The organism is Salinimicrobium profundisediminis (assembly GCF_026241755.1).
Classification (GTDB): domain Bacteria; phylum Bacteroidota; class Bacteroidia; order Flavobacteriales; family Flavobacteriaceae; genus Salinimicrobium; species Salinimicrobium profundisediminis.
Window position 1 is genome coordinate 1 of record NZ_JAPJDA010000001.1, and the last position, 115,343, is coordinate 115,343.

General features: G+C 41.1%; 95 protein-coding genes, 2 pseudogenes and 1 riboswitch (1 of these 98 running past the window's edge). Of the genes and pseudogenes, 51 read left to right on the plus strand and 46 right to left on the minus strand.

Features of this window, described 5'->3' with window-relative positions:
- Positions 1-771 (plus strand): PorP/SprF family type IX secretion system membrane protein (locus OQ279_RS00005; RefSeq protein WP_266067698.1); only part of this gene is annotated, 771 nt, incomplete at its 5' end.
- Between the two features lie 471 nt (positions 772-1,242).
- Here OQ279_RS00005 and OQ279_RS00010 read toward each other — a convergent pair.
- The 5 genes from OQ279_RS00010 to OQ279_RS00030 all read right to left on the minus strand — a co-directional run bounded on the left by OQ279_RS00010 (position 1,243) and on the right by OQ279_RS00030 (position 6,935).
- Positions 1,243-2,676, minus strand: coding sequence for an amidohydrolase family protein (locus OQ279_RS00010; protein ID WP_266067699.1), 1,434 nt, complete (start codon positions 2,674-2,676; stop codon positions 1,243-1,245).
- 103 nt (positions 2,677-2,779) lie between these two features.
- Positions 2,780-3,664, minus strand: a complete 885-nt coding sequence (locus OQ279_RS00015) for an NAD(P)-dependent alcohol dehydrogenase (protein ID WP_266067700.1) — start codon at positions 3,662-3,664, stop codon at positions 2,780-2,782.
- Between the two features lie 172 nt (positions 3,665-3,836).
- Positions 3,837-4,862 carry a serine hydrolase domain-containing protein gene (locus OQ279_RS00020; RefSeq protein WP_266067701.1) on the minus strand — a complete coding sequence of 342 codons (1,026 nt, stop codon included), beginning with the start codon at positions 4,860-4,862 and terminating at the stop codon, positions 3,837-3,839.
- A gap of 350 nt (positions 4,863-5,212) precedes the next feature.
- Entirely contained in the window at positions 5,213-6,340 is a 1,128-nt protein-coding gene (locus tag OQ279_RS00025; protein ID WP_266067702.1) for an acyltransferase family protein, read from the minus strand.
- A gap of 22 nt (positions 6,341-6,362) precedes the next feature.
- A complete protein-coding gene (locus OQ279_RS00030) occupies positions 6,363-6,935 on the minus strand; it encodes an ankyrin repeat domain-containing protein (protein ID WP_266067703.1) in 573 nt (190 codons plus the stop codon).
- Positions 6,936-7,174: 239 nt separating this feature from the next.
- Here OQ279_RS00030 and OQ279_RS00035 point away from each other — a divergent pair, with 239 nt between their 5' ends.
- From OQ279_RS00035 to OQ279_RS00055, 5 genes are all read left to right on the plus strand, one after another.
- The gene (locus tag OQ279_RS00035) at positions 7,175-9,265 is read left to right on the plus strand and encodes a helix-turn-helix domain-containing protein (protein ID WP_266067704.1); all 2,091 of its coding nucleotides are present in this window, start codon (positions 7,175-7,177) and stop codon (positions 9,263-9,265) included.
- Between the two features lie 461 nt (positions 9,266-9,726).
- Positions 9,727-10,095 (plus strand): hypothetical protein, encoded by a 369-nt coding sequence (locus tag OQ279_RS00040; protein WP_266067705.1) that lies wholly within the window; start codon positions 9,727-9,729, stop codon positions 10,093-10,095.
- Between the two features lie 101 nt (positions 10,096-10,196).
- Positions 10,197-10,700 carry a hypothetical protein gene (locus tag OQ279_RS00045; protein WP_266067706.1) on the plus strand — a complete coding sequence of 168 codons (504 nt, stop codon included), beginning with the start codon at positions 10,197-10,199 and terminating at the stop codon, positions 10,698-10,700.
- 82 nt (positions 10,701-10,782) lie between these two features.
- A complete protein-coding gene (locus tag OQ279_RS00050; RefSeq protein ID WP_266067707.1) occupies positions 10,783-11,739 on the plus strand; it encodes a calcium/sodium antiporter in 957 nt (318 codons plus the stop codon).
- Between the two features lie 30 nt (positions 11,740-11,769).
- Entirely contained in the window at positions 11,770-13,071 is a 1,302-nt protein-coding gene (locus OQ279_RS00055; protein ID WP_266067708.1) for a dicarboxylate/amino acid:cation symporter, read from the plus strand.
- Between the two features lie 16 nt (positions 13,072-13,087).
- Here OQ279_RS00055 and OQ279_RS00060 read toward each other — a convergent pair whose 3' ends face one another.
- Positions 13,088-14,149, minus strand: coding sequence for an AI-2E family transporter (locus OQ279_RS00060; RefSeq protein WP_266067709.1), 1,062 nt, complete (start codon positions 14,147-14,149; stop codon positions 13,088-13,090).
- 375 nt (positions 14,150-14,524) lie between these two features.
- On the opposite strand from OQ279_RS00060, the gene OQ279_RS00065 reads away from it, so the two are divergent.
- The 4 genes from OQ279_RS00065 to hemG all read left to right on the plus strand — a co-directional run bounded on the left by OQ279_RS00065 (position 14,525) and on the right by hemG (position 17,210).
- Positions 14,525-14,821, plus strand: coding sequence for a hypothetical protein (locus tag OQ279_RS00065; protein ID WP_266067710.1), 297 nt, complete (start codon positions 14,525-14,527; stop codon positions 14,819-14,821).
- Positions 14,822-14,904: 83 nt separating this feature from the next.
- Positions 14,905-15,303, plus strand: a complete 399-nt coding sequence (locus OQ279_RS00070; RefSeq protein WP_266067711.1) for a hypothetical protein — start codon at positions 14,905-14,907, stop codon at positions 15,301-15,303.
- A gap of 160 nt (positions 15,304-15,463) precedes the next feature.
- A complete protein-coding gene (locus tag OQ279_RS00075; RefSeq protein WP_266067712.1) occupies positions 15,464-16,399 on the plus strand; it encodes an aldo/keto reductase in 936 nt (311 codons plus the stop codon).
- Between the two features lie 244 nt (positions 16,400-16,643).
- Positions 16,644-17,210: a menaquinone-dependent protoporphyrinogen IX dehydrogenase gene (gene hemG / locus OQ279_RS00080; RefSeq protein WP_266067916.1), complete on the plus strand. Its 567-nt coding sequence runs from the start codon at positions 16,644-16,646 to the stop codon at positions 17,208-17,210.
- Positions 17,211-17,313: 103 nt separating this feature from the next.
- On the opposite strand, the gene hisS is transcribed toward hemG, so the two are convergent.
- Positions 17,314-18,687 (minus strand): histidine--tRNA ligase, encoded by a 1,374-nt coding sequence (hisS, locus tag OQ279_RS00085; protein ID WP_266067713.1) that lies wholly within the window; start codon positions 18,685-18,687, stop codon positions 17,314-17,316.
- Between the two features lie 124 nt (positions 18,688-18,811).
- On the opposite strand from hisS, the gene OQ279_RS00090 reads away from it, so the two are divergent.
- Positions 18,812-20,050 (plus strand): ABC transporter permease, encoded by a 1,239-nt coding sequence (locus OQ279_RS00090; RefSeq protein ID WP_266067714.1) that lies wholly within the window; start codon positions 18,812-18,814, stop codon positions 20,048-20,050.
- A gap of 63 nt (positions 20,051-20,113) precedes the next feature.
- On the opposite strand, the gene OQ279_RS00095 is transcribed toward OQ279_RS00090, so the two are convergent.
- From OQ279_RS00095 to rpsF, 4 genes are all read right to left on the minus strand, one after another.
- A complete protein-coding gene (locus OQ279_RS00095) occupies positions 20,114-20,590 on the minus strand; it encodes a DUF6495 family protein (protein WP_266067715.1) in 477 nt (158 codons plus the stop codon).
- A gap of 126 nt (positions 20,591-20,716) precedes the next feature.
- Complete coding sequence (rplI, locus tag OQ279_RS00100; protein ID WP_266067716.1) at positions 20,717-21,172, minus strand: 50S ribosomal protein L9; 456 nt, start codon at positions 21,170-21,172, stop codon at positions 20,717-20,719.
- 12 nt (positions 21,173-21,184) lie between these two features.
- Entirely contained in the window at positions 21,185-21,481 is a 297-nt protein-coding gene (rpsR, locus tag OQ279_RS00105; protein ID WP_037324607.1) for a 30S ribosomal protein S18, read from the minus strand.
- Between the two features lie 3 nt (positions 21,482-21,484).
- The gene (gene rpsF, locus OQ279_RS00110; RefSeq protein ID WP_029036470.1) at positions 21,485-21,823 is read right to left on the minus strand and encodes a 30S ribosomal protein S6; all 339 of its coding nucleotides are present in this window, start codon (positions 21,821-21,823) and stop codon (positions 21,485-21,487) included.
- Between the two features lie 180 nt (positions 21,824-22,003).
- Here rpsF and OQ279_RS00115 point away from each other — a divergent pair, with 180 nt between their 5' ends.
- The gene (locus OQ279_RS00115; RefSeq protein WP_266067717.1) at positions 22,004-22,714 is read left to right on the plus strand and encodes a LytR/AlgR family response regulator transcription factor; all 711 of its coding nucleotides are present in this window, start codon (positions 22,004-22,006) and stop codon (positions 22,712-22,714) included.
- On the opposite strand, the gene priA is transcribed toward OQ279_RS00115, so the two are convergent.
- The 4 genes from priA to nadC form a co-directional block, all read right to left on the minus strand.
- Positions 22,708-25,170 (minus strand): replication restart helicase PriA, encoded by a 2,463-nt coding sequence (gene priA / locus OQ279_RS00120; RefSeq protein WP_266067718.1) that lies wholly within the window; start codon positions 25,168-25,170, stop codon positions 22,708-22,710. The genes OQ279_RS00115 and priA overlap by 7 nt on opposite strands.
- 100 nt (positions 25,171-25,270) lie before the next feature.
- Positions 25,271-25,834, minus strand: a complete 564-nt coding sequence (locus OQ279_RS00125) for a chalcone isomerase family protein (RefSeq protein ID WP_266067719.1) — start codon at positions 25,832-25,834, stop codon at positions 25,271-25,273.
- A 20-nt stretch (positions 25,835-25,854) separates the two neighbouring features.
- A complete protein-coding gene (locus tag OQ279_RS00130; protein ID WP_266067720.1) occupies positions 25,855-26,781 on the minus strand; it encodes a YihY/virulence factor BrkB family protein in 927 nt (308 codons plus the stop codon).
- A 3-nt stretch (positions 26,782-26,784) separates the two neighbouring features.
- Positions 26,785-27,642, minus strand: coding sequence for a carboxylating nicotinate-nucleotide diphosphorylase (nadC, locus tag OQ279_RS00135; RefSeq protein WP_266067721.1), 858 nt, complete (start codon positions 27,640-27,642; stop codon positions 26,785-26,787).
- Between the two features lie 50 nt (positions 27,643-27,692).
- Here nadC and rlmH point away from each other — a divergent pair, with 50 nt between their 5' ends.
- Genes rlmH through OQ279_RS00155 form a run of 4 tightly spaced genes read left to right on the plus strand, consistent with a single transcriptional unit; the run spans position 27,693 to position 31,465 of the window.
- Entirely contained in the window at positions 27,693-28,166 is a 474-nt protein-coding gene (gene rlmH, locus OQ279_RS00140) for a 23S rRNA (pseudouridine(1915)-N(3))-methyltransferase RlmH (RefSeq protein WP_266067722.1), read from the plus strand.
- A 6-nt stretch (positions 28,167-28,172) separates the two neighbouring features.
- On the plus strand, positions 28,173-28,754 hold the full coding sequence (locus OQ279_RS00145; protein WP_266067723.1) for a non-canonical purine NTP diphosphatase: 582 nt from the start codon (positions 28,173-28,175) through the stop codon (positions 28,752-28,754).
- Between the two features lie 56 nt (positions 28,755-28,810).
- Entirely contained in the window at positions 28,811-30,649 is a 1,839-nt protein-coding gene (locus tag OQ279_RS00150) for a DEAD/DEAH box helicase (RefSeq protein ID WP_266067725.1), read from the plus strand.
- A 60-nt stretch (positions 30,650-30,709) separates the two neighbouring features.
- Positions 30,710-31,465: a carboxypeptidase-like regulatory domain-containing protein gene (locus OQ279_RS00155; RefSeq protein WP_266067726.1), complete on the plus strand. Its 756-nt coding sequence runs from the start codon at positions 30,710-30,712 to the stop codon at positions 31,463-31,465.
- A gap of 109 nt (positions 31,466-31,574) precedes the next feature.
- On the opposite strand, the gene OQ279_RS00160 is transcribed toward OQ279_RS00155, so the two are convergent.
- Together OQ279_RS00160 and OQ279_RS00165 are read right to left on the minus strand one after the other, a co-directional pair.
- Positions 31,575-32,111, minus strand: coding sequence for an SRPBCC family protein (locus OQ279_RS00160; RefSeq protein WP_266067727.1), 537 nt, complete (start codon positions 32,109-32,111; stop codon positions 31,575-31,577).
- Between the two features lie 35 nt (positions 32,112-32,146).
- A complete protein-coding gene (locus OQ279_RS00165; protein ID WP_266067728.1) occupies positions 32,147-32,803 on the minus strand; it encodes a TrmH family RNA methyltransferase in 657 nt (218 codons plus the stop codon).
- 119 nt (positions 32,804-32,922) lie between these two features.
- Here OQ279_RS00165 and OQ279_RS00170 point away from each other — a divergent pair, with 119 nt between their 5' ends.
- Both OQ279_RS00170 and purB read left to right on the plus strand, forming a co-directional pair.
- A complete protein-coding gene (locus OQ279_RS00170) occupies positions 32,923-33,609 on the plus strand; it encodes an SIR2 family NAD-dependent protein deacylase (RefSeq protein ID WP_266067729.1) in 687 nt (228 codons plus the stop codon).
- Between the two features lie 74 nt (positions 33,610-33,683).
- Positions 33,684-35,021, plus strand: coding sequence for an adenylosuccinate lyase (gene purB / locus OQ279_RS00175; protein ID WP_266067730.1), 1,338 nt, complete (start codon positions 33,684-33,686; stop codon positions 35,019-35,021).
- Positions 35,022-35,197: 176 nt separating this feature from the next.
- Here purB and OQ279_RS00180 read toward each other — a convergent pair whose 3' ends face one another.
- The 4 genes from OQ279_RS00180 to OQ279_RS00195 are packed head-to-tail and all read right to left on the minus strand — an operon-like array spanning position 35,198 to position 37,222.
- Positions 35,198-35,731, minus strand: coding sequence for a GFO_1091 family lipoprotein (locus OQ279_RS00180; RefSeq protein WP_266067731.1), 534 nt, complete (start codon positions 35,729-35,731; stop codon positions 35,198-35,200).
- Position 35,732: 1 nt separating this feature from the next.
- On the minus strand, positions 35,733-36,257 hold the full coding sequence (locus OQ279_RS00185; protein ID WP_266067732.1) for a GFO_1090 family protein: 525 nt from the start codon (positions 36,255-36,257) through the stop codon (positions 35,733-35,735).
- 16 nt (positions 36,258-36,273) lie between these two features.
- The gene (locus OQ279_RS00190; protein WP_266067733.1) at positions 36,274-36,726 is read right to left on the minus strand and encodes a PG0215 family putative anti-sigma factor; all 453 of its coding nucleotides are present in this window, start codon (positions 36,724-36,726) and stop codon (positions 36,274-36,276) included.
- Positions 36,707-37,222 carry a GFO_1088 family ECF-type sigma factor gene (locus OQ279_RS00195; protein WP_266067734.1) on the minus strand — a complete coding sequence of 172 codons (516 nt, stop codon included), beginning with the start codon at positions 37,220-37,222 and terminating at the stop codon, positions 36,707-36,709. Before OQ279_RS00195 ends, OQ279_RS00190 begins: the two co-directional genes overlap by 20 nt.
- Positions 37,223-37,342: 120 nt before the next feature.
- Between OQ279_RS00195 and OQ279_RS00200 the strand changes: the two genes are divergently transcribed.
- Entirely contained in the window at positions 37,343-38,803 is a 1,461-nt protein-coding gene (locus OQ279_RS00200) for a GFO_1087 family putative carboxy terminal peptidase (protein WP_266067735.1), read from the plus strand.
- Between the two features lie 72 nt (positions 38,804-38,875).
- Positions 38,876-40,330 carry a GFO_1087 family putative carboxy terminal peptidase gene (locus OQ279_RS00205; RefSeq protein WP_266067736.1) on the plus strand — a complete coding sequence of 485 codons (1,455 nt, stop codon included), beginning with the start codon at positions 38,876-38,878 and terminating at the stop codon, positions 40,328-40,330.
- Between the two features lie 78 nt (positions 40,331-40,408).
- Here the strand turns inward: OQ279_RS00205 and OQ279_RS00210 are convergent, their stop codons facing one another.
- Together OQ279_RS00210 and OQ279_RS00215 are read right to left on the minus strand one after the other, a co-directional pair.
- On the minus strand, positions 40,409-41,458 hold the full coding sequence (locus tag OQ279_RS00210; protein WP_266067737.1) for a DUF5074 domain-containing protein: 1,050 nt from the start codon (positions 41,456-41,458) through the stop codon (positions 40,409-40,411).
- 3 nt (positions 41,459-41,461) lie between these two features.
- On the minus strand, positions 41,462-43,300 hold the full coding sequence (locus OQ279_RS00215; RefSeq protein WP_266067738.1) for a TonB-dependent receptor plug domain-containing protein: 1,839 nt from the start codon (positions 43,298-43,300) through the stop codon (positions 41,462-41,464).
- 31 nt (positions 43,301-43,331) lie between these two features.
- A riboswitch (cobalamin riboswitch) is annotated at positions 43,332-43,658 on the minus strand.
- Between the two features lie 58 nt (positions 43,659-43,716).
- Here OQ279_RS00215 and OQ279_RS00220 point away from each other — a divergent pair.
- From OQ279_RS00220 to tnpA, 7 genes are all read left to right on the plus strand, one after another.
- Positions 43,717-44,862, plus strand: a complete 1,146-nt coding sequence (locus OQ279_RS00220) for an ABC transporter substrate-binding protein (protein ID WP_266067739.1) — start codon at positions 43,717-43,719, stop codon at positions 44,860-44,862.
- Positions 44,863-45,894 (plus strand): iron chelate uptake ABC transporter family permease subunit, encoded by a 1,032-nt coding sequence (locus tag OQ279_RS00225; RefSeq protein ID WP_266067740.1) that lies wholly within the window; start codon positions 44,863-44,865, stop codon positions 45,892-45,894. It abuts the gene before it with no gap.
- The gene (locus OQ279_RS00230; RefSeq protein ID WP_274704416.1) at positions 45,858-46,700 is read left to right on the plus strand and encodes an ABC transporter ATP-binding protein; all 843 of its coding nucleotides are present in this window, start codon (positions 45,858-45,860) and stop codon (positions 46,698-46,700) included. Before OQ279_RS00225 ends, OQ279_RS00230 begins: the two co-directional genes overlap by 37 nt.
- Positions 46,701-46,730: 30 nt before the next feature.
- Complete coding sequence (locus OQ279_RS00235) at positions 46,731-48,131, plus strand: DNA recombination protein RmuC (protein ID WP_266067741.1); 1,401 nt, start codon at positions 46,731-46,733, stop codon at positions 48,129-48,131.
- A gap of 67 nt (positions 48,132-48,198) precedes the next feature.
- A complete protein-coding gene (locus OQ279_RS00240) occupies positions 48,199-48,744 on the plus strand; it encodes an acyl-CoA thioesterase (protein ID WP_266067742.1) in 546 nt (181 codons plus the stop codon).
- A complete protein-coding gene (locus OQ279_RS00245; protein WP_266067743.1) occupies positions 48,744-49,712 on the plus strand; it encodes a bile acid:sodium symporter family protein in 969 nt (322 codons plus the stop codon). The genes OQ279_RS00240 and OQ279_RS00245 overlap by 1 nt, the downstream gene beginning before the upstream one ends.
- Positions 49,713-49,856: 144 nt before the next feature.
- A complete protein-coding gene (gene tnpA, locus OQ279_RS00250; protein ID WP_266067744.1) occupies positions 49,857-50,291 on the plus strand; it encodes an IS200/IS605 family transposase in 435 nt (144 codons plus the stop codon).
- 129 nt (positions 50,292-50,420) lie between these two features.
- Here the strand turns inward: tnpA and OQ279_RS00255 are convergent, their stop codons facing one another.
- The 3 genes from OQ279_RS00255 to rpmH all read right to left on the minus strand — a co-directional run bounded on the left by OQ279_RS00255 (position 50,421) and on the right by rpmH (position 54,005).
- Complete coding sequence (locus OQ279_RS00255; RefSeq protein WP_266067745.1) at positions 50,421-50,813, minus strand: DUF423 domain-containing protein; 393 nt, start codon at positions 50,811-50,813, stop codon at positions 50,421-50,423.
- Between the two features lie 78 nt (positions 50,814-50,891).
- On the minus strand, positions 50,892-53,744 hold the full coding sequence (gene carB, locus OQ279_RS00260) for a carbamoyl-phosphate synthase large subunit (protein WP_266067746.1): 2,853 nt from the start codon (positions 53,742-53,744) through the stop codon (positions 50,892-50,894).
- 102 nt (positions 53,745-53,846) lie between these two features.
- Complete coding sequence (gene rpmH, locus OQ279_RS00265) at positions 53,847-54,005, minus strand: 50S ribosomal protein L34 (RefSeq protein ID WP_083961569.1); 159 nt, start codon at positions 54,003-54,005, stop codon at positions 53,847-53,849.
- Between the two features lie 165 nt (positions 54,006-54,170).
- Here rpmH and OQ279_RS00270 point away from each other — a divergent pair, with 165 nt between their 5' ends.
- Both OQ279_RS00270 and OQ279_RS00275 read left to right on the plus strand, forming a co-directional pair.
- Positions 54,171-54,686, plus strand: coding sequence for a DUF2892 domain-containing protein (locus tag OQ279_RS00270; RefSeq protein ID WP_266067747.1), 516 nt, complete (start codon positions 54,171-54,173; stop codon positions 54,684-54,686).
- A gap of 147 nt (positions 54,687-54,833) precedes the next feature.
- On the plus strand, positions 54,834-55,535 hold the full coding sequence (locus OQ279_RS00275) for a TlpA family protein disulfide reductase (protein ID WP_266067748.1): 702 nt from the start codon (positions 54,834-54,836) through the stop codon (positions 55,533-55,535).
- Between the two features lie 70 nt (positions 55,536-55,605).
- Here the strand turns inward: OQ279_RS00275 and OQ279_RS00280 are convergent, their stop codons facing one another.
- Positions 55,606-56,532, minus strand: coding sequence for a lytic transglycosylase domain-containing protein (locus tag OQ279_RS00280; RefSeq protein ID WP_266067749.1), 927 nt, complete (start codon positions 56,530-56,532; stop codon positions 55,606-55,608).
- A 1-nt stretch (position 56,533) separates the two neighbouring features.
- Entirely contained in the window at positions 56,534-57,238 is a 705-nt protein-coding gene (locus OQ279_RS00285) for an alpha/beta hydrolase family protein (RefSeq protein ID WP_266067750.1), read from the minus strand.
- Between the two features lie 194 nt (positions 57,239-57,432).
- Here OQ279_RS00285 and OQ279_RS00290 point away from each other — a divergent pair, with 194 nt between their 5' ends.
- Complete coding sequence (locus OQ279_RS00290) at positions 57,433-57,732, plus strand: N-acetyltransferase (protein WP_266067751.1); 300 nt, start codon at positions 57,433-57,435, stop codon at positions 57,730-57,732.
- On the opposite strand, the gene mtaB is transcribed toward OQ279_RS00290, so the two are convergent.
- The 3 genes from mtaB to OQ279_RS00305 all read right to left on the minus strand — a co-directional run bounded on the left by mtaB (position 57,729) and on the right by OQ279_RS00305 (position 60,799).
- Complete coding sequence (mtaB, locus tag OQ279_RS00295; RefSeq protein ID WP_266067752.1) at positions 57,729-59,063, minus strand: tRNA (N(6)-L-threonylcarbamoyladenosine(37)-C(2))-methylthiotransferase MtaB; 1,335 nt, start codon at positions 59,061-59,063, stop codon at positions 57,729-57,731. The two genes, OQ279_RS00290 and mtaB, sit on opposite strands and share 4 nt — an antisense overlap.
- Positions 59,064-59,257: 194 nt before the next feature.
- A complete protein-coding gene (locus tag OQ279_RS00300) occupies positions 59,258-60,430 on the minus strand; it encodes a GlmU family protein (protein WP_266067753.1) in 1,173 nt (390 codons plus the stop codon).
- A gap of 117 nt (positions 60,431-60,547) precedes the next feature.
- Positions 60,548-60,799: a type B 50S ribosomal protein L31 gene (locus tag OQ279_RS00305; RefSeq protein ID WP_265162857.1), complete on the minus strand. Its 252-nt coding sequence runs from the start codon at positions 60,797-60,799 to the stop codon at positions 60,548-60,550.
- 172 nt (positions 60,800-60,971) lie between these two features.
- On the opposite strand from OQ279_RS00305, the gene OQ279_RS00310 reads away from it, so the two are divergent.
- From OQ279_RS00310 to OQ279_RS00340, 7 genes are all read left to right on the plus strand, one after another.
- On the plus strand, positions 60,972-61,502 hold the full coding sequence (locus tag OQ279_RS00310) for a DUF4199 domain-containing protein (protein WP_266067754.1): 531 nt from the start codon (positions 60,972-60,974) through the stop codon (positions 61,500-61,502).
- 10 nt (positions 61,503-61,512) lie between these two features.
- Positions 61,513-62,472, plus strand: coding sequence for a glycosyltransferase family 2 protein (locus OQ279_RS00315; protein ID WP_266067755.1), 960 nt, complete (start codon positions 61,513-61,515; stop codon positions 62,470-62,472).
- A gap of 52 nt (positions 62,473-62,524) precedes the next feature.
- Positions 62,525-64,255, plus strand: a complete 1,731-nt coding sequence (locus OQ279_RS00320; RefSeq protein WP_266067756.1) for a phospho-sugar mutase — start codon at positions 62,525-62,527, stop codon at positions 64,253-64,255.
- A gap of 10 nt (positions 64,256-64,265) precedes the next feature.
- Positions 64,266-66,089 (plus strand): ABC transporter ATP-binding protein, encoded by a 1,824-nt coding sequence (locus OQ279_RS00325; protein ID WP_266067757.1) that lies wholly within the window; start codon positions 64,266-64,268, stop codon positions 66,087-66,089.
- Positions 66,090-66,440: 351 nt separating this feature from the next.
- The gene (locus OQ279_RS00330; protein ID WP_266067758.1) at positions 66,441-66,986 is read left to right on the plus strand and encodes an RNA polymerase sigma factor; all 546 of its coding nucleotides are present in this window, start codon (positions 66,441-66,443) and stop codon (positions 66,984-66,986) included.
- 32 nt (positions 66,987-67,018) lie between these two features.
- Positions 67,019-67,525: a hypothetical protein gene (locus OQ279_RS00335; protein WP_266067759.1), complete on the plus strand. Its 507-nt coding sequence runs from the start codon at positions 67,019-67,021 to the stop codon at positions 67,523-67,525.
- A 1-nt stretch (position 67,526) separates the two neighbouring features.
- Complete coding sequence (locus OQ279_RS00340) at positions 67,527-67,964, plus strand: hypothetical protein (RefSeq protein WP_266067760.1); 438 nt, start codon at positions 67,527-67,529, stop codon at positions 67,962-67,964.
- Between the two features lie 58 nt (positions 67,965-68,022).
- On the opposite strand, the gene OQ279_RS00345 is transcribed toward OQ279_RS00340, so the two are convergent.
- Complete coding sequence (locus tag OQ279_RS00345; protein ID WP_266067761.1) at positions 68,023-69,087, minus strand: WD40/YVTN/BNR-like repeat-containing protein; 1,065 nt, start codon at positions 69,085-69,087, stop codon at positions 68,023-68,025.
- A gap of 74 nt (positions 69,088-69,161) precedes the next feature.
- On the opposite strand from OQ279_RS00345, the gene OQ279_RS00350 reads away from it, so the two are divergent.
- From OQ279_RS00350 to purL, 4 genes and pseudogenes are all read left to right on the plus strand, one after another.
- The gene (locus OQ279_RS00350; protein WP_266067762.1) at positions 69,162-70,379 is read left to right on the plus strand and encodes an RsmB/NOP family class I SAM-dependent RNA methyltransferase; all 1,218 of its coding nucleotides are present in this window, start codon (positions 69,162-69,164) and stop codon (positions 70,377-70,379) included.
- Positions 70,380-70,560: 181 nt separating this feature from the next.
- A pseudogene (locus OQ279_RS00355) lies at positions 70,561-71,331 on the plus strand (endonuclease I family protein); the annotation flags it as partial.
- A 69-nt stretch (positions 71,332-71,400) separates the two neighbouring features.
- Positions 71,401-72,405 (plus strand): annotated as a pseudogene (locus OQ279_RS00360) (fibronectin type III domain-containing protein); the annotation flags it as partial.
- 130 nt (positions 72,406-72,535) lie between these two features.
- Positions 72,536-76,210: a phosphoribosylformylglycinamidine synthase gene (purL, locus tag OQ279_RS00365; RefSeq protein ID WP_266067763.1), complete on the plus strand. Its 3,675-nt coding sequence runs from the start codon at positions 72,536-72,538 to the stop codon at positions 76,208-76,210.
- Positions 76,211-76,290: 80 nt separating this feature from the next.
- Here purL and OQ279_RS00370 read toward each other — a convergent pair whose 3' ends face one another.
- The gene (locus tag OQ279_RS00370) at positions 76,291-76,860 is read right to left on the minus strand and encodes a DUF4136 domain-containing protein (protein ID WP_266067764.1); all 570 of its coding nucleotides are present in this window, start codon (positions 76,858-76,860) and stop codon (positions 76,291-76,293) included.
- A 204-nt stretch (positions 76,861-77,064) separates the two neighbouring features.
- Here OQ279_RS00370 and OQ279_RS00375 point away from each other — a divergent pair, with 204 nt between their 5' ends.
- From OQ279_RS00375 to OQ279_RS00400, 6 genes are all read left to right on the plus strand, one after another.
- Positions 77,065-78,243 (plus strand): class-III pyridoxal-phosphate-dependent aminotransferase, encoded by a 1,179-nt coding sequence (locus OQ279_RS00375; protein WP_266067765.1) that lies wholly within the window; start codon positions 77,065-77,067, stop codon positions 78,241-78,243.
- Between the two features lie 78 nt (positions 78,244-78,321).
- Entirely contained in the window at positions 78,322-80,097 is a 1,776-nt protein-coding gene (locus OQ279_RS00380) for an AMP-dependent synthetase/ligase (RefSeq protein WP_266067766.1), read from the plus strand.
- Between the two features lie 145 nt (positions 80,098-80,242).
- Positions 80,243-81,337, plus strand: a complete 1,095-nt coding sequence (locus OQ279_RS00385; protein WP_266067767.1) for an SGNH/GDSL hydrolase family protein — start codon at positions 80,243-80,245, stop codon at positions 81,335-81,337.
- On the plus strand, positions 81,330-82,328 hold the full coding sequence (mgrA, locus tag OQ279_RS00390) for an L-glyceraldehyde 3-phosphate reductase (protein WP_266067768.1): 999 nt from the start codon (positions 81,330-81,332) through the stop codon (positions 82,326-82,328). Before OQ279_RS00385 ends, mgrA begins: the two co-directional genes overlap by 8 nt.
- Position 82,329: 1 nt before the next feature.
- Positions 82,330-83,709: a sialate O-acetylesterase gene (locus OQ279_RS00395; protein ID WP_266067769.1), complete on the plus strand. Its 1,380-nt coding sequence runs from the start codon at positions 82,330-82,332 to the stop codon at positions 83,707-83,709.
- 59 nt (positions 83,710-83,768) lie between these two features.
- Entirely contained in the window at positions 83,769-84,659 is an 891-nt protein-coding gene (locus OQ279_RS00400) for an SMP-30/gluconolactonase/LRE family protein (protein WP_266067770.1), read from the plus strand.
- A 73-nt stretch (positions 84,660-84,732) separates the two neighbouring features.
- Here OQ279_RS00400 and OQ279_RS00405 read toward each other — a convergent pair whose 3' ends face one another.
- From OQ279_RS00405 to OQ279_RS00425, 5 genes are all read right to left on the minus strand, one after another.
- Positions 84,733-85,704 (minus strand): type I phosphomannose isomerase catalytic subunit, encoded by a 972-nt coding sequence (locus OQ279_RS00405; RefSeq protein WP_266067771.1) that lies wholly within the window; start codon positions 85,702-85,704, stop codon positions 84,733-84,735.
- 53 nt (positions 85,705-85,757) lie between these two features.
- On the minus strand, positions 85,758-87,923 hold the full coding sequence (locus OQ279_RS00410) for a thioredoxin domain-containing protein (protein ID WP_266067772.1): 2,166 nt from the start codon (positions 87,921-87,923) through the stop codon (positions 85,758-85,760).
- 124 nt (positions 87,924-88,047) lie between these two features.
- Positions 88,048-89,514, minus strand: coding sequence for a RagB/SusD family nutrient uptake outer membrane protein (locus OQ279_RS00415; RefSeq protein ID WP_266067773.1), 1,467 nt, complete (start codon positions 89,512-89,514; stop codon positions 88,048-88,050).
- Between the two features lie 11 nt (positions 89,515-89,525).
- A complete protein-coding gene (locus OQ279_RS00420) occupies positions 89,526-92,558 on the minus strand; it encodes a SusC/RagA family TonB-linked outer membrane protein (protein ID WP_266067774.1) in 3,033 nt (1,010 codons plus the stop codon).
- Between the two features lie 154 nt (positions 92,559-92,712).
- Positions 92,713-96,024: a CRTAC1 family protein gene (locus OQ279_RS00425; RefSeq protein WP_266067775.1), complete on the minus strand. Its 3,312-nt coding sequence runs from the start codon at positions 96,022-96,024 to the stop codon at positions 92,713-92,715.
- A 411-nt stretch (positions 96,025-96,435) separates the two neighbouring features.
- On the opposite strand from OQ279_RS00425, the gene OQ279_RS00430 reads away from it, so the two are divergent.
- A complete protein-coding gene (locus OQ279_RS00430; RefSeq protein WP_266067776.1) occupies positions 96,436-98,568 on the plus strand; it encodes a CRTAC1 family protein in 2,133 nt (710 codons plus the stop codon).
- 126 nt (positions 98,569-98,694) lie between these two features.
- Here OQ279_RS00430 and bglX read toward each other — a convergent pair whose 3' ends face one another.
- From bglX to OQ279_RS00470, 8 genes are read right to left on the minus strand one after another with little or no spacing between them, the layout of a single operon-like run.
- Positions 98,695-101,007 carry a beta-glucosidase BglX gene (bglX, locus tag OQ279_RS00435; protein ID WP_370866480.1) on the minus strand — a complete coding sequence of 771 codons (2,313 nt, stop codon included), beginning with the start codon at positions 101,005-101,007 and terminating at the stop codon, positions 98,695-98,697.
- Between the two features lies 1 nt (position 101,008).
- The gene (locus tag OQ279_RS00440) at positions 101,009-102,415 is read right to left on the minus strand and encodes a glycoside hydrolase family 140 protein (protein WP_266067777.1); all 1,407 of its coding nucleotides are present in this window, start codon (positions 102,413-102,415) and stop codon (positions 101,009-101,011) included.
- Between the two features lie 21 nt (positions 102,416-102,436).
- The gene (locus OQ279_RS00445) at positions 102,437-103,750 is read right to left on the minus strand and encodes a glycoside hydrolase 5 family protein (protein ID WP_266067778.1); all 1,314 of its coding nucleotides are present in this window, start codon (positions 103,748-103,750) and stop codon (positions 102,437-102,439) included.
- A 17-nt stretch (positions 103,751-103,767) separates the two neighbouring features.
- The gene (locus OQ279_RS00450; RefSeq protein WP_266067779.1) at positions 103,768-105,012 is read right to left on the minus strand and encodes a glycoside hydrolase family 26 protein; all 1,245 of its coding nucleotides are present in this window, start codon (positions 105,010-105,012) and stop codon (positions 103,768-103,770) included.
- A 3-nt stretch (positions 105,013-105,015) separates the two neighbouring features.
- Positions 105,016-106,206, minus strand: coding sequence for an AGE family epimerase/isomerase (locus OQ279_RS00455; protein ID WP_266067780.1), 1,191 nt, complete (start codon positions 106,204-106,206; stop codon positions 105,016-105,018).
- The gene (locus OQ279_RS00460; protein ID WP_266067781.1) at positions 106,206-107,396 is read right to left on the minus strand and encodes a glycoside hydrolase family 130 protein; all 1,191 of its coding nucleotides are present in this window, start codon (positions 107,394-107,396) and stop codon (positions 106,206-106,208) included. The genes OQ279_RS00455 and OQ279_RS00460 overlap by 1 nt, the downstream gene beginning before the upstream one ends.
- Positions 107,397-107,407: 11 nt before the next feature.
- Positions 107,408-109,243, minus strand: coding sequence for a sodium:solute symporter family protein (locus tag OQ279_RS00465; protein ID WP_266067782.1), 1,836 nt, complete (start codon positions 109,241-109,243; stop codon positions 107,408-107,410).
- 15 nt (positions 109,244-109,258) lie between these two features.
- Positions 109,259-110,407: a glycoside hydrolase family 26 protein gene (locus OQ279_RS00470; RefSeq protein WP_266067783.1), complete on the minus strand. Its 1,149-nt coding sequence runs from the start codon at positions 110,405-110,407 to the stop codon at positions 109,259-109,261.
- Positions 110,408-110,595: 188 nt separating this feature from the next.
- Here OQ279_RS00470 and OQ279_RS00475 point away from each other — a divergent pair, with 188 nt between their 5' ends.
- From OQ279_RS00475 to OQ279_RS00485, 3 genes are all read left to right on the plus strand, one after another.
- Positions 110,596-111,468 carry an AraC family transcriptional regulator gene (locus OQ279_RS00475; RefSeq protein WP_266067784.1) on the plus strand — a complete coding sequence of 291 codons (873 nt, stop codon included), beginning with the start codon at positions 110,596-110,598 and terminating at the stop codon, positions 111,466-111,468.
- 17 nt (positions 111,469-111,485) lie between these two features.
- Entirely contained in the window at positions 111,486-112,481 is a 996-nt protein-coding gene (locus tag OQ279_RS00480; protein WP_266067785.1) for a glycoside hydrolase family 5 protein, read from the plus strand.
- A gap of 288 nt (positions 112,482-112,769) precedes the next feature.
- Positions 112,770-115,343 carry the 5' portion of a SusC/RagA family TonB-linked outer membrane protein gene (locus OQ279_RS00485; protein ID WP_266067786.1) on the plus strand. 546 nt of this gene lie beyond the right edge of the window, so only the first 2,574 of its 3,120 coding nucleotides appear in the window; it begins with the start codon at positions 112,770-112,772; its stop codon lies beyond the right edge, outside the window.

Below are 115,343 nucleotides of genomic sequence, written 5' to 3' on the forward strand. Positions count from 1 at the left end.
TACGCCGGGGCCGATGGGCATACCACTTTTGCAGGTATTTTCAGGAGTCAGTGGAGTGGTGTGAAAAATGCCCCCGAAGCCCAGGCTTTTTCCTTTGGCACCTATGCCGGGAAAAATGTGGGAGTGGGACTTTCGGTAGAAAATGACCGCACTTTTGTGGAGCAGCAAACCTTTGTGACTGCCGATTTTTCCTATAGGCTTCCCATGAACGAGCAACTTGACCTTTTTCTTGGGTTAAAAGCGGGTGGAAATTTTTACAATGTAAATACCTCCGAGCTTGAGACCTGGAATTACGACCTGGATCCGTCGCTGGTGGGCCTTAGCCGGTTCAACCCTAACGTGGGGGTGGGTGCTTATTTAAAGCATGAGAAATACTATATTTCTCTATCGGCCCCAAAGATCCTCGAGACCAAGCGGGCACGAGAAGAGGAAGGCATAGTAACTACGGCGGCAGACAGGGTGCACATGTATTTAAGTGGAGGATATGACTTCAGGCTGAACAGCACGTTGGAATTAAAACCTTCTGTCATGCTGCGATATGTGCATGGCGCCCCGGTTTCGGTAGATTTTACAGCCCTTATGAATATTCATAACAACTTTGAGATTGGAGCAGCTTACAGGACCGATGAGGCCATTAGCGGCCTTGCTTTGATCAAGGTGATCGACTGGTTTGATTTTGGTTACGCCTATGAATCTTCCCTGCGTTCGGAATTACAAAATGCAAGCAACGGCACCCATGAGCTGTTTGTGAGGTTTACACTGAAGGATTAGTAGATAGTTTCTGATCTTGATTAAGCTTCAGGATTTATTTCAGAAATAATAAATAAGAATCTGCTGTGGTAGAAATACCCGGCAGATTTTTGTTCTTTAAGGCTGAAGCAAAAAACTTCCAGATCACTCAGCACTATGCAAAAATTTTAGATAGAAAAATCAGTGATGATATTGCTCTATGAGAAAGGTTAAATTCCTCTTTGGACGCGTTAAGTTTGAAATAGGGATTTCACTAATATTAAGCATCGAAAAAAAGTTTAGCTAAGACAATACATTTTCCCTAAATGAAAATAACGTAAAAAACAGATGCTAATTTTCAGATATAAGAATTAATATTTTAGGAAGTTCTTCATCTGTATTTTAATTGTGAGAGTCAAATCCACTAAAATTTTAAGATAATAAACAACCAAAAAAATTAATTATCATCCATTACCAGCGCCATTCAAATTTTATGACGGCAGTAAACAACAGCTAATATTTTTTTAATAGGAATTCAGCATAGCGTAAGCCTGAAACAATCTTATTATTACGGTTTTTCGCTTTGTCTTCAAAATTATCCAGTGTTCTTTTCTCAATTTTTCTTCCTTTGATAAAAAGCATGCGTATATTTTGCAATGAATTAAGGTTAACAAAGGGATTATCATCTAACAGGATTAGATTAGCTTCTTTTCCTATTTCTATACTCCCTGTATTTTTCAAGAATGCATGTGTTTTAGAAGGATTTACTGTAGCAGTCCTTAAAACATCATAATTGCTTAGGCCAGCCAATTTGTACAATTCCAATTCTTGATGAATAGAAAAACCAGGTAAGGTAATTCCAATACCTGCATCTGTTCCGCAGACAATGGTCACCCCTACTTCAGCTAACTTCCTAATTGCCAAAAGATGGAAATTATGCTGAGCTTCAATTGCTTCAGATATTCCTGGATTCTTGAGTTTTTCAGCACTCCACCTGTCATATTGGGCTTTACTATCTACCATTCTTATCAAAGGATTCATATAATCCAGTTCATTACTGGACATAATATCCTTTTCCCCGAGCAAATGATAAATATTACGATATACAGCCAATGTAGGACATAATGCTGAATTTGAATTTGAGGCGTACAAATTTACTACCTCTTGAAGTTTCACGGTATCTAATTTATATTTTAAGGGTTGTTGCACAATATCTTCAGCATGTTCAATGGTCTTAACAGGGTTTGTAAAATGGGATGCATAAGGTAATTTTTCGCTGGGATGAGCCACTATATCGATGTTTTGTCTCCTGCTCTCGTCAATAATTGCATCAAATATTTCTGGTGTTAGTCCATTGTATATTTTAATAAAATCATATCCTTTAGCTTTACAAGCAACTACCATTTCCCGACCTTCTTCCGGAGTAAAAATTTGGAGGTTGTCATCGCCTACATATTCAGGGCCTGTCAATTTGGGGCCAGAAGTGTAGAAATTTGGAGCAAGAATTTTATTTTCTAAAATGTCCTTTTTCAATCGAAGGTGCATGGGCTGCCCCCAGAGATTTCGGACAGTTGTAACGCCTTTTGAAAGATAAAGTCCCAGCTCATATCTGTCCCACACATGCACATGCATGTCGGTTAGCCCGGGCATTAGAAATTTATCCTTTCCGTCAATATAGTCAAGGCTGGGATCTTTTAAATTCACCCCGATTTTTGCAATCTTCCCGTCGATTATTTTTACGTCCTTATTAGTTAGTATAGTATCGGCCGTCATAGGAATAACGTTAACATTTTTAATGAGGTAACTATTAAATTCAGTACCTGGATTATTGTTAATTTTCAGGTATGAAATATTCCTGTTATCTATTATAATGGCCGATAAAAGGATAACAACACAAAGGGCAATAATCGTGAGAAGCGAAACCAAAGTTTTTTTAAAGAATTTCATTCTTAAATAATTACGTCAGAAAATACTTTATTACAATTTAAGCCATAATAAATTTGGCTGTAGATCTATGGGTTATTTTACGATATTTTTCACTCTAATTTTATTAGGTGTTTGAAATAACAACATTGCCTGTTTTATGCCCTTTTTCAATAAAGCGATGGGCTTCTGATAATTCTTCTAAAGGAAACTGTTTGTCAATTATTGTTTGAAGTTTTCCAGCATTGTAAACTTTTAGAATTTCACTTAATAAATCCCGAAGTTTATCATTGCTTTTGGTTCCTGTTGCCTGAAAGATAGCCTTCTTAGAAGATAAAGTTGTCCTCATCATGTTGAGTAAAAGAAATATTCTCAACACCGGCGAGATGTAAACTCCTTTTTCAGAAAGGATCTTTCTGCACTTTCTAAAAGAAGACTTCCCTACTGTATCAAATATTATATCATATGTTTTATTACTGTTAGTGAAATCTTCATGGTTGTAATCGATCAGTTTTTCTGCTCCTAGAGACTTGACCAAAGTGAAATTTTTAGCACTGCAAACGGCTGTAACATGACAATTTTTCTGGTATGCAAATTGAACTGCTGAAGTGCCGAGTGCTCCTGAAGCTCCGTTTATTAAAACTTTTTGGCCAGGTTTCAGCTTTGCAAGCTCTACTAGGAAATTAAAGGAGGTTAAATGACCGTCACAAAAACACGCTGCTTCAGTAAAATCTAATGAAACAGGCATTTTTAATATCACAGCATTTTCAGAAATTGTAAGATATTCTGCATTAGCCCCAAACCCCAAAGTAGTTTCCCCAAACACGCGGTCTCCCTGACAAAACTTTGTTACTTTTAAACCGACCTGCTCCACTGTTCCACTAAAGCCTGTACCAGGAATGGAGTTTTTTGGCTTTCTTAATCCCAAAAACAACCTGGCGAAACTGGGTTTCCCCTGGCGCATCAAAGTGTCAGCAGTTGTAGCTGATGAATTTATAATTTTAATCAGCACTTCATCCTTTTTAGGCTTCGGGGTTTTGACTTCCTGAAATTGAAAGACATCGGGGGAGCCATATCCTGTTGCTACTATTGCTTTCATTTTTTTATCACTCATGAGTTGCTGTTTAAGATCAAAGAAAACAAAGGATCAAGAATTCAAAATTGATTCTCTTTATTGGGTTGTTTTATTTTGGATGTTTTACCTTCTTTCTTAGAATTTTTACAATTCGGCTATAAAAAATCTCTGATAAATTCCAGTTATATCCGTCAAAATTGGTGGTATTCGTAAATTGAATAACAACTGTGTCTATGTCTTTATGATATTTAGCAATTGTTTGATATCCAGGGATAAGGCCTGTATGTTCATATTCATAGATTGAAGAATAAATTTCCTGCTCTCTTTTATTCTTAAATACAGAGCTATCATTTAAAGCTCTAATAAACTTTCCCAAATCCTCTGCTGTAGCAAGCATTGCATCATTATTGTCTGCTTTTAAATCATATTCGTAGCCCACATAGTACCCACTCATGACATCATCCAAATTTACATCTTCGATAGATCCATAAGTATTTTTGAGGTCAAGAGGATCTAAAATCACCTCGTGGATATACTGAAACTGGTTCTCACCTGTTACTTTTTCTATAAGTTTACTCAGGAGTAAATAATTTGTATTACTGTATTTATAATTTTTCCCCGGCTCAAAGTCTGCGGGTTGATCAAGAACTAAAGCCAACTGTTCATTTTCACTTTTTTTTGGATGAACCCAGTAATTCTTGGTGTCGGTATAATTGGGAATACCACTTCGATGCTGCACCATCATTCGCACGGTAATTTTATCGGCATTCTCTACCCTTCCCACAAGTTCAGGAAAATAATCAGCAAGAGTATTGTCCAAAGCCAGACTTCCATTGTTAGCTAATTTTGCAATAGCCACAGCAGTATATAATTTACTTACACTGGCAATTTTGAACAGTGACTGAGGATCGGCAGGAATTTTGTTTTCCCTGTTTTTGTAGCCTGCAGCATAATAGGCAGGTTTTTCTCCATTTTGATCTACATAGACGATCATGCCGTCAAACCCGTATCCAATTGCATCATCAACCTGTTCCTGAACTGTATCGGGCAATGGCATAATCCAAGCCTTAATTACTATCCATGGGACAAAGTATAATGAGGAGATACTTGCAATAATTAATAATATTCTAAACATGTTTTTTAATTTTTGTGATTTCATAATATCCTGTTTAACGGTAAATCATTTTTTTTTGATTGATTAGAAACAGGGTTTCCGCACACTGAATCTTCAATGATTTTTTGTTTCTCAATGCTTAATTCTTCTTTCTATTAACAGCCTATAAATTTAAGTAATATGGTCGCCGTAACTATCATTCCTACTCCCAATCCAATTAGTGTCCCAGACCAGGTTTTTTTTCAAATAATTTCCCAAGACCAAGCAACGTAGAGCCGGTCGTAACAATGAGCAGCATTACATAAAATATGACATTATAACCCCATTTTTTTGTTATTTCACTTTGTTGATATTCCATTACTTAGTCTTCTTTATGAGTTCCTTACCGGGATTTCTAAAATTTCTTTCTTTTTAATTTTTTTATCAATTCCTAAATTCCTGCCCGCTTTAGATTTCCATTTAAGTCCAAAAAACGGACTAAGAAAATAAATCCTTCTAATCCCAAATTCGTAAATAACAAAGCAGCCTATTCCTGTAAATGCGACTATGGTGACAAATTTCAGGAAGACCGGGATATCAAACGGCAGGATGATCATTGAAGCCGCATACAACACGAACATGTGAATGATATAAACGGGATAAGCTGCCCGGCTAAGGTATGTTAATGTGTGACCGGGCTTGTTGAGATATTTAAATCCAAGCCCAAAAATGGCAAAGATCCAGCAATTAGATTCCAGGGTCAATAAATAGGCTGGGGGCACTAAATTGAATAGAGTAAAACGGCCTAAGCAAAGAGTGAGGGCAAGACCCAGATATAGCCATTTCCACTTAAGCACGGTTTGCCAGAAGGTTTCTCCAATGAATACGAAAAAGAAACCAAAAAAGAAGGCAATCATTCCAAGAAAGAAGCCGTGCCAGGTCTCCGCGTACATTTCAAATACCTGTGGCTTTACTAAAAGAACTTCCAGCGCAAAAAATATGGTTACGGAAAGTGGCCCTGCCGGATACCTCATCCAGGAAGAAATTTTTCTTACAAACCTGCTGTCCCTTATTTTCTTCAGATAAAAAAACAACGGAAAAAAAATGAGTATATAAACGAAAATATTGGCAAGAAACCATAAATGACCCTGATGGGCATAGTATCCCAGAGGAAGATGATAGTACTTCTGAAAAATGAGAAAATGCAATGGAACAATAGCAATAACTCCAAAAATATAGGGTAAAAGAATTCGTTTACTCCGCTCCAGTAAAAGTTCTTTCCAGTTGCGTTTCTGCACTGCAAAATACACTCCCATACCAGAAACATAAAACAATAACGGAATACGCCATATGTTAAGCATACTCATGGGCTTCCATAAGCTTTCCATCAATTCATCACTTCTTATAAAACCAATGAACATTGCCCAGGGCTGAAAAACAATCGCAATATGATAGATTAAAAGCAGTCCTATCGCAATCACCCGCAACCAGTCTATATCGTACCTTCTTTGTGTTTTCATTTTTCTTTAGATTAAAGCGTAATTACTGTAACATCATGGCAATAACAGGGCGATTTTTTTGAATTTGTTCCATGTTCAATTGCAGGCCTAAAGGGGCCATCTGTTGTTGTATCATTTCATAAACAGGTTCAATTTCTGAAAATGGTCCCGACACGGTTTCTCTGGGAGTGGCTCCAAAATTATTCAGCAACGTCTTATCTGCGTGGGCATCTATTAACAGTTGTACAATTTCCACACGGCCAAAGAAGGCAGCGGTGTGCAGGGGAGTAGAACCGTCGTTGTTCTTTAATGAAAGATCGGCACCAGCATCGATAAGCTCCCTGGCAATTCTGGTTTTCCCAAATGCCGCCGCAGTGTTTAATGGAGTGGAACCGCTAAACTTATCTTTTGTATTGATATCGGTTCCACTTTCAATATGTTGCCTAACCACTTCAATGCTATTAGACATAACTGCGGCATGAATATCCATTTGCGGTTTCTCAACTACAAATTGTTGAGTATCCTTCTTCTTGTTTTGGCTACAGGCAGGGAATAGAACCATTATCATTACCAGACTCAATAAACTTCTTACCACATTTACTTTAATTGCTTTCATAATTTAAAATTTTAGATTTTGATTATTAAATTTTGTTTGGCACAAAGATGCTTACATACCTCTTGGAAGATATACCAGTGATGAGGCTAAATGCATAAAGTTTTAAAAGAGAGATATAAATTATGAGGCAGAAGTATAAATTATGAGGCAATTCGGGTTTAAGGTGTACCCTTGTGAAGAAATAAAGCGAAAAGAAGGTTAGATATTTTTTCATTAATTTAACCCTGTTATTTAATGCAATGTCAGCTAATAAAACAGACAGAGTAGATTTTCTTGACAAGGCAACCGAAATAATCGTAAAGAATGTTTCTAACGAGCGTTTTGGAGTCTCTGAACTGGCGGAAGAATTACATATAAGCCGCTCTAATTTGCTAAGAAAAATAAAGTCGGCTACAAATTTATCTGCAAGTCAGTTCATTCGTAAGGTACGGCTAGAAATGGCTATGGATATGCTGAAGGACACCTCCCTGACGGTTTCGGAGATTTCGTATAAAGTTGGTTTTGGCAGTTCCTCATATTTTATCAAGTGTTTTAGGGAACAATATGGCTATCCACCCGGAGAAGCAGGAAAACAAGAAGCGGGAACACCGAAACCCGAAGAACAAGTGGAGGAAGCTTTCGAAACTTCAGCCAGAAAGTCCCGGTTATTTTCCAACCCCATTCTGATACTTGCAATTTCAGCTTTAGTTGTTGCAGCTATTTCCTTCCTGATTTTTTATGACCGGCCCCTGGAGCAAGAGCTGAACTTGCAGCCAGAAAAATCTATTGCAGTTTTGCCATTCAAGAATGAGAGCAGTGATTCTTCAAACCTGTACTTTGTTAACGGGCTGATGGAATCTACATTGAACAATCTGCAAAAGATCAAAAACCTGCGGGTACTTAGTAGATCTTCTGTTGAAAAATACAGGAACAGTGTCAAGACAATTCCCGAAATAGCCCAGGAACTTAATGTGAGCTATCTGGTTGAAGGAAGCGGGCAAAAAGTTGGCGATCAGGTTTTACTAAATATTCAGCTCATTGATGCTTCCGGGGACAAACATCTTTGGGCAGAGCAATATAACCGTGAAGTTGTAGATATATTTGCCATTCAAAACGAAGTAGCGACCAAAATTGCCAAATCTGTTAAAGCAATTGTTACCCCGGCCGAACTCAGGCAGATCCAAAAGCAGCCTACAGAAAACATGCTGGCATATGATTATTACCTTCAGGGGCTGGATCCTTTTTTATCCAGGACGAGGGAAGGTCTTGAAGAAGCAATTGATCTTTTTAAAAAGGCTATAGATGAAGATCAGGAGTTTGCCCTTGCTTATGCTAATGTTGCAATATCTTACTACCTGCTCGAAATGTTTCAAACCGAGAAACAGTATACCGAAGAAATCAATAGTTACTCCGACAAAGCTTTGCTGTATGATTCTAAATCGGCTGAGAGTCTAACGGCAAAAGCCTTTTATTACATTCAAACCGGGGAATATACCCTAGCACTTCCATATCTTGAAAAAGCATTGGAGTATAACCCAAATTCCTCCCTTGCCATCCAGATGCTTGCTGACTTCTATTTTCGGTTAACTCCAAATACTGAGAAATACCTGCAATATGCCTTAAGGGGCACTCAGATAGACGCGATGGGTAATGATTCCGTCACTAAAAGCTATGCGTATGTGCAGCTTAGTAATGCTCTTGTTTCAAGCGGATTCATAGATGAAGCCTTAAAATATACAAATATGTCCCTTGATTACAACCCAACAAATTATTATGCACCTCACTTAAAGGCATTTATACTTTTTGCTAAAGACGGAAATGTGAACCGCACTCAAAAACTCTTGAACAGGGAATGGAAAAAAGATACCACCCGTCTGGATATTTTACAGGATCTAGCCAAAATGTTTTATTTGAAAGAAGATTATGATAGTGCTTATTATTATTTTCAAAAATTTGTTGAGGGTAGAGAAAAGAGAGGACTGGATATTTATAAGCAGGAAGATGCTAAAATCGCAATGGTATATGAGAAGGTGGGGCAAAAAGAAGAAGCAAAAAAATATTTTAAATCCTTTTCAGAATATTGTGAAAAGGATCAGTCGGTTTACAGAAATGCAAATCTTGCTGTGAAATTTGCTTATGAAGGGAAAAAGGAAGAGGCAATAGAGCAGCTTAAAATATTTTCGGGTACTGACAATTATCCCTATTGGTTTCTCATGATCGAACAGGATCCCTTATTTAAGAACTTAAAAAATAATCCGGAGTTTAAAATAACCGTGGCAAAGATCAAAAGGAGGTTTTGGAGGGAACATGAAAGAATGAGTTTAGCTCTTGAAAGTGGGGGGTTATTATAATTCCCAGTATAGAAAATATAATGAAATTCATCCTGAAATCTCTACAGCAGTGAACGGAGTAAATTTATTCTATTATAACTCAAGGGTATGACCATCTGGAGCCGTCAAAAATTTACTACACAGAAAAAGCCGGAAATGATCCGGCTTTTTTAATATTCGGTTCTTATAAGAGTCCTTCATCAGCAAATGAAAAGTACTTGCCTTCCGGAGTAATAATCAAGTGGCCAGGAGCTTTATATCGAGGTCACTAAATAAAATCCCAATAAGCTCATTATAAAGCTGTTGTGGTTTTTTGTTTTCACACTATCTCCAGATCTACAATTACAATCCGGAATAACTTATATTCTTCTTTCCTTCTGAACAGGTCATTTCACCCTCTCTTTACAGAAATATGAAATCCTCTTCATCTGTCGTTATATTTTATTTATCTGATGTTTTTTTAACAGAACTAAATAGTACATTTGATCGTGAAAATGATCAAAACCCTGTTTATCGTCAACCATAGGATTTTCCTGCTCCTGCTGCTTTTAAGTAGTAGTAACAGCCTTTTTTCTGCCAATTGGGAAGATCTTATTCCGGAGGAAAAAAACATTCCGCAGGAAGTTTTAGAAGACTCTTTTGAAGAACAGGTAGACGATCTTTTTGAGTCAATCCTGCCAAACCATAAGAACCCGGTTTTTGTAATTGTAGGGTTTGGAGTTGCTGAAGATTTTGATGCCCGCATTCACAATCACACTGTAACCTCCCTAAGTTATATTAAACGCTCCCGCTATATTTTTCCGGGACTGGGTCTCAAAAAGGTCATTTTTCCTTTCCATGTTTTTCTTTAAAATTTAAGCTTCAGTTTTACGGAAGGAAACCTTCCACCTTTACAGTGTTACCAACCGGCAGACACTCTAAATCAATACCTGAATTTTAAAAAATAAAGAAAATGAAACTAGATATCATCATTGTAGATCTTGCCCTTGTGGCAGCAATTTTTGTCCCTTACCTCCTATTTATATTGATTGGAAGAAAGGAAGTAAAAAAACTAAAGGATAAATTTTCCGAAGAGGCGAAAAGACATCAGTTAAGCTTCGACGAAAAAACTCTATGGAATAACAACATCATGGGGCTGGATAGAAAAAGTGCTAAAATCCTGTTCGTTCAAAAAAGGAAATCAGGAATATTGGCAGAAATTATAAATCTCAGGGAAGTCACAAAATCTGAAGTTCTTAAACATGTGCAGACCGTAAAAGTCGACCAACGGACAGAAGATATCCTACAAAAGCTTGAACTGAGATTACAATTTCATAATGGCTGTGAACAGATTTTAGGCCTCTACGACTGTGAAGAAAGTTACGCGCAGGACTATGAACTAAAAAATGCGGAGAAATGGAATGCAATCATTAATTCGATCGTCGTCTTTCGTCCAACAATTAATTCTGCTGCATAACGCATTCAGGAGAAGAGAACTTTTGAGAAGGTTCTCTTCTCTTTTTGCTAACTTTTAGGAGCTAACTTAATTTTAAATATTAATGATACTACAGTTTTTATTATTGATTGCCGGACTTCTGTTACTGATCAAAGGCGCCGACTGGCTTGTGGAAAACTCTTCTGCCTTTGCCCGCAAAAAAAATGTTTCTGATCTTGCCGTAGGCCTCACCATTGTTGCTTTTGGCACCTCGGCACCCGAACTTGTGGTGAACGTGGTTGCAGCGTATCAGGGTCATGATGATATTGTGTTTGGCAATGTGATAGGAAGCAACAACTTCAACCTCTTTTTTATACTTGGGGTAGCAGGACTCATTTCCCCATTGCTGGTACAACAGACCACAGTTTGGAAAGAGATCCCAATTTCGCTTTTGGCTGCAGTCGTCCTTTATTTCCTGGTCAATAACTTCTTTTTGGATACTGAAGGAATTTTAGGAAGAGGCGATGCTTTTATCCTCATCCTGTTCTTTCTGGCCTTCCTTTACTATGTATATACCCAGTTAAAGGATGTACCTTCAACTTCACCTGCAGCGGTAAAAGAGATCTCCAATACCAGGATCTTTGGTTTTATTGCTCTTGGACTTGCGGGGCTTATTATTGGAGGAAGACTTGTAGTAGAAAATGCCATGGATATCGCCTCAAGCCTGGGAGTGAGTGAAAAGATAATCGGGATCACCATAGTTGCTGCCGGAACTTCTTTACCCGAACTCGCCACTTCAGTAATTGCAGCCTTTAAAAAGAATAATGATATAGCTGTAGGGAACATCGTGGGTTCAAACATCTTTAATATTTTCTTCATTTTAGGCTTAAGTGCCCTGGTTAAACCTATTGGGTACGATATAGTTTTCAACACAGATCTTTACCTGCTGTTTGGCGGTACTATTCTGCTGTTCCTGTTCATGTTCCTGGGCGGTAAAAGAAAACTCGAAAGATGGGAAGCCGGGGTTTTGCTGCTGTTGTACCTCGCCTACACTACTTACCTGGTACTTAACGAGCTGTAGATCTTTAGCACTAAAAATTAATTATTGAATATGAAGAAAAAGAAAATGCCAATGCACTGGAAGATCCTTATTGGGATGAGCCTGGGCGTTATTGCCGGCCTGGTTTTATCACAGTTCAACTGGGGGCCTTCTTTTGTGCGGGATTGGATAAAACCTTTTGGAAACATCTTCATTAACGCACTTAAACTTATTGCCGTACCGCTTATCCTCGCCTCTTTGATCAAGGGAGTATCTGATCTTAAAGATCTCACTAACCTCTCAAAAATGGGCTTTCGCACGGTCTTTACTTTTATTCTAACCACTGTCACCGCAGTAAGTATTGGCCTGTTACTGGTCAATCTTATCAAACCTGGGGCTTCAATTTCTTCGGAAACAAGAACAGATCTTTTGTCCAGCTATGAAACTGAAGCCACCTCAAACATTAATAAGGCTTTTGCACAGCAGGAAACAGGGCCTTTGCAGGGATTGGTAGATATAGTTCCTGAAAATTTTATGGCTGCCGCCGCCGATAACCGAAACATGCTGCAGGTGATCTTTTTTGCACTTTTTATTGGTGTTGGCCTTATCCTTATTCCCACAGAAGCGGCAAAACCTGTCAAGGATTTTTTCGATGGATTTAATGAGGTCATTTTAAAGATGATCGATATTATCATGCTCGCGGCACCATACGGAGTATTTGCACTGCTGGCAGCATTGATTATAGATTCTCCCAGTACCGACCTTTTTGCCGCACTGGGAATGTACGCTCTAACGGTAGTTTTGGGCCTCATACTTATGGTGGGCGTGTATGGACTCATAGTCTACCTGTTTACCAAAAGATCTCCTTTAGCTTTTTACAGGGGAATTGCCCCTGCTCAGCTTCTGGCATTTTCTACCAGTTCAAGCGCAGCCACACTTCCGGTTACTATGGAAAGGGTGATAGATTATCTGGGAGTGCCAAAGGAAGTAGCAAGTTTTGTGCTTCCTGTAGGCGCCACAATAAATATGGATGGTACCAGCCTTTACCAGGCGGTGGCGGCAGTTTTTATCGCCCAGGCCTTTGGTCTTGACCTTTCCCTGGCTACACAGCTGGGAATAATTGCAACTGCCACCCTCGCCTCCATAGGATCGGCTGCTGTTCCGGGTGCCGGAATGGTGATGTTGGTGATAGTACTCGCACAGGCGGGAATCCCCGAAGCCGGACTTGCCCTCATCTTTGGAGTAGACCGCCCACTCGATATGTGCAGAACAGTGGTGAACGTTTCGGGAGATGCGGCTGTTTCCTGTGTCGTCGCACAATCTATTACTAAACCCGTTGAGTCTATCAAAGTTGTACCAAAATTTAACCCTTAGATTATTTGCCGGGGATTCAGTCTTGCTGCTGCTTACTGAACAAAAAGCCCAGGGGTTTTAAGATGCCTACATGATTAAAAATGACTGTGACCATAGCCATTACGGGAATAGCCAGCACCATTCCTACCAGGCCCCAGATTGCTCCTCCAAGAATAACAAACACAATAACAAAGAATGGGTGCAGCCCAACTTTATCCCCAACCACATAAGGCTGGAGCACGTAACTTTCCAGGAATTGAGAAACCGTAAAGGTAACCACGATTCCCCAGAGTACGTCAATATTTCCCGAAGTAAGATATCCAAAAACCATAGCCATGGCAAAACCTATTATATTGCCAACCCACGGAATGAGAGTGAGCACTGAAGCAATAACACCTACCAGCAGGTAGTTATGCACACCCGACAATCCGAGGCCCACAGAGTACAACACCGCCAGGATAGCCATCAATATCAACCTGCCTATAAGGTAATCCTGGACCCTTCTTGCAGAAGACTCCAATATCTTTCTGGCCTTTATTCTCTTTTGCCCTTCAAAGTATAAAAGTATAAACTCAATAAAATGCCTCCGGTAATAAAGAAGAAAGAACATATAAATAAAGGTAATGAGGTAAGTTCCCATAAAGTTGAGGGAAGACCTTAAAAAAGACAGCGCTTTAGCCGCTTCTACCATCTGGTCTTCAAAAAATGGTAAAGAGCCGGCTGAATAATAATCCTGAAGAGAAGTCTTATTAAGGGGAGTATGCTCAAACAGGAAGCTCTTAAAACTTTCAATCTCGGGCGCCATTGCCTGCTTTATTACGGGCCACTCATTAAAAAAACCCTGTACCTGCATAGAACAGAGAACTAAAAAACCCAGCGAAAAAATGAAGATAAGCAGGGTACCAAGCATAGAAGAAACTCCTCTATGGTGAATTATTTGTTCCAATTTCCGGGTGGCAGGAAGTACCACTAATGCCAGCACCAAAGCAAGAATAAGAGGAGCCAGAAAACCCTTCGCAGCTGCCAGTCCCAAAAAAAAGAAGTAGAGCCCTAACACGAGCATAAATACTTTCATCCCAATCCTAAACCCTCTACTCATAAAATCTAATTTTTAGTCTGCTCCTTTTCGTTTTTCTTGAAAATCTATCCCTCTTTTAGCATCCGCTCCCAACCGTACTATAATTTAAAAAACTGTTACTAGTGAAGCTAAGCTAGAAAAGGATTTGCGTTATAATCATGATTTTACATTTTATTAACTACTTAAATATCATTTAATTAAAGAACAAATCATCGCCCCCGCCTCTGCCTGTTAATTGAATATTATTTTCCCCTAATTCTTTCTTAAACTTCTTGCAATCGGCCATTGTAGCGGGTAAATTTAAACGGAAATGAATTTTTAACCCCCAGGAATTTTATTCAGAAACACCTTTTTTGAATGGTAAAACAGGGAATGACCGAATGAGAATTGAACACAATGGAAGTAAAGATTAAAGAGCTTGAACAAGTAAGAACTGAGGTTGAGAAGCTTCAGGCCGGTGATGAGAACTTCACCAATAAACTCATGCAGCTTCTCGACAAAACCACCAGCCAATTAAGTGAAGTTGATGACCAGCAGGAGATCAACTGGACAGCTAAAAGTTTCGATATTCTTATGGACATCAGGAACCAGAAAGTTCAGGAAAATGAGACCGATCAAAAAGATCTTGCCCTTACTTATTTAAAAGAAGCCCTTGATTCGGTGATCATTCGGGAGAAAAACTACCTGAAATAGCCCAGCTTAAAAGTTCCTTGAAAAATGCTGCAAAATGTCATTTTGAAGAAGTATTTCAGTAAAAAAATAAAATCATACAGATCATGAAACATATAAAAATCCTCCGGCTGGTATTAAGCCTCAGCTTTATTGTAATCTTCAGTAGTTTAGCTACTGCACAGGACCTTACTCAGAATTCAAATAACCCGCAATTGGAAATGGCGGCAAAGGAGAGAGTGCAAAAATGGGAAAGAGAACTCTCTTTAAGGGCTAAGCAGGCTTTACTCATGGAAAAGAAATTTGTGGAATTCGATATTAAACGCAAAAAACTGTGGAAGGACAATATTTCAGAAGAAGAAAGGCTTGACCGACTTAAAAACCTGAAGATACTGGAGACCCGGGAAGTAAGGGATATACTTACAAAACCACAATTTGATCGCTATTTACTCGTCCTTGAAGAAGAGGCCGAAAGCACCGCTCCACCCCAAGACGACGGAAAATAATTTCTGAAGTTTACTTCGGAAAAAATCAGTTTTCAGTAATAAGACGGAGGAAAACAACAGCAGACGGAGTCTCAAAAATGCCATTTTTGAGCCCTTTTTCTTTCAGTAATAAATTTTCCTCTCACAACTTTCATCCTTAATTTTGAAGAAAACCCAGCTCATGCAGAAAAAGAAACTCGGAAACACCAATTTAGAAATTTCACCCATAGTCTTTGGCGGAAACGTCTTTGGCTGGACGCTTGATGAAAAAGAATCCTTCAAAATTCTTGACCAGCTCTTTGAAAAAGGCTTCACTACTATAGACACTGCCGACTCTTATTCTCACTGGGCACCCGGAAATAAGGGCGGTGAAAGCGAAACCATAATTGGCAACTGGCTTAAAGAAAGAGGTAACCGGGAAGACCTTATTATTGCAAGTAAGGTAGGCTCAAATCCCGGGAAAGAAGGAAGAGACGTTTCCAGAGATTACATTATCAAAGCAGCCGAAGATTCTCTACAACGCCTGCAAACAGACCATATTGATCTCTACTTCACACATTGGGACAATGAAAATACACCCGTAGAAGAAACGCTTCGGGCTTACGAACAGCTTATTGAACAGGGCAAAGTGAGACATATAGGTGCTTCAAACCTCTCTCCTCAAAGGATCTCAACTTCCTTAGAAAAAGCCGGGGACAGCGGACTTCCAAAATATGAAGTCCTGCAGCCCGAATACAGCCTTGTTGAAAAAGCCAAATTTGAAGAAGAATACAAGCCCATTGCAGAAAAGAATGAGCTGGGCGTAATCACTTATTTTTCGCTCGCCAGCGGCTTCCTCACTGGGAAATACCGTAAAAAAGAGGATCTGCAGGGTGCACGCGAAGAAATGGTGAAAAAATACTTCAATGAAGAAGGCCTTGGCAAACTAAAGGTTCTTGACGAAATTTCTAACAACCACGGAGTTTCTAATGCAGCGGTGGCCCTTCGATGGCTAATGCAACGCCCGGCAGTAACCGCACCCATTGCAAGTGCCACCCGGGAAAGTCACTTAAAGGCTTTTGAGGAAGCAGTAAACCTGCAGCTTTCAGCAGAAGAAATGGAAAAACTGAGTAAGTAACTTTCAAATTTTCCTACATATCATCAGGTTCAAAGATTTCTGAAGCCGGCATCTTACATGATGCTGAATGGGAGCAATTCTTAGAGAAAATCTTTTTCTTCTTCCGAAGAAAAAGATTTTATAATCCAGGTTTTCTTAAACAAGATTTACTGCGGGATTTCGTACCTTTAAAAGAAGAATTTGACAGCCGAATCAAATTCTTTTATTAAAGTTTTTCGGGAGAAAAATTTATCTCTTGAACATTATGAAACCCATTGCTTTACTTTACTCGACAGTAGATGGACAGACCAAAAAGATCTGTCATTTCCTGGCGGAATATCTACAACAAAAAGATCACCCCATCTACCTTTGTCCTCTCGACTCGTTTGAAGAAGAACTTTCTAATTTTAAGTCCGTCGTTATTGGAGCCAGCATCAGGTATGGAAAACACAGGCCTGAAGTAGGAAAATTTATTTCAGAAAACCAGCAAGACCTGGAAAAGCTGAATACTGCTTTTTTTTCGGTTAACCTCGTGGCCCGCAAGGAAGAAAAAAACACGCCCGAAACCAATCCATACTTTATCAAATTCCGGGAGGAAGTTCCCTGGAAACCTGATCTTGCCGCAGTATTCGCCGGAAGTCTTGATTACAAAAAATACAGTTTTTTTGACAGGATAATGATCAAAGCCATCATGAAATTCACCGGCGGCCCCACCAAAACACCAAAACCTATAGAATATACCAACTGGAAAAGGGTTCAGGAATTTGCAGAACAGCTTAGCGCCCTACAACAGAAAAACCAGGTGCATTCCACGGAAGAAGTCGAAGGTTAAAGCAAAATACCTTTCAAAAAGGGTATTCAAAAATGTCATTTTTGACACCCTATAAATTCAGAATTACACTTTAAGATGGAAAAAGTCAGTCGATATTTTTTGTCTAACTCCCGATTTTCTCTTTTAGCTCCTGCAGGTTCACGGTAGATTGTTCACCGCTCTTCATGTCTTTAAGGGTAAACTGCCCATCTTCAATTTCTTTGGTTCCCGCCAGCACTACAAAAGGAATTTCCCGTTTGTTGGCATGATTCATCTGCTTCTTCATCTTGGCTTCTTCAGGATAGAGTTCGGCTGCAATTCCGGCAGCGCGCAATGCTTTTATGGCCTTAAGACAATACAGGCTCTCTTTATTTCCGAAGTTAATGAACAGTACCCTCACATTTCCGGCAACGGTTTCAGGAAATAGATCGAGTTCTTCGAGCACAAGGTAAATACGGTCAAGCCCAAAAGAAATTCCAACACCACTCACCCCGCTCATTCCGAAGATCCCTGTGAGGTCATCGTACCTTCCACCTCCGCCAATGCTACCCATGGCAACACCTTTTGGCGCTGAGACTTCAAAAATGGCACCTGTATAGTAATTTAAGCCGCGGGCAAGGGTAACGTCAAGATCGAGATTTGCCTCATAAAGCCCAAGTTCGGCAAGGGCATTATTGATGAATTCGAGTTCTTCAATTCCTTTTTTGCCAATTTCAGAAGTTGCTAAAATGTCTTTTAGCACCTCAATTTTTTCTGAAAAACTTCCGTGTAAATCGAAAACCCTCTGGATCTTTTCAATTGCTTCCGAAGAAATTCCTTTCTCCTGCATTTCCTTCTTTACACCATCTTCCCCTATTTTGTCAAGCTTATCTAGAGCAACCGTGAAATCTATAAGTTTATCAGATTCGCCAATGACTTCAGCAAAGCCTGAAAGCACCTTGCGGTTGTTCATTTTTATGGTCACTCCTTTTAAGCCCAAAGAAGAAAAAACGGCATCATACAGCTGCACAAATTCTACTTCCTGCCACAGGCTGTCACTGCCCACCACATCGGCATCACACTGAAAGAACTCTCTAAAACGCCCTTTTTGAGGCCTGTCTGCCCGCCACACCGGCTGAATCTGGTAACGCTTAAAAGGAAATTCGAGCTCATTTCTATGCTGCACCACATAACGGGCGAAAGGTACAGTAAGGTCGTATCGCAGGGCTTTTTCGCTTATAGAAGAGGTGATCTTAAGGCTGTCTTTTTGGTCAAAAGCCTCCTGATTTGCTTTTTTAAGGAAATCTCCTGAATTAAGGATCTTAAAAATAAGCCTGTCGCCTTCATCGCCATATTTCCCCATCAAGGTCTCACTGTTTTCAAAGCTGGGGGTTTCTATAGGCTGAAATCCGAATTTCTCGAACTGCTCCCGAATTGTTTGCATTATAAAATTTCTTTTCGCTACTTCGGAAGGAGAAAAGTCACGGGTTCCTTTGGGTATAGAAGGTTTTTGGGCCATTTTTGATCTTGTTCTTTAAGGCACAAATATCTGAAAAATAAAAAGAATCCCGAAGAAGGATTTGCTCTGTGTTTTGTAACAACAGCCAACGAAATGCGTCTAACTCCTAAACTGAAACTTCTGTATGTTTCCACTTTTTAAAGAAAACTTTCGAATTGCCTTCTTTTCCATTAAAAGTCAGGTATTAAGAACTGTGCTCACCGTGATGATCATAGCTATTGGGATCACTGCACTTGTAGGCATTTTAAGTGCGGTTTCGGCACTTGAGAACACCATAACCAGCGATTTTGCTTCTATGGGGACCAATACTTTCAACCTGCAACGTTACGATTCCCAAATACGGGTGAATGGCGGAGAAAGAGAGAAGATAAACCCGATTATAAGTTATCGGGAAGTGAAGGAATTCAGGGACAATTACGAATTCCCACAAACGCAGGTGTCTATTTCATTTACCGGAACCTCGCGGGCAGAGCTTAGGCATGAAAGTGAAAAGACTGATCCGGAAGCCAGTGTTTTGGGGGTAAATGAGAATTATGTCTCTAATTCGGGGCTTAGCGTAGAAGAGGGGCGGGATTTCAGCATTTTTGACATTGAGAACAATAACAATGTAGCTATTATTGGCGCCGACGTTAAAAACGGAATCCTTGAAGGCATGAATCCGCTGGATAAAATCATATCCATCCGCGGGGTGAAATTCAGAGTGATTGGGGTGCTGGAGTCAAAAGGATCTACCTTTGGAAACAACCAGGATCTTAGGGTACTTATTCCGCTGCAGGTAGCCAGGTCTATGTTTACAAACTCTAATATTAACTACAATGTGAGTGTGCGTGTGGAAGACCAGGAGATGCTCGAAGGCGCCCAGGACGAAGCAATTATTACCTTTAGAAATGTTCGCGGACTCAACCCTGTAGAAGAAAATAATTTTGGTATTGCCAAAAGTGACGATCTGCTTAACCGCATTTTTTCAATCACCCAATACCTAAATATTGCTGCGTGGGTAATCTCTATCATTACTATTTTTGGATCTTCTATTGCCCTTATGAACATCATGCTCGTTTCGGTAAGTGAGCGAACCCGGGAAATTGGGGTGCGAAAAGCTTTGGGAGCCAAGAAGAATACCATTGCTTTTCAATTCTTCATGGAAACCCTTATCATTGGGCAAATGGGGGGAATTATTGGTATTATCCTCGGGATTTTAATTGGCCTGGCAGTATCTACTTCGGTTGGCTTTGATTTCACAACGCCGTGGATGGCTATTATTTGGGCTACCGCAATCACTATTATCGTTGCTGTTTTAGCCGGTAGTTACCCTGCAGCCAAAGCAGCCAAACAAGATCCTATAGAATCGCTTAGGTATGAATAAATTAAGTTTTTGAGTTATGAGTTGTGAATTATGATAAACTGCGAACTCCGAACTCTTTAACTCTTAACTAAGGTTCAGGTGTTTTTCAAAGAAGTTGTACAGGTCTCCTTTTGTGATCACTGCTCCCTGCTGAATAAGCGTAAAAATATCCCTGTTGCGGTCGTCACTGATATTCTTTGAGGAAGTATATAGGGAAACACGATCATCCATCAGGTTTTGCTGCAACCACGCATATCCATGTCTTGTAGTAACATCAACTGCTTCGTTCTTTACCTCTATGGCAATAAGGTTTATGGTGAGTTCGGTAACCTTGAACAAGTAGATCTGGTTAGGCGAGAAATGCTCCAGGTATTCAGCTTTATTGAGTACTCCTTCCCACACCAGGTCACTAAACATATCCAGCTCCTGCTCTGCCACTTCAGGTTTATTGGTTTTTATCTCCGTCCACTCCTCTCCTGTTATGGACTGGCTGGCCAAAAAGTTGATAAATTCCTGCTGCAACTCTTCAAATTGCTCTTTTGTTAATCGGGCGTACTTCATTCTGAGGGTTTAATGTGTAAGGTTTAATTTTCTAAGATCTTTTTATTAACTCTGAAATTTTAACCATTAACCAAATAAAAAGCCCACTTCGTTAGAAGCAGGCTTTATATAATATTTGTTCAGCAATTAAGCTTGTGCTTCAGCTACAACTTCAAAGCTGTAGTTAGTAACTACTTCACGGTGAAAACGCAAAGTCGCTTCGTACTGACCTAATCTTTTGATGTTACCACCTGCAATAGAGATGTATTTCTTGTCGATATCAACACCTTCTTTTGAAAGCGCTGCAGCAAGATCGGCATCGGTTACAGATCCATAGATCTTATCACCTGCACCAGCTTTTGCTGTTAAAGTGATCTCTATGCCCTGTAGCTTAGCAGCCTGAGCTTTAGCCTCGTCAATTTGTTTTTTCTCTTTGTATGAACGCTGCTTCAAAGTCTCTTCAAGGACTTTTCTTGCAGAAGGGGTTGCCAATACAGCAGCACCCTGAGGGATCAAAAAGTTTCTGCCGTAGCCCGGTTTTACCGATACAACATCATCTTTAAATCCTAATTTCTCTACGTCTTTCTTTAATATCAATTCCATAATAGCCCCTTTTTATTTTAGTAAATCGCCAACATAAGGCATTAATGCTAAATGACGCGCACGCTTAACGGCTACAGCCACTTTTCTTTGATACTTCAAAGAGGTTCCGGTTAAACGACGTGGCAACAATTTACCCTGCTCGTTTACAAAACTCATTAAGAAATCTGGATCTTTGTAATCAATATACTTAATCCCAGATCTTTTAAAACGACAGTATTTTTTTGTCTTGCTGGTCTCGATATTAAGAGGAGTAAGATATCTTATCTCTCCGTCTTTCTTTCCTTTAGCTTGTTGTTCAATTGATGACATACCTTACGCTTTTTCTTTGTTTCTGTTTCTTCTCTTTTCAGCCCAGGCTACAGCGTGCTTGTCTAACTTTACAGTTAGGTAACGCATCATACGCTCATCTCTGCGAAATTCAACCTCTAGAGGGTTAATAGCTTCACCAGGAGCGGTGAATTCGAAAAGGTGGTAAAATCCACTTTTCTTGTGCTGAATAGGATAAGCTAGTTTTTTTAGCCCCCAATTCTCTTTTGATATCATCTCGGCACCGTTAGAAACAAGAAAATCTTCGTATTTCTTAACTGTTTCCTTTATCTGGTCATCAGATAAAACGGGATTCAAGATGAAAACAGTTTCATAATGATTCATAAAAATTTACTTTAAATTTAATTGGCTGCAAAAGTAACACTAATCTTTAATATAACAAAAAAGAAACTGCTGGGGTAAACTGCTTTTTTAATCGATGAAATGAGCTTTTTCTTTTTTTTATAATATTTTTTATTTATTATTGCTAATACTAACCTAATAATAAGTGTTAACCAAAACTAAGTGGAAGAAGTTATACTCAAATGTGCGGTCGTTGATGATTCCAGCTTGCAAAGACTATCTATTGTAAAGCTAATTAAAGATCATCCCAATCTCAAGCTTGTGGCCGAATATAACAATGCCATTGAAACTAAGAACGGCCTCCTGGATACCGAAGTTGACCTTATATTTCTTGATATAGAAATGCCCATTCTTTCAGGATTTGACCTGTTGGATGACCTTCCTAATAAACCACAGATTATTTTTGTTACCGGAAAAACAAAATACGCATTTAAAGCTTTTGATTATGATGCAGTAGATTACCTGCATAAACCCATCTCTAAAGACCGTTTCCTGAATGCTGCCTCAAAAGCAATAAATCTTTACAGGCTTAAACATGATGGCACCCCGCCAGAAGATGAAAACTACATCTTTGTAAAAAGCAATTTAAAGAACCGAAAAGTTTTTCTCAATAAGCTGAAATATATAGAAGCACTTGGCGATTATGTGAAATTTGTAACTGAAAAAGATAATTTCGTGGTACTTGCCACTATGAAGTCTTTTGAGAACCAGTTACCCTCAAATAAATTCCTGAGAATTCACAAATCCTACATTGTAAATCTCGACAAAATTGAGCGTTACAACAGCAGGAATATTGAGATTGACAAACAACAGATCCCGCTTAGCAGGCATAAAAAATCAAACCTTATTGAAGCCTTAGCCGCAAATCAATAAGGATCTACATTAATTACTGTTTTCACACCCCTGTAAGCCCCTATAGCTTTAAAGCTCTGCAAGATCCTGCCAATTAATTTCTTTGTCTTTGATAAAGACTGTCCCTGCGGAATTTTCACAAGAATATTTTTATAGTACTCGTTCCTTATTCTCGCTACCGGCGGAAACTCCGGTCCTAAAACATGCTCCCTAAAGGTATTTTTCAAGGAAAGTGCAAGCCAGTCTGCCCCCTCGTTTACTCTAGAATAATCCCTGCCTTTAAGCGAAATCTTAATAAGCCTGTAAAATGGCGGGTATTTATAATTGCGCCGCTCTTCTAGCTGCTCTTTGTACATTTCGTGGTAACTATTGGTAGAGACCTGCTGAACGATTTGATGATGAGGATTAAATGTCTGGATAAGAACCAGACCTCGCTTTTGGGTTCTTCCTGCCCTGCCTGCCACCTGCAGCATTAACTGGAAACTGCGCTCATGAGCCCTGAAATCGGGGAAGTTTAGGAGCGTATCGGCATTCATGATGCCCACCAGCCTCACATTTCTAAAATCGAGCCCTTTGGTCACCATTTGTGTCCCCACCAGGATGTCGATCTTTTCTTCTTCAAAAGCCGAAATTATTTTCTCATACCCCTGCTTTCCACGGGTGGTATCAAGATCCATCCTACCTATTTTATGATCGGGAAAAAGTGCCTTCAGCTCAGTTTCCACCTGCTCTGTCCCCAGGCCTTTGGTAGAAAGTTCAGGGCTGTCACAGGCCATACATTTTTGCTGCATAGCCATGTGGTAACCGCAATAATGGCAACGCAACTGGTTGCTATGACTGTGATAGGTCAAACTCACATCACAATTAGGACATTGCGGCGAATGGCCACAGGTGTTACATTCTAAAATTGGACTAAATCCACGTCGGTTCTGAAAAAGAATTACCTGCTCCTTATTCTTCAGGGTTTCTTTGATCTCCTCCAGCAGCCTGTCCGAAAAATGACCTGTCATGCGTTTTTTACGGTGCTTCTCCTTAATATCCACGATCTCTATTTCGGGCAGCAGTACATCACCATAACGACGCGCCAGGTTCACCAGTCCGTATTTAGAGTGATCGGCGTTGTAGTAAGATTCCAGCGAAGGCGTGGCCGATCCCAGCAGCACTTTCGCATCCTGCAGTTTTCCCAGTACCACAGCGGTGTCCCGGGCATGATATCGTGGCGCAGGGTCATATTGTTTGAAAGTAGATTCATGCTCCTCATCTACGATAACCAAACCTAAATCGTGAAACGGAAGAAAGATACTTGAGCGCACCCCAATCACTATACGTGCTGTTTCTTTGTTTTGCAGCACACTTTGGTACACCTCTACCCTCTCATTGACCGAATACCTGCTATGAAAAATAAGCACCTGCTCACCAAAATAATTCTGAAGCCTGGCAATAAGTTGAGCAGTAAGAGCTATTTCAGGCAGCAAATACAGTACCTGCTTTCCCTGAGAAATGGCTTTCTCAATAAGCTTTACATAAATTTCGGTTTTGCCGGAGGAAGTGATTCCGTGGAGCAAACATACATCCTGCGATTCAAAAGAAGATTCGATCTCCTGTAAAGCCTTTTCCTGATATTCATTAAGCTGCAGGTTTTTTCCGTGGTTTTCGAGATCAAAGCTGAAGCGGGAAATTCCTATTTTCAGCTCTTCTAAAACGCCTTTATCTATAAGCGATTTTATTACTGAAGCTGAAGCACCGCTTTTCTTAGCCAGTTCAGAAACTTTTACTGAAGATTTCCCCTTGGCCGATTTTGCTGAGATCCCAAAAAGGGTAAAAATCACCTCCCTTTGTTTTGGAGCCCTGTTTAGCTCATCGAGCAGTTCGTGCATGGATGCATCCTCTAGATACCGGTCATGAAGTTTTACGAAGCGCTCAACTTTAGGCTTGTACTGCTCATATATTTCCTGGTTCACTACCGCCAGCTTTTTCTCCACCAAAGAATTAATTATAGGGAGCACGGTCTTTCTATCGAGCAGCTGGATAATTTCGTTGATCTTTAAAGATGATTTGGTTTGCAGGGCTTCCACCAGCAAAAATTCGTCATCACTCAGCGCGTCGTCATCAATTTCGACATCCTTTGCAAGCTGCACTATAGTTTCACTTTCCAAAAGAAAGGGACCGGGCAAAGCCGCCCGAAGCACCTCCCCTTCTGAACACATATAATAAGACGCCACCCAGCTCCACATTTTCAACTGGCTCGCTGTTACCAAAGGGGTTTTGTCGAGAATTTGCTCTATAGGTTTGGCCTCGTAGACTTCAGGAGGTCTTTGATGTACTTCAGAAACAATTCCCGTATAAATTTTTGATTTTCCGAAGGGAACGGCCACGCGCATCCCCGGCTTTAGAAATTGCGCCTCGTCTTTGCTAACGCTGTAAGTAAAATGCTTCTCCAGCGGAAGGGGTAAAATAACATTGATGAAAAAAGGCATTTTTAAGGCTTGTGTTTTAAGCAAAAATAAGAGGAATTAACTGCAAAAATAAACCATCCTGAAAAGAATGGTTTATTAGGTATTTTTTAATCAGAAAAAATTATTCTGCGGCAAGAAGATCATCTTTAAGTCCGTCATCGGCTGGCCTGTTAGATAACCAGATGCCAAAAAGGGCTTTTTTAAACTCTTTTCCTGTAACTACACCGCGCTCTTTACCGTTCTTGTAGGCTACCATTCCTTTCCCTGGAAGGTAAACCAGGTCAAAAATGTCATTTTTCTGAATGTCTTCCTTGAAGAAGCCAAGCAGTTTGTCAATTTCACTTTTAATAGGGGCAGTATTGCCGCCGGTAGAATTCTCAAAACCTTCGGTCACTGCATCTACCATTTTATCACTGGTAATCAATTTGGAGACGATGTGAAGCCTTATAGCCATAGGCTTATCGGCATTTAATATTTCCTGGGCATTGTTGTTCTTTTTGTCGAGATAAAGTGCGGCAGCATAGAGGTCTATCCAAAGTTTCTCCCTCACACCGGCCCCGTTAAGGTAGAGTGTGTGGTCCTGGAAATTTTGAGTGGCGGGAAGCACTACTCCTCCAACCTTTTTTTGAGCCACCGCTGTAGAGGATACCACTACAGCTACTAATAATAAAAGCAGTTTTTTCATAGATTCTTGTTTGTTAAAGATTACTTTTTGTTCCTTTTCAGCTTCATCAAAGAAGCATTGAGTTCAAAACCCAGCAACAATATATTAGAATTTATCCATATATAGAACATTAAGATCAATAATGCTCCAATAGAGCCGTATAATTCGTTATAAGCTGAAAAATTTTCAATATACAACCCAAATAGATAGGTATTCAGTAAAATAAAGATCGTACAAAAGAAAGCTCCTATCGAAAAGAAACGGCTTAGCCTACTTTCTTTGGTTCCAAAATAATAAAGTATGGCTATGGCCAGATATATCATTGTCGTGAAGATCACATACCTCCCCAAATTCGCCCAAATCACTGCATCGTTTACTACCTGCAGCACTTTAAGATCTTCGGTTAGGTAGGTAAGATAAACCCACACTACTACAGTAATAAGCAATAATAACGCCAGAATTAAAGAAACCCCCACTGCAATAAAGTACTGTCTTATTATAGAACGGTTCTTTTTGGTGTGGTAAGAGAATTCAAAACCGGTAAATACTGCGTTGACGCCATTTGCCATTAGAAAAATGGACAACAAAAAAACTATGGAAAGTAACCCTCCTCTTTTCCTGGCCGCGATATCGTAAAAAATATCATTAAAAAATTCACTGGTTTCGGGCGGAAGCAGGGAATCTACAAACGCCAGGAACTCGAGTTGAAAGTCGTCAATAAAATCTATGAAAGGAATCAGGTTTAGAATAAAGAGCAGGAACGGGAAAAGTGCCATAAAGAAGCTGAAAGAAATAGCACTCGCCCGCGCCGAAAAAGTTCCCTTTACAATACCTGCATAAAAAATAATGTAGAGATCGTAAAGAGACAGGCCTTCAAGCCCGGGCAGGACTATCTTTTTCGCATGGCTCGTCCACCAATAGGTAAAGCCTTCCTTTTTTTTAGCACTTGTTTTCTCGCCCTTACTCATTTACTACACAGCTTTTAAGCTGAGATCGAGGTTATAGACAGAATGCGTCAGGGCCCCGCTCGAAATAAAATCAACACCGCAATCGGCATATTTCCTGGCGGTTTCAAGGGTGATGCCGCCGCTAGATTCGGTTTCACAACGTCCTGCAATTAAGGCAACAGCCTCCCGGGTTTCGTTGTAATTAAAGTTGTCAAGTAAAATTCTATCCACTCCCCCTGCTTTAAGGATCTGCTTTATCTCCTGGATATCCCTGGCCTCCACAATAATCTTCAAATTCAGGTTATTGCTGGCAAGGTAGTCCTGAGTCTTTAGCACCGCAGTTTCTATACCTCCCGCAAAATCTATGTGATTATCTTTTAACATGATCATATCGTAAAGCGCAAAACGGTGATTTTCTCCCCCGCCAATCTTTACGGCCCATTTCTCAAGGGCTCTTATCCCGGGCGTGGTTTTTCTCGTGTCGAGTATTTTGGTATGAGTACCTACAAGTTTATCGGCAAAAGTGCGGGTTTTAGTCGCTATGGCACTCATGCGCTGCATGGCGTTGAGCACAAGCCGCTCGGCCTTGAGAATAGACTGCGAAGCCCCATCAATGTAAAAAACAACATCCCCGGGCTTGATACGGCTGCCATCCTGCATCAATACCTCCATTTTTATTTGAGGGTCTACCTTCTCAAAAACGCGGCGGGCAAAATCAACTCCCGCAAGGATCCCACTGTCCTTAACAAGTAATTTCGCTCTTCCACGGGCATCTGCCGGGATACAGGCCAGGGAACTGTGATCGCCATCTCCTATATCTTCCCTTAAAGCATTTTCAATAATTAATTCAATTTCCTTTTCAAATTGTTCTTTTGAAATCATTGGAGTACCTATTTTTGCTAAAGTTACAAAGTAAACACTTAAATTTTACCATGACTATAAAATTGCTGACAATAGGAAAAACCGATGATAAGGCTTTGCAAAACCTCATTGATACCTATGTCAACAGGCTGGGGTTTTACAACAAGTTTGAATTTGAGATCATCCCCGATCTCAAGAAGACCAAAAACCTTTCTGTAGACCAGCAAAAAACTGCGGAAGGTAGATTGATCCTCGAGAAAGTGACTACTTCAGATGTTGTGGTATTGCTTGATGAAAACGGAAAACAGTTCTCTTCGGAAGCTTTTTCAGAATATATTCAGAAGCGTTTAAACAGCGGCATGAAGCAACTCATTTTTGTTATTGGCGGCCCTTATGGTTTTTCCGAAGAAGTCTATTCGCGCGCCGACGGAAAGATCTCCCTCTCAAAAATGACATTTTCACACCAGATGGTAAGGTTGTTCTTTGTAGAGCAGCTATACCGTGCTTTTACCATTCTTAAAAACGAACCCTATCACCATAAATAACAGCTTATGAAACTGGTTTTTGCCACTCAGAATAAAAACAAAGTAAAAGAAATACAGGCCCTGATGCCAAAAGGAATTGAGCTGCTTTCGCTCGAAGAGATTGGCTGCAGCGAAGATATTCCTGAAACTTCTCCTACTATTGAAGGCAACGCCATTCAAAAAGCCGATTATGTAAAGGAAAAATACGGCTATGACTGCTTTGCCGATGACACGGGGCTTGAAGTTGCAGCTTTGAACGGCGCGCCGGGGGTTTATTCGGCCAGGTATGCAGGTGAAGAAAAAAGCAGCGATGCAAATATTGAGAAACTACTGAAAGAACTTCAGAACAAAGAAGATCGCAGTGCCCGCTTCAAAACTGTCATTGCACTTCATTTTGAGGGGCAGCTTCACACCTTCACCGGAATTTGTTCCGGAAATGTCATTTTTGAAAGGAAAGGTTCACAGGGTTTTGGCTATGATCCTGTCTTTCAACCCGAAGGAAAAGAGGTGACATTCGCTGAAATGGAGCTTTCAGAAAAATCTAAAATTAGCCACCGTGCACGCGCAACCCAACAACTCATTGACTTTCTTGCCTCCACGAAGCTGTAAATATAAATGTAATAAGCTGCTAACTAATCCTTACCTTTGCAGCTTATTAGATATGTATGAATAATTTTGAATTAATAGGATTGAATGATGCCCTGTTACAGGCAATTAAAGACATGGGTTTTGAAAACCCGAGCGAAGTACAGGAAAAAGCGATCCCAATTTTATTGCAGGAAGACACAGATATGGTGGCTCTTGCACAAACCGGAACCGGAAAAACAGCAGCATTTGGTTTTCCGCTTATCCAAAAGATCAATGTAGACAGTAGAAAGACACAGGGCCTTATTCTTTCTCCAACCCGAGAGTTGTGTTTACAAATTACCAACGAATTAAAGAATTACTCCAAATATTTTAAGGGCCTAAATACCGTAGCTATATACGGGGGCGCCAGCATTACAGATCAGGCTGCGCAAATCAAGAAAGGTGCACAAATCATTGTTGCCACTCCCGGCCGTATGCAGGATATGGTGAACAGAAGGCTGGTAGACATTTCGAACATCCAGTATTGTATCCTTGATGAAGCCGATGAGATGCTTAACATGGGATTCTATGAAGATATCACTGAGATCCTTTCGCACACACCTTCAGAAAAAAGCACCTGGTTATTTTCGGCTACCATGCCTAAAGAGGTTGCTACCATTGCAAAGAAGTTTATGCGCACTCCGGTAGAGATCACTGTAGGAACCAAGAATATGGGGACTTCAAATGTCTCTCATGAATATTATATTGTTAATGCCCGTGACCGTTATGCAGCTCTAAAGAGACTTGCAGACGCTAATCCTGATATTTTTTCGGTAATTTTTTGCCGTACCAAGCGCGATACCCAAAAGGTTGCCGAGCAGTTAATTGAAGATGGCTACAACGCTGCAGCCCTTCACGGCGATCTTAGCCAGAATCAACGTGACCTGGTGATGAAAAGCTTTAGGGCGAGACAAATCCAGATGCTGGTAGCTACAGATGTTGCTGCCCGCGGAATTGACGTTGATGATATTACGCACGTGATCAACTATCAACTTCCCGATGAGATTGAAACTTACACCCACAGAAGTGGGCGTACCGGTAGAGCCGGAAAAAGCGGGGTTTCTATGGTTATTGTTTCCAAAAGCGAAGTTCGTAAGATCAAAGGCATAGAACGCATTATTGGGCAGTCGTTTGAGAGAAAAGAAATCCCCGACGGAAGGGAGATTTGTGAAGTACAGCTCTTTCACCTTGCCAATGAGATTAGCAAGACCGAGATCAACCACGAGATTGATAAGTACCTGCCAAGCATAGCCGAACTTTTTGAAGGCCTTACCAAGGAGGAATTACTGAAAAAATTCTTTTCGGTTGAATTCACCCGATTCTTCAACTACTATAACAATGCGCAGGATCTAAATGCAAAAGGTTCTACTGAAGTTTATGAAGATGAAGGCGACAGCACAAGATTCTTTATCAACGTAGGTGCCAAAGACGATTTTGACTGGATGAGCCTGAAAGATTTCTTAAAGGCTACTCTTGATCTTGGAAGAGACGATGTAAACCGGGTGGAAGTAAAAGACAGCTTTTCATTCTTTAATGTAGACAGTTCTAAAGCCGAAGAGGTGCTTCGCATCTTCCAGGACTTTAAGCACCAGGGGCGTCACATCAATGTAGAGATCACTAAAAAAAGTGCCGGAAAAGAACGCAGCGGTGGCGGCGGTCGTAAAGGCGGTGGTTATAAAGGAAGAGACAAAGGAGAACGCAGCTTTGACAAACCTTCAAGAGGAGGCGACAAAGGTCGAAGACGCTCATCTGACGCTCCTTCCGGAGGAAAAAGAAGATCATCTGATGCAGGATCTGGCGGACGCAAGGGAAAGAAAAGCGGTAGCCGCAGCAGCAGCATTGAAAGTTCAATAAAAAGGAGAAGATCAAAAAAGTAATCTCGAAATAGCTTTTTTGGTACAGTTTTTTCAAAGTACCAAAAAAGCTTAATCCATAGCATGAAAAAGTTTTTAGCCCCTCTCTTCCTGCTTTTCAGTTTCGTGGCCTTAGGCCAGGAAACTACTGTGGTCTCAGGTAAAGTTCTTAATGCAGCCAACGACGTTCCTATTGAGAATGCACATATTGTAAACCTCAACCAGGTAATTGGCGCCGTCTCTGCTGAAGATGGACATTTTAAAATCCAGGCCGAAGTAAATGACACCCTGTATTTCTCTTACCTCGGATTTAAATCGATACGGGTAAGGGTTACCAATGACTGGCTTAAGTACGGGGAGGTAAAGGTAAAAATGACCGAACTGGGGATCGCTTTAGAAGAAGTGGTTGTAAACCCAATACAGTTAACAGGTTACCTGGAGATTGACGCTAAAAACATTCCAATCTATGAAAATTACCGCTACAGCATCTCTGGGTTAAACCAGGGATATGAAGGAGGAGAATACAGCCCTAATGCCATTTCAAGAGCTTTGGGTGCCATCTTTAATCCAGCCGATGCGCTGTACAACATCTTTGGACGCCAGCCCAAACAAATGAAAAAGCTACGCGAAATGAAGCAGGATGATAAGATCCGGAATCTTTTGCAAAGCAAGTTTGACAGGCAAACCCTTATGGCCGTTCTGGGAATAAACCGAATGGACATAGATGAAGTTCTGCGTCGCTGCAACTACTCTACCGACTTTATAAATAACGCAAACGACTTGCAGATACTGGATGCGATGAGCGGCTGTTACGAAGAATACAAGGTTTTGAACCGATAGTAAATTCAAAAAGAGGTTCCAAAAATGACATTTTTGGGACTTCTTTTTTTATACTTGATTTGTAACATGCAGGAAGAAACTTTAAAACACCTCCTGTAAACCTTCAGTTTTAATTTAATTTGTTCCTTTCCAGGTGAGTCTTCAGGTTATACAAACCTGCTTCAAAATGCTTCCCTAAAGCACGTTCCATTCCGTAGAAAAGCATAATCACAGAAGCGGGAAATTTATGAACTCCTTTTACTCCCCACACCATTTTAGTGCGGTTAGAATCCATTTCTTTAACGGCTACATAAAGAAGGGATAAAGATTTATAGGGTTTAATGAACAGCAGTTGGGTCTCCAGGACCTTTCCTTCCTTTATCTTCACGATCTTTTGTATGCCTTCAATGTTATTGCGCCCTTTCCAGTAAGAAGTTGCTCCCACTTTACCATCTTCCCCTTTAAATTTAATTACCACTTTTGGATCATCAAGATACCAGGGAATCCACAGCGGTTGTTTTTTTAACTGGCGTACAAATGCATACACTTCAGCTTTAGGGCGATTGATCACCACCGTGCGGCTTACGTTGTATTCTTTCTTTGCCCACGCATGTAAAAATGCCACAAAGGTGATAATGCCAATGATGACATAAAAGAAAAGAGTCATATTCTTTAACTATAGGGACCTAAAAGTAAATAAATTTATTGTGTTGCCTTGAAGCGTGAAAGAATTTCGGCATAATTTTTCAAATTCTTCCTTGCCCAATCAATCTGTTTTATCACCTGCTCCTCCTGTGTAAGTTGCCAGTTGATATCGCTATTCCTTAATCTGGAACTTAAACTTTGTAAAATGATGGCTGCGGAAACCGAAATATTCAGGCTCTCGGTAAAGCCAACCATAGGGATTTGTAAAAATTCATCGGCTTCTTCCAGAACTTCCTGCGAAAGGCCTTTAGTTTCGGTACCAAAGAAAAGTGCAGCGGGCTGTGAAATGTCAAAATCCTGAAGTAGTGTGCCTTCATGAGGAGATGTGGCAATGATCCTGTAACCGTTTTTCCGCAGGGTTTTAACGCAGCTTTGAGTAGAGGTATAACGATTAATATCCACCCACTTTTGTGCCCCCATAGCAATTTCACGATCAATTTTTTTAACGTTCACCTCCTCTACCACATGTACATTTTGCACCCCAAAAACGTCGCAGCTGCGTATCACCGCACTCGTGTTGTGAAGTTGGTAAACATCCTGGGTAGCCACAGTAAAATGATTGGTGCGCTTTGCAATAACCTTCTTAAAAAGCTCTTTTCTCCTTGTAGTAAGAAAAGACTCCAGATATGACAGCAGTTTAAGATGCTCTTCCATGCCGGCGAAAGTAGCAAATACTTCGCGATTTTACCCTTTTTGAGAGGTAAGGAAATAGACTTTTACGTTATGATTTCTCAATAAAACTGCTTACATTTTAGAAATCAAATCTTTCAGAAATGAAAAAAATCGTAGTGCTTACAGGTGCCGGGATAAGTGCAGAAAGCGGAATCAACACATTTAGAGATGCAGACGGGCTGTGGGAAGGCCATGATGTAATGGAAGTTGCCTCTCCCATGGGCTGGGAACGCAACCAGGAGCTTGTGCTCGATTTTTATAATAAACGCAGGCGGCAACTACAAACGGTAGATCCTAATCCTGCTCACAAAGCGCTTAAAGAACTCGAAAAGAATTACGAGGTGCATATTATCACCCAGAATGTAGACGACCTGCATGAGCGGGCGGGCAGCAAAAATGTGATCCACCTTCACGGAGAGCTAAAAAAGGTACGCAGCACTTTTGATGAAGACCTGGTGCTGGATTGGGAGGGGGATTTGGTGGCTGGAGATTTTTGTGAACATCAACGCCAGCTGCGGCCACACGTTGTTTGGTTTGGTGAAGCTGTACCCATGATGGAACCGGCTATACAAATCACTATGGAAGCTGATATTCTTCTTATTATTGGCACCTCCATGCAGGTGTACCCTGCTGCCGGACTTTTACATTACGCTCCCGAAGGAATTCCGGTGTATTTTATAGATCCCAAACCCGCTGTAAAAGAAACCAGGCACCTGAAGATCTTTTCAGAAAAAGCCTCGACAGGAGTTCCAAAACTGGTGAAAGAACTGTTGCAGGATTCGGAGTGAACTTAAAGAATAAATACTTTTTACGGTTGCACCTTAAAATGTATCTTTAGCCTTTAAATTTTTAACCAACACTCATGACTTCTCTTCAGGCAATATCTCCTATAGATGGCAGATATTCTTCCAAAACTCAGCAACTTGCAAACTATTTTAGCGAACAGGCACTGATCAAATACCGGGTACGGGTAGAAATCGAATATTTTATTGCCCTAGCCGAACACGGGCTACCACAATTACAGGGAGTTGATCAATCAGTTTTTCTGGCGTTGCGTAAAATTTATTCTGAATTTTCTACTGAAGATGCCCTGGAAATAAAAAAGATAGAGAACACGACCAATCACGATGTTAAGGCAGTAGAATATTTTATTAAAAATAAATTCGATAGCCTGGACCTTTCGGCTTATAAGGAATTTATCCACTTTGGCTTAACTTCCCAGGACATTAACAATACGGCCGTGCCTCTTAGCATTAAAGAAGCACTCGAGAAAGTTTACAATCCGGCGCTTACGGGGCTTGTCGAAAAACTGGAACAACTGGCTACCGACTGGAAGGAAGTGCCCATGCTGGCGAGAACCCATGGCCAACCGGCCTCTCCCACCCGCCTTGGCAAAGAAATAAAGGTCTTTGTAGTGAGGCTCAAAGAACAGATCAGGTTTTTGCAGGATATTCCCAATGCAGCAAAATTTGGAGGAGCTACCGGCAACTTCAATGCCCATAAAGTGGCTTTTCCACATATCAACTGGAAAAACTTCGGAAAAGATTTTGTTGAAGGCTCCCTTGGCCTGTACTATTCTTTTCCCACTACCCAAATTGAGCATTACGACCATATGGCCTCTCTTTTTGATGCCTTGAAGCGCATCAATACCATAATTCTCGATTTAGACAAAGACGTTTGGTCTTACGTTTCGATGGATTATTTTAAACAGAAGATAAAAGAAGGAGAAGTAGGTTCTTCGGCAATGCCGCATAAAGTAAATCCTATTGATTTTGAAAACAGTGAAGGAAATTTAGGTATCGCAAATGCCCTTTTTGAGCACCTATCGGCTAAATTGCCTGTGAGCCGTTTACAGCGCGATCTTACCGACAGTACTGTGCTGCGCAATATAGGAGTGCCATTTGGCCATACCTTGATTGGTTTCGCCTCTACCCTAAAAGGACTGAATAAACTGCTGCTGAATGAGGCTAAGCTAGATGAGGATCTTGAAAAGAACTGGGCTGTGGTTGCCGAAGCCATCCAGACGATCTTGAGAAGGGAAGGTTATCCCAATCCTTACGAAGCGTTGAAAGGACTTACCAGAACCAATGAAAAGATCGATAAAGACAGTATTTCAGCATTTATTGGGCAACTGGATGTCTCTGAAGAAATTAAACAGGAGCTGCGACAAATTAGTCCGCAGAACTACACGGGAATTTAGTAGTCGGTAGTCGGTAGTCGATAGTCGGTAGTCGGTAGTCGGTAGTCGGTAGTCGGTAGTCGGTAGTCGGTAGTCGGTAAAAACTGAAAAATTCTACTGAAACTAAAATACACTTTAAAAAAAGAGGTCTCAAAAATGACATTTTTGAGACCTCTTTCCCTTTGCAGGATAAGTTTTTAATCGAGGAAGCCTTCTAATTTTGGTAATCCGGCAACATTGAGTTCTCCTTTTTCGAAAGACTTCAGGAGACGTATAAGGGCTTCAGGATTCATGTCATTTCCGGTAAGGCGTGCTATTCCGAAGCCTTTTTCATCATCGCTTCCAAATACAATCAGTTCGTCAATGGCATCTTCTTCGCCCAGGTAGTAAAGTTCAGCTTTTCGTGTGCCCCCGCCGTACCGCATAAGCTGCTGGTATTTATCAGCCTTCAGAATAGACGTTAATCGCTCTTTTTCTGCTTCATATTCTCCCTTGTTCTCTCCTTTTAATGGAAACCCAAGAATGTTCACTTTCTTAATAGTTTCCATAGTAGCCTTTTGTTCGGCGGTAAGGGCAGAATTATCACCTGTTAGTAAACTTACAGGAATGTCGAATGCCAGGTACTGGTTATCATTTTGATGCTCTACATAAAACTCCTGAAGACTGGTTTCATTGTTACAGGAAACAAACCCAAGGCATAGTAGTACCAGTATAAAAACTGAATTTTTCATCTTATTTTGTTTCTACTTTTTCGAGTTCTTCTCCTCCCGGAATCTTGAAGTCGTTGGCAAGTTTTGACACCTGCGCAAGGTTGATTTCTCCGGTAATGTTAAGGATTACCGACATGGGTTTATTCTTGTCTTCACCTTCCATGAACATAAACAACTGGCTCACGTAATCGTCATTTTTGCCGGGTTTGTAATAAAAACGCACTGTTTTGCCGTCTTCGGAAACTCTCATAAGCTCCTCCATACTGCCTTTTTTGATGTATGATGCCACATCAAGAGCCATTTGCTGCCGAATGTTCTCTTTGGTTGTTGAAAGCACTTTCATCTCCTTAAGGTTCTCAATAAGATCAATGTAAGCCTGGGTTTCAGGATCATCGGCATTAAGGTCAATTTTAGTGAGTAACTTGAACATTTTACTTGTTACCACTACCGCGTCTACTTCTTTCATGCCCTCATATTTATCAAAGGTTTGAGCTCCCGAAAGAAAGGGTAATATAAGTGCCAGTAAGGCTAAGCTGAACTTTTTCATGATTTTGATTTTTGGGTTATTTTACAATTTTATCTTTAGTATTATTAAATTCTTCTATGTAGCTAAGATCTTCGGTGCCGGCGTTCATATACAGGGACATCATCTCAAGGGCTTCCCTGGTTTTTTGCATAGCCAGTTCGGGATCTTCGTAAGTACCAAACTCGCTCACCTGGTTTTCCTGCTGTATTACAACTCCCAGGAAGATCACAATAGAAGCGGCGATTGCTACCCACGAATACACTTTTTTCCTGCCCGGCTCCAGCTTGTTTTTATGAGGTGTGTAAGCAACTTCCCTGTCAAGCTTTTCGGTCTTTGCCTGGTCAAAGTAACAGAACATGGGAATGTACTGTTGCAGGTGTGGCGCGACCTCTCCCGAACTAAAGTAGTTCTTTAGGCGGGCTTCTTCTTCTCCCGTGGTTTCGGCTTCGAAGTAGCGATCTAGCAGTTTCTCAATTATTTGCGATTCCATAGCGGTGTCTTTTAATCATTTCTTCTTTTATTTTTTTTCGGGCCCTGCTTAAAGCTACCCGTATAGCTGTCTGGTTCATTTGGGTCATTTTAGCTATCTCTTCATATTCATACTGCTCCACCTCCCTTAACTGGATGAGGATCTTTTGCTGTTCAGGTAGCTCGGCAATGATCTTCTCCACCCAGTTCAGGTCATCCTGTATCTCTACTTTGTGCTGCAGTGAAGTTTCACCACACTCGTAATTGCTGTGAACAATGCGCAGGTTATTGTTCTGTTTCAGCTTAAGTTGATCGAGACAATGGTTCCGGGTAACGGTCATGGCAAAGGCCTCTACATTGTTATAAGAACTCAATTTCTCTTTACGGCTCCAAAGCTTCAACATCACTTCCTGTGTCGCATCTTCTGCAGCCTCTTTTGAAACAAGTAGCCTTAAGGCAAGCCTGTACATCTTGTCCTGCACCGGTTTCATGAGACTTATAAAAGTATGCTGTTTCATTTTTGGTTTGGTTGGCAGGGCTTTTTTAGGGCCCTTTCCTTTACGACGACGTTGAAGGTACTTTGTTACCAATAAATATTAAAAAGTATATTTATTCGTATTACATTTAAAGTGATAAATATGGATAAAACTATGAAATCTACCCCGAAATTACTCCTCTCTTTTTTCATGTTGCTGTTTATCTATGGTTGCCATGACGACCGTGATGACGTACTTGTAGCTTCGGGCGAGCTGGAAATTAAAAATTTTATTTGGCGGGCTATGAACGATATGTATCTCTACAAGGCCGATGTTCCCAATCTTGCCGATGATCGTTTTGCCAACCAGGAAGAACTCAACGAATTCCTTAGAAGTTATTCATCTCCCGAAGAACTTTTTTATGAAGGCCTGGTAGCCGATTTTGATGATTTCAGTTTTTTGGTGCAGGATTACAGGGCTTTGGAAAAGTTGCTTGACGGCATCAATACTTCAAACGGAATGCAGTATGGCGTGGTGGCCTATCCTCCAGGCTCCCAAAACGTAGTGGGTTATGTGCGGTATGTTTTGCCCAATACTTCAGCTGAAGAGCAGGGAGTAAAGAGAGGAGATTTGTTCAACAGCATAGATGGCGTAGAACTCAACCGGGAAAATTATTCAAGACTGCTGCAACAGCAAAGTTACACTATAGGTATGGCAGAGTTCACTGAAGGTGAGATCATCGCTACAGGAGAGACCATAAACCTGCAAAAAGAAGAGTATACCACCAATCCTGTTTATATCGCCACAACCTTTGAAACAACAAATGCTACGGTAGGCTATCTCATGTACAACGGATTTACAGGCACTTTTGATGATGTTTTAAACAATACTTTTGCATACTTCAAAGCCGAAGGAGTTCAGGAATTGATTGTAGACCTGCGATATAATGGCGGGGGTTCGGTTGAGACTGCCAGCGATTTGGCCAGTATGATCACGGGACAGTTCACCGGGGAGATCTTCAGCAAAGAACAGTGGAATGAAGAATACCAGAACCTATTAGAATCTACCGCCCCCGAAAGTCTGGTCAATCTTTTTGACGACAAAATAAGAACAGGAGCAGCCATAAACAGCCTCGGACTGGGAAAGGTATATTTCATTACTACTTTACGGACTGCCTCGGCCAGCGAGCTGGTAATCAACGGACTTAAGCCCTACATCGATGTGATTCAGGTAGGGGAAAACACTACCGGAAAATTTCAGGCTTCCACTACGCTATACGATTCGCCAAACTTCCGTAGAAACGGAGCAAATACTGGGCATTCTTACGCGGTACAGCCCCTTATTTATAAGAGCCTGAACGTCAATAATGTCACCGATTATTCCGAAGGGCTTTCTCCCGATGTAGAAATAAAAGAAGATTTTACAGATCTCGGAGTATTGGGAGATCCTAACGAGCCCTTACTGGCGGCGGTGTTAAGCCTCATAGAAGGACGCACTTCCGAAATGAGTGTCAAAAATGGCATTTTTGAGGTGTTAGGAGAAAGCAGTAATTACGACCTACTTCACCAAATGATGTATACCGAAGATCCTGATTTGCCAGGCACCTCGAAAGTGGAATTTTAACATATATTTTGCATTTTTCTTTGGTACTAATCGCGATTATCTTAGTTTTAGCCACCACTAAATGTATTTTACATGAAGAGATTATTTATGCCGCTATTCCTGCTGGGAATATTTTTCACCTCCTGCTCCAAAGATGACGATGTACAGGAAAAGGAACCCGAAATAACTCCCGATGCACGGGATTACACTGTTGACCTATTCATACATCGCGCAATGGCCGATTGGTACCTTTATGAAGCCGAAGTGCCCGAATTACAGGAAGGTTATTTCAAAAACCTTCAGGAGAAAAAAGACTTTTTTGCAGATTTTGACGAACCTGAAGAAACCTATGAAAATTTAAAAGCCTCACATGACAGGTTCAGTTTTATGTGGGATGATTATACCGAGCTGGAAAAATTGCTTTACAGCGGGATAGAAAAAACTACAGGGATGGTTTTTGCCTACGGAACTATTGGAGGTGGAAGCGATGCTTTTATAATTACAAGATATGTAGTGCCCGGTTCTCCTGCAGACCAGGCAGGGATCAAACGCGGGGATATTTTTCTTGAAGTTAACGGACAGCAACTGACTGTTGGTAATTTAGGCCAGCTTTTGTCTCAGGACAGCTTTAGCGTTTCTTATGCCGAAATTAATAACAATACGATTGGTTTAAGCGGAAAAACAGCACAGCTTACAAGTGTAGAACTGGCTGAAAATCCGGTGCACGTAGCCAAGGTTATAAAACATAACGACCTAAATGTTGGGTACCTTATGTACAACGGATTTACTTCAGATTTTGATCCGAAACTCAACGAGGCTTTTGGTTTCTTTAAAGCTGAAGGCGTTGATGAACTTGTAATTGACCTTAGGTACAACGGAGGAGGATCGGTTGAAACGGCCTCCGACCTTTCATCAATGATCACCGGTGGATTTAAAGGCGAGTTACTTGCCGAATTGATTATGAATGAGAAATGGAAAGCGATCTATGAAGCAGAAGCTCCCGAATATGTTAAATTCAGGTTCAATGACAAGATACATACCGAGGAAGACATTAACAGCCTGAACCTGGCGAGGGTTTATATAATTGCCACCCGTGGCTCTGCTTCTGCCAGTGAACTTTTGATCAATGGATTGGATCCTTACATCGAGGTGGTTCATATTGGAGATAATACTGCAGGAAAATACCAGAGTTCAAGAACCCTGTACGACTCAAGTCATATCATGTTCGCCAAAGAGAACGTTAACCCTTCACATAAATATGCCATCCAACCGCTCATTTCAAAAGTTGCAAACTCAGTAGGAAAAAGCGATTACGACAACGGTTTAACTCCCGACATCAAAGCATCAGAAGGCCTTAATTATCTTCCCCTTGGAGACCCAGAGGAACCCTTATTAAAGGTTGCTTTAAATGCCATTTCAGGAGAGACTGGCGGAGAGGCGGCAACTGCTGCACAAAAAAGAATGCTCAATGACAGGTTTAAGATTGAAGGAGAGAGCGATATGTTTCAGCCTACCTACCAAAGAATGTACACCAATGAGTTGCCTTAAAAACGCAACTAGATCTATATACATACCATAAAAAAATCCCGCAAAAGCGGGATTTTTTTATTTAAAACATATTCTGTTTTAGTCATTGAAATAAAATCCGTTAGGCCCCACTCCAACATTAATTTTCTTTACAAACTCACCGGCAGTGGTATACACCTCAATAAACCCGTTTGAAGCAAAATCACCTGCATCACCAATGTAAATCCTGCCGTCTTCTACTTCAAAACCATACATTTTTCCCCATTGAGACTCACTGGTGTACTCAATAATAGGAGCAGAAGGACTGGTTGTAGCCCCAACTTCCATAGCATAAACTGCGTTGTCTAAAGTAAAATAAACTGTACCGTCTTCAACCTCTAAATTAGACGCTCCCTGTAGATCATCAGTTAAAACAACTTCCGATACTTTTTGCCCTGTTGTAAGATCAATAGTTTCAATGCTTCCTGTGCCCAGCACGTAGAGATAATCATTCTCGATCTCCATATCTGTAAGTCCGTCATTTACCTGGATGGTCTTTACTACGTCTTTGGTAGCTGAATTTATTACAGTTATAGTATTACCCACCCCATAAGAAGAATTCTGAACATAAACGAAATCATCTTCAGCTATAATTTTTGAAGCAGGACCGTCAATTTCTATGGTACCGGTAACCTCTAAAGTTTTAAGGTCTACCAATGCAATATAATCATCATTAGGTGTATCTATTACTTCAGCCAAATTTGTTACGTAAGCTGTTTCACCAACTACTGCTGCATAATAAGGAACTTTAAGACCACTGTCTACCTTTCCAACAACTTCAAAGGTGTTACGGTCTACCGCGGTGATAAGATTTGAACCATTAGAAATTATGTAAGCATTGTCTTCGTGGAAAAACATTGATTGTAGAAACATTCCCAGGTCGTCATTATTGTTTGCCTGGTAAATTTCGTTCTCTACAGTTTCCATATCATCACTAATATATGTTACTGTACCCGCAGCCTGTGCGCCTTCATTAAGCACAAAAAGACCTTCGGAATAAACTCCGACTTCTGGTTCGGGTTGTGGATCTACATTGTCATCATCGCTGCTACACGAGTTGAAAAATAATCCTCCAAGGAGTCCAAATAAAAATAGTTTGCTAAGCTTCATAAATTAAAAATTAAGATTTAAATAAATATTGAAATTGACGCCAGGCATCCAGCGGTCTTCTACGTTTTGATAAGCCTCATCAAAAATATTTCTCACCCGAGCTCCCAACCTGTAGGACTTTTCCTGGCCAAAAGCATAAGAAGTAGAAATATTTGAAATTGTGTAGGCGTCAAGATTGTAATTTGGATCATTGTCCGATCGTGTAAATACCTCTCCATTAAAGAGCAACTGGTAATCAAAATTCCACCTGCCATAAGCATAGCCGGCGCTGCCCGTTACTTTGTGATAAGGGACATAGATCAATTGCTTGCTGGTCTTTTGATTTTCAGATACCGTGTAAGAGTATATTCCTTTAAGCCTTAAAAATCCGTTACCAATATGCTTCTCCCAACCTAAAAGACCTTCCAATCCGTAAGAGCGTACTTCATCTTCGTTCTGCGGCCGCCAAATTCCGCCACTTGCCGGGAGCCACCTTATCATATCTTTTATATCTATATAGTAAGCAGTAAGATCCAGATCAAAATTTTGCCATCTAAAACTGTTACCTATTTCTCCCTGGAGCGAAGTTTCTGGTTTTAAATCGGGATTTCCCCCGGGATTCCAGTAAAGGTCGTTGTAAGTAGGGATCTTAAAATTTTTGGAGGCATTCAGCTTCAGTGCGTAGAAGGATGAAAACTCGTATTTTGCTCCTGCGGAAAAGAGCACGGGGCTCTCATAATTATTTGTCAGTTCCTTCCGAAGCCCTGCCTCATACGAGAATCTTTGAGTTGCGTGATGCTTCAGAAGTAATGCTGCGGAAAAAATATTCCTGCTGTTGTCATCAATTCCGGAGCCCTCGCCACTGGTGTGGGTATTTGAAAGCACCGAAGCTAACTTAACATCTTTAAAACCAGTGTATTCAAGGTCATTGCGGGCTATAAAAGTCTCTGCCTGCCCAAACGAATACTTGTCGGAAGACAGATTCTCATAATACCTGAAGCTTTCATCTAAAAATGCCAGTTTGGTAGTAGATTTAAAATGCGAGATCCCTGTCTCCCACTCCAGTAAATTCCTGCTGTTAATGTCCCTGTATTTTGTTGGAGTTTCTGAAGGTCTTATGAGTGAAAAGTGCCTGCCTGCATGAGAAAAACTACTAAAAGCCCGTAAATAATTTTTAGGAGCGATCTTATATGCCAGCCCCACATCAAGCGTATTATTGAAAAATTGCCCATTCAGGTTTTCACCATTGTCGGGATATTCATAATCATTGTCTGAACTGTTTCTTGCTCCCGCTATAGATAAACTCCACAGCTCGCCCGAAGCTTCCGTTTTATATCTCGCATCTACAGTGTTATAGCTGCCATACTGAAGAAAAAGTTCATTTTTAAAGCCCTGGTTAAAGTGAAGCCGATTATTGAGGTGAACAGTACCGCCAATGGCGCCCGTACCATAAACCACACTTCCGCCACCGCCGCGTACAGTAATCTCGTCTATGCCTACTGTACTAATTATATTGAAGTTGACCTGCCCGTTAAATTGAGAATTAATATTGATCCCGTTCCACAAAACTGCGGTTTGCGACGCTGTGGTGCCGCGGAAAGAAGGCGAAGAAACCATCCCCAGTCCATTCTCCTTAAAATAAATGGGAGAGTTGAACTCCAAGACCTCTCCTAGCGCAGAACGGCTGAGTTTACTAACAGAATCATCAATTTTGATAAGGGTTTGGCCGGTTGAAAACTCTCGAAGTTTAACATCGCTTACAAATACCTCTTCGAGATAATTGATAGAGTCCAGTTGGGCAAAAGAGGCTGTCCAATTTAGCAGGGCCAGGAATAGAAGGTAGAAAGTGCTTTTTTTCATCATCCGCAGGCTTTTTTCCCGAAAGCCAAAGGTTTTTAATTAATGAAAAATGGCAGGTCTCCTGGCTCGCGTCCTTTTTGTTAACCTTCCCATCCTAAAATCAGGACAGTGGTATGAAGTGTACAAAAGGCATTCCGACGCATCGGAACTAAGCTTACAGTTGCGGGAACAGCTCAGGCTTGTTTGAAGTTAGAGTTTAGAAGTTAGAAATACGAAGTAATTCTTGCTTCAACTCTCTTCGGAAGTTAGTGTCAAATTTCGTACTTCGTACTTCTAACTTCCCCTGATTCCCTTTTAATCGATGTCTTTACTTTCTGAATTTTTTTCAGAAAACAATCGAACCAAAATTCAAAGCGAAAGTAAACATTTTAGGGCTTTTTACTTCAAAAATTTTAAATAATCTTACTTTTGAAGTGCCAATGAAAAATACCCTCTACACATACAGCCTGTTACTTCTTATCATCTGCTTTGGATGTAAATCTGACAAAAAGGAAAAAGCCCCGCTCTTATCAAAGCAGGGAAAAGAAGTCGAAATACAATATGCCTCGGGTCTCAAAATCACCGATTTTGGAGATCATAAGATCATTACTGTAGAAAACCCGTGGCCCAATGCCGACAGGACCTATAGATACCTGCTGGCAGAAGAAGGAGCGACCGTACCACAGGATGTAGAATTTGATCAACGGATTCAAATTCCGGTAAAAAACATAGTGGTTACTTCCACAACCCATATTCCGGCGCTTGAGGTACTAAATTCCGAAGAACTGCTCGTGGGCTTTCCCGGTCTGGATTATATTTCTTCTGAAAAAACCCGCAAGCGCATTGATGCTGGCAAAATCAAGGAAATAGGTAAGAACGAAGCCCTTAATACCGAAAGCCTGCTTAACCTCCAGCCCGATGTAGTCATTGGTTTTTCGGTAGATGGCAGCAACAAGAGCCTTGACCTGCTCCAAAAAACCGGAATCCCGGTGGTGTTCAACGCCGACTGGACAGAGCATACCCCTTTAGGAAAAGCCGAATGGATCAAGTTCTTTGGCGCCTTTCTGGGAAAAATGAATGAAGCAAATGCCTTTTTTGAAGAGGTAGAAGAAGAGTATCTCAGCGCCAAAGAACTGGCCAAAAAGGCCAAAAACAAACCCGATGTGGTTGCCGGTGCCATGTACCAGGACCAGTGGTACCTGCCCGCGGGTAACTCCTGGCAGGCAATTTTTATAGAAGATGCCCATGCCAATTACCTTTTTAAAGAGACAGAAGGCACAGGCAGCCTTTCCCTTTCTTTTGAAAATGTACTAACACAGGCCGCACATGCCGATTTTTGGATGGGGCCCGGCCAGTTCACAGCTTATACCCAAATGCTACAGGCGTCTCCCCACTATGCAAGGTTTGAAGCTTTTGAGAACAGGAATATCTATACTTTTGCCAGTGAAAAAGGGAGTACCGGCGGGGTGATTTTCTATGAACTCGCTCCTTTGCGGCCCGATTTGGTTTTGAAAGACATGATCTCTGTTTTTCACCCCCAGCTGCTCCCCAACTATACCTCCACTTTTTATAAACCCCTGGAATAGTTGCAAAATACACGTGCCTATACTATCGTTTTATTTCTCTTGTTGGGAGCAACAGTAGCGGCATGGCTTTTAAATATTAGCCTTGGATCGGTAAATATTCCTTTTGAAGAAGTGCTGGCAGTACTTTTTTCTTCGGAAGCAGACAGTACCAACTGGCATTACATTATCATGGAATACCGCCTGCCAAAAGCTTTTACCTCCATTTTAGTAGGTTCAGGCCTTGCGGTGAGCGGGATGCTGATGCAAACGCTTTTCAGGAACCCTTTAGCCGGGCCGTATGTGCTGGGATTGAGCAGCGGCGCCAGCCTGGGCGTAGCTCTTGTACTCATGGGCGCTACTATCTTTGGAGGTGTGGCAGGAGGCATTGTTTTCTCCCAATGGGGCGTGGTAATTGCGTCCAGCCTGGGGAGTTTACTCGTGCTTATGGCGGTAATGCTGGCATCGGTCAAGCTAAAAGATACCATGGCCATTCTCATTATTGGGCTCATGTTTGCGAGCCTAACCTCGGCGGTGGTAAGCGTACTGGCATATTTTAGTCCGGCAGCACAGCTGCAGCAGTATGTTTTTTGGTCCTACGGAAGTGTGGGTGATCTCAGTTGGAACGAACTGGGTATTCTTAGCCTTTTCTGGTTATTTGGGGTGATGATTGCCCTCTTCAGCATAAAAAATCTCAACTCCCTGCTTTTAGGAGAGCAATACGCCCGAAGTCTGGGAATGAACATTGGCCGAAACCGTACCGTGCTCATTATTTCCACCAGTATTCTGGCAGGTAGCATCACAGCCTTTGCCGGGCCGGTAGCCTTTGTGGGCATGGCAGTTCCCCACCTTATTAGACAGGTAATACCGGTGAACGATCACCGTATTTTATTGCCGGCAGTGATCTTTGGCGGTGCCATTCTCATGTTGCTTTGCGACACCGTGGCGCAAATGCCCGGCAGCGACTATACTTTACCCATAAATGCAGTAACTTCACTGGTAGGTGCCCCCGTGGTGATTTGGCTCCTGGTAAGAAAAAGAAAATTCCTCTTCTAAAGATTCGGAACATAGAAGCAGAAAAGAAACATATCATCCTTAAAACTGAAAACCTTAGCATAGGTTACAGGAAGAAACAACTGGAAAAAGTAGTTGCTTCAGGAATTAATATTGAAGTTACCGAAGGTGAACTGGTGGCTGTGATAGGTATAAATGGCGTAGGGAAATCGACATTTTTGAGAACCGTAAGCGGTATTCAGCCAGAGCTCTCAGGACACATCGAGATCAACGGAGTGAACAGGAAGAATATTTCTTCGGAAAGACTGGCAACCATGATTAGCCTGGTGCTCACCGAGCAGCCCCTGTCAAAAAACCTTGGCGTAGCCGAACTGGTGGCGCTTGGAAGACAACCTTACACCAACTGGATAGGAAGACTTAGCCCGGGCGACCTAAAAATAGTAAAAAACGCACTGGCCCTGGTTAAGATTGAAGAAATACAGGAAAAGAAATGTCATGAGCTAAGTGACGGACAGTTACAAAAAGTGCTTATTTCTCGTGCCCTTGCACAGAATACGCCGCTGATGATCCTCGATGAGCCCACTTCCCATCTCGACATGTACCACAAGGCACAGGTACTCAAACTCCTGAAAGACCTAAGCCTGCGCACAAGAAAAGCGGTGATCTTTGCAACTCATGAGATTAACCTAGCGCTGCAATTGTGCGATAAGATCATTTTGATGAAGCCCAATGAGGTGGTACAGGGGAAGCCACAACAGCTTATCCAAAAAGGGCATTTTGAGAGCATCTTTCCATCAGACCTCATTGTTTTTGATACCGCTACCGAATCTTTCAGAATAAAAACCTGAAAATAGTATCTTTGAGCAAACCTGCAGCTCATGACAGATCCTATTATACTGGCAACCTCTCTTATTATCCTTATTTTTGGAGGGCTTTTGGGTTATTTGCTGGCCAATTTTAAGGGCAAAAGTGTTCAAAATGTGCTTAAAGAGCGAAATGAACAACTTAATAACCAGTATCAGGAGTATAAGGTTCAAAGTCAGGAGCAGCTACTTCAGCTCAAGGAGCAGGCGCGGGAGGAAAAAGAAGGCGTCAACAATCAATTAATTGAAGCCTGCCGGGAACGTGAAGAAATAAGGGGCAAAAAAGACATTTTAAGCACCCAATTGACCGAAAGAACTTCAGAATTAAAAAACCTTCAGGAAAAACTGGAAGAGCAAAAAGGGGAACTGGAAAAACTTCAGGAAAAATTCAGCAAAGAATTTGAGAACCTTGCTAACAAGATCCTCGAACAAAAATCGGAGAAATTCACCAGCATCAACAAAGAAAACATCAACCAGATCCTCTCCCCGCTTCAGGAAAAGATCAAACTTTTTGAGGAAAAGGTGGAGAAAAATTCTAATGATTTTATTGAGCGGCACGCACAGCTGGGCAAGCAGCTTGAATACCTGCACGAGCAGAATGTGAAGATCAGCGAAGAAGCCAATAACCTTACCAGGGCACTAAAAGGCGAAAATAAGACCCAGGGCAACTGGGGCGAATTGATTTTGGAGCGCGTACTTGAGAAGTCGGGGCTGGTAAGGGACCGGGAATATTTTCTGCAGAAATCCCACGAGACCGAAGAAGGCAAAAAACTACTGCCAGATGTGGTTCTACATTTACCCGGAGACAAGCGCATGGTCATTGACTCAAAAGTTTCGCTTGTAGCTTATGAAAAATACGTAAACGAAGAAGACCAGGAAAAAAGGGCGCGTCATCTCAAAGACCACTTGCGATCTCTTAACAGCCATATTCAGGATCTTAGCTCGAAAAAATACGAGGATCTCTACAAAATGGAATCGCCAGATTTTGTGCTGATGTTCATCCCTGTAGAACCTGCCCTGTACCTGGCACAAAACCTTGACAGTTCTTTCTTTTACACGGCTTTTCAAAAGAATATTTTACTGGTAAGCCCCACCACCCTGCTTTCTGTACTGCGAACTATCGACACCTTGTGGAGCAACGAAAAACAACAGCAAAATGCCCTTGAAATCGCCAATCATGCAGCATCTTTGTACCACAAATTCAAGTTGCTGTTAGACGAACTGGAAACTGTGGGGAAAAGGCTTAAATCTACCAACACGGCCTATGACGATGCCATGAAAAAACTTACAGGCCAGCAAAACCTCATTAAAGACATAGATCAACTGGAAACCCTGGGGATTTCCCCCAAACAAAAATTGTCTCAAAAATGGCTTTCCCGGGCAAACGGGGAAGAAAATCAGAACCAGTTGAACTAAAATTATGAAAATTTCTCCGGGTCTTTTCCAGGAGATTTTATAAACCTACTTTACCAAAACTTTTAGAATGACCAAAGATTTTAAAACTGTTGCCGAATCTCAAGTAACCATTTCAGAACTTATGTTGCCCTCACATTCCAATTTCAACGGAAAAATACATGGAGGTTACGTATTGTCCCTGCTCGATCAAATTGCTTTTGCCTGTGCTTCGAAACATTCGGGGGCCTATTGCGTTACAGCCAGCGTAGACACCGTAGATTTTCTTAAACCTATAGAAATCGGGGAACTGGTAACCATGAAAGCTTCGGTTAATTTTGTGGGCAGCAGCTCCATGCAGATCGGGATTCGGGTGGAAGCCGAAAATATCCAGACAGGTGCAGTAAAACATTGTAATTCCTCGTATTTTACCATGGTTGCAAAAGATGAGAAAGGACAATCGGTCAAAGTACCGGGACTCGTTTTAAAATCCAGGGATGACATCAGAAGGTTTGCGAAAAGTATTAAGCGGTACGACAATAAGAGGGTGCGCCTCAAAGAATTTACCGAAACTGATTTTGTTTCTGAAGAGCATCTTCACATCGTGGAAACCTATAACGTGAAAATTGAGGCGTAGTGAAGTTTAACGGATTCATTGCGGCGCTGCTTTTTGCTATCCTCATTTCCTGGTTCTTCCCGCAAGGCCCCGAAGTGCTGCCCCTCAAGCTCATTACTGATGTGGGAATAGGATTCATTTTCTTTTTCTACGGATTAAAATTGTCTCCTGCCGAGTTTAAAGCCGGGCTGTACAATTACAAGGTCCACATTTTGGTGCAGCTTACCACATTTGTGTTTTTTCCGTTACTCGCACTTGCGTTTGCGCCATTTTTTGAAGGCGGTACGGGTTCATCGCTTTGGCTTGCGCTGTTCTTTCTGGGAGCGCTGCCCTCTACGGTAAGTTCTTCAATTGTCATGGTTTCTCTGGCCCGCGGGAACATTCCCACAGCAATCTTTAACGCCAGCCTTTCGGGACTTCTGGGAATCATTGCCACTCCGCTCTGGCTCAGCTTTTTTATGGCTTCATCTTCTCAATTTGAATTTGCGACAGTAGTACAGAAACTGGTACTCCAGATTATTTTGCCGTTGATAATTGGTCTATTCCTTCAAAAGTTTTTGGGGGATCTCGCCCGGAAAAATTCTAAAAAGATCGCCCTTTTTGACAAGTCGATCATCGTTCTTATTGTGTACTCGAGTTTTAGTACAGCATTTTCTTCAGAATTATTCAGCAGTGTAGGCCTTTATGATCTTCTTAAGCTGTTGGCAATGGTGAGCGTATTATTTTTCGCAGTTTATTTTGGACTGGGAGCAATTTCCCGCTGGTTGAATTTTTCTACGGAAGACGAGATTACCGCGAAATTTTGTGGTACTAAAAAATCTTTAGTACACGGCTCGGTAATGGTTAAGGTGATCTTCGGAAGCTCTGCCTCAAACGCTTTGTACCTACTGCCCATCATGCTTTACCACATCCTACAGCTATTGGTAATTGCCGTTTTTGCTGAAGGGTATCGCAAGCGACAAGAGAGAGAAGATCTACCGGTTAGCTAGAATAAGAAGGGTTTGGTATGAAGATCTAAATGGCTAAAGCCATTATTTTTCACTAATTTCCCTATAGCCACGGGTTTAAACCCGTGGCTATAATAGCACATAAAAATAAAAACCGTTTTAATGGTTTAATTTTCATTCTTTTAAATGGGGCATTCATATAATAAAATATGGGTTCATGCCATTTGGTCAACCAAAGATCGGCGTCCTTTAATTGAGCTTTCAGTTGAGGATAAAATTCATCAGCACATCAATCAGCAATTGCGTGAAGCAGGTTGCCCAGTAAGAATTATAAACGGCATGCCAGATCACATTCATTGCCTGTTTTTACTCAATCCACAGAGATCAATTTCAGAAGTGATCAAGCAAATCAAAGGAAGTAGTTCTCATTATGTTAATCAGACAAATCTAATATCTCAAAAATTTGCATGGCAAACGGGATATGCTGCTTATTCTGTTTCCGAATCTGTTTTAGAAAAGACATTTTCCTATATCCAAAACCAAAAATCACACCATCAGAAAAAGTCATTTCAACAGGAATATGAGGATTTTCTGAAACTTTACGGATTGAACAATTCATAATCTCTCCAGTTGACACCAGTTTATAATGGCTTTAGCCATTATACTCTCCCGGAGATCCAATATAGCCACGGGTTTAAACCCGTGGCTATAGAACCAATTGTTCATCAAACCGTTTTAACGGTTTATGGATTAAAACGAGTCCACAACACCCGCAACATTAATAGTAAACAGGATCCATCCCATTACAAGCAGCAGTCCGCCTAACGGAGTAACAGGTCCCAAAAATGCTATTTTTCGCCCCTTTGCCGAAGACAACACTAGCCCGTAGATACTGAAGGAAAATAATATGATACCTACAACAAGAAACCAGCCCATGAGGTTTTGAGATAATCCTTGAAAGGGAAAGATCACTCCAACAAGGATGAGCAGCAAAGCGTGGTACATCTGATATTTGACGCCGGTCTCAAAACTTTTGAGTTGGTCGTTATCAAGGTAGTTCTTTAGACCGTGAGCTCCAAAAGCCCCAAAGATCACTGCCAGCGTACCAAAAACTCCACCGCATATTAAAATAAATTCTTTCATAAACTCACATTTTTGAAACCTCTGTAAATAAGAATGCCATCTTAAAAAGATGGCATTCAAAAATAGCATTTTTGAGACTTATTTTGTCAAATACATTTTTCTTCTGGAGTACAATTCATAGAAAGTATCGTCTCGCAGGCTGTCTATAAAGAGGATGCTTTCGCCGGTACTCTTCATCTCTGGCCCCAATTGTTTATTAACGTGAGGGAACTTATTGAAAGAGAATACAGGTTGTTTAATAGCGTATCCTTCCAGTTTTGGTTCAAATTTAAAGTCGGTCACCTTATTTTCTCCCAGCATCACTTTGGTAGCGTAGTTTACATAAGGCTGCCCGTAAGCTTTAGCTATAAAAGGCACGGTACGGGAGGCTCTTGGGTTTGCTTCTATGATGTAAACTTTGTCATCTTTAATCGCAAACTGAATGTTGATAAGACCCACAGTATTTAAAGCCAGCGCAATTTTTTTGGTGTGGTCTTTTATTTGCTGAAGCACAAGATCTCCCAGGTTGAAAGGAGGAAGCAGGGCATTTGAATCTCCCGAGTGGATTCCGCAGGGTTCAATATGTTCCATGATCCCGATGATCTGGACAGTTTCGCCATCACAAATCGCATCGGCTTCAGCCTCAATGGCCCCGTCTAGATAATGATCGAGAAGCAGCTTGTTATTTGGGATCTTTCTTAGCAGGTCTACTACTGTGGCCTCAAGTTCTTTTTTATTGATCACGATCTTCATTCCCTGACCTCCAAGTACGTACGAAGGCCGAACAAGAATTGGAAAATCGAGTTCATCGGCAAGGGCCAGCGCTTCTTCAGCAGTTTCGGCTACCCCAAATTCAGGATAAGGAATATCATTTTCCTGAAGTAGTTTAGAAAAAGATCCTCTGTCTTCAGCTAAATCAAGAGACTGGAAGCTGGTACCAATTATTTTGATTCCGTAGCGATCCAGTTTTTCAGCAAGTTTTAGAGCTGTTTGGCCTCCCAGCTGTACAATGACACCTTCGGGCTTTTCATGCTGGATGATGTCGTAGATATGTTCCCAGAAAACAGGTTCAAAATAAAGTTTATCGGCCACATCAAAGTCGGTCGAAACGGTTTCAGGGTTACAGTTGATCATGATGGTTTCATAGCCGCATTCTTTTGCTGCAAGCACCCCGTGTACACAACAATAATCGAATTCTATTCCCTGCCCAATCCTGTTTGGACCTGATCCCAGTACTACAATTTTCTTTTTATCTGATACCTTACTGTCGTTCTCTACATATTTCAGGCCTTCTTTAGTCTCGATTTCGGCTTCAAAAGTGGAGTAATAATAAGGAGTTTCCGCTTTAAATTCGGCTGCACAGGTATCAACGAGTTTATAAACCCGGTTAATGCCCATTTCCTCCCTTTTATTGTAAACCTCGCTTTCGAGACAGTCTACCATATAAGCGATCTGCCTGTCGGCAAAACCTTTTTGTTTTGCTTCGAGAAGAAGGTCTTTAGGAAGAGAATCTATAGTGTATTTTGAAATTTCAACTTCAAGGGTGTACAGCTCCTCATATTGCTTAAGGAACCACATATCAATTTTTGTGATCTCGTGAATCCTGGTTAGCGGGATGCCAAGTTGTATAGCATCATAGATCACAAAAACACGATCCCAACTGGCAAACTTCAGTTTCTCAAGAATAACATCGTAGTTGGAGTAACCTTTACCATCGGCACCCAATCCATTCCTTTTAATTTCGAGGGACTGAGTGGCCTTATGAAGTGCTTCCTGGAAAGATCTTCCTATTCCCATCACTTCCCCAACAGATTTCATTTGGAGACCAAGGGTGCGGTCACTACCTTCAAATTTATCAAAGTTCCAACGCGGAATTTTTACGATCACATAATCTAGCGTTGGCTCAAAAAGTGCCGAAGTTGATTTTGTAATTTGATTCTGAAGTTCATCAAGCGTATAACCTATTGCAAGTTTAGCTGCAATCTTGGCGATTGGATATCCTGTAGCTTTTGAAGCAAGAGCCGAAGACCTTGAAGTTCTAGGGTTGATCTCAATGGCCATGATCTCTTCCTTTTCGTCGGGGCTTACTGCAAACTGCACGTTACAACCTCCGGCGAAATCTCCAATATTCCGCATCATTTTGATGGCCAGGTCTCTCATTCTTTGAAAGCAGGAATCACTAAGGGTCATAGCCGGGGCAACCGTAATAGAGTCTCCCGTATGGATTCCCATAGGATCCATGTTCTCAATAGAACAAATAATCACCACGTTGTCGTTCTTATCACGCAACAGTTCCAGCTCGTATTCCTTCCAGCCTAAAAGGGCTTTATCAATAAGCACTTCATGAATAGGAGAAGCTTCGAGACCTGCTGTTAACAGTTCATCAAAATCTTCTTCTTTATGCACAAAAGAGGCACCGCTACCACCAAGGGTAAACGAAGCGCGTATAACCAGTGGAAAACCAAATTCCTGCGCCACTTCCTTTCCTTTTAAGAAAGAAGTTACGGTTTGTGCAGGAGCCACACCTACGCCCAGGCGCACCATTAATTGCTTGAATTTTTCCCTGTCTTCAGTAATATTGATTGCATCAATATCTACACCTATTAACTTTACATTGAAATCGTTCCAGATTCCTTTTTCTTCGGCCTCTATACATAAATTCAATGCTGTTTGCCCTCCCATAGTAGGCAGCACTGCATCAATATCGGGATGATCTTTAAGGATATCAATGATAGATTTTGTGGTAAGAGGTTTTAGATAAACATGATCTGCCATTGAAGGATCTGTCATGATGGTGGCAGGGTTGGAATTGATAAGGACTGTTTTAATCCCTTCTTCCCGTAATGATTTGAGTGCCTGTGCGCCGGCATAATCAAATTCACAGGCCTGGCCAATTACAATAGGTCCAGAACCTATAATTAGTATTTTCTTGAGGTTTTCGTTCTTTGGCATAAGAAAGTCTTTGTATGGAGTTTGTAAAAATAGGAACCTACAGGGTATAAAAAAAGGCGTTACTTAAAAAGTAACACCTTTATTATTTTGAGGAATTATCATCTAGTGTTTATGCCTTTGCTCAGAGGAAACAGATAATTTCTTTCTACCTTTTGCTCTTCTACGAGCAAGCACCTTTCTTCCGTTAACACTTGCCATACGCTCTCTGAAACCGTGCTTATTTTTTCTTTTCCTCTTAGATGGTTGAAACGTTCTTTTCATGATAATTATCTTTAATCTTCTTTGAAATCGCTTTGTAAAATAGCTTTAAGACCTCCTCTTAAAACTGCGGGCAAATATACAAAGAGTTTTTACTTAGGCAAACCCTAAATTAAAATAATTACCAATTGTTTTTCTTACCTTTGCAGTTTTCAAAATTTACTGCAAATGTTCAATAAAATCTATAAACTAATTCTTACAGCCATTCTTGTTATTGTCGCAATCTGGCAATTTTTTGAAGGCAATATAGGGAATGGACTTTTCCTTTTACTTCTGGCAGGTATCTTTGTTTTTCTTTACTACAAAAATGAAATGATACTTATGGCCTTTTTGAGGCTTCGGAAGCAGGACTTTGCAGGAGCTAAAAAATGGCTGGATAAAATTAAAGATCCCGAGAAAGCCCTCACCACAAAACAACAGGGATATTACTGGTACCTACACGGTTTAATGGTTTCGCAGACCAATATTACCCAGGCCGAAAAATTCTTTAAACGCGCCATAAAACTGGGCCTCTCCATGAAGCAGGACCTGGCCATGGCAAAGCTGAACCTTGCAGGTATTGCTATGACCAAGAGAAGAAAAAGAGAGGCGCAAATGTTACTCCAGGAAGCCAAAAAACTGGACAAACACAACATGCTTGACGAGCAAATCAAGATGATGAAGCAGCAGATGAAAAAGATCTAAAACTGCCTTTTTTGGCACCTCGTTTTAGAGATGTTTTCCCTTTTCTTTACTTGCTGTATTTCAACTATTTTACCCGCAGTTAAACGAGTTTATTTGAGCCGGGACGCTACATTCTGTAACTTAGTGCAGAATTTGGATTTCCGGCACATGCAGCGAGCTTTACTACTTCTTTTTACTTTATCTTTTTTCTTCCTGTCACATGCACAGGAGGACAAGATAAGTTTTTCTGAAGCTCTTGCCATCCACCTTCCCAAGTACAACAAACACGCCGATAAAGCTTACCGCGATAAAAATATAGCACGTGCAGACGAGCTGTTCGATTCTCTTGTAAATTACGGACTTAAAGGAGCGGTGCTCGATAATTTTAAAGTAACAAACCTTAAAAAGAAGAAGGTTTATCTCAACGAGTTTATAAAACCCGTCTATCTTACCACCTATGCCTCCTGGATCATTCCCACTGAAGGAGAAGTGCCGGCACTGAATAAATTAGCTGAAAAATACGGAGAGCAGGTTGATTTTGTTATCCTGTTCTGGGATAACTATGAGACCACTAAGAAACTGGCAAAAAAATACCACAGCAACATCCGCATACTTTATGTGGATGAACTACAAAACAATAGCCCTTACGTGGTGAAAATGATGAAGCATTCGCTGGGCCTTCCAACTTCCTTCCTACTCAACAACAACAAAAAAATCCTGGATATTAGAAGGAAACCTTCACATCCATATGGAATAGAATTCGAAAAATCTTTCGCCCTCAATTATGATTCGTTGTCGAGCGCTATTTCCCTTTTGTTAGTAAATAACAGCAGCCGCTATCTTACTGCGGAAAAGAACGTTTCCCCTTAGTAAAAACAGCCTAAATGAATTGTTTTTTTGAATTTGCCTTAGTCCAGACAATTCCAACTTCATACCGACTTTAAGGAGCGGGCGAATAATAACCTTCTTCCGGAAGTTCAATAAGATATTCTTTACGGGACCTGTTATTGAGGTGCGCCTCCCTTAACCACGGATTGTGAATTTTGAGGATCTTATAATTGATTCCAAAATTTTGAGCAAAGCGGGCAAAATCGCTCACTGCCGTATCTACTTTTACCTTATAAGAAGGTATATGCGGGTAAAGATCTTTTTGCCTGAAGTTGAAACCATACTGCGCCGGATTTTCCATAATCTCTTTTAATGCCAGGATCCTGAAAATATATCTCCCGGTCTCCTCCCCAAGCAGCAGGTCGTAGTAATTCTGCACATCCTGCCGTTCCCTTTGCCGGTCTACACCATAATTTCCTGCATTATAGGCAGCCGCCGCAAGCGTCCAGTTTCCAAATCGCTCTTTGGACTTTTTAAAGTATTCGGCAGCAACATGGGTAGATTTCTCAATATTGTAACGCTCATCAACATTGTCATTGATCTCAAGGCCATACTCTTTCCCTGTGCTTTCCATGATTTGCCAAAAACCCCTTGCTCCTGCCGGAGAAACTGCATTGGTAAGGCTGCTCTCAATCACGGCTAAATACTTAAAATCGTCCGGCACCCCGTGTTCAGCAAGAATTGGCTCTATTACGGGAAAATATTTATTTGCCCTCTTAAGCAACAAAAGCGTGTTAGATTGCCAGTAGGTATTTACTAACAGCTCCCGGTCCATCCTTTCATGAACATCGGGAATTTCAACAGGCACCTCTTCTCCTGCAAACTCGAGGTCCTCGGGCATGGGCAAAGCATATACATTGTAGCCGTTTGCAATCTTCTTCTCCTGGTTTTCATCACTGGGTGCCTCCTGGACAGCATTGATACCCAAACCACAAACCACCAGCAAGCTTCCTCCTATTAATATGTTCTTCAGTTTCATCTCAAGTAAGTATTTCTTTTTCTTTATTTTTTTCCAGTTTCCCTGTATCGATGATTTCTTCAAGATGATCATTGAACCACCTGAACCTGTTAATAATCATCACATGCGTTCCTCCCTGCACGGTTATACAACCCTGTATGTACCTGTACGGAAAGATCTCATCTTTATCTCCATGTATATGGACAACATTGGGATAAGGCTCTTCCCTCTCCCAGCACACCATTTGCTTTATCGCCCAATCCAGATATCGCGTATCGGTAACAGAAAGGTATTTTTTGTAAAGCTTTGCTCTTTTTTTGGTAAAATCTCCTACCGCAATTTTTTCCAGGGCATCTACGTAACGCACAAGGGAAGTGGGCAAAATTCTAAAAGCCCCGGTACATCGTGCAAACCTCATTCGCCTGGGCAGCTCCTTTTGGCTTTTTACGCTCGAGATGATAATCACCCTTCGCACCTCTATGAGCTGTGCCATTTCCTGAACAATAATCCCGCCAAAAGACACTCCTATCAGCACCGGGTTTTCGTGTTTCACTTTCTTGCACAGGCGCTTGCTGTATTCCCTTAAACTTTCTTTTGGCTTTGGGAGCACCCAGTCAAGCCAGTGAATCTCAAACCTGTCTTCAGGCAAGGCGATCATTTCAAAAATAGTAGGGTTGGCTGCCAGGCCGGGCATACAATAAACGTGAATAAGTGAGTCTTTCACCATACTTTAGCAGGTTCTAGAGCCGTAATGTGCTCAAAAATCGTTAACTTTACGTTCAAATTTAAGGGAAATTACGCGCTTCAGATCAACATTTAATTATAAAATTTCCCTCAAAGGCTTCGGCCCTCTCAGCCAGTATAAGCTCTATAACTTTTAAAAGTGGCTGATATTTTGATACTCTAACTAAAAACATACATATGGACCCTCAGCTATCTGTTAATGACAATGAATTTCTTCGTCAATTTGAACTTCAGGTCGAAGGAGATTTAGCCAAAATTGAATATGCGAACCAGGATCGCAAGATTTTTTTGACCAAACTCGAAATGAGCGAAGAGCTCAAAGAAAAAGGATATTTAGAACCTTTTATAGAAAAAGTTCTTGACCTCATAAAGGAACGGGAAATAAGGGTAATGCCCACCAGCCCCACTATTGCTCGATTTATGCGTAAAAACCGCCGAAAGTACAAAGGTATGCTGCCCGTGGGCATTAATATTTAAACTACTGCCTTTTCTTCGACATAAGAGAAACGAACAATTCCATCTTCTCCTATTTCCTGCAGCTCTACCTGGTGAAGCGTATTTACCAGTGCAGGATCCCAGGGAGTTTTTACCTTTACATAATTCTCGGTAAAGCCATGGATATACCCCTCTTTATTCTCTCCCTCAAAAAGTACGGTTTTTGTCTTGCCTAATTGGGTCTCATAAAAGGCGCGCCTTTTTTTAGCAGAAAGTCCGCGCAACATTTTACTCCTCTTTTTGCGCACCTTTAAAGGCACCACTGCATCCATTTCGGCCGCCGGAGTATTTTCTCTTTCTGAATAAGTAAACACGTGGAGATAAGAAATATCCAGCTCATTCAGGAAATTATAGGTGTCAATAAAATATTCATCGGTTTCTCCGGGAAATCCAACGATCACATCAACCCCAATACAGGCATCGGGCATTACTTCTTTGATCTTTGTTACCCGGTCTACATAAAGCTCTTTCATGTACCTGCGGCGCATTGCCTTAAGCACTTCATTGCTCCCGCTTTGAAGCGGAATATGAAAATGAGGCACAAATGCTTTGCTCTGCGCAACAAAATCTATAGTTTCGTTCTTCAGTAGATTGGGTTCTATTGAAGAAATTCTAAGTCTTTCTATTCCTTCTACAGTATCCAGACCTTTTACCAGATCAAGAAAAGTATGTTCATGTTTCTTGTTCCCGAATTCCCCTTTTCCGTAGTCTCCAATGTTAACGCCGGTGAGTACAATCTCTTTAATACCTTTCTCACTTATCTTCTTTGCATTTTCCAGCACGTTCTCTAAAGAGTCACTTCGGGAAATACCCCGTGCCAGTGGAATTGTACAGTAAGTACATTTGTAATCGCAGCCATCCTGCACCTTCAAAAATGCCCTTGTGCGATCTCCAAAAGAATAAGAACCCACATAGAAATCTGCTTCCTCTATTTCACAGGAATGCACCTCTCCCATGTCATTTTTGGTAAGGTCATTAAGGTAATTGGTAATCTTGAATTTTTCGGTAGCACCCAGAACCATGTCTACTCCATCTACAGCCGCAAGTTCTTCGGGCTTTAACTGGGCATAACACCCCACAGCAATCACAAAAGCGTTTTCATTCGCTTTTTGCGCCTGCTTCACAATGGTTTTGAATCTTTTATCGGCATTATCGGTTACCGAACAGGTATTAATCACATATATATCGGCCGCTTCACTAAAATCTACCCGTGCAAAACCTTCATCTTTAAAAGATCGGGCAATGGTAGAGGTTTCAGAAAAATTCAGCTTGCAACCCAGGGTGTAAAAAGCAACTTTTTTGGGATCTTCCATTTCTTCTCATTCATCATTCCGAAGTACAACCTTCAGAATTTCAGTTAAATATAAAAGCCTCTAAAAATGACATTTTAGAGGCTGCAAAGATACCAACTTTAATTCAATGAACAATTCCCTGAATCAATGATCAATTAACAGGAATATACAATTACAAGTACTGATTATGAACACTAAATACTGATCATTAAAAATTAATCCCGCCTGTATTGTTTCGTGTCTTCAAAGACCTGTTCTAAAATAGCCTTATCCTCTTCTGAGAATTCCACCTCTTTTCTTTCCATTACTTTTTCGGCTACTTCAAAGGCTTTTGAGGTTTGGTAAGTAGTTGTGCCCCCGCTTCCACCCCAACTAAAGCTGGGTACAAAATTCCGCGAAAAACCGGCACCAAAGATATTGGCACTTACACCCACCACGGTGCCTGTGTTGAACATGGTATTGATACTGCACTTACTGTGATCTCCCATCATGAGTCCGCAAAACTGAAGTCCTGTATGCGCAAATCTACCGGTGGCATAATCCCACAGGCGCACTTCAGCATAATTGTTCTTTAGGTTAGAAGTATTGGTGTCGGCCCCAAGGTTGCACCACTCCCCCAGCACCGAATTGCCCAGGTAGCCGTCGTGCCCTTTATTTGAGTATCCAAAAATGACAGAATTATTCACTTCTCCCCCAACTTTAGAATGTGGCCCCACTGTAGTTGACCCGTAGATCTTTGCACCCATCTTCAGCACAGCATGATCTCCTAACGCAAATGGCCCCCGCACAATACTGCCTTCCATAATCTGGGCATCAGCTCCAATATAGATAGGACCTTCAGAAGCATTTAAAATAGCACATTCTACCTTTGCCCCCTCCTCTAAAAAGACATTTTCGGGCGCTATTACCTGGTTTGTAGAAGATAACTTCTGACTGCTACGATCCTGTACCAGCAGTTCAAAATCGGCAGTAATAGCTTCCCCGTTCAGTCTAAAGATGTCCCATGTATGCTCCACAACCACCGGCTTTCCTTCAAGCTCAATATGTTTGCAGTCGTTAAAATCTACTTCCTGTTCTTCGTAGGCATGAAATGCCACAATATCTTCTTCGTGAAAAATCCCTTCGCCGGGTTGCAGGTTCTTTAACTGCTCCACAAGCTCGGGTGTGGGTATAAAGGAAGCGTTTATCATAACGTTCTCTTCCATCTCTACCATTGGCCACTTTTCTGAAAGATAATCTTCGGTAATTGTAGAAGTAGTGGTATTTAAATATCTCTCCCATTTTTCCCGAATGGTCAAGATGCCCACTCTTATTTCGGCTACGGGGCGGGTAAAAGTAAATGGCAGCAAATGGGAACGGGCAGAACCGTCAAAGAGAATATAGTTCATTTGTTTTCTTTTTGAGCCAAAAGTACAGTTTTTTAAAAAAACACATGAAATTTTAAAAAAGTATAACAAAAAAAAGCCTCCCTGTAAGGAGGCTTGTAAATTATAATGACGCTAAAATTATTTTTTGAATTTCGCGTATTTGTTCTTGAACTTGTCAATACGACCGGCAGTATCCAACAATTTGGCTTTCCCGGTGTAGAAAGGGTGAGAAGTTCTGGAGATCTCCAACTTCACCAAAGGATAATTCTCACCATCAACTTCAATAGTTTCTTTTGTGTTCGCGGTAGATTTGGTGATAAAAACCTCGTCATTTGACATGTCTTTAAAAGCTACCAATCTATAATTTTCCGGATGGATTCCCTGCTTCATCTCTTTATTCTTTAAAATCTTGTAATTTTTTCGAGCTGCAAATTTAAATAATTTTTCTAAATCAACAAGTATTTCTTCTCTAATTTTCAGCCTTAAAGAAAACCAAGTGCACGAGTGTAACGTTTTGTTATCTTTGCTTACTAACCGTAATTAACCAACAAATCTAACAATAATGGAAACACAACAAGCAAAAGCGGGTAAATTTGTTCTTAATTACGGTCTTCTTCTAGGGATTGCCCTGGTAGTTGTAGGCGTTATTATGTACGTCACCAACAACCACCTCGCTCCCCACTGGTCTTTCACCGTTATTACCCTGGCACTTCTTATAGCATTTATGGTGTATGGAATTAAAGCATTTAAAACTGAAAATGGCGGCTTCCTTAGCCTGGGTGAAGCTATTAAAGTTGCAGTAGGTATAGGACTTATTGCCGCTATTATTGGCGGTATTTGGTCTATTGTTCTTTCTACAGTAATTGAGCCCGACTACATGTCACAGATGATGGAAATGCAAAGAGAGCAAATTGTAGAACAATATCCTGGCATGAGCGAAGCTCAAGTTGATAATGCCTTAGAAATGGGTGCTGCTTTTCAATCTCCATGGATTATCTTTGCCAGCGGCCTTGTACTGTATATGCTGGGAGGATTAATTATAGGGTTGATCGCCGGTCTCATCATGAAGGAGAACAGGCCTTACGAAATATAAACACAGCTTAATGCAATTATCTATTGTCATCCCTCTTCTTAACGAAGAAGAATCTTTAAATGAATTATATAATTGGATCGCATCGGTGATGCGGTCCAATTCTTTTTCTTACGAGATCATCTTTATCGATGACGGTAGTACAGATAATTCCTGGAAAGTCATTAGAAAAATTGCTGCGGAAGATGCAGGAGTTAAAGGAATAAGGTTTAATCGCAACTACGGAAAGTCTCAGGCGCTCCATGTGGGATTTGAAAGAGCCGAAGGAGATGTGGTGATCACCATGGATGCCGACTTGCAGGACAATCCTGAAGAAATCCCTGAATTATATCATCTTATCACCAAAGAGAATTTTGATCTTATCTCGGGCTGGAAAAAGAAGCGTTACGATGCCGTGCTTACTAAAAACCTCCCGTCAAAATTGTTCAATGCAGCAGCCAGAAAAACCTCTGGCCTTAAGCTGCACGATTTTAACTGCGGACTAAAAGCTTACCGCAAACCTGTAGTAAAGAATATTGATGTGTATGGCGAGATGCACCGTTACATTCCGGTACTGGCTAAGAACGCCGGCTACTCGCGTATAGACGAAAAAGTAGTACAGCACCAGGCAAGGAAATACGGAAAAACAAAATTTGGAGCCGAGCGTTTTATTAACGGCTTTCTTGATCTCATCACCATTTGGTTCCTGTCAAGTTTTGCCCGCAGGCCCATGCACCTTTTTGGCGCCCTGGGCGTGCTCATGTTTTTCTTCGGCTTCCTTTCTGCTGTGGTAATTGGCGCCTCCAAATTATACAAGCTTTACCAGGGCTTACCCAGTATCCTGGTGACCGATAATCCGTGGTTTTATATCTCCCTTACCACCATGATCCTGGGTACATTGCTCTTCATTGCAGGCTTTTTGGGCGAATTGATCTTAAGAAGCAGTAGAGATAAAGAACGCTACCGCATTAGCGAAACTACAGGAGAGATTTAACGGGCTTTACCACATAAATCCTTATTTTTGTTACTGAAAAAAAACTTTTAGCATGAGCTATTACGATATAAAAACACGAGCAGAATCATGGTTAAATCCTGAATTTGATAACGAAACCCAACTTCGAATTAAAGAACTCCTTGAAAAAGATCCCGATGAACTAAAGGAAAGCTTTTATAAAGACCTTGAGTTTGGAACAGGAGGAATGCGTGGTATTATGGGTGTTGGCACCAACAGGATCAATAAATACACCCTCGGTAAAAACACCCAGGGACTTTCAAATTACCTTAAAGCACAATTTCCCGAAGAAGATATTAAAGTGGTAATTGCATACGATTGCCGCCAAAACAGTAGGGAACTTGCACAGGTGGTAGCCAATGTCTTTTCGGCAAACGGAATTAAGGTTTTTCTTTTTTCTGAATTACGCCCTACGCCCGAACTTTCTTTTTCTGTAAAATATCTCGATTGCCACTGCGGAATTGTTCTTACCGCATCACACAATCCGCCCGAATATAACGGATATAAAGTTTACTGGCAGGACGGCGGCCAACTGGTGCCACCACAAGACAAAGAGATCGTGGAAGAGATTGCCAGCCTCCAGTATTCCGAAATAAAATTTGAAGCCAATAAAGATCTTATTGAACTTATAGATACCAAAATTGACAAGGCTTTTGTGGAAGCATCTGTCAAAAATGGCAGTTTTGACACCTCACAGGAAGCCAAGGACAATCTCAACATCGTCTTTACTTCTCTTCACGGTACCGCCATAAAGCTCAATCCAAAAGTTTTGGAAGCTGCAGGTTACAAAAATGTTCACATTGTGCAGGAACAGGCCGAGCCAGACGGGACTTTCCCCACTGTTGCATCTCCAAACCCCGAAGAACCTGCAGCCCTAAAAATGGCTTTAGAAAAAGCTAAAGAAATTAATGCCGATATTGTTATAGGTACCGATCCCGATGGCGATCGCCTTGGAGTTGCCGTAAGAAACCTTGATGGTGAAATGGAACTCTTAAACGGAAACCAGACCATGCTGGTCATGACCTGGTTCCTGCTTGAGCAATGGAAGAAGCAGGACAAAATTAAAGGCCGTGAATTTGTAGGTTCAACTATTGTGTCTACGCCTATGATGAGAGTGGTTACCGAAAGTTATGGCGTGCAGTACAAAGAAGGGCTTACCGGCTTTAAATGGATTGCAAAAATGATCAAAGACAACCCCGGTCTCAACTATATAGGAGGCGGCGAAGAGAGCTTTGGGTTTATGGTGGGAGATTTTGTACGCGACAAAGATGCCGCTACCTCTACCCTTCTGGCTTGTGAAATAGCAGCTCAAATGAAAGCTGAGGGAATTTCGTTCTACGAAAAACTACTCGAACTTTACACAGAGTTTGGTTTTTATAAAGAAGAATTGATCTCCCTTGTCAAAAAAGGTATAGACGGCGCCGAGCAAATCAAGAACATGATGGTGAGCCTGCGCGACAATCCGCTGTCTGAGATCAATGGCGAGAAAGTTGTGTTGGTTGAAGATTATGAGAGCTCAAAAGCTTTTCATTATGACCTTACAGACACCAGGATGGAGACGCTTGATGTTCCGAAGTCTAACGTGTTGATATATTACACTGAAAACGGAACTAAAGTAGCTGCCCGTCCTAGTGGAACCGAGCCTAAAATCAAGTTTTATATAAGCGTGAATGCTCAGTTGGATAGTGTAAGCGATTATGAAAAAGTTAAACAAAACCTTTCAGAAAAAATTGCTGCTGTAAAATCAGATTTAAAACTGGCTTAAGCCACCCTACATGAATTACTTTAAGAGAATTATGAGGTTCGCGATCCCCTATAAGAGGTTCGCGATCCTCAACATTATTTGCAACATTTTCTATGCGCTCTTTAGCACCATGTCTTTCCTGGCACTCATTCCTGTTATCCAGATCCTGTTTGACAAGACTAAAAGAGTGGCAGTAGAACCGCGCTGGGCCGGGTTGGGAAGTATAAAAGATTATGTGGTTGATTTATTCAACTATGAAGTAACCCGTCGCGTTAATGAAGATGAAGTCACTGCCCTATTATTTGTCTGCGGAATTGTTGTAATCCTTTTCTTCTTAAAGAACCTTTTTGGATACCTGGCTGCATTCTTCATCACTTTTCTTCGGAATGGGGTGCTGCGCGATGTAAGAAACGCTATTTATGATAAGATCCTGGTGCTACCGGTTTCCTATTTTTCTGAAAAACGAAAAGGTGACACCATTTCCCGAATTACTGCCGATGTGAATGAGGTGCAAACCTCCTTTCTATCAATCTTAGAACTGGTTGTTCGTGAACCCCTCACAATTATCTTTACCATCACGGCCATGCTTATCATGAGCCCTACCCTCACGGTTTTTGTGTTTGTTTTTCTACCTATATCGGGATTTGTAATTTCTGCAATTGGTAAAAAACTTAAAAGCAAATCCAACCAGGCACAAGAGGAGAATGGCTATTTTCTTTCTCTGGTAGAAGAAACCCTGTCCAGCCTCAAAATTGTAAAAGGTTTTAATGCTGAAGAAAAATTCAGGTATAAATTTCACGATTCCACCAACAGGCTTAAAAGGATACTTGACAGCTTGCTAAACCGCCAAAACCTCGCCTCTCCTACCAGTGAGTTCCTGGGGATCTTTGTAATTGTTATCATACTCTGGTTTGGTGGAAATATGGTACTGGTTGAGGGCACCCTTGATGGCGCCACCTTTATAGCCTTTATGGGGCTGGCCTACAACATTCTTACCCCGGCAAAACAAATTAGCAAGGCGAGTTACAGCGTGAAAAAGGGAGACGCCGCGGCGGAAAGGATATTTCAGGTTTTGGATACTGAAACAAATATCAAAGATGCCAAAAATGCCATCGAAAAAAGCCATTTTGAAGAGGTAATAGAGATTGATAATGTTTCCTTTAGGTATGAAGAAGAAAATGTACTGAAAAATTTCAGCATTTCTGTGCCTAAGGGATCTACTGTTGCTCTGGTAGGACAATCGGGAAGCGGAAAGTCTACCATTGCCAACCTGGTCACCCGCTTTTATGACGTAAACGAAGGATCTATCAAGATCGACGGGATTGATATTCGGGAAATGACAAAAAAATCCCTGCGGAATTTAATGGGACTGGTTACTCAGGATTCTATCCTCTTTAATGATACCATTCGTAATAACGTGGGGCTTGGAAAAGACAATGCGACCGATGAAGAGATCATTGATGCCTTAAAGATTGCCAACGCATGGGAATTTGTCAAAGACCTGCCCCAGGCCCTTCAAACCAATATTGGGGACAGCGGTAATAAATTGAGCGGTGGTCAAAAACAACGGCTTTCTATTGCACGTGCAGTATTGAAAAATCCGCCAATCATGATCCTGGACGAAGCCACCTCGGCCCTTGATACCGAAAGCGAAAGACTGGTTCAAAAAGCCCTTGAAAACATGATGAAGAACAGGACTTCTATTGTTATTGCCCACAGGCTTTCAACCATCCAAAATGCCGATCACATTGTGGTGATGCAAAAAGGCCAGATTGTGGAGCAGGGAAAACATGAAGAACTGTTGACCAAAAAAGCTGTTTATCACAAACTGGTAGAGATGCAGTCATTCGAGTAAAAGCTTTTAAGAATATTAAAAAAGGGTTCCAAAAATGGCATTTTTGGAACCCTTTTTTATTTGTAGGATACATTTTAAAACAAAAAAAATGGATGAGTAGGTCATCCATTTTTTAAAATCTCCGCACCACTTGGGGGAATTGTGGTATAACGGTTCTTAAATCGGGGGCAAAAAAGATCACTTTTTCACGATGTGAAGATACTACAAAAAATGATATAAAAAAATATTTTGTGTATTTTATCCTATATTTTGTGTATTTCATCGATATTTCTGTCTTTCCTTATAACTTCAGCCTTTTGTGGTAATTAAGGATTTCCTGCTATCTTTACCGGCTTAAAATTGTGGTGCCTTTTGAGTTCTTCCGAAGAAAAATTAGTTTCCCAACTTCAGGATCCAGAGTCCAGAAATGCGGCGTTTCGGGAGTTACTGCAACTCTACCAGGAACGCCTGTACTGGCAGTGCCGCAATATTGTGAAGAATCACGAAGATGCCGATGATGTTTTGCAAAACACCTTTATAAAGATCTTCAGGAACATTGATAAATTTAAAGGAGACAGCCAGTTATTCTCCTGGATGTACCGCATTGCCACTAATGAGTCCATTACCTTTTTAAACAACAGGGCCAAAAAGCAACAAATAAGTTCTGAAGATCTTCAGCAAAAAATCATTGACAATCTTGAAAACGACGTCTTCTTTGAAGGCGATGAAATTCAGTTAAAGTTACAAAAAGCCATTGCCACCCTTCCGGAGAAACAACAACAGGTTTTTAACATGAAGTACTTCCAGGAATTGAAGTATAAAGAAATTTCTGATATCTTAGGTACTTCCGAAGGTGCTTTAAAGGCTTCATATCACCATGCCACCAAAAAAATTGAAGAATTTTTAAAACAGGGTTAAACCTTTGGGAGAATTTTCAGTCAAATAATTAAATGAAAAAGAACGGGTTACCATATCACAATACATCAGGATTCAAAGTTCCGGAAGGTTATTTCCAGGACTTCGAAGCCCGTATGATGTCTCGCGTGACCGAAGATGAAAAGAGCTTTGGCGACAATCCTTTCAAGGTGCCCAACGATTATTTTGAACATCTTGGCGACAGGGTATTTGAAAAGATTGAAACTCCAAAAGAAGGAAAGGTCATTCCTCTTTTCAACAGGAAGATTTGGTCTTATGTTGCCAGTGTTGCAGCAGTGGTGGCCATTCTTTTTAGCACCGTGATCTTTAACGATAACAGTGAAGTAGGTTTTGAAGACCTCAACATTACTGCCGTTGAAAATTATCTTTTAGAATCGATTGATACAGATAACCCAAACGAGACCGATTTTGCACCTTATGAAATAACTGCTTCGGCAAACCCCAATATTGATAAAGAAGCCCTGTATGAATACCTAAATGAGAATATTGAAGAACCGGCGCTTCTACTTAATGAAAACTAGCATGAAAAATATTTTGTTTATGATCCTCTTCCTTACTGCCGGCTTTTATGCCAAAGCACAGGATAAGGATGGGCACCGCGAGAAGATAAAAGCGCTCAAAACAGCCTATATTACTGAAGGGCTTAATTTAACGGCTCAGGAAGCCCAAAAATTTTGGCCTCTTTACAACGAATATGTTGATAAACGCAGGGACCTGTACCGCCAGGAGAGAGCCGAAGTTGAAAACATTGAGTGCATTACCGAAGACAGGGCAAATGCCAAACTCGACGAGTACGTGTCTCTTGAACGTGAAGATTACCTGTTAAAAAAGAAATATTACAACGATCTCAAACAGATCTTTAGCGCCCGCAGAATTATGCAGCTAAAGAAGGTTGAAGATGAATTTAATCACAAGATGATGCTGGAGTATCGCCAGCGGAAGGATTCAAATAATAAATAGTTTTTTGGTTGGTTAGTTGGAATGATCCGGTTGCCGAAAGGCGCCGGATCATTTGGTTTTACCTGAATTTTAATTTTGCCAGCCTGTTCTTTCCTGCCGCGTAAGCCACGCTGTCATTTAGAAATCTGATAGTGTAAAAACCTTCGGGTGAAAGTTCTTTCCAGCTCTGGCCGGCATCTTTGGAATACGAGATACCTGTAAATCCTACAACCACCATTTCCTTGCCATCACCACCGGGAACGTAACGCACACTACTCTTGTAACCGGGATCCTGGCCATCGGCAATGAGGTTCCAGGTCTTTCCGCCATCTGTAGTCAGGGCCTTATTGGCAGTATTTTCTTCGGGAGCCGTGTAATCTCCTCCAATGATCACGCCTTGTTGTTCATCATAAAAATCCATAGCGTAGCCGCCCTGGGTGCTTTTTCCCTGCACCAGTGGCGTATCGAAGACTTCCCAGGTTTTTCCTTTATTGGGTGTGAAGTAAACTCTTGATCTGGCTCCTCCCGAAAGTATCCAGGCCTTCTCCCCTTCTACCGCAATGTTTGCATTGCTCGCTGCAAAGGCCGCTTCACCTTCGGCTGCTTCAGGGAGTTGATCGCAGGGAAGTTTATTCCAGCTCTTCCCGCCATCGCGGGTAATTATAACTGAAAGACAATCCTCCACCGGATCTCCCATCGCTATACCTTCTTTATCGTTCCAAAAGGTCATGGCATCATAAAAGACTTTTCCACCTTCTTCCTTATACACCAGTTCCATTTGTCCGCTGTCGCCAGTTTTGTACAAAAGCGCCGGATTTGCAACGCTTAGCATAAAAAAATCTTCGGAAGTCCCTGCCACAGCCCTAAATTCGGGAGCAATGGAATCATACTGTTGTCGGCTTACCCGCACCTCATCTTTAGCCGAATTGTAAATACCATAAGCCCCGTTTGATCCCGCAAAGGCCAAATCTTGTCCCATGACCTCAATAGCCCTGATGCTGATGGAATCCTCAAGCAGCAAGTCAATCTCAACTTCAGTAAAAGCTTGCCGCTCTCTGGTCACAACTTCCTGCTGTTGTTCATTTTTAGGATCTGATTTACAACCGATTATTAATATAAATAGAAGAAAAACTATACGCTTCATAACCTGAATTTGAAGGTAAAGATAGATTTTTCCGAAGTTTAAAAAGCTTACCTTTGCGCCTTTAAATAAAATTTATGCGCTTATACAGAAATTTGGTCTTTGCTACCGTTGATGCTCTTGGTGAAATATTTAATGAAGGAGCTTATGCCGATAAGGTGATCGAAAAAACACTAAAACGCGATAAACGTTGGGGTGCCCGGGACCGAAGCTTTATTGCTGAAACTACATACGACATTGTTCGCTGGAAGAGACTTTACTCAGAAATTGCTGAAGTTAAAGCTCCATATTCCAGGGAAAATCTTTTCAGGTTATTCGCTGTTTGGGCCACCTTGAGAGGTATTGAAATTCCGACTGACTGGAAGCAGATAGAACCTGTTCCTACCCGCCGTATCAAAGGGAAATTCGACGAATTAAGTAAGATCAGGAAATACAGGGAATCTGTGCCCGACTGGCTGGATGAAATGGGCGTGCAAGAGCTGGGAGAAGAAACCTGGGAAAAGGAAATCCATGCCTTGAATGAGCAGGCTCCCGTGATTCTTAGAGTTAACACGTTAAAGACCACAAAAGAAAAACTGCAACAGGAGCTTCAAAAAGAGGAAATTGAAACCGAATTTTTAGAAGGCTATCCCGATGCCCTGCAACTCAAAGAAAGAAAGAACGTGTTTAGGACAGAAGCCTTCAAAAATGGCTTTTTTGAGGTCCAGGATGCTTCTTCCCAACTGGTTGCCCGTTTTCTTGGTGTAGAACCGGGAATGCGTGTGGTTGATACCTGTGCCGGTGCCGGCGGAAAGTCTTTGCACCTCGCAGCCTTGATGGAAAATAAAGGCCAGTTGATCGCTACAGATATTTACGCCAACAAACTGAAGGAACTAAAGCGCCGTGCCCGCCGGGCAGGAGCTCACAACATTGAGCCGCGGGTGATCGACTCTTCAAAAGTGGTGAAAAAGCTCTACGGAAGTGCAGATCGTGTTCTTATAGACGCACCTTGTAGCGGCCTGGGCGTTTTAAGCCGAAATCCTGATGCAAAATGGAAGCTGCAACCGGAATTCATTGAGACCATCAAACAAACCCAGGAAGAAATCCTGAAGCAGTATTCAAAAATGGTAAAAGGCGGCGGTAAAATGGTATACGCCACCTGTTCTGTTTTACCTTCAGAAAATGAAGCGCAGGTAAAGAAATTTTTAGCTTCCGAAGAAGGAAAGGATTTCAGTCTTGCCAAAGATCAGAAGATCTTATCGAGCGAAACCGGATTTGACGGCTTCTACATGGCACTTCTGGAAAAGAAAAAATAATTCAGACCCCATTAATATTCCTATTATCCTGCATTTTATTAAACGAAATGCAGGATTTTTTATTTAAACTGTTTCCAAAATGCCGAAAAGTTGGGGAATTTTACCATTACTTAATATAATGAACGGGAAATAAACTTTAATTTTGCGACAATCGAAAACCAATAACATTTAAAAAACTAAGATGAAAAAATCATTTTATTTACCTTTTTTAAGCATTCTTTTTCTGATTGGCTGTAGTTCTGATGATGATGTGAACTCTCCTGTAGATCCAGATCCAGATCCAATAGAAGAAACTCCTTACTACGAAGTTCCTGATGCTCTTGCAGATTACTATGAAGCAATAGACTTTTCAGAAGAAAACGAGGAGCTTTATGATGATCTTGCGGCCCTTACCATTGCCAAACACAGCAACATGCTCGATTATACCGACAGGCATGATTACCTGTATAAGGCAGATGAAGACCCAGCCAAGCCAGACAATGTTGTTCTTATTTATACCGGTGAAAGCAGGTATTGGGAAGAATATCTATCTGGAGGAAATAATTATGAGCCGCAAACTTTTAACACTGAGCACGTATATCCACAATCTTTAGTAGATAATACAGCAAAAGGAGACCTACACCACCTTCGTGCAGCAGATGTGCAGGTAAACCAAACAAGAGGAAATTACCCTTTTACAGATGGGGAAGGATCTTATAAGTTGGTAGACGGGAATAAATTCTTTCCTGGTGATGAATGGCGAGGTGATGTTGCCCGAATGATCATGTACATGAACCTGCGTTACGATGAGCCTTTTAACGAAATAGGTGGCCTGGAGCTTTTCCTTGAATGGAATGCCGAAGATCCTGTTTCTGCCTTAGAACTTCAACGTAATGAGGTTATTTATGATGCACAGGGCAATAGGAACCCGTTTATTGATAACCCGCATCTTGCAACAAGATTATGGGGAGGTGACGAAGCTCAAAACCGCTGGAACGGAGAACCTGTAGAGGAAGACAATGAAGCTCCTTCTGCCCCGCAGGCATTGACTGTTTCAGAAATTGGTTATGAAACCCTTGATCTAAGCTGGGAAGCAGCTACAGATAATATTGGTGTGGTTAAATATAATATTATGTTGGATGGAGAAAGCGTAACCAGTACGTCTTCGACTTCTATTACACTTGCAGATCTAACTCCCGGAACTATTTACTCCATCACTGTTGCCGCAGTAGATACCGCCGGAAATGTTTCCGAAGAAAGTGACGCAGTAGAAGCTACGACCAATGAAGATACAGAAGCACCTACCACTCCTGCCAATCTTGCTGTTGGTACTGTAACATCTAATAGTGTAAGCCTTAGCTGGGACGCTTCAACAGACAATGTGGAAGTAAAGGAGTACGATCTTTTTCTAGATGGAGAATATAATGCCACTACCACAAACACCGAATTTACTATTGCAGGATTAGAGGCTGAAACTCAATATTCTTTCACAGTACTTGCAAGAGATATCTACGACAATGAATCTGCACAAAGCGCAGCCGTAGAAGCTACGACTACAGAAGAAACCGGAAATGGAGGTGGAACTTCTGCCGAACTTTTCTTTTCTGAATATGTTGAAGGAGGCGGAGTTAATAAAGCTGTAGAAATTGCCAATATCACAGGCGAAGAGGTTGACCTTTCTGCATATTCAATTCAGAAGCAGGTGAACGGAAATGGAGAATGGAGCGATGCATACGCTCTTGAAGGAACTTTAGCCAGCGGAGATGTATTTGTGATTAGCAATGGTGGTGCAGATATCCAGGCAATCATTGATGCCTCTGATGTTTCGTTAAACGGAGCGCCAGTGGATTTTAACGGAGATGATCCCGTTGGGTTATTTAAAGATGGCGTTCTTATAGATATGATTGGTGTTGACGGGGACGTTGATTTTGGAAAAGATGTTACCCTAAGAAGAAAATCGACCGTGACCGCACCAAACACAACCTACACAGAAGATGAGTGGGAAGTTCTTGCCAAAGATACTGTTGACGGATTAGGAACTTACTAGGTTTAAATTTAAACCAGTTGGAAAAGCCACGAATTCAAAATTGAATTCGTGGCTTTTCATTTTCCACACAATCGATATCTTCTAAAAAAATGTAAATTTGCTTCCTAACAAACAACACAAAACCCACAGAATGATCTTATTCTTCGGAAATCGTCCAAACAAGGTCTATGCGGTTGAAACGCATAAGGCACTTTCGGCCGAACACATCGCTAAGTTAGACTGGCTTTTTGGAAACGCACAATATTTAGAAAAATCTGCCCTGGCAGATTTTTTTGTTGGCCCCCGTGCCGCCATGATCACCCCCTGGAGCACCAATGCGGTAGAGATCACGCAAAACATGGGCATTGAAGGCATTCGCAGGATTGAAGAATTCTACAAAGTTGACGAGCATTATCACGATTTTGACCCCATGCTTTCTCAAAAGTACCAGGGGCTTGATCAGGATATATTTACCATCAACATAGAACCTGAGCCTGTAAAGGAAGTAGATAACATTTCTGCCTACAACCAAAAAGAAGGTTTGGCACTCAATGATGAAGAGGTAGAATACCTGGATAAACTTTCAGAAAGGATCGGGAGAAAACTTACCGATTCTGAAGTCTTCGGATTTTCACAGGTAAACTCCGAACACTGTCGTCACAAGATCTTCAACGGAGTTTTTGAGATAGACGGTAAAGAAAAACCTGTTTCGCTCTTTAAGCTCATCAGGAAAACTTCCGAAGAAAACCCGAACGATATAGTTTCGGCTTATAAAGATAACGTGGCTTTTGTAAAAGGGCCAAGAGTGGAGCAGTTCGCCCCACAGTCGGCAGACAAACCCGACTTTTACAGGAAAAAAGATTTTGATTCGGTAATTTCCTTAAAAGCCGAAACTCACAATTTCCCAACCACGGTTGAACCTTTTAACGGGGCTGCAACCGGTAGCGGCGGGGAGATTCGCGACAGGCTGGCCGGCGGAAAAGGTTCTCTTCCGCTCGCAGGAACTGCCGTTTATATGACCTCTTACTCAAGGCTGGAAGAAAACCGGCCCTGGGAAGACGCTTTCCCGGCAAGGCCATGGCTTTATCAAACGCCAATGGACATCCTGATCAAAGCTTCTAACGGGGCTTCAGATTTCGGAAATAAATTCGGGCAGCCTCTAATTGCAGGTTCGGTGTTCACTTTTGAGCATTCAGAAGATAGAAGGGCACTGGGTTATGACAAAGTAATTATGATGGCCGGCGGAATTGGCTACGGCAAAGCAGAACAGGCAATTAAAGGAGCACCAAAAGAAGGCGATCAAATCGTGGTTCTTGGAGGCGAGAATTACCGCATTGGTATGGGTGGTGCCGCAGTATCTTCGGCAGATACCGGGGAATTCAGCAGTGGTATTGAGCTTAATGCCATCCAGCGTTCCAATCCCGAAATGCAAAAACGTGCTGCAAACACTATTCGTGCGATGGTGGAAGCAGATGAGAACCCAATTGTTTCCATTCACGACCATGGGGCCGGCGGGCACCTCAACTGCCTTAGTGAACTTGTGGAAGACACTGGTGGAAAAATCGATCTTGATAAACTTCCGGTGGGAGATCCTACCCTTTCAGCAAAAGAGATCATTGGCAATGAATCTCAGGAGCGAATGGGATTAATTATTTCAGATAAAGACCTGCAGCACATGCAGAAGATCGCCGAAAGAGAACGAACGCCACTTTACGCCGTGGGTCATGTAACCAATGACAGACAATTCACTTTTGAGAGCAAGACAAAGGGCGACAAGCCGATGGATCTTGCCCTTGCAGATATGTTTGGCAGTTCTCCAAAAATGGTGATGAAAGATAAAACCATTGAAAGAAAATATGCCGAAGTTGAATACAACCCGCAAAACTTCCAGAAATATCTGGAGCAGGTGCTGCAGCTTGAGGCTGTTGGTTCAAAAGACTGGCTTACCAACAAGGTAGACCGTTGCGTAACCGGAAGGGTTGCAAAACAACAAACTGCGGGTCCCTTACAGTTACCACTTAACAACTGCGGGGTGATGGCACTTGATTATAAAGGTAAGGAAGGCGTGGCAACTTCAATTGGCCACTCCCCTGTTTCGGCGTTGATCGATCCTGTTGCCGGGTCGCGCAACTCTATTGCCGAAGCGCTTACCAATATTGTATGGGCACCTCTTGAAAAAGGCTTAAAATCGGTCTCTTTGTCGGCTAACTGGATGTGGCCGTGTAACAACGAAGGGGAAGATGCAAGGCTTTATGAAGCGGTGCAGGGAGTATCAGATTTTGCGATTTCCCTCGGAATAAATGTTCCTACCGGAAAGGATTCCCTATCTATGAAACAGCGTTATGAAGACGGAAACGTTCTGGCGCCGGGTACGGTGATCATTTCGGCTGCGGGGCATTGCGATGAGATCACAAAAGTAGTGGAGCCTGTGTTGCAAAAAGACGGCGGAGCTATTTACTACATCAATTTTTCACAGGATGAATTTAAATTGGGAGGTTCTTCTTTTGGCCAGATCCTGAATAAAGTTGGGGCCGAGGCACCTACGATTAAAGACGATAAACATTTTGCTGCCGCATTTAATGCTGTGCAGGAGTTGATAAGGAAAGATTTGATTCTGGCGGGTCACGATGTGGCTTCGGGCGGATTGATCACCACCCTTCTCGAAATGTGCTTTGCAGATGTTGATCTTGCAGCAGAATTTAACCTCACTAAACTTGGGGAAAAAGACAGCGTAAAAATGCTATTTTCGGAGAACTCGGGAATTGTGTTTCAGGCAAAAGATGCTTCCGTAGAAGCCATTTTAAAGGAAAAAGGGGTAGCATTCTTTAAGATTGGAAAAGCTACTGAAGGTAAGACCCTAAAGATCAAAAACGGAGATCAAAACCTGAAGTTTGATGTTCCGAAGCTACGCGATACCTGGAGCCGCACTTCGTTCCTGCTAGATGAGAGGCAAAGCGGAATAGACAACGCTACCGAACGTTACAAGAATTACGCAAAACAGCCGCTGCACTTCAAATTCCCGGAAGGTTTTAGTGGAAAATTACCTCTCGACTCCGCTCGAGGTGACAACCAACGAATTAAAGCAGCGATCATTAGAGAGAAAGGCTCAAATTCTGAAAGGGAAATGGCCTATGCCATGGATCTTGCCGGCTTTGATGTGAAGGATGTTCACATGACCGACCTGATCTCAGGTCGCGAAACCCTGGAGGATATACAATTTATTGCTGCAGTAGGCGGATTCTCAAATTCAGATGTTTTGGGAAGTGCCAAAGGCTGGGCCGGCGCTTTTTTATACAATGAAAAAGCAAAAGCAGCTTTAGATAATTTCTTTGCAAGAGAAAACACGCTTTCCCTGGGCGTTTGTAACGGTTGCCAGCTGTTCATGGAACTTGGTTTGTTACATCCAGACCACAAGGAGAAACCAAAAATGCTGCACAACGAATCTCATAAATTCGAATGTAACTTCACCTCTATGGAAATTGCTGAAAATGATTCGGTGATGATGCACTCTTTATCGGGTAGCAGACTCGGAATATGGGCGGCCCATGGAGAAGGAAAATTCAGTTTCCCGTATGAAGTGGAAAGGTATAAGATCATTGGAAAGTACGGCTATGAAACTTATCCGTCTAACCCTAATGGTTCCCACTACAACACCGCGATGATTGTGAGTGACAATGGTCGTCATTTAGCCATGATGCCGCACCTTGAACGCTCTACCTTCCCATGGAACTGGGCACATTACCCAAAAGACAGGCAGGATGAAGTAAGTCCCTGGATAGAAGCTTTTGTCAATGCCAGGAAATGGCTTGAAAAGCAGGAGAATTAAATGAAAAAGGTCCGGAGTTTCTTCCGGACCTTTTCTTTTTTATCTTTGATTACAAATCTTAGTTGTTGATTGGATACTCTTCAAAAATGGCATTTACGAGATCCCTTATTCCCTGAATATTGCTTTGGCTGCTCAGGCTCTCTGATGCCACACCTTTCCAGACTGTATTTTTTTGTTTCGCGGTCTACAAGGTTAATAACCACGGTACCTTCTTCATAGGCATACGTATCGGTATCGTAGCCAACAATATTATTGTATCCGGCATATCCACCGTAGTAATAGTTATTGTAAAGCGGGTTTATTGTTCTCACGCCGGTGGTGTAAGGGTAAGTGGCATAAACAGCGTCTGTGGTGGTTTCTATTTCAGTATCTGTTTCGGTACTTATAAGAACAAGTAAATCGGGATCCTGGCGATCAAGGTTGTATCCTGCTTCCCTCATGTTCATATTTACCGCTTCAATTACAGCCCTGCTCACATCTTCAGAATCCATTGGAAGGTTTTGGGCACTAACGTTAGAATTGGGTAAATAGGCAAAAGAGTCATAATTACCGAGATCTTTTGAGGTGGTTTTTTGCGTTGCCACTCTTGGGCCACACCCCAGAATAAATGCTCCTATAAATAAGAAAACAATAAGATTGAGTTTTTTCATAGCTGTTGATTTTTGTTTTTTACTTCTTTCTTTTAAATTTAAACATTTAATATCCTGTATATTAATCATTTAACTGAATTAATACATTTTTAACCCGCTTGTAGGATTTTTTCTTCGGAAAATCACAAATCAGGCGCAGGCATTTCACCTTTCTATAACAGAATTTCGGCTGATGATTCTTAACTTAAGAGGAAAAACCTAAGGATGAATAATACAGATAAAGACGAGCCGTATTTTGGGCGCGGGAATCCTGCCATGCAACTGGAAGTTGTAAAAGCAATGGGCAGCTACGTCTATGATGCAAACGGAAAGAAATATGTGGATTTTCTGGGAGGCGCCGGAGTCGGAAATCTTGGCTGGGGCATTGAAGAAATAGAGGAAGCCATTCGGAAGAAAGACCGGCCGGCTTATGTTTATCCTAATTTTCACTACAAGCCATGGAATGAACTGGCCGAACTCCTGGCTGAACTGGCACCCGGAAAACTTCAGAAAGCCTACAGGATGACAGGAGGATCGGAAGCTGTAGACGCTGCTCTGGAAATGGCCACCATGTACACCGGCAGAAAAAAGATCCTCTCCGTTGAAGGCAGCTACCACGGGAATACGATGGGCGCTTTAAGCATAGGCGCTACAAAAAAGCGAAAATCTTTTCCGAATCTTTTAGAAGGATGTGAAAAACTGGAACTGCCGCTAAACAGGGAAAAACTGGACCGGGTGAAAAAACTGCTTTCAACAAAAGATTTTTCGGCAGTCATTATGGAACCCGTCATCATCAACCTCGGCGTAGTAATTCCCGAAGCTGAATTCATGAAAGGCCTTGATAAAATTTGTAAAGAAACAAGCACTTTACTGATCATGGATGAAGCCATTACAGGTTTTGGAAGAACCGGAAAAATGTTTGCTTCTGAACACTTCGATATTGAACCCGACATCTTGTGCATGGCTAAAGCCATTACTGCCGGACATGCCGGAATGGGCGCAGTAATGACCACCCTGGCAATTGATGAAAAAATCGGTGGAGAAATCGGGTTATATTCTTCTTATGAGTGGCATCCAATTTCGGTAGATGCGTCCCTGGCTGCGCTACACTACCTTCAGAAGGACCAAAAAAGACTTTTCCAGAATATAGAACAGCTCGCAGAAACCTTCAAAAAGGGCATTCCCGAAGTAAATTTCAGAAAAAAACCGGAAGTGCGAATTAAAGGCGCTGCTATTGGTGTAGAGGTTCACGAGGAAGATTATGCTTTAAATATCAAACAAAAAGCCCTGGAGAAAGGCCTCTTAATGAACACTGAGGGATCTTCCCTCCTGTTTCTGCCAAATTTTCAAATGACGCAGAAAACCGCCCTTGAAGGTCTCGATTTATTAAAATCATGCGCCTAAATAAGAGATTTTGTAAATTTTATTTGAAATAGATGCTTCTTTTGCTATTTTGCACAGACTATTGTAACAAATCAATAAATGATTGAAATAAAAAGACTTTTTGATTTTCCTTATTTCCAATTAGAAAACGCACCACGGGAGAAATCCCTGGTCACCAAGTATAATGGGAAATGGGAAGCCCTTTCTTCTCAGGAATATGTAGACCAGGCCAACGCCATAAGCCGCGGATTGCTACGACTGGGTATTCAGCCCAATGACAAGATCGCAGTGATCTCGACCAGTAACCGGACTGAATGGAACATCATGGACATTGGGATCTTACAACTGGGTGCCCAAAATGTACCTATCTATCCTACTATTTCTGAAGAAGATTATGAATATGTGCTCAATCACAGTGAGTCTATTTATTGTTTTGTATCAGATAAAGAGATACTTGACAAGCTCAACACCATTCGCAGTAACACCCAATTAAAGGGTGTTTACACTTTTGATGAAATTCCCGGAGCCGATAACTGGAAGGAAATCCTGAAAATGGGGGAAGACCAGTCTAATCAGGATGAAGTTGAGGCGCGAAAAAAGGCAGTAAAGGAAGATGACCTTGCTACACTAATTTATACTTCGGGAACTACCGGAAGACCAAAAGGGGTAATGTTAAGCCATAAAAACATTGTTAGCGATGTACTGCTGAGTTCAGACCGTGTACCATTCGAGTTTGGGACCTACACTTCTCTCAGTTTCCTTCCCGTATGTCACATTTTTGAGAGGATGATCCTCTATCTCTACCAGTACTACAGCGTTTCTATACATTTTGCTGAATCTATAGACAAGATAAGCGACAACCTGAAGGAGGTGAAGCCACATGTGATTTCGGCTGTACCAAGGCTGCTGGAAAAAGTGTATGACAAGATCATCGCTAAAGGATCTACCGTGGGCGGTGTTAAGCAAAAGCTTTTCTTCTGGTCAGTTGAACTTGGACTGGAATACGAGCCTTACGGAGCTAATGGCTGGTGGTATGAAACTCAGCTTAAAATTGCCAGGAAACTGGTGTTCTCTAAATGGAAAGAAGGCCTGGGTGGTAGAATTGAACTTATTGTATCGGGAAGTGCTGCACTGCAGCCAAGACTTGCCCGTGTATTTGCAGCTGCAGGAATCCCGGTGATGGAAGGCTACGGTTTAACCGAAACTTCTCCTGTAATTGCTGTTAATGACCAGAGAAACCACGGTTTTAAGATTGGAACGGTGGGGAAAGTACTTAAAGATGTAGAGGTAAAGATCGCTGAAGACGGCGAGATACTTTGTAAAGGCCCCAATGTAATGATGGGTTACTACAAAGAACCTGAGAAAACAAAACAAGCCATTAACGGAGACGGATATTTTCACACCGGAGATATTGGAGAGCTTGACAGCGAAGGCTTCCTGAAGATCACCGATCGCAAGAAGGAGATGTTCAAAACATCTGGCGGAAAGTATGTGGCACCCCAGGTGATAGAGAACCAAATGAAGCAGTCGCGTTTTATTGCTGAATTAATGGTGATTGGTGAGGGTGAAAAAATGCCGGCTGCACTCATACAACCCGATTTTGAATTTGTTCGGGAATGGGCAAAAAGAAAACACATAGAAGTAGGCCCGAGTAACGCCGACCTTATTCATAACGCGGAGGTTAAAAAACGTATCCAGGAGGAAGTAGACTTTTACAATCAAAAGTTCGGAAGCTGGGAAAAGATCAAGAAATTTGAACTTACGCCCGATGTATGGAGTATTGAGAGCGAACACCTCACTCCTACCATGAAGCTAAAACGCCGAAATATCATAAAGTTATATCAGGATCTATATGACGGCATCTACGAGAAGTAGTAGCATCTTGAGATAGAAAATTAAAAATGTCCGGTGGAAAAATTTCCACCGGACATTTTTTTTAAAATAATATCAGCATTTGAAAGAATTGGTAAATAAGGATCTGTAGGAAAACCGTAAATTAGGGTCTCCAAAATAGCAAAAAATGCGCCTCCTTATTTTATTTATTTCAGCGCTACTTCTAAGCAGCTGCAAATTGGAACAGGAAGTTCCAAAAGACAAATTCTTTGAACCTCAAAATGAAAATTTCACCTACTCCGGACGAATTCAGCCGTCAAGCGAGGGAACAAAACTTATTGCTTCGGCATCTTCGGTAAAAGCAGATGTTTTTGGCGATACGGTCACCGTTTTTCTCAAAAGTGACGGTGCAGAGCACCATTATGTGGCGGTTGAGTTGAATGACGAGTACAAAGGCCGCTTCAGGATTACCAAAGACAGCCTTAAGTTTGCACTTCCAAAGAAGGATTCAGCCAACACCCTGGCGATCTACAAAGAAACCGAAGCCTCTAACGGCCTTTTAATCTTTAATGGCATAAGAGCAGAAAAGATTGAAAAAACTTCCGAAGAAAAACGTGCGAAGATCGAGTTTATAGGCGATTCCATCACCTGTGGGATGGGTGCCGATACCAGTGAAATTGATTGTGAAGAAGGAGAATGGTATGATCAACACAGTGCCTACATGGCTTATGGGCCACGTGTAGCACGAATGCTAGATGTAGATTTTGAAGTAAACTGCGTCTCGGGCATGGGCATGTACCGAAACTGGAATGACGAAGACCAGCCTGTAATGCCGCAGGTTTATCCTTACCTGCATCTTAATGGGGAAAAGGGTAAACGGGCAGAAATAAAAAAAGAAGATGTGCCAGACATTGTAAGCATAGCACTTGGCACTAACGATTTTTCTCGTGGAGATGGAAAAAAAGAACGTCTTCCCTTTAAGGAAGAAAGCTTTAAAGAGAACTACACAGGTTTTATTAAAGCTTTGTATGAGGTCTATCCCGATACTCAAATTGCGCTTATCTCCAGCCCAATGACCGGGGAAAAAGAAGGACAGGAGCTAATAAGGATTCTGAATGACATCAAAAATGAATTTCCTGACAGATCTATTGCTGTCTTTGAGTTTGAAAAAATGAATGCTTCAGGTTGCACCGGACATCCTGCCCTGGAAGACCATGAACTTATGGCTGAAAAACTTCTGCCTTTTTACCAAAACCTTCTTAATAAAAACACACATGAATAATTATACTGCTGCCGAAGACCGATATGAAAAAATGACCTATCGCCGCTGTGGCAAAAGTGGCTTAAAACTGCCGCTGCTTTCCCTTGGCCTGTGGCACAACTTTGGCAACACCACCAGCTTTGAAAATTCGAGACAGCTGCTGCGAACAGCATTTGACAACGGAATAACGCACTTTGACCTGGCCAATAATTACGGACCTCCATACGGTTCGGCAGAAACTAATTTTGGGAAGATCTTTAAAGAAGATTTTCAGGCGTACCGTGATGAGCTGCTTATTTCAACCAAGGCCGGTTGGGATATGTGGCCGGGGCCGTACGGGAACTTCGGGTCGCGCAAATACCTCATTGCCAGCCTCGATCAATCTCTTAAGAGAATGGGACTGGATTATATGGATATTTTCTATCACCACCGCCCCGATCCTGCCACCCCGCTGGAAGAAACCATGGGCGCCCTCGATCAAATCGTGAGGCAGGGAAAAGCCCTGTATGTGGGCGTTTCACAATACTCGGCAGGACAAACGGCAAAAGCAGCAGAAATTCTCCGGAACCTGGGCACACCATTTATTATACATCAGCCCCGCTACAACATGTTTGACCGGTGGGTTGAAGATGGGCTTTTAGACACCCTCGAAAAAGAAGGCCTGGGCAGCATCGTCTTTTCTCCCCTGGAGCAGGGCATTCTCACCTCCAAATACCTGGATGGTATCCCTGCCGATTCCCGGGCAGCAATTGAAGGCGGTTATCTCGACAAAAACAAGATCACTCCCAGACTTTTAGAACAGGTGAAGCAGCTCAATGAAATTGCTCAAAACCGCGACCAGTCCCTTGCACAAATGGCTATAGCCTGGCTGCTAAAAGATGATAGAGTCACTTCAGTTTTAGTGGGTGTGAGTCGCGTTTCACAACTTCAGGATAATATCGACGGATTAAAAAATCTCGATTTTACTAAAGAAGAACTCGAAAAGATTGAAACAATCTTAAAAAAAGAATAACATGCGAATCTTAATTTTACTCATAGCTATCTTCTTTATGGCCCCTGTTGACGCTTTCTCGAACATCTCGCTTCCTTCAGTATTTTCAGACAATATGGTGCTACAGCGCAATTCGGATGTAAAAATCTGGGGTTGGGCTAAACCGGGCGAAGTGGTGAAAATTTCGACTACCTGGGGCAATGATACGTTCCAAACCAGAGTAGGAAAGAATGGAAAGTGGGAGATCATGCTTCCCACTCCCAATATTAGAGGTCCGCAGCAAGTGAGCATTATAGGTTATAACACTGTAGTGCTCAAAAATGTGCTTTTAGGAGAGGTTTGGCTGGTGAGCGGCCAGTCGAATATGGAATGGACTGCAGCTGCCGGAATAGACAATGCCGAAGCTGCTATTGCAGATGCAGAGAATGACCAGATTCGTTTCTTCACGGTATTGAATAGAACTGCCTCCTGCCCTCAACAGGATCTCGACGGAAGCTGGGTAGCCAGTAAGCCCGAAACCATGAAACACTTTAGTGCTGTGGCCTATTTCTTCGGAAAGAAGATCAATAAAGAACTTGGTGTACCGGTGGGGCTTATCAACTCCAGCTGGGGCGGTACTCCGGCTGAAGTATGGATGCCTTCTGAAGTAATAGAAAATAGTAAGGAATTGACTGAAGCAGCCAAAATGCTCCCCAAGACAGAATGGGGACCACGGGATCCAGGCCTGCTCTACAATGCAATGATTGCCCCATTGGTGCCGTTTGAACTTGCCGGTGTGCTGTGGTACCAGGGAGAATCAAATACAGATAACGCCAATCATTACGAGCAAATATTTTCGGCGCTTATCAATTCCTGGCGTCAAAAATGGCATAAAGAACTTCCGTTTTTCTATGCCCAAATTGCGCCTTACGAATATGGTGACAATTTCTCGGGAGTGAAAGTGAGAGATGCCCAACGCAGGGTGCTTAAAATGCCAAAAACCGGAATGGTTATGACCAGTGACATTGGAGACATTAAAGACATTCACCCACGCAACAAGGAAGATGTGGGGCTGCGCTTTGCCGCACTCGCACTAAATGATGTCTACGGAAGAGAAACCGCTGCACATGCCCCGCTTGTTTCAGAAATTAAAAAGAATAAAAATAAGCTTCAGATAACTTTCAGTAATGCCGAAAAATTAAGCCTGGATAAAGAAAATCCTGCCACTCAGTTTGAAGTAGCAGGAAAAGACGGAAACTTTAAACCGGTAAAATTCAGCATTAAAAACAATACCATTGAACTGAATGTGAGAGAAATAAAAGATCCGGTTGAAATACGCTATTCATGGCGCAACACCGGCACTTCAAATATTTTTAATGAAGCAGGCTTACCAGCCTCCAGTTTTGCTGAAGAAATTGAGTAGGATTACAGCAGAATCTTGAAAAACATTTACCTTCACAGCGTTCAAATTAAATATAGTTAATGAAGATTCTCTACACTTTTTGTGCTGTAATTATCATGTTCAGCATTTCGGGAAAAGCCCAGGAAAACAATTTGATTGCCGAAGGCGCCGAACTAAAACTGGTGGCCGATGGTTATGAGTTTACTGAAGGGCCTGCTGCCGATGCCCAGGGCAATGTTTATTTCACCGATCAACCTAACAACAAAATTTACAAATGGTCTGCAAATGACGGCCAGGTCTCGGTTTTCATGGAAGAATCGGGTAGAGCCAATGGTCTCTACTTTGATGCTGAAGGCTATCTTTATGCTGCAGCCGATAAATATTCGGAACTATGGCAAATAAGCCCCAACAAAGAAATAAAAGTGCTGCGGGATAATTTTAGAGGCCAAAGGTTAAACGGCCCCAACGACCTTTGGGTGGCGCCGGATGGAGGAATATTTTTAACCGATCCTTTTTACCAGCGGTCTTACTGGAGTAACAGCAAACAACCTATAAAAGAGCAACGGGTCTATTACATGACTCCCGATAAAAAGGGCTTTTTTATGGCTGCAGACAGTCTTGTAAAACCTAACGGAGTTATTGGAACGCCCGATGGTCAATCTCTTTACGTGGCCGATATTGAAGACAACAAGACCTGGAAATACAATATAGGAAAAGACGGAAAATTAGAAAACAAGACGCTCTTCACCGAAATGGGATCTGACGGTATGACCATAGACGAGCAGGGTAATATCTACCTCACTGGAGACGGCGTTACGATTTTTAACAGTGCCGGAGAAAAAATACTTCACATTCCCGTAAATAAAGAATGGACAGCCAATGTCACTTTTGGCGGAAAAGACAAAAGGACCCTGTTTATTACAGCAATGGATTCTCTTTTTAGCCTGGAGATGAACGTAACCGGGCAATAGAATCATTAGGTAACTAATAAAAAAAACTCTTCAAAAATGACATTTTTGAAGAGTTTTTTTACTGTAATTCAATTTATTGAACAAAAACCTCGAGCAGCTCTACGCCTTCGGAAGTAATTTGCACCTCCTTAACTTCTGCCGGAACAAGTAAGGTTTGTCCCTGAACTATTTTTTCAGAATTTCCACTGACACTAATTTCAGCATCACCACTAACACACATGTAGATGACGAATGAATCCAGTTGCGCATAATCTTTTACAATCTCCCCTTTAACCGGAAGAAAATTGGTAGTAAAGTATTCACAGCTGGCTATATTGGTAGAATGATTTTCTTCTCTTTTATAAGTCCTTTTAAAATCATCTTTCTTCTCAAAGTCTATCGCATCAAGAGCAAGATCGGTGTGCAGTTCGCGAGAATTTCCTTCAGCATCTACCCTGTCCCAGTCATAGATCCTATAAGTAATATCTGATGTCTGCTGAATCTCTGCCAAAAGGACTCCGGCGCCTATGGCATGAACCTTCCCGGTATTGATAAAAAATGAATCGCCTTTTTGCACTTTTTCAAAGTTCAGCAATTCGGTGATCTTCCCGGTTTCGAGATGTTCCAGATATTCTTCTTTGGAAATGCTCTTTTTGAAGCCCACGTTGATCTCTGCGCCTTCATCGGCCTGCATGATGTACCACATTTCGGTTTTTCCGAAGGAATTGTGGCGCTTTTTAGCGATATTGTCATGCGGATGCAGTTGCACTGAAAGTTCGGTTTTAGCATCAATGAACTTGATTAAAAGCGGAAATTCTGCTCCAAACTTTTTAAAGTTCTTCAGGCCTAAAAGCCCTTCCTTATACTCCTCTAAAAGGGCATTTAGCGTTTGCCCTTTTAAAGCACCGTTTTGCACTACAGAAATATCACCTTTCACTCCCGAAATTTCCCAGCTCTCACCAAGATCTTCGCGATTGGAATCTTTGTTTAATATGTTAATTAACTTATTACCACCCCAGATCTTTTCTTTAAGGATGGGTTCGAATTTTATAGGGTAATTCAGCATTTATAGTTGGTTAGAAGTTGTAAAGATAAGAACGGAATAATTAAAGGTGAAATTTAATTCCAGATACTAATCTTTTCTTCCCTACCGGTACGATAACTCTCTATGATATTAATAGCTTCTTTTGCCAGTGAAACCGGATATTTACAGGTTTTATTCTGGCATACGTAGATCAAGGTCTCCCCTTCTACAAGCTTTTTTTCCAGGAGAGGTAAGTTTTCATTCTGGCCTCCCATAAATATAGAGGTTGGCAAATACTCCCTTTGCATACTAATATTTTTTTGCATGGCGTCATTACCTAGAATTGCAACTTCATAAGCACCAAAGGCCCGGGTGCCTACTAGTTTTGTCCAGTTAGCATAAAATGACGGATCTTCTACAACGAGATTGTACATTTGACCCAACATCTCCTCACTCATGGTTAAGTATTCCTGATTTTCCAGAAGCGTTCCTAAAGCAAATAGGTTATGAGCCATAACGGAATTTGATGAAGGCATCACGTTATCATCAAGTTCAAGTTTTCTCGCCACCAGATTCTTATCATCATCTGAGGTATAATAGAACATACTGCTTTCTTCATCTTTAAAATGCCTGATTGTATAAAGCATTAGTTTTTCTGCCTTTTTAAGCCACTTAATATCAAAAGTCACCTGGTAAAGGTTAATGTAAGCCCTGCTTAATAAAGCGTAATCATCAAGAAAAGCGTTTATCCCGCTTTCACCATCTATGTAGCTCCTGTGTAATCCTGAATCTGGTCTAAGCATTTTGTCATCTATGAATTCGGCACACTTAATGGCATTTTTGAGATATTTAGGTGTTCCAATGGCCAGATAAGCATCGAGATAAGCATCTACCATAAGGGCATTCCAGGAGGTGAGGGATTTATCGTCAACAGTAGGTTTATTTCTGCCTTGCCTCGATTTGAAAAGCTTTTTTTTCGCAGTAGCCAGTGTAGAGGTAAATTCATTATTTGATATTCCTTCTTCCCGGATGAATTCTTCAGGAGAAAACTGTCGAAAAAGAATATTATTCCCCTTTTCCCAATTTCCGTAAGGTTCAATATTATAGAATTTGGTTACCAGTTCAAGTTCAGAAGTATTTAAGACGTTTCTCAGTTCGTCAATGGTCCAGATGTAATACTTTCCTTCTTCCCCATCTGTATCTGCATTTAAAGAGGAGTAAAAGCCTCCCTGGCCATTTGACAACTCTCTTTCTACAAAGTCTATACTCTCCTCTATAATTGCTCTATATTCATTTGAAGGAATTACTTTATAAGCTTTGGAATAAAGACTAATCAATTGTGCGTTATCATACAGCATTTTTTCAAAGTGCGGGATCAACCATGTCGGATCTGTAGTGTATCGTGAAAATCCGCCCCCAAGTTGGTCATAAATTCCTCCCCTGGCCATATTATCAAGAGTGGTCTTCACCATTTGCAATACTTCTTCATCTTGAGTAAGATAATAATGCTGCAAAAGAGCATCCCAGTTTACAGGCAATGGAAATTTCTGTTCTCCCTGATAGCCGCCATCTTCTGTATCAAATCTTGGCTTCCAGCTTTTCAATAAAGTGAGATAATCGGCTTCAGAAATTTCATTTTTTTGAGTTCCTAGATCGGTTAAGCTGTTGGTGTTTTTAATCCCTTCAGTTAAGGCATTAGCAGTTTCTACTAATGATTGTTTATCTTCCTTGTAAACTTTCGTGATTTGAGTTAGTACATTTTTCCATTCTTCAGGCGGGAAGTATGTTCCCGCAAAAAAAGGTTTTCCATTAGGAAGTGCCACTGCGTTTAAAGGCCATCCACCACTACCATTTAAAAGTTGGGCAGCATTCATGTAGATCTTATCAATATCTGGCCGTTCCTCTCTGTCAATCTTAATAGAAATAAAATCCCGATTCATAATCGCAGCGACGCTAGTATCCATAAAGCTTTCTTTCTCCATTACATGACACCAGTGACAGCTGGCATACCCCACACTTATAATAATAGGTTTATCTTCGGCTTTGGCTTTTTCAATAGCTTCGCTTCCCCATTCGTACCAGTCAACAGGATTATCTGCATGCCCTCGTAAATAAGGGCTACTTGCACCTGCCAGGCGGCTCTCTTTACTGCCTTCTTCTTTTGAATCTTTCTTACAACCTACCAATAAGCATGAAAGAATTAAAAGCAGGCTGATAAGAAGCGGAAGTCTAATTTTAATTTTACCGGATATTATTTCCATGAGAAAGCAAATTCGTGAGGGTAAATATATTAGATATAAGATTTAAATAAAGATTTTAATGCAATACAAATAAAAAACCCTTTCAATTGAATTGAAAGGGTTTTTAGTAATTCAAACACATTAATTAAAATCCCGGATTTTGATCTGCCTGAGTTATGTTCTCATTAGACGAAATTTCATCATTCGGAATAGGCCAAAGCTCATTTTTACCAGCCTGAAAACCATATGGTCCAAGATAATCGGCAGCAAGGCCCCATCTTACCAGGTCTGGAAAACGCACCTGTTCCCCGGCTAATTCTACCATTCTTTCCTGAACAATAGCATCAAAAACCTCTTCTTTGGAAAGACCATCTGGTAATGGATCCAGTTCTGCTCTTTCTCTAACCTCATTAATATAATCAATTGCCTGGGACTGATCTCCTAATTCATTTTCGGCTTCTGCCATCATTAATAGTACATCGGCGTATCGTATAACTTTGAAGTTTATTCCAGAAGCCATGTCTTCATTTACGTCTTTGTAGTAATTCTGGTATTTTCTCCAGGCTGCCGTACGTTCAAGTGGAAGTTCTTCTATAACCCCTCCTGCAAACGTATCTCCCACAGTATAGAATGTTTCTTCAAACCTAATATCCCCATCTTCATATGCATCAAGAAGAGCTGGTGAAGGATAGGCGTTGAACCAGTCATTAAAACCATACTCCTGGCCACGGAAGGTTACCTCATTTGCATCTTCCCCAGAGGAGTTAGAATTCCAAACTGCAGAATTACCAAGATCATCGTCAAATTGTACTTCAAAAATAGACTCAGGTCCAAACTCATCCTCTTCCCTGAAGTTAGCGAAATAATCATCTTCGAGAGAATACTCCCCGTAAATATTGTCGAAAGCAGCCAAAGCTTTCTCATACTCCTCCTGATACAGATGCGCTTTTCCAAGAAGAGCAAAGGCTGCACCCTGGGTAGCTCTACCATTCTCTGTCGCCTCTTTATCAAGCAAAAATTGAGATGCATCGGTCAAATCCGATTCAATTAGATCGTAAACCTGTTCCTTTGGAGAGCGGGGAAATCCTTCGCCACTCTCAGGAACTGTAGTAATAAGTGGGATATCCCCAAAACGGGTCACCAACATAAAATAGTACAGGGCTCTTAAGTATTTAGCCTCCCCAATAAATTTATCCTTCTTCTCATCACTCAAAAGAGTAGATGGTATCTCTCTAATCTTCTCTTCATTACTAATTACAAAATTGGCTTTGTTTATCCCTCTGTAACATGAATCCCAGTACCAGGCAATTGGAGGATGACTTGCGTCAAAAGACCATTCAAGATAAACCCTTTTATCTGCTTCCAGCTGAGGGTTCCCTAAAGCTTCGCGAGACATAAGATCCATGGCGAAGAAATAAGTCCGGGTATATAAACCAATAGTCTGTAAATTCGCATACACAGCATTTACAGCCGACTGCACCTGAGCTTCTGTCCTGAAATATGTTTCAGGGGAAAGTCCACTCGGATTGGATAGTTCAAGATCTCCTTCATCACACCCATTTATAGCAAATACTGTGATAAAGACTGTTAAAAATATTTTTATTTTTTTCATAATTCCTCTTTTTAAAATCCTAATTGAACACCAAAAGTTATTGAAGTTGGCTGGGGATATAATCCTCTGTCAATACCAATAGCCCCGGTTCCCTGGAATAACACATTATCAACACCTATTTCGGGATCTAGTCCGGAATAGTCGGTTAAGGTAATTAGGTTCTGTCCACTCACATAAATTCTAAGGTTGGCCACCGAATCTCCAAACACATCTTCGTCAAAAGTATATCCTATGTTCAGATTTTTTAATCTGGTATAAGATCCATCCTCTATGAAACGATCTGAGGCATAAAGGTTTTGAGGAGCACCCAAAGCACGGGGAATGGTGTTTGAAGTACCTTCACCAGTCCATCTATCCAGGACAGCTACGCCACTGTTGAAAAGTCTTGGCATACCTTCAAGGTCATATAAATTTGTATTATAAATATCCTGACCATAGGCTCCCTGAATAAATATGGAAGCATCAAAATTCTTATACTGGGCGCTTATATTAAGCCCCATAGTTAGTGTTGGGTAAGGATTACCTATTACCGTTTTATCTGCAGCAGTTATATTCCCATCTCCGTTAATATCCACAAAGCGAATATCACCCGGTTGTATAGCGGTTTGATCTGGATTCGCTGTAAATACTGCATCAACTTCGGCCTGGGTCTGATAGATACCATCGGTTTTTAAACCATAGAAATGGAATAAAGCCTCTCCCGGTGCAATCCTGGTGAGATATTCGTTTTCAAAAAATCCTCCTGGAACTTCAGGTAGGTTTCCTATTGAAAGCACCTCATTTTTGCTGGTTCCCAGATTTAAATTAGCAGACCACGTAAATTCACCTTCATAATCATTATAGCCAAGATCGGCCTCAAAACCCTTGGTTTCCACAGAACCCACATTGGATGCTATAGTAGAAATATTATACCCTAGACTAAGCGGCAATGGTAAATCATAAAGAAGATCATCACTACGGTTACTATAATACTCAAAGGAAGCTGTAAATGTATTATTAAAGATACCAATGTCTACCCCAATATTCTTCATTGTAACCTCTTCCCATTTCAGGTTTGGATTACCAAGACCTTCAGCGGTAGTACCCTCAGCGGCTGAACCTGCAATTGGGTAAAGGAAACTTGTAACCAGGGATGTAGAATAACGGTAGTTATTAATTAGGTCGTTACCCGTTGTACCCCAACTTCCCCGAATTTTCAGGTTATTAATGTTTGAACCTTCCATGAAACTCTCTTTGGCTACATTCCATCCTGCGGCAACAGACCAGAAATCACCCCAACGATAATTGGCACCAAAGCGTGACGAAGCATCTCTACGGAAAGATCCTGCAAGAATATATCTTTGGTCATAATTGTAGTTCACACGACCTAAATATCCAATTCTCCTATATTCAAAAGAAGCTGAAGACAATCCCGCCTGGTTCAATGACAACTCCTCTACCTCATCGGTAATATTATTCTGGCTGCTTGCATCCAGGCTTTCACCATCGATTCTTTGATCTTCTGCCAAAACCAGGATTTCAAAGTTATGCAAATCGGCAACATCGAACTTGTATGTTAAACTATTGGTAAGCGTAAGAGATTGGTTTGTACCACTATTCTTAGTGATTTGTGCATAATTTATTGCTCCGGTAGATCCTGCACTGTCATCGTTAAAAGAAGGAATGAATATGTTGTTATTATACTTGTAATAATCTAAACCTGCCTGGCTTTTAAAAACCAGCCCGTCAATAATTTCATATTCAGCAAACAAACTTCCCAAAAGAGTAATCCCTTTATTTTCTGCACTTCCCAATGTCTGAACCCGAACAGGGTTTGCAGCATCCTGACCATCTATGACAGTGTTTGGTCCCTGAAAGCCACCCCTGTTGTCGGGATTATAAACAGGTAAATAAGGAGCTGATTTTATAGCGTGTTCCAAAACTGATCTACCGCCATCTGATCTTTCAGGATTTTGAACAGTAATTGCAGTATTTAATGTTTGTCCCAAACGCAGTTTCCCAAAAGTAAAATTACTATTAGATCTAAAATTAAACCGCTCGTACTCAGTTTCAATAAGAGCTCCTTCCTGATTTAGGTAGCCACCCGAAAACCTGTAATTACTGTTTTCATTACCTCCGGAAAGACCGAGGGTAACACTTTTCAAAACTCCGGTTCTAAAAATTTCATCCTGCCAGTCCGTTTCATTATCTAAAAAATCGGAGTATTGAGGATCTGTAATACGCGGCGGAACAGTTTCTGATATTTCTCGGGCGTATTGTATGTATTGATCTGTATTTAGCAGATCGTACCTATTTGAAAGAAACTGCACTCCAGAATAAACATCAAGACTTAGCTGTGCTTTTTCAGAAGCTCTTCCCGATTTGGTCGTTACCAAAACCACACCATTTGCACCTCTGGAACCATAAACAGCAGTAGTTGAGGCATCTTTTAGAACCTGTATGTTTTGAATGTCATTGGGGTTAAGACTACCCAATCCACCTGCTATAACACCATCTATTACATATAGCGGATCATTATTGTTAGGGGTAGCAAGCCCCCTAATCCTTACTGCAGGAGAATTCCCGGGAGCACCAGAGTTTATAACGGTTACACCTGAAGCCCTACCCTGCAAGGCCTGCTCAGCAGTAGCCACCGGCAGACTATTTATCTCTTCTGTATCTATACTGGAAATAGCTCCAGTGACCTCAGCTCTTGACTGTGTACCGTAACCAACTATGATTACATCATCCAATGCCTGTGCATCAGAAACCATGTTAACATTGATTACAGACCTGTCGTTTATGGCTATTCGTTGTGTTTCAAAACCAACATAACTGAAAATTAGCCTCGCATCTGGACCCGGATCCTCATCTAATTCAAGTGTGTAATTTCCGTCAAAATCTGTAACTGTTCCCGTGGTCGTTCCCTCAAGAACCACATTTACCCCGGGAAGAGGGCCGGTTGCATCAGTAACTGTTCCCGAAATGGTCTCCTGGGCAGACATGAATCCAAAGCAGAGAAAGCATATCAAAAACAGACTACTTCTTAAGCGATTTCCTATCATTTTAATTGGTTATAAGTTAGTTATGGATAAATGTATTAAAAACATTTCCAATTCGCAATCGATTTCGAGTAAACTTTAACAAAAAAATAAGTTTTTTTTTGTTAACTCTCTCTTAAAACCTGGGTGAAACAACTAAAGGCTTCCAAAAGGAATATTAATTATTTACTGATATGAATTGTAAAACATCATCATTTTTAACAGCAATAACCATATCTCTGTTACCAACTTTCATCTTCAATATATCTTTCACATCACCTGGAATAAACAACCCGCTTTCTGAAGCAGTAGCTTCTTTAAAACCACCTTTTCCATCTCCTTTTAAAAACAATCCATAGCCAGCGTCATTCCTTGTGGTTTCAACTTCAGACCAAAATAGGTTCCCCGCCACTAAGGCATCCAGGTTTCCATCATTATTGTAGTCTTCGATAAGAATTTGGTTTATTGAAGAAATTTGAGCTCCGGAAGGTAGTTTATGGATCATAAATTTCCCATCTCTGTTCTCAAGATAGACACTTGCAAAAGATTTCACCTGGTAATGAAGGGAGTTATCCAATTCCTCTTTAGTGTAGACGTCCTCCAGGGTTGCAGTTGAAAAAGATTGATAATCGGGGAACTTACTTTTAATTCCGGGAATTTGCTGAGAAGAACATTCCCGGCCTCTCAACGGGAACTTCTTACCATCATTATAATAACTAAGAACAATATCCTGCCTGTTGTTGGCATCAAAATCTTTGAAGTATATATCAAAAGTTTCCTCTTCATTAGCTTTGTATTTATAGTTCTTGCCAAGATTACCCACCACAAAATCAAGGTCTCCGTCATTATCAAAGTCTCCAGATTTGATACTCCACCACCAGCCGGCAGTATCTGCTAAGCCCAAATCTTCAGTAACCTCTGTAAAGCCTTTTTCTGAATTTTTAAAAACCCGAATGGGCATCCATTCTCCCACTATAACTATATCCTGCCATCCATCCTTATCAATATCCACTACTTCTGCACTCGTTGCCATTCCTAAAGATTGAAATTCAGGAGCAATATTCTTTGTGATGTCCCGAAATTTCGCTTCTCCATTTTCACCTATATTTTTCAGGATGTAAGATTTTGCAGGCAAAGGATAATTCCCCGGAACCAGGCGACCCAGCACCAGCAAGTCCTGTTTTCCATCCTTATCAAAATCGGCTTGATATACTCTGGAGCCGCTGGTCAGCATTTCAGGTAATGCCGCTTCATCTCTTTGAAAGTTACCTTTACCGTCATTTATATACAGCCTGTCCTGCAGAAATTCTGAATCGGGTTTAAACTCATTTCCACCACTTACCACATAGATATCGTTGTGTCCATCTTCATTAGCATCAAAAATCAATGCCCCCAGGTCTTCATATTTTTTATCCTTTTTAAAGGCAGCGCTTTCCTGCTTTATAAATCCGGTGGCAGTCTGGAAGTACAATCCTGCTTCATAAGTGGAAGCAGCTCCAACAAACAAATCCTCCAATCCATCTCCATTTAGATCCCCGACCGCTGCACCCGGTCCAAAAGTAGAGGTACGGTGAGGCAGAAGGACCTCCTTTGTGAAGTCGTTATACTCATTCTCAATATGTTTGTGGTTTGGAAAAGATAGAGTATCTCTTACGGTAGTAAAAAGGAACTCTTTGTCTGGAAAGTCTTCTTCTAATAATTCTGTAGCATTGTTATAACTTATCTTAAGTCGCTGATTGGCCTTGACATCATTCAAAATTTCAGCCTTTCCGTCTGGCCATACGACCTTAATTTGATCTACAACATCGGCTTTTGCCAATCCGAAGTGTAATTGAGGCGCAACAGAGGACTGAAAGCCTCTTGTTAAAGTAAGCTCCTGCATTTGCTCCATCCCATTTGCAGTTACATAAGCACGGGTCCCTAAACCAAAAGCGTTCCCCCTATCACCTTCAAATTCTATTTGTACATAATTATTGTGTTTTGAACTGCTGTTCTCAAAAAGAGAAGCTTTATCATCAATATTATTAGTGACAATTTCCAGATCCCCATCATTGTCCAGATCTGCATACACTACTCCATTAGACCATCCTTCATATTCAATTCCCCATTTTTTGTTGGCTATTTCAAATGACAGATCTCCATGATTCTGGAACATGAAATTATCAATTTTTTCAGAAGGGATATTCAGGCTCTTTTCCAGTTGATCTTCTACTACCCTGGTATCGGCAAGATTGTTAAAATAGTCGTTGTTATTGATCTCTCTTCTTGTGCCATTACTTACAAAAAGATCTTTGTGACCATCATTATTAAAATCTGCAAAGAGAGGCCCCCAACTCCAATCTGTAGAAGAAGATCCTGTGATTCGGGATAGATCGGCAAAAAATGGATTATCGTCTTCAAATACTCCGGTATTGGTTTGCAAAACATTTTGCATGTATTGATAATGAAAACCGGCATCAACTGTGCTCCAGAACAAATCTGGGTTCATACTTGCCATATTGGCCTTCTTTCGCCGGTTGTCTTTTGCCGACATATCTACCTGATAGATATCCAGGTTCCCATCATTATTATAATCGGCAATGTCCACTCCCATTCCAAAAAAAGAAGTGTGAGAAGTGGCCTTTTTGACAACCTCCCTAAAGGTGCCGTCACCGTTGTTCATGTACAGGAAATCGGGAGAACTAAAATCGTTGGAGACATAAATATCTGGCCAGCTGTCATTATTAAGATCGGCCACAGTAGCCGATAATGTAAGTCCAAAACTACGAACTCCTGCATCGTCTGTGACATCTGTGAATTTGCCTCCGTCGTTGCGCAACAAGTGATCTGTTTCCAGGTCACTTACATTCTTCATCTTATACTCGTAAATGAAATTTGGGGAATCGAACCGGGTAGGAGGATAATTGGCGATATAAGCATCAAGATCACCATCTTTATCATAATCAAAAAAGGTAGTTTGTATGCTATTTCCCGGATCATCCAATCCATATTCTTGGGCTTTTTCCGCAAAAGTTCCGTCGCCGTTATTAATAAAAAGCTGATTGTTTTTGGGTTCAAACTTGCCTCCAACAGAAAGATAAATATCCAGGTAGCCATCGCCGTTCACATCGGCCATTGTAACTCCGGTATACCATCTGCTATCTCCTGCCACGCCGGCAGCTTCAGTAATATCTTCAAATTCAAGATTGCCTTTATTTAAGTAAAGCTTATTGGGCACCTGGTTTCCTGTAAAATAAAGGTCCTGTAAGCCATCATTATTAATATCGCCTGCAGCCACACCACCCCCCATATAGATATAGGAATAGCTAAAGTAATTGAGGGAATCATTTTCGGTTAGGTTATTACTGAAATCAATGGAAGAACTTTCCGAAGATACAGTCCGGAAAATCTTAGTTTCAGAAGGTTCGGAGGCGGCAACCTCCTTATCTTTTTTACAACTACTAAAAACTAATAAAGTAGCAACTACGGAAAGTCTAAAAAAAATCTTCATTGAAAATACTATTTTTGGAAGGTGTGATTAACATTAATTAACATGCAATGTAGAAAATTCTTGTTTTTTTTCAATATAAATTACATTTTCATAAAATAATCGGGTATAAGTAGTGTTTTCACCAGTTTATACAGCTTCTCTAAACCTCCTGTCTTACACAATGGCTGAAGCAGCTACTCAAAAACAGCTTTTACTCCTCCTAATTAACACTAAACTCTTTTTCTGCCCAAAAATGCTACAGTTCAAATTGTATCCTATATTTGTTTGAAGCAACTGTAAAGTTTTGTTTAATAATAATTTAAACTGCATATTTTTAAAGGTGTAAAATACACATTTTATAACATGAAGTACTTAAAAGGCTTTTTTTTCTTCTCTTTTTTATGTCTTCTCTCGTGTGAAGAAAAGCAGACAATGCCTGAAATCATTCAGAGAACGGCTGAAGAACAATTTTACATTCCAGAAAACATTTACGCCTCTTCTATACGCATTGCTTATTTTGACAGTCTCTCCAGAATAGCTCCAAAAGGCCAAAAAGAAAGATTTAATCTCAAAAAGGCAGATGCATTATTATATGCAGGCCGCACGGTAGAAGCCATAAAGATTCTGGAGGATTTATGGGCAAAAAGCAATAGAAGCGCCTTGCGGTATGAACTGGATGCACATGAAGAAGAAAAAATTGGTCCACTACTGGCTGTTGCCTATATGCGCCTGGGAGAGCAACAAAACTGCATTCATCATCACAAAGCTTCAGCATCCTGTATCATCCCAATTGATCCTGAAGGATATCACCAGGCACCAGAAGGCTCAAGAAAGGCTATTGCTCTTTATGAGAAATTTTTAAGTCAGGATTATCATGATTATAGCAGTCGGTGGCTTTTAAACATCGCTTATATGACCCTCGGAGAATACCCTGAAGGTGTTCCTGAAAAATGGCTGATCCCGGAAAGTGTGTTTGAATCTGAATATCCATTGAAGAAATTTGAAGACATCGCTCCAAAACTTGGACTAAATGTAAATGATCTTTCGGGTGGAAGTATAGTAGATGACTTTAATAATGACAACCTGCTGGATGTGCTTGTTTCCAGCTGGTTCCCCTCAGGGAAGCTTAATTTTTTCATCAATGATGGAAAAGGTGGTTTTATTGAGAAAACTTCAGCCGCAGGTTTAGAGGAAGTCCAGGGCGGATTGAACATGTTGCAAACCGACTATAACAACGATGGATTTATAGATGTATTGGTTTTACGTGGTGCCTGGATGGAAAAATTGGGCAAACACCCAAATTCCCTGCTTAGGAACAACGGGGATAATACATTTACAGATGTAACCATAGAAGCAGGCCTGCTTTCTTTTCATCCTACCCAAACCGCCACCTGGGCCGATTTTGACAATGATGGATGGATAGATCTGTTTATTGGAAATGAGTCGGGTAAGGATAACTTTCACCCTTCAGAATTTTACAGGAATAACGGGGACGGCACCTTTTCAAATCAAACCGCCAGCGCAGGATTGAGCGTAAGTAATGAACAAGAATCATACTTTGTGAAGGGAGTAACCAGTGCAGATTTCAACAATGACGGGTGGATGGATATTTACATTTCCACCCTTCATTCTTCAAGAAATTTGTTGTTTATAAACAAAGGAATAGACAAAAAGGGTAATTTAAAATTTAAGGAAGAAGGGGCTCAAAGGGGATTGGAGGAAAAAATCTCCAGTTTTCCTACCTGGTCTTTTGATTATAATAATGATGGCTGGGTAGACCTATTTGTGGCCGGGTATAGAAGAAGTAACTTCTACAACATAGTTCCCGATATTGTTAGCGATTACCTCAAAGAACCTAATAGAGCAGAAACTATGCGGCTTTATCAAAACAATAACGGCTCTTTTACCAATGTTACTTCGGAAGTTGGCCTGAATAAAATAGGCTATGCCATGGGCGCCAATTATGGGGATCTGGACAACGATGGTTACCCGGACATCTATTTGAGTACCGGGGAAGTTAGTTTTGAATCTATAATCCCAAACCGGGTTTTCCGAAATGATTCCGGAGAAAAATTTCAGGATGTCACTACTGCAGGAGGCCTGGGTCATGTGCAAAAAGGACATGCCGTTTCCTTTTCAGATATCGATAACGATGGGGACCAGGATATTCAGGTGGTCCTGGGAGGAGCCTATGAAGGGGATAACTTTTTCAATTCGGTTTATTTAAATCCTTATCAGGATGAGAACAACTGGATCACCTTAAAACTGGAAGGAACAAAGGCCAACAGGGCAGCAATTGGCAGTAAAATAGAAGTGACTGTTATTGAAGATGGCAGCTCCCGCACAATTTTTCATACGATAGGTTCCGGAGGTAGTTTTGGAGCCTCTACATTGAGAGCACAAATTGGACTTGGAAAAGCTTCGGAAATAAAAGAGGTGAAAATTAAATGGGCAGGCAGTGGCACTACCCAGGTATTTACAAATCTTAAACTCAATTCTTTTTATAAAATAACTGAAGGAAATTCTGAAGCACAAGAACTGCATCTAAAACCTATAGTGCTTTAAAAGAAAGATCTTTAGCATATATACAAAAAAATACCCGTCAAAAATGGCATTTTTGACGGGTATTTTTTTCTTCTTCAAGAAATTCCCAGTACGCCCCGGGCTATTCCTCAAAATTCGTTTATCTTATTATTCTTTGCCAAGCATAAAAGAAGCCTTTAAAGTTTCAACAGAATTCCCACCGACAAATACTTCAAATTCTCCCGGTTCCACCACATATTCTCCCTGATTATTAAAGAAGCCTAACTCAGCTTCGGTGAGGGTGAAATTCACAGTTCTTTTTTCGCCTTTTTTAAGGTCTACCAATTCAAAACCTTTCAGCTCTCTAACAGGCCTAACTGTGCTTCCGTAGAGGTCTCTAATGTACAGCTGCACTACTTCTTTCCCGTCATAATTTCCGGTATTGGCAACATCAACAGAGACCTGCACCTCCCCGCCCATTTCAAACTGCTCTTTGTTGAGCTTGAGGTTATCATATTTAAAAGTAGTATAGCTTAAGCCGTATCCAAACGGATAGAGCGGCGTATTCTCAACATCCATATAATGCGACCACCATACCATGTCTGCTCCCGGATTGGGATCTTCAGGTCTGCCGGTATTTTGATGATTGTAGTAAATTGGCGTCTGACCAATATTTCGAGGGAAGGTCATTGGTAACTTCCCGCTGGGGTTGTAGTGCCCGTAAAGCACCTGTGCAACGGCATTTCCTGTTTGGGTACCTAATTGCCAGGCCTCCACTATTGCAGGAATGTTCTTTGCGGCCCAGTCTATAGCAAGCGGTCTACCGTTGTTTAAAACTAAAACTACATTTTTATTGGCTGCAAAAACCTCTTCCAGAAGTTCCTGTTGTACGCCCGGAAAGTCAAGATTTGTACGGCTTCTGCCTTCCCCACTTTGGAATCCATGTTCCCCAAGAACCATCACTACTACATCGGCATTCCTTGCGGCTTTAACAGCTGCCGGGAAGCCACTTTTATCTGTAGTATTGAATCTCACTTCAGTTAAAAAAGACTCTGCTCCCACTACCAATTGTGCTCCCTGTTCAAAAGTCAATTTATTCCCCTTATACTGCTGCATACCTTCAAGAACAGATATGGCAGTATTATCATCTGAAGCTATTCTCCAGCTCCCAAGCGGACTGTTCTTATCGTCGGCAAGATCTCCGATCAAAGCAATTTTTTGTCCATTTTTCTTCAGCGGAAGTAGATTCCCTTCATTCTTGAGAAGGACGATCGATTTTTTTGCCATGTCCAGAACAGCTTCATGGTGGGAGGAACTACCCACAACTTCTTTTTCCCGCTGCGCATCAAGATACCTGTATGGATCATCCATTAACCCCAGCTCATATTTTACCCGAAGAATTCTTCTTACAGCATCATCTACAAGAGATTCGTCCAGTTTTCCTTCATTCACCAGGCCTACAATCTCATTCACATATGAATATGCCTCCATATCCATGTCTACCCCTGCTTCCACGGCTTTTTTAGCAGCCATTTTTTCATTTTTTACAAAGCCGTGAACCACCATTTCTTCAATAGAAGCATAATCTGAAATCACAAAACCATCAAAGCCCCATTTCCCTTTAAGGATATCCCTTAGAAGAAATTCATTCCCAGTCACCGGGATCTCGTCCAGGGTATTAAAACCTGTCATAAAAGTTCTCACTCCCGCTTCTTCGGCAGCTTTAAAAGGTGGCAGGATCATATTGTATAAGGTTGACATCCCAATATCGGCTTTATTGTATTCCCGACCAGCTTCAGCGAATCCGTAGCCGGCAAAATGTTTTGCCGTGGCAGCAACAGTAAGCGGATTAGAAAGATCATCCCCCTGGAAACCTTTTACTCTTGCAGCGGCGATCTTACTCCCCAGATACGGGTCTTCTCCCCCACCTTCCATCACACGACCCCAACGGGCATCTCTGGAGACATCTACCATTGGTGCAAAAGTCCAGTTGATCCCTGAAGCAGCAGCTTCGGCAGCACCAACCTCAGCCGATCTTCTTATAGCCTCCATATCCCAACTGGCAGCTTCGGCAAGCGGAATAGGGCTCAATGTTTTATATCCGTGAATAACATCAAAACCAATAATGAGCGGAATTCCCAGTCTGGATTCATTCACCACGATCTCCTGAACAGCCCTTACCTGGTCTACACCACGCACGGTCAACATTGAACCAACCCGGCCATTTCTTAAATGTTCATATTTTAAAGCTGCATCCCCGTCTTTTGGCGCAGGCCCGGTAACTTCCCAAAACCCGTTGTACTGATTCATTTGCCCGGCTTTTTCCTCCAGGGTCATGATACTTAGCAAAGAGTCGATTTTCGCTTCTATACTATCGTTGGGTTGTGAATTGAGCTTCATATTACGATCTTGTTTTATGGAAAACCCTGTAAGTATCAATACTGATACAAGTAGCAGGGCAGTGGATGTCATTTTTCTCATGTTAAAAAAGTTTTTTTAGTTTAAATTTTTGAGAATCAGGAAGAAGCACAAGTAACCAATCATTACCTCTACCAGAAGTTGGTGGTTTAAAAATACCATTTTTAAAACTCTTCCCGGCTAAAATTTCTTCAGTTATCCCCTGGCGCGGATTAAACCAATAGGCATTTGATCCCAGAAAATTTAATTCCTGAAGATCTACCTCTATAGACCGACCTTCCGGCGAATAGAACAACGCAAAGTCTGGTGCCTGTGAGGCCAGGATGTAACCTTCATCTTGAGGATTGGAACCTGAAATAAGTTCGGGTGCCGGAACCATATTCTGCCATTCCAAAGAGGAAAATAGTTCCCGCAGATATTTCATTTGTTGTGCACCCGGAAGATTAAGGGCTGTTTTCCAGCCAAGCCTAGCCTCTAAAGATGGTATTTTGCCCTGATCGTACATTTGCCAGATATCGTTACTACCATAAGTATAACCTGCCCCACCTCCTAAAAGGCTCCAATATGCAGAGACCCTCACATCTGTCTCATCCAGCCGGCCGAAATCTTTGTTTTCCCAAAACCGGTCCGGGATATCCTCATATCTGGCTTCTCCATTGATAACAGGTCTCTTGATATTTTTATCCCTGCTTCTTTCAGAATATTGATATTCTTTAGCAGTGCTGGAATGCCCACTTTGATACATATCTATATCCAGCCAACTCTCATCTACAAAGTCTGAAGCCAGTTTTGCTCCCGAAGGATGATAGCTTATCAGGTGATTCTTATCCTCTTCTGAAATGCCCTGGGCAAGTGCCCGGATGATCTCAAAGTGTACATTCTTTTCAGGGATCCTGTCTCCCCCCAATATCCATATGATGTTTGGATAGTCTTTATATCTCTTACCCAACAATCTACCATATTCCCTGGCATTTTGAGGTGTGAAAATTTCCGGACCCACACCCCATCTTTTATTGAACTTGTCTCCCCAGGCAGGTAAAAGCCCCACGTAAAGACCATGTTTTTCTGCCTCTGATATTACAAAATCCAGGTATTTAAAATATGCTTCATTTAGCCGGGTAGGATCCTTATCAATTAAGGGTTTATCGCCATTGGCATTGGGAGTATTAAGTCCGTCCATTTCTGCTAAGATCACCGTTTGTATGACAGTGAACCCTTTTACCTCCCGGTTTTCTAAATATTTTTTCACCTCCTCACGATCGAGACGATGAACCAGCTCCCAGGCAGTATCTCCCAGCCATAAAAAAGGATCTCCTCCTGCAGTCTCAATATAAGATCTGTCTTCACTTAGCTTCAGGAAAGGCAGCTGTTGTGCAGTTAATTGCAAACCTAAAAACAAAACAGGTAAAAGTGACAGTAAACTACTTTTACTGTATTTAAAAGGTATTGAAATGACATAGCAGGTTATCATCTTTTACTCTATTTAGAGCGTCTAATCTTGAACAGCTTCTGGATTAATCATTTTATTGTAATCTCTGATCAATTTGAGAGTAGATTCATCCTGTGCAAAAACCGTATTTAATCCTTGTGGTTCTTGTGGCGGATCTCCACTGAAATCGTCTCCCACTTCCCATTTTCCACGTTTCTGGTCAGTTTTGGCAAATCCGCCAAAGCCCCAGAAATTTGCTCCTGCTAATTGCCCCTTCTCATTATGGCTTTCCTTCAGCTTTAAAAATAAGGCTTCATAAAATTCATTCCTATTCTCTACAGAGGCAGTTAAAGCCAAACTTTCTTTTTCTCTAGGAAAGCCAAATTCTGAAAGAACAATAGGCTTATTCAACATTTGAGCTACTTCTACATGCTCACTAATATAATTGTAAGCATTATCAATAGAAACTTTTAAACTTCCTTTTTCATTTTCAATATCATACCAGCCCCAATTCTTTGGCCACATATGAGCAGTTAAATAATCTATCTTTGGGTTGGAATGCAAAGATTCATACTCATTGAGGTCCTGAAGATAACTGGCTTTCCCCTCGGCTCCTGTAGAGATAAGAGTATTTTGATCCAGATTATCCAGAAGGTCAACCACTTCCTTTAACCAGATTCTAAATGGCTGCCTGTCCTCTTCAGTAAAAATTCGAGGCTCATTAGCTACCTGCCATGACATGATGGTAGTATCATCTGTATATTTTAAGCCGGTGTACTGATTTGTTCTACCCACAATAAATTTCACGTGATCTATAAAAGCTTCCCTACAAGGGGTACAGGTGTGAAATTGTTGGGTGTACTGAAAATAATCTTCCCAGGAATATTTATCAAGGAATGGGTTGGCAACTTCTCCATATCCATTCCATTCAAGATAGGCTGACATTCCGCCTGACCATATCCAGTTATTGTTTAAATAAAGTACAGCATACATTTCTCTCTTTGCCATTTCGGCTAAAAGGAAATCAAGACCATCGAGCAGGTCCTGATTATACTCCCCCTGCTGGGGCTGCAATGCAGGCTTGACTTGAAAATCCTGAGTACCACCTTCTGCCCCAACAAGGATCCTCAAGTTATCAATACCCTGGCTTTTCATAAGATCAAGCTCTTTGATGAGTCTTTCTCTATCTCCAATATTTTGGGCTCCTATTAATGGTCCATACCAGTAATTGGCACCTATAAAATAGTAAGGTTCACTGCCTTTGTAAAAGATTCCATCTTTAACACTAATTGGAGCAGGTCTTTTTTCTACATTTTTTCCACTACTGCAGGATATAAGAATAACTGAAGCCAGTGTTAACAAAAATATTTTTTTCATCTTGATCTATTAAAGTTTTAATTGGGTAGATTATACATATTTGGCATCTCATGAAGTAAGAGAGGTTCCTCTTTTTGAACGAATTTGAGAAAGTCTTCTTCACCTTCAAGTCCCGGCACCGGTACAGTGTAAACATTTTCAGAATTCTGCCAGAACATTACAAAACCAATCTGAACGTCATTGTCTGTAAGAACGTTATAAAGATTCTCAGAATAAAAATTGAGCGGTAAGGAACTATCTGGTATAAACAACCCGGTTTCAGTCATGGCTGCAATTTTGACTTTATCTTTTGCGAGCTCTGAAATCATTTTCAGTTTTGCATTTGCAGCTGAAAGTTTTGATGCATCCCCGGGAAGAAAATCGCCGTAATTATCCATTCCCAGTATATCTACGTATTCATCTCCCGGATATCTTTGCAAGTAAGTAGTGGCTGTTGAGTAAGAATTATCGGGTGCATAGGCGTACAGAATGTTGTGTACATTAAGTTCATCTTTCAAGAAATCTACAGTGAACTGCCAAAGGGTTTTAAACTCCTGAGCGGTAGAATAAGGAGCTCCCCACCAAAACCATCCACCGTCAAATTCGTGGAAAGGCCTAAAAATTATAGGTATTAATTTCCCGTCACTCCCCTTAAGATTTTTAACTACTTCAGCAATCTTCTGAAGTTTTTGTTTGTAGTGTTCATGATTAGCTCCACCAGGCAGTATGCTCTTAAAAGCATTAGCCTTTTGAAAGTCGGTCATTTCCACGGTATAAAAATGGTCTCCTTCATAAGGCTCACGTAAATGCCAGGTAAAATGGTTGACCATTCCTTTGTTGTAAGAATCTACAGCATCTGCTATAATTTGTTGCTCTTGTTGATAGAACCAGTTATCTGGCTGCCCATTATTATTTTTATCTGTTATAAACATAAAATCTGACCCCAATAAACCTGGATCACTGCCTGTGAGTTTTTTGATATCAGAATCTCCTGCATTATTTCCGTAGAAGGCATTGAACGCATCCTGTTGTCCTACTATAAAATTAGTTCGTGAAAGATTTTTTAAACGATAAAAGAAGGCGACAGTCTCTTCAGTAGCCGAGGCATCAACCATATAGGTTCTTGTATCTTCAGGCTGAAGAACAAAATCCTCCTCTTCAGGTGGATCAACGGGATCTACAGGATCTACCGGGATGGGATCAGGGTTTTGAATTGGATCTTCATCTTTGCTACAACTCGCGAAAATCAAAGACATAAACATGTACAAAAGAACTCTCTTCATAGTTTATTTTGTTAAGATGAGACACGCACGTGAATTGTGGTAAGGACATTTCCACATGCCCAGTTTATCTTCCTGCGTATAAGGTTGAAGGTTTTTATCGATTCTAAAGAACCATTCTCCGTTTTGATGGTCTATAATGTGCTTTTGTGTAAAGGTCCAAATATCAAAAATCGCATCTTTAAACTTTTCCTCTCCGGAAATCTGATATGCATATTCCAGTCCTACCATAGCTTCGGCATGAGGCCACCAATGCCGGTCTAAATCTGTTTTCCCGGAGTCCAGATCCTTCTCATTGATTACTCCCTGTTTTTGAACATGGGCTTCTTTTAAAAAAGTTTCTGCCACAGGTACAGCAATATCCTGAGTCCTTTTGATCAAATCCTCATTTCCTGAAGCTTTTGCAGCTTCGATCATTAACCAGATTGCTTCAATATCGTGACCGTAGGAAATCACATTTCCTTCCCGGTTCCACTGATTATCAAAAAAGAGCTGAAAATGCTGATTTTTGGGATCATAGAATTTCTGAAGAAAAAGTTCAATCAGATTGTCAAGAGCTTCTTTGACAGCTTCAGATTTTGTGATTTTATACAGTGTGGTGTAAGCTTCAAGCACATGCAAATGAGTATTCATTGTTTTGGCTGAGTTCTTATCCTTCTCACTGAGCCTCATGTCTTCTATGGGAGACCAATTCTCCTGAAAAGCTTCTAAATAGCCATTAAATTCCTTCTTTCTAGCATGTTGCTCTACCAGTTCAAATAGTTCAACTGCCCAATTTTTGGCATCTTCAGCTCCTGAAAGAATGTAATATTCAGAAAGCGCATAAATAGCAAAGGCCTGTGCGTAGATCTGCTTTCTTTTATTAAGAGGTTTACCCAGGGCATCCAACTCCCAGTATACCCCTTCAAAAATGTCATCTCGAAATGCCTTTTTTAGATACCCGTAAGCCCGATCGGCCAATGACCTCAAGTCTCCAAATTTTTCTCCTTTCTGATTAGCAACGGCCGAAAAAGTCCAGAGTATACGGGTGTTAAGAATTACTCCTTTGGAAGCTCCAACAACTTCTTTATTCCAATGATCTCGCTGACCTACAAATCCTCCATTCTTTTCATCAATGCTGAACTCCTTCCAGTACATCAGAATATTTTCCAGTTCTGCAGAAAGTTCAGCCTTGAGTTGTGATGTGGAATTTGTCATTACTCCAATTCTTTATTCCTATTTATTAATTCTATTATAGTATCTACCGATGCTTTTGAAGTTAAACCGTCCTGCGGAGTATTCATTACATAGTCCAGCAACTTATCGACTGAAGAAACTGCCACATGGCTTCGGGTATCGGAAGAAGCATAGTAAATGAAAACTTTACCATCTTCATCTTTGATCCAGCCGTTTCCAAATAACACATTAGGGACATCACCAACAGTCTCTTCATAATTTGGTGCCATAAAATAACCGGCAGGTTGATGTATTACTTTAGAAATATCCTGAAGATCGGTCATGAACAAGTAAAGCGTATACCTTAAACCTCCAGCTGTGTTTCTTACACCGTGAGCCAGATGTAGCCAGCCTTTTTCGGTCTTAATAGGTGCCGGTCCCAGACCGTTTTTTAGCTCGTACACGGTATGGTAGATTTTATGGTTGATGATCTTTTCATCTTCTAAAACAGGATTTGTCATATCTAAAATATACCCCAAACCTATACCACCACCTTTTCCAACTTCAATAAAACCATCCTGTGGTCGGGTGTAAAGTGCATATTTACCATTCACAAATTCGGGATGCATGACTACATTTCGTTGTTGACCGGAATTGGAAATAAGATCGGGCAATCTTTCCCAGTTTAGAAGATCTTTGGTTCTAACAATTCCCGCATTCGCAACTGCTGCGCTCGTATCGGGATTGGATTTATCTTTTCTTTCTGTACAGAATATACCGTAGATCCATCCATCTTCATGCTGCGTAAGCCTCATGTCGTAAACATTGGTGTCGGGCTCTTCTGTTTGTGGCAGTTCCACAGGTTTGTCCCAGAACTGGAAATTATCAACGCCATTAGGACTTTCGGTCATTGCAAAATAAGATTTGCGATCGTTACCTTCCACTCTTACTGCCAAGACATATTTCCCGTTCCACTTTATAGCGCCCGGGTTAAAAGTGGCATTTACCCCAATCCTTTCCAGACCAAAAGGATTGGTTTCAGAATTAAAATCATACCTCCAGTGAAGTGGTGCGTGAGCTGCTGTAACAACGGGATTTTTATAGCGCTGTACAATTCCATTAGATTGTTGAGAAGGTATATTAGGAATTTGAATAAACTCTTTATGTTCTCTTATGAGTTGCTCGTATTGAGGTATTTTACTCATTAATTCTTTTTGTTTATTTGATGACATTTTTTGTAGGGTTATTTAATATTTACTCCAGTTTCTTTTTTGATATGGTCCCACCAGTTTTTCTTCAAGATGAAAACACAGATCACGAGTACTGCAATTGAAATTATCATTGAAATATTTTCATGTAAAATGAGGTAAAGTGGAATGAGTACCAGAACAGTTTGTGCAATTACCCCTATTAAAACATTAAACATGTCTCTTGAGAAATTCTTGTTTCGGGTTACTTCAGGATTCTCCTGTTTTACTTTTTCCAGAATAGGCTTCCAAAATCCCCATGGTCTTGTCTTCACGTAGAAATCTTTAAGAATTCGCTCATCGGTTGGAGGAGCGGTGAAAGTTCCAATGATGCTTCCAATAATGGAGATTAGCAGAATGACAGGAAAATAATAGAGATCGAGAGTATCGGTGATGAGCGGGAAGATCATAGCCGGAACAATACCGGAAACCATTCCCCAGAAATAGCCTTCACCATTAAAACGCCACCAGTACCATTTAAGGGTATTCGAAATAACATAGCTACCATAAAGTGCTGAAACAATCCATTGTAATATAGAATTAACATCAAGCACAAAGAAGCCCAGGATGATACTTATAAGGACAACCACCATTCCACTGCCATAGTTCATTTTCTTCACTTCCTTCTGGGAAGCATGAGGTTTATGTCTCAAGTAGATATCATTAACGAGGTATGCCTGAGCAGCATTGAGAGTACCGGCAAAAGTAGACATGAAAGCAGCCAAAAGTCCTGCCAGGAGCAAACCAAGCAGCCCTACCGGCACGAATTGACCAATTGCTGCAGGCAAGATCTTCTCAAAGTCGAGAATACCCGCAGTTTCAAGTCTTAGGTCATCATAAAAAAGAATGGCGAGTACCGAAAAGCCCCCCACCATTAAATACCTTGTAGGAATTAAAGCTGCAATGGAGAACGCACTCATTTTGGCTGCTTCAAGAGGGCTCTTAGTGGAAAGAATTTTCTGCATATCGTAATTGGGTGCAGGCCCTGCTATGCTGGAAAGAATTCCTTTAAAGACCATTAACATAAAAAACAGTCCAAAAAGGGAATATTGGTCTGACGCAATTTTCTCATTGACTTCATCAATAATTCCGGTCCAGTCAATATCAAGTTCCCATCCAAATAAGGGGTTCATCCATCCCTCGGGGACATTCATACTTCCCTCTCCCATCGCCTGCCATGCAATTACTGCAATAGCAATTGAGGAGACTGTCATAATTGAATACTGCAGAAGATCGGTCCAGACTATTCCCGACATCCCTCCTAAAACTGAATAGAAAACAGCGAACATTGTAAAGATCACACCGTAGAAGTGCGGAATATATTCAGCAGGAACATTAAAGGGAACGTAGGCCGAAACCATTTCCCAGGGAATAAATATTTCTACAAATTTCCCCAATCCTATAAACCCGTAAGCTAAGAATCCAAGGCAGCTTAAGATGGCAAAAATGACAATTATGGTGTGAGATCTATTTCCACCCTGACCTTTACCAAAGCGAAAGTGTATCCACTCTGCACCTGTAGTTACCTGTGACCTACGAAGCCAGGTGGCCAGAAATACCATTAAAAACACCTGATTAAAGACAGGCCACAGCCAGGGTATCCAAATACTTTTTAACCCATAAACAAAGGTGAGTGTTACCAGCCACATTGTTCCAGAGATATCGAACATTCCAGAAGCATTGGACAGCCCCAGCATGTACCAGGGCAGATCTTTTCCTCCTAATAAATAGTCATCTTTACTCTTTTGAGCTTTTTTCCTCAATGCCAGACCAATTAAAATGGTACCAACCAGGTAAGCTAAAATTATCGCAATATCTAAACCTTGTAACATAGGGGGGCTCTTCAATTAATTAGTAGTTAATTCCTTCACCTCATCCAGAAAAATGATCTCTTCGAGTTCAGCAAATTCCTTAAAGTTCTCTTCTGAAATTTCACCGGGATATGTAGAAAAATAATGGGATGGCCGTGCATTTCTCCAAAGTAACATCCATGCGGCGCCCGAATCTTTAATCCCGGGATACAATGTCTGAGTCCACCAAAGAGGATCTTCTCCGAAATTATTATTCCCGGTTTCGGTGAGCGCAAAAGGTTTATTGGCTAATAATGCCTTTTCTTTTACAATTTCTAAATTCCTCTTCACATCTTTGGTAAAAGCTTCATTACAGCTGTGGTTATAGATGTCAACCCCAAGAATATCCACAAAATCATCTCCGGGATAATATTTCTCAAATTCTTCCTCACTACCAATGGTGTTAGGAGAATAGGCATATAATAAGCTATGTACGTTGTTTTCCTTTAATAATTGTTGAGTCTCCTTCCATAGCTGCTTATAATCTTCTGGAGAGACATTGTCTCCGCCCCACCAGAACCAGGAACCATTCATTTCATGAAAAGGCCTAAATACTATGGGTATAACATTACCTTGTTTATCTTTCAGAGAATTAAAAAATTCTGCCAGTCGTTTTACCCAAAGAACATACATGTCTCTTTGCTCCCCTCCTTCTAAAACTGCAGGAACTGCCGGGGTTTTATCCCAGGAACTTCCACCGGTCACAGGATTATCCAGATGCCAGCTCATTGTTATTATAGCACCCTTGTCGTATAGCTTCTGAATGTGATTTCGCATGAGATCAAAAGAAACTGTATCAAGGTTATGAACCTTTCCAAGTTCTATATGCCCAATATCATAACCATGAACTACAGGTAAAGCACCTACTACTTTCTTAATATCACTTTTTAAGACTTCAGAGTTTTCATCGTGCTTCCAGCCAATCCCATAGGCCGTAGCATCCTGATGACCAAATGCAATTGCTTTCCTGGAAATTCTTTGAATGTTATGGTAAAGCAATTTAGTAGAATTTGTTGCCTGGATATCTGAAACTTTAATTGCGTTATAATCTATACCTGATATAGATTTACAACCAACATTCTGAACTAAAAGGGATAAAACTATAAGGTATTTGATAAAATCCTTTATGCCTGGTGTAGATTTCATACTTCTGTTTTGACAAAATATTTTATATTAATAAATATTGGCTTATCTTTAACTACCAGAATTTGATAATCCCATTTATAAGCACAAAAAATTATGATGTTCAAATTTACTCCAGCAAAAGGATATTGGTTAATATGATTTTGTCATTTAATAATGAAATTTTTTCCAGAACACAAAATTTAGAATAAATGACTGCACAAGCTCATAGGGAAATCACCCCCTTATCCCCTGAAGATAGTTTTCTTGTTTTTGATAGAATTAAGGATGATTTCGATTTTCCAATACATTTTCATCCAGAATATGAAGTGAATTTTATTCTGAACGGGAAAGGAGTGAGAAGAATTATTGGTGACAGCATGGAAGATATAGAAAACATTGAACTGGTTTTGGTAGGGCCTAACTTGCAGCATGGCTGGGAACTTCACAATTGCAGCAATAAGAACATTCATGAGATAACCATACAATTTCACAATGACCTTTTTGACGAGAGACTCTTGAGCCGAAGAATAATGAAGCCTATTAAAGATATGTTTGATCGTTCTGCTCATGGAATACTTTTTTCTGAAAAAATATCACAAGAGGTAACTCCAAAAATTTTACGCCTCTCTAAAATTGACAGTATTGATTATTTTCTAGAGTTAATTTCCATTCTTCAGGATCTGGCGATCTCCAGAAATCAACGTTTGCTTTCTTCCTACACTTCAGATAATAAAAATTTTGAGAACAGCGATAAAATCAAGATTATTTATGAATATGTTCAGGAGAATTATCAAAATAAAATTTCACTAAACAAGATCTCTGAACTAGTTAACATGAGTCCTGTTTCCTTCAACCGCTTCATTAAGAAAAGGACAGGTAAGACATTAATAGAATATGTGAATGACACTCGTATAGGTTTTGCTTCCAGATGGTTAATAGAAAAAGATCTAAGTATTGCAGAGATAGCATTTAAATGTGGCTTCAATAATATAGCCAACTTCAACAGAGTGTTCAAAAAGAGCAAAAATTGCACTCCTTCCCAATATCGAGAGGAATTTAGCGGAATAAAAAGAGTACTCTAAGCCAATTTATTTCTATTATGAAAAACTTAAAACTACTTTCTCTTCTCCTGATCCTATTTTCTTTAAACAACAACTGTTCCTCAAAAAAAGAAATTCAGAATTCACCTGAAGAAAATGTTACTCCCGTAGCCACCCATTCGCAATTAAAAGTAAAAAATGGACAAATTGTTGACGCTTCAGGCCAACCTGTACAATTAAAAGGGATGTCCTTGTTTTGGAGCCAGTGGCAATCACAATATTATAATCGCGAAACTGTAGAGAATCTCGTAGCAGGATGGGATATTCAACTCATAAGGGCAGCCATGGCGATAGAACATGAAGGATACCTTGACCACCCGGAGAGGGAAAAGGAAAAAGTTAAAAAAATAATAGAAGCAGCAATAGACCTGGATATTTATGTAATTGTGGACTGGCATGATCATCATGCTGAAGATCATTTGATAGAAGCCCAACAGTTTTTTTCTGAGATAGCGAAAGAATATGGAAATTACCCAAACCTCATTTATGAGATTTACAATGAACCTCTTGACGTCTCCTGGCCACAAGTATTGAAACCATATCATGAAAAGGTTGTAGCTTCTATTCGCCAACACGACCCAGACAACATCATTGTCCTTGGTACTCCTAACTGGTCTCAACGGGTAGATATTGCTGCAGAAGACCCGGTAGAAGGAGAGAATTTAGCCTATACACTTCATTTTTATGCCGGGACGCATCGACAGGAACTTAGAAATACAGCCTTAACAGCAATAAACAAAGGCTTAGCCATTTTTGTTACTGAATTTGGAACTACAAATGCCAACGGAGATGGGCCTGTTTACAAACAGGAAACGGGGGAATGGATGGATTTTATGGAGCAACACAATCTATCATGGGCTAACTGGTCTATAGCCGACAAGGATGAGTCTTCTGCAGCGCTTCTACCCGGGACCAAACCTTCAGAAATAAACCAGGAAAAGAATATTTCAGCTTCAGGAAAACTGGTGAGATCACATCTAACCTCCCGGAATTAATCCCTCTTAAAAAAGTCTTTTCCACACCCTATTTTTCTCTCCACTACTAAGGCACTCTATTATACAGACTCTGCCTCTGTAACATATTCTTATAATAAGGAGAATCTTTTTCGAAATAGGGAAAAAATATCATCATTAAATGATAAAATAATATTAACAACAGCTTAACATGTGCTTTAAATTTGACTAAGGAAATTTTTCCAGTTCTGAAGATATAACAAATATTCGGTTGGAAAGCTTCCGAAATCTTTAGCGAGTTAACCACAAATATTAACAACACAAATTCTTATGTACAAAAATCCAAACAAGAGCGAAAACGTTTTCTATCGCTATGGCAAGATTTTACTCATGCTGATCTTTTGTTCGACCGCAACTATGGCACAGGCACAAGAGAAGGTGAATGGTACTGTGACCGACAGTAATGGAATACCCCTTTTGGGAGTAAACGTAATCGAAAAGGGAACGACAAATGGTACCACAACAGATTTTGACGGAAATTTTCAAATTACTGTAGAGGGACCAACAGATCTCGTTTTTAGCTATGTAGGTTTTGTAACCCAGGAGTTAAAAGTAACTCCGGGACAAAATTTCAATATCTCATTAAATGATGATGCCCAGGCACTTGAAGAAGTAGTAGTCATTGGATATGGGGCTCAATTAAAAGAAAATATTACGGGCTCTGTAGCAAGAATTAGTTCAGAAGAACTGGAGAACGTACCACAGGTAAGCGTAGACCAACTTATGCAAGGTCGTGCCGCCGGGGTAGCTATTTCAAAGAACTCGGGACAGCCCGGTGCAGCTGTGTCGGTAAGAATACGCGGGGTAAACTCTATTACAGGTTCTAGTGAACCACTATACATCATTGATGGAGTGCCCACTTCGGGAGAAGCAGGTGCCGAAGGGCTAAGTCCCCTGGCTGCTTTAAACCCGAATGACATCGAATCTATCAACATTCTTAAAGATGCTTCAGCTACCGCTATTTATGGTTCAAGAGGATCAAACGGTGTAGTGTTGATCACCACTAAGAAAGGGAAATTAGGCAAGAGCAAATTAAGCTACAATACTTATGTTGCATTACAACGTCCAACTAATAAGATGGACGTTATGAACCTACAGGAATATGCTCTCCACCAAAACAACATTGGAGAGATTTACAACCTAAATCAACAAATAGAGTTCCTTAATCCAGACCTTCTTGGCAATGGAACTGACTGGCAGGCACAAGTTTTTGATGACGCAATTTTACAAAACCATCAGCTCGCATTTTCAGGAGCAAAAGAAGGAATCAATTACTTCCTCTCCACCTCCTATACCGATCAGGAAGGTACTGTTATTGGTTCTGGATTTGACCGTATGACGGTAAGAGCAAATATTAATGCCGATATTAAAGACTGGATATCTACAGGAGTAAATATTTCTGCCAGTAGAACAAATGATAAGATCACATTGAACAACGAAAGTAATGGGATCATTTCGCTTTCGCTTCTCAACAATCCCGCCACAGCAGTTTACAATCCAGACGGATCTTTCGCCGGACCTGTAACTCCGGATGAAATTGCCTACGGAACCCGTAACCCTATTGCTGAAGCGTTAAGTATTCAAAACAATGTAGAAAGAAACAGGGTATTAGGTAATATTTTTGTAGAACTTGATTTGCCTGCCAATTTCACCTTTAGAACAGAAATAGGTGGCGATGTTGGCAATAACCTGAGAGATTACTTTCAACCTACGTATTCTTACGGAAACATCGAAAGCGGACAAAACCGTTTCCAGGCTGTTCGGGAAAACAGCACCTTTTGGATCTTAAAGAACCTGCTTACTTATAACAATTCTTTTGCTGATAAGCATGCGGTAACTGTTCTTGTGGGGCAGGAAGTACAGGAATCCAGCTGGGAAGGCGTCACCGCAGTAGACGGACAATTTGTGAGTAATAAGCTACCGGTACTCGGCCAGGGAAATGCAGATGACCTTGTAGATCAATACATAGGTAGCTCTGCTTTAGAGTCTTATTTTGGACGTGCGATTTACACCTTTGATGATAAATATAACTTAACCCTCTCTTTAAGAGCAGATGGTTCTTCCAAGTTTGCAGAGGGCAATAAATGGGGTTATTTTCCCTCAGTAGCTGCTTCATGGATACTTTCCAGAGAGGCATTTATGGAAGGTTTCACTACTCTAGAAGATGTTAAAATCTATGGAGGATATGGAGAGGTAGGAAATCAAAACATTCCCAACTTTGCCTATGGTGTAGTTCTAAACCCGATGAACACGGGATTAGGTACAGGTTTTGAATACGCTAACTATAAGAATGAAGATCTAACCTGGGAATCATCGGTTATGGCCAACTTTGGACTGGACTTCTCTGCACTTGACCAAAGGTTAAACACCACCGTGGAACTTTGGCATAAAACTTCTAAAGACTTTTTATTCCAATACGCTGTAACAGACTTTGTAACTGGAGGCCAGTCACCGGGTGCTATTGCCGCCCCATGGATCAACCTTGGAGAAATGGTGAACAAAGGGATTGATTTGGCGATAAGCTATAAAACTTTAGGAGAATCAGACTTTAATTATGGTGGTACACTTACCTTTTCTCATTATAAAAATGAAGTTACAGAGCTTCTGGGAGATCTAAAGATTAACCAGGCGCTTTATATAAGTGACTCTAATATGAACGTCACTCTTACCCAGGTTGGAGAGCCTGTGGGTATGTTCTACGGATATAAAGTAGCAGGAATGTTCCGCACTCTCGAAGACCTTGAAAATGCACCTATCCAATTTGGAAGACCTGTAAGAGACGAACTCTTTGGCACTACCTGGTTAGGAGATATCAAGTATGAAGACATCAATGGTGATGGCGTT

What these genes read in the sequence shown, in the direction of transcription:
- OQ279_RS00455 (WP_266067780.1), bottom strand. Translation starts at nt 106,206, where the DNA reads ATGACAAATTCCACATCACAACTCAAGGCTGAACTTTCTGCAGAACTG.
- OQ279_RS00315 (WP_266067755.1), top strand. Translation starts at nt 61,513, where the DNA reads ATGCAATTATCTATTGTCATCCCTCTTCTTAACGAAGAAGAATCTTTA.
- OQ279_RS00420 (WP_266067774.1), bottom strand. Translation starts at nt 92,558, where the DNA reads ATGATAGGAAATCGCTTAAGAAGTAGTCTGTTTTTGATATGCTTTCTC.
- OQ279_RS00210 (WP_266067737.1), bottom strand. Translation starts at nt 41,458, where the DNA reads ATGAAGCTTAGCAAACTATTTTTATTTGGACTCCTTGGAGGATTATTT.
- OQ279_RS00400 (WP_266067770.1), top strand. Translation starts at nt 83,769, where the DNA reads ATGAAGATTCTCTACACTTTTTGTGCTGTAATTATCATGTTCAGCATT.
- OQ279_RS00460 (WP_266067781.1), bottom strand. Translation starts at nt 107,396, where the DNA reads ATGTCATCAAATAAACAAAAAGAATTAATGAGTAAAATACCTCAATAC.
- OQ279_RS00375 (WP_266067765.1), top strand. Translation starts at nt 77,065, where the DNA reads ATGAATAATACAGATAAAGACGAGCCGTATTTTGGGCGCGGGAATCCT.
- rlmH (WP_266067722.1), top strand. Translation starts at nt 27,693, where the DNA reads ATGACTATAAAATTGCTGACAATAGGAAAAACCGATGATAAGGCTTTG.
- OQ279_RS00025 (WP_266067702.1), bottom strand. Translation starts at nt 6,340, where the DNA reads ATGAAAACACAAAGAAGGTACGATATAGACTGGTTGCGGGTGATTGCG.
- OQ279_RS00220 (WP_266067739.1), top strand. Translation starts at nt 43,717, where the DNA reads ATGAAAAATACCCTCTACACATACAGCCTGTTACTTCTTATCATCTGC.
- OQ279_RS00450 (WP_266067779.1), bottom strand. Translation starts at nt 105,012, where the DNA reads ATGAAGAGAGTTCTTTTGTACATGTTTATGTCTTTGATTTTCGCGAGT.
- OQ279_RS00235 (WP_266067741.1), top strand. Translation starts at nt 46,731, where the DNA reads ATGACAGATCCTATTATACTGGCAACCTCTCTTATTATCCTTATTTTT.
- OQ279_RS00275 (WP_266067748.1), top strand. Translation starts at nt 54,834, where the DNA reads ATGCAGCGAGCTTTACTACTTCTTTTTACTTTATCTTTTTTCTTCCTG.
- bglX (WP_370866480.1), bottom strand. Translation starts at nt 101,007, where the DNA reads ATGAGAAAAATGACATCCACTGCCCTGCTACTTGTATCAGTATTGATA.
- OQ279_RS00300 (WP_266067753.1), bottom strand. Translation starts at nt 60,430, where the DNA reads ATGAACTATATTCTCTTTGACGGTTCTGCCCGTTCCCATTTGCTGCCA.
- OQ279_RS00200 (WP_266067735.1), top strand. Translation starts at nt 37,343, where the DNA reads ATGGATAAAACTATGAAATCTACCCCGAAATTACTCCTCTCTTTTTTC.
- OQ279_RS00045 (WP_266067706.1), top strand. Translation starts at nt 10,197, where the DNA reads ATGAAACTAGATATCATCATTGTAGATCTTGCCCTTGTGGCAGCAATT.
- nadC (WP_266067721.1), bottom strand. Translation starts at nt 27,642, where the DNA reads ATGATTTCAAAAGAACAATTTGAAAAGGAAATTGAATTAATTATTGAA.
- rplI (WP_266067716.1), bottom strand. Translation starts at nt 21,172, where the DNA reads ATGGAATTGATATTAAAGAAAGACGTAGAGAAATTAGGATTTAAAGAT.
- OQ279_RS00380 (WP_266067766.1), top strand. Translation starts at nt 78,322, where the DNA reads ATGATTGAAATAAAAAGACTTTTTGATTTTCCTTATTTCCAATTAGAA.
- OQ279_RS00030 (WP_266067703.1), bottom strand. Translation starts at nt 6,935, where the DNA reads ATGAAAGCAATTAAAGTAAATGTGGTAAGAAGTTTATTGAGTCTGGTA.
- hemG (WP_266067916.1), top strand. Translation starts at nt 16,644, where the DNA reads ATGAAACCCATTGCTTTACTTTACTCGACAGTAGATGGACAGACCAAA.
- rpsR (WP_037324607.1), bottom strand. Translation starts at nt 21,481, where the DNA reads ATGTCATCAATTGAACAACAAGCTAAAGGAAAGAAAGACGGAGAGATA.
- OQ279_RS00415 (WP_266067773.1), bottom strand. Translation starts at nt 89,514, where the DNA reads ATGAAAAAAATAAAAATATTTTTAACAGTCTTTATCACAGTATTTGCT.
- OQ279_RS00130 (WP_266067720.1), bottom strand. Translation starts at nt 26,781, where the DNA reads ATGAGTAAGGGCGAGAAAACAAGTGCTAAAAAAAAGGAAGGCTTTACC.
- rpsF (WP_029036470.1), bottom strand. Translation starts at nt 21,823, where the DNA reads ATGAATCATTATGAAACTGTTTTCATCTTGAATCCCGTTTTATCTGAT.
- OQ279_RS00465 (WP_266067782.1), bottom strand. Translation starts at nt 109,243, where the DNA reads ATGTTACAAGGTTTAGATATTGCGATAATTTTAGCTTACCTGGTTGGT.
- OQ279_RS00410 (WP_266067772.1), bottom strand. Translation starts at nt 87,923, where the DNA reads ATGGAAATAATATCCGGTAAAATTAAAATTAGACTTCCGCTTCTTATC.
- OQ279_RS00035 (WP_266067704.1), top strand. Translation starts at nt 7,175, where the DNA reads ATGTCAGCTAATAAAACAGACAGAGTAGATTTTCTTGACAAGGCAACC.
- OQ279_RS00240 (WP_266067742.1), top strand. Translation starts at nt 48,199, where the DNA reads ATGACCAAAGATTTTAAAACTGTTGCCGAATCTCAAGTAACCATTTCA.
- OQ279_RS00050 (WP_266067707.1), top strand. Translation starts at nt 10,783, where the DNA reads ATGATACTACAGTTTTTATTATTGATTGCCGGACTTCTGTTACTGATC.
- OQ279_RS00385 (WP_266067767.1), top strand. Translation starts at nt 80,243, where the DNA reads ATGCGCCTCCTTATTTTATTTATTTCAGCGCTACTTCTAAGCAGCTGC.
- rpmH (WP_083961569.1), bottom strand. Translation starts at nt 54,005, where the DNA reads ATGAAAAGAACGTTTCAACCATCTAAGAGGAAAAGAAAAAATAAGCAC.
- OQ279_RS00205 (WP_266067736.1), top strand. Translation starts at nt 38,876, where the DNA reads ATGAAGAGATTATTTATGCCGCTATTCCTGCTGGGAATATTTTTCACC.
- OQ279_RS00065 (WP_266067710.1), top strand. Translation starts at nt 14,525, where the DNA reads ATGGAAGTAAAGATTAAAGAGCTTGAACAAGTAAGAACTGAGGTTGAG.
- OQ279_RS00480 (WP_266067785.1), top strand. Translation starts at nt 111,486, where the DNA reads ATGAAAAACTTAAAACTACTTTCTCTTCTCCTGATCCTATTTTCTTTA.
- OQ279_RS00325 (WP_266067757.1), top strand. Translation starts at nt 64,266, where the DNA reads ATGAATTACTTTAAGAGAATTATGAGGTTCGCGATCCCCTATAAGAGG.
- OQ279_RS00095 (WP_266067715.1), bottom strand. Translation starts at nt 20,590, where the DNA reads ATGAAGTACGCCCGATTAACAAAAGAGCAATTTGAAGAGTTGCAGCAG.
- OQ279_RS00440 (WP_266067777.1), bottom strand. Translation starts at nt 102,415, where the DNA reads ATGATAACCTGCTATGTCATTTCAATACCTTTTAAATACAGTAAAAGT.
- OQ279_RS00470 (WP_266067783.1), bottom strand. Translation starts at nt 110,407, where the DNA reads ATGAAATCTACACCAGGCATAAAGGATTTTATCAAATACCTTATAGTT.
- OQ279_RS00280 (WP_266067749.1), bottom strand. Translation starts at nt 56,532, where the DNA reads ATGAAACTGAAGAACATATTAATAGGAGGAAGCTTGCTGGTGGTTTGT.
- OQ279_RS00305 (WP_265162857.1), bottom strand. Translation starts at nt 60,799, where the DNA reads ATGAAGCAGGGAATCCATCCGGAAAATTATAGATTGGTAGCTTTTAAA.
- mgrA (WP_266067768.1), top strand. Translation starts at nt 81,330, where the DNA reads ATGAATAATTATACTGCTGCCGAAGACCGATATGAAAAAATGACCTAT.
- OQ279_RS00290 (WP_266067751.1), top strand. Translation starts at nt 57,433, where the DNA reads ATGGACCCTCAGCTATCTGTTAATGACAATGAATTTCTTCGTCAATTT.
- OQ279_RS00010 (WP_266067699.1), bottom strand. Translation starts at nt 2,676, where the DNA reads ATGAAATTCTTTAAAAAAACTTTGGTTTCGCTTCTCACGATTATTGCC.
- OQ279_RS00185 (WP_266067732.1), bottom strand. Translation starts at nt 36,257, where the DNA reads ATGAAAAAGTTCAGCTTAGCCTTACTGGCACTTATATTACCCTTTCTT.
- OQ279_RS00190 (WP_266067733.1), bottom strand. Translation starts at nt 36,726, where the DNA reads ATGGAATCGCAAATAATTGAGAAACTGCTAGATCGCTACTTCGAAGCC.
- purL (WP_266067763.1), top strand. Translation starts at nt 72,536, where the DNA reads ATGATCTTATTCTTCGGAAATCGTCCAAACAAGGTCTATGCGGTTGAA.
- OQ279_RS00155 (WP_266067726.1), top strand. Translation starts at nt 30,710, where the DNA reads ATGAAAAAGTTTTTAGCCCCTCTCTTCCTGCTTTTCAGTTTCGTGGCC.
- OQ279_RS00090 (WP_266067714.1), top strand. Translation starts at nt 18,812, where the DNA reads ATGTTTCCACTTTTTAAAGAAAACTTTCGAATTGCCTTCTTTTCCATT.
- OQ279_RS00150 (WP_266067725.1), top strand. Translation starts at nt 28,811, where the DNA reads ATGAATAATTTTGAATTAATAGGATTGAATGATGCCCTGTTACAGGCA.
- OQ279_RS00430 (WP_266067776.1), top strand. Translation starts at nt 96,436, where the DNA reads ATGCCTGAAATCATTCAGAGAACGGCTGAAGAACAATTTTACATTCCA.
- OQ279_RS00075 (WP_266067712.1), top strand. Translation starts at nt 15,464, where the DNA reads ATGCAGAAAAAGAAACTCGGAAACACCAATTTAGAAATTTCACCCATA.
- OQ279_RS00070 (WP_266067711.1), top strand. Translation starts at nt 14,905, where the DNA reads ATGAAACATATAAAAATCCTCCGGCTGGTATTAAGCCTCAGCTTTATT.
- OQ279_RS00425 (WP_266067775.1), bottom strand. Translation starts at nt 96,024, where the DNA reads ATGAAGATTTTTTTTAGACTTTCCGTAGTTGCTACTTTATTAGTTTTT.
- tnpA (WP_266067744.1), top strand. Translation starts at nt 49,857, where the DNA reads ATGGGGCATTCATATAATAAAATATGGGTTCATGCCATTTGGTCAACC.
- OQ279_RS00445 (WP_266067778.1), bottom strand. Translation starts at nt 103,750, where the DNA reads ATGAAAAAAATATTTTTGTTAACACTGGCTTCAGTTATTCTTATATCC.
- OQ279_RS00215 (WP_266067738.1), bottom strand. Translation starts at nt 43,300, where the DNA reads ATGATGAAAAAAAGCACTTTCTACCTTCTATTCCTGGCCCTGCTAAAT.
- OQ279_RS00180 (WP_266067731.1), bottom strand. Translation starts at nt 35,731, where the DNA reads ATGAAAAATTCAGTTTTTATACTGGTACTACTATGCCTTGGGTTTGTT.
- OQ279_RS00475 (WP_266067784.1), top strand. Translation starts at nt 110,596, where the DNA reads ATGACTGCACAAGCTCATAGGGAAATCACCCCCTTATCCCCTGAAGAT.
- mtaB (WP_266067752.1), bottom strand. Translation starts at nt 59,063, where the DNA reads ATGGAAGATCCCAAAAAAGTTGCTTTTTACACCCTGGGTTGCAAGCTG.
- OQ279_RS00255 (WP_266067745.1), bottom strand. Translation starts at nt 50,813, where the DNA reads ATGAAAGAATTTATTTTAATATGCGGTGGAGTTTTTGGTACGCTGGCA.
- OQ279_RS00405 (WP_266067771.1), bottom strand. Translation starts at nt 85,704, where the DNA reads ATGCTGAATTACCCTATAAAATTCGAACCCATCCTTAAAGAAAAGATC.
- OQ279_RS00160 (WP_266067727.1), bottom strand. Translation starts at nt 32,111, where the DNA reads ATGACTCTTTTCTTTTATGTCATCATTGGCATTATCACCTTTGTGGCA.
- OQ279_RS00370 (WP_266067764.1), bottom strand. Translation starts at nt 76,860, where the DNA reads ATGAAAAAACTCAATCTTATTGTTTTCTTATTTATAGGAGCATTTATT.
- OQ279_RS00145 (WP_266067723.1), top strand. Translation starts at nt 28,173, where the DNA reads ATGAAACTGGTTTTTGCCACTCAGAATAAAAACAAAGTAAAAGAAATA.
- OQ279_RS00270 (WP_266067747.1), top strand. Translation starts at nt 54,171, where the DNA reads ATGTTCAATAAAATCTATAAACTAATTCTTACAGCCATTCTTGTTATT.
- OQ279_RS00345 (WP_266067761.1), bottom strand. Translation starts at nt 69,087, where the DNA reads ATGAAGCGTATAGTTTTTCTTCTATTTATATTAATAATCGGTTGTAAA.
- OQ279_RS00310 (WP_266067754.1), top strand. Translation starts at nt 60,972, where the DNA reads ATGGAAACACAACAAGCAAAAGCGGGTAAATTTGTTCTTAATTACGGT.
- OQ279_RS00335 (WP_266067759.1), top strand. Translation starts at nt 67,019, where the DNA reads ATGAAAAAGAACGGGTTACCATATCACAATACATCAGGATTCAAAGTT.
- OQ279_RS00320 (WP_266067756.1), top strand. Translation starts at nt 62,525, where the DNA reads ATGAGCTATTACGATATAAAAACACGAGCAGAATCATGGTTAAATCCT.
- OQ279_RS00125 (WP_266067719.1), bottom strand. Translation starts at nt 25,834, where the DNA reads ATGAAAAAACTGCTTTTATTATTAGTAGCTGTAGTGGTATCCTCTACA.
- OQ279_RS00060 (WP_266067709.1), bottom strand. Translation starts at nt 14,149, where the DNA reads ATGAGTAGAGGGTTTAGGATTGGGATGAAAGTATTTATGCTCGTGTTA.
- carB (WP_266067746.1), bottom strand. Translation starts at nt 53,744, where the DNA reads ATGCCAAAGAACGAAAACCTCAAGAAAATACTAATTATAGGTTCTGGA.
- hisS (WP_266067713.1), bottom strand. Translation starts at nt 18,687, where the DNA reads ATGGCCCAAAAACCTTCTATACCCAAAGGAACCCGTGACTTTTCTCCT.
- OQ279_RS00350 (WP_266067762.1), top strand. Translation starts at nt 69,162, where the DNA reads ATGCGCTTATACAGAAATTTGGTCTTTGCTACCGTTGATGCTCTTGGT.
- OQ279_RS00340 (WP_266067760.1), top strand. Translation starts at nt 67,527, where the DNA reads ATGAAAAATATTTTGTTTATGATCCTCTTCCTTACTGCCGGCTTTTAT.
- OQ279_RS00395 (WP_266067769.1), top strand. Translation starts at nt 82,330, where the DNA reads ATGCGAATCTTAATTTTACTCATAGCTATCTTCTTTATGGCCCCTGTT.
- purB (WP_266067730.1), top strand. Translation starts at nt 33,684, where the DNA reads ATGACTTCTCTTCAGGCAATATCTCCTATAGATGGCAGATATTCTTCC.
- OQ279_RS00055 (WP_266067708.1), top strand. Translation starts at nt 11,770, where the DNA reads ATGAAGAAAAAGAAAATGCCAATGCACTGGAAGATCCTTATTGGGATG.
- OQ279_RS00020 (WP_266067701.1), bottom strand. Translation starts at nt 4,862, where the DNA reads ATGTTTAGAATATTATTAATTATTGCAAGTATCTCCTCATTATACTTT.
- OQ279_RS00165 (WP_266067728.1), bottom strand. Translation starts at nt 32,803, where the DNA reads ATGGAAGAGCATCTTAAACTGCTGTCATATCTGGAGTCTTTTCTTACT.
- OQ279_RS00170 (WP_266067729.1), top strand. Translation starts at nt 32,923, where the DNA reads ATGAAAAAAATCGTAGTGCTTACAGGTGCCGGGATAAGTGCAGAAAGC.
- OQ279_RS00285 (WP_266067750.1), bottom strand. Translation starts at nt 57,238, where the DNA reads ATGGTGAAAGACTCACTTATTCACGTTTATTGTATGCCCGGCCTGGCA.
- priA (WP_266067718.1), bottom strand. Translation starts at nt 25,170, where the DNA reads ATGCCTTTTTTCATCAATGTTATTTTACCCCTTCCGCTGGAGAAGCAT.
- OQ279_RS00195 (WP_266067734.1), bottom strand. Translation starts at nt 37,222, where the DNA reads ATGAAACAGCATACTTTTATAAGTCTCATGAAACCGGTGCAGGACAAG.